Here is a 111,478-nt window from a genome sequence, read left to right on the forward strand (position 1 = left end):
CTCGTCATTCGTACGCATGTTCGAGAGGCTATAACAGCCCTGCGCCCGACACACCGCAAACTCCGACATCCGTGCCGAAGTTACGGTTTCGACACCTCACTCCGACCTCGCGCCCGCCTCGGCGACCTTGGCCAGCAGCAGCGCCTCGGCCAGGCAGACCCGGGCGAACTCGCCCAGGTGCAGGCTCTCGTTCGGCCCGTGCGCCCGGGCGTGCGGGTCCTCCACGCCGGTCACCAGGATCGCCGCCTCCGGGAACATCTCCTGGAAGGTGGCGATGAACGGGATCGAGCCGCCCACGCCGATGTCGACCGGGTCGGTGCCCTCCCAGGCACGCTTGAAGGCCGTCCGCGCCGCCGCGAACATCGGCCCGGTGGCGTCGATGACGCAGGGGAAGCCGTCGTGCTCGAAGGTCACCGTCACCCGCGCGCCCCACGGAGCGTGCTTCTCCAGGTGGGTGGTCAGCGCGGCGTACGCCTTCTTCGGGTCGTCGCCCGGCGCCAGCCGTACGCTCAGCTTCGCCTTCGCCGACGGGACGAGCGCGTTCGGCGCCTCAGCGGTGGCCGGGGCGTCGATGCCGAGCACGGCGAGGGCCGGCTTGGTCCAGAGCCGGTCGGTGATCCGGCCGGTGCCGAAGAGTTCGGCCCCCTCGACCAGCCCCGCCTCGGCGCGGAACCGGTCCTCCGGGTAGTCCACGCTCGCGCCCTCCCGGCCGACCAGCCCGTCGACCGCCACGTCACCGGCGTCGTCGTGCAACGTGGCGAGCAGCTTGACCAGCGCGGTGAGGGCGTCCGGCACGGCACCGCCGAACATGCCGCTGTGCACGGCGTGGTCGAGGGTGCGCACCTCCACGAAGCAGTTGACGATGCCGCGCAGCGAGGTGGTCAGCGCGGGTACGCCGACGTCCCAGTTGGTCGAGTCGGCGATCACGATGACGTCCGAGGCCAGCTCCTCGCGGTGCTCGGCGAGCAGCCGCTCCAGCGAGTCCGAGCCGTACTCCTCCTCGCCCTCGATGAAGAGGACCACGCCGACCGGGAGCTGGTCACCGAACGCGCGCAGCGCGGCGACGTGCGCCATGATGCCGGCCTTGTCGTCGGCGGCGCCCCGGCCGTAGAGGCGGCCGTCCCGCTCCACGGGCTCGAACGGGTCGGACTCCCACAGCGTCAGGTCGCCGACCGGCTGGACGTCGTGGTGGGCGTACATCAGGACGGTGGGCGCGCCGGGCGGGGCCGGCTTCGTCCCGATCACGGCCGGCTGCCCGCCGGAACGCACGATCTTGGTGTCGAGGCCGCAGCCGCGCAGCAGCTCCGCCACCGCCTCGGCGGAGCGCTCCACGTGCGAGTGGTCGAAGCCCTCGAAGGCGATGCCCGGGATACGGACGAGGCGTTCCAGGTCGGCACGGACTCCGGGCAGTTCACGCTCGACGGCGGCCCGCACCTCGGACTCGGACAGGATCGGTGTGGTCATGACCGGCATCGTATGCCGGCCTTACCGCAGGCCACCCCCGAGGCCGCCGCACCGCCCCGGCCACCGGCGCCCACCGATGCTCGCCCGGCCGACATGCCACCGCGCCGGACGCCGCCTACCGGTGGCCGGTCAGCGGCGGCGGACGTAGTACCGGTCGGGGTCGTGGGCCAGGGCGGCGGCGCCGTCGACCACGAGGTCCACCCCGGCCTCGGTGCCGTCGGCCGCGAAGTGCGCCCGCTCGCCGGCGTGCCAGCGGCGCAGTTCGGGCAGGATCGCCGCGCCGTCGCGGGCGAGCGCCCGGGACAGCCGCAGCTCCGCCGGCGCGGTGACGAAGACCGACAGCGTCAGCTCCGGCCGGACCGCGGCGCGCGCGGCGCTCACCCCCTCGACGACGAGCACCGGCCCGGCCGGGACCGGCACCTCGCGGTCCAGGAAGCGGCGCCGCTCCCAGCTGTACGGGCGGTACGCGCCGGACCGGCCCGCCCGTACCGGGCCGAGCACCCAGCGCTCCAGTCGGGGCCAGAAGGTGAGCTGGTCGTCCCAACCGTCGAGCAGGTCGTCGGTGCGGACCACCGGTGGCCGGTCGCCGCCGGGCAGCGCGGCGAACGCGTCCGCGAGGCGCGCCGCGAAGACGGTCTTGCCCGCACCGCTCGGCCCGTCGACCGCCACCAGTCGGGTACGCCCCAACCGCGCCGGCCCGGCGAGCACCTGTTCGGCCAACCCGGCGTACGCCTCGACCACCGCCACCGTCACCCGGGAGACGCTAGCGCCGCCACCCGGGATCGAGCCGGCCGCCCACCCCGAACGAGGTATTCGCTGGTCAGCAGGTGTCCCCCGTCCGCTTGATCCTGCCCTCCGGCAGTCGGGTTCGCCGGGCGGGCCGGCGGACCCGCCGGCATCATCGGGTGGTGCTCCATGACGTGATGAGTCCGGGCGTCGACGCCCTGCTGGAACAGGCTCGGGCCGGCCTCCGCCGGCTCACCCCGCACGAGACCGTCGAAGCGGTCCGCCAGGGCGCGCTGCTGGTCGACACCCGTCCCGAGGCGCGACGACGCGAGCAGGGCGAACTGCCGGGCGCGATCGTCATCGAGCGGAACGTGCTGGAGTGGCGGCTGGACCCGGCCAGCGCCTGGCGCATCCCGGAGGCAACCGGGTACGACCGGCAGATCGTGGTGGTGTGCGCCGAGGGCTACAGCTCCAGCCTGGCCGCGGCCAGCCTCCAGGCGCTCGGCCTGCGCCGGGCCACCGACATGATCGGTGGCGTGCAGAGCTGGCGGGAGTCGGGACTGCCGATGTCCGAGCGCCCCGCCGACGTGCGCTACTGAGCAGCCACCCGCTCCGGCCGCCGGTGGGCCGTACCCGGTCGACCTCGGCCGGTCGAACTCAGCCCGTCGACCTCGGCCGGCCGGGATCAGCCGGTCGGCGCGCCCGGCGGGATGAACGGCAGGGCCGGCGGCGGCCCGGACTCGATCAGTCGCCACAGGGCGTCGGTGTCCAGGTGCTCCTCGACCAGGTCGCCGAGCAGGTCCAGGGTCCGCTCGCGGACGGCGGCGAACGCGGTGTCCGGGGCGACCTTGAAGCCGGTGCGACCGGCCAGCCGGGCCGCCTCGGTGAGGAACCGGCGGCGGAACTCGTCGGACTCGAAGGCACCGTGCCAGTGGGTGCCGTGCACCGCACCGAGCCGGGCTCCCTCGCCGACCCCGTCGGCGTACCGGAGCAGCGGTGGCAACGCCGGGTCGGCGGCGGAGACGTACCCGTGGTGGATCTCGTAACCCTGCACCGGGACGTCACCGTCGGCGGTACCGGTGGCCCGGCGGACCGTCTTGCGCGCGTCGAAGGTGACCTCGACGGGCAGCAGCCCGAGCCCGGGGACGCTGCCCTGGCCGCTCTCCACCGTGTCGTGGATGGTCCGGGCCAGCATCTGGAACCCGCCGCAGATGCCGAGCAGTGGCCGGCCGGCGGCGGCGTGCCCCGTGAGGGCGTCGGCCAGGCCGGTCTCCCGCAGCCAGGCCAGGTCGGCGACGGTCGACTTGGAGCCGGGAAGCACCACCAGGTCGGCGCCGGCCAACTCGGCCGGCTCGATCGTCAGCCGCACCCGCACCCCCGGCTCGGTGGCGAGGGCCTCGACGTCGGTCGCGTTGCTGATCCGGGGCAGCCGGACCACCGCCACGTCGAGCCAGTCCGTGCCCCGAGGCGCGGCCGGCCGGCCGAGCACCCGGCCGTACGCGAGCGAGTCCTCGGCGTCCAGCCAGAGGTCCAACTCCCAGGGCAGCACCCCGTACGTGGGCCGGCCGGTGACCCGGTGCAGCATGTCCAGCCCCGGCCGGAGCAGGCCCAGGTCGCCCCGGAACTTGTTGATCACGAAGCCGGCGATCAGGGCCTGGTCGGCCGGATCGAGCAACGCGACGGTGCCGAACATCGAGGCGAACACGCCGCCCCGGTCGATGTCACCGACCACGATGGTGGGCAGGCCGGCGTGCCGGGCCAGCCCCATGTTGACGTAGTCGCCGGCCCGCAGGTTGATCTCGGCGGGGCTGCCGGCGCCCTCGCAGATCACCACGTCGTACGCCGCCCGCAGCTCGGCCAGTGCCGCGTACGCGGTCCCGGCGAGCCGGGGACGCAGTTGGCGGTAGTTGCCGGCGGTGACCGTGTCGACCGCCTCGCCGAGCAGCACCACCTGGCTGGCATGGTCGCTGCCGGGCTTGAGCAGCACCGGGTTGAAGCGCAGGTCCGGGGCGAGCCCGCAGGCGGCGGCCTGCATCGCCTGGGCCCGGCCGATCTCGCCGCCGCGCCCGTCCGGGCCGACCACCACGGCCGAGTTGTTGGACATGTTCTGCGCCTTGAACGGCGCCACCCGCGCACCCCGGCGCCGCAGCCACCGGCAGATGCCGGCGGTGAGCACGCTCTTGCCCGCGTCGGAGGTGGTGCCGGCGACCAGCAGCCCGCCGCTCACCGCCCGCTCCCCCGCCACACCCGCCCGGCCGCCCCGACGCGACCAGCAGCCCCGTCGCCGCTGGCCAGGCCCGCGCCGGGCGTCGGACGGCGCCGGGCTCCACCGCCCACGGCCCGGTACGCGGTTCCGCCGCCCATGACCCCGTGCCGGGTTCCGCCGCCGGTGGACCCGTGCCGGGTTCCGGCAGCAGCCACGTGACGCAGGACGGAGCGGGCCGCCGCGCCGACCAGACGGCCGACGGTCAGCGGGTAGGCCGCGGCGAGACCGAGCGCAACCAGTCCGACCGCGCCGGAGATCCGGGCCGCCCGATCCAGGTGCCGCGCCTCGGGCCGGGGCCCGTCGCCGAGGAACGGCCGCGTCTCGGAACGCCCGAAGTAGACGTTGCGCCCGCCCAGCCGTACGCCGAGCGCGCCAGCCATCGCCGCCTCGCACTGGCCGGCGTTCGGGCTCGGGTGGTCGTTGCGGTCCCGACGCCAGATCCGCCAGGCGGCTCTCCGGTCCCCGTCGGCGGCCGGCGCGACCGCGATGGTGAGCAACCCGGTCAGCCGGGCCGGAACCAGGTTGAGCAGGTCGTCCAGGCGGGCGGCCGGGGTGCCGAAGCGGGCGTAGCGGGGCGAGCGGTGCCCGACCATCGCGTCGAGCGTGTTCGCCGCCCGGTAGCCGAGCAGGCCGGGCAGCCCGGCGAGCGCACCCCAGGTCAGCGGTGCGACGACGGCGTCGGAGGTGTTCTCGGCGACCGACTCGACGGTGGCCCGGGCCAGTTCCGGCTCGTCCAGCGTGGCGGGGTCCCGGCCACAGAGATGGTTGAGCCGGCCACGTGCGGCGGGCAGGTCACCGTCGCGCAGCGCCCGTGCCATCACCGTCGACTCGTGCCGCAGGGTACGTCCGCCCAGCACGGTCCAGGTGCCGGCGGCCACCAGCGCCGCGCGGGCCACCGGTCGACGTCGGGTGGCGAGCGTGGCGGCGACGCCGAGCAGCACCGGCGCACCGACGGCGAGCACGGTGAACGCCGCGCCGGCCGACCGGTTCGGCCGGTAGATCCGTTGCTCCAGTGCCCCGGCCGCCCGGCCGAATCCGGCCACCGGGTGCCACTGCCGGGGATCACCCAGCAGTGCGTCCAGGGCGTAGCCCGTCACCAGTCCCGCCGCGTTCGCCATCGCGGTCGCCTGCCGCACCCGTCACCACCTCCGGCCGGCCAGCCTAGTCGTACGGCGGGGTGGCCACGCCGGCGTCGCCACCCCGCTCCCCCGTGCACGAAGCGGCTGCTCAGGCCGGCACGGGCGTCCGCCGCCGCCCCCGGCGACCCGAACCGGTCGGGGTGACCTCGTCCACGCCGGCCACGGCGGTCGCCTCGCCGCTGTCCTCGTCGGGCTCGGGGGCCAGCTCGTCGTCGTCACCCGCACCGCCGGCCGGCTCGTCGAACGGGTCGGCCGGCCCGTCGACGTCGCTTGCCGGCCCGTCCGGGTCGCCCGGCAGTTCGTGCCCGGCCCGGCCGGCGAACCCCGACGGCTCCTGCCCGGCCCGACCGGCGAACTCCGGCGGTTCGTGCCCGGCCCGCGCGCCGTACTCCGGCAGCTCGAAATCGTCGTCGAACGGCCGGTCGTCGGGGGAGGCCGGCGCCTGCGCGACCGGCACCGGCTCGGTCTCCTCGCCGTGCACCCGCCGCTCCGCCTCGGCGTCCTCGACCGTGCTGGTGGTCGTGCCGGGCCGGTTGCGCAGGAACCGACCCCGGCCCCGGGACAGGTCGTGACCGACGGCGACCGCCTCCAACTCGTAGAGGGTGCGGTGGTTGCCCGCGTCGTCGGTCCAGTCACGGGTGTAGAGCCGGCCGACGACAACCACCGGGTCGCCGACCATCACCGAGGCGGCCACCCCCTCGGCCAGCTTGCGCCAGCAGTTCACCCGCACCCGCAGGCTGTTCCCGTCTACCCAGCGACCGCTGTCCCGGTCCAGGCGGCGAGCGGTGGAGGCGACCTTGAAGTTGGCCACCAGGGTGTTGCTCTGCGTGGTGCGGCGCCACTCGGGCGCGGTCAGCACGTTGCCGACCACGGTGACGTAGGTATCGAACATCGCCCCTCCCAGGGACACTCGGCTTGTCGTCGCCGAGCCTCGACCGGCGGGGGCCCGGTCACCAGCCACGCCACCTACGCCTGTGGACGACGGACCGGGCTGTGGACAACCGCCTGATCAAGGTCCCGTCTGCTAGGGACCACAGTCCCTACGGCGGCGACCTGCGGCGCGGCATGATCGGAAGTGCCGACCGGGACACCGGGTCAAGGGGTTCCGGACGCCGCCCGATCGGGTATGGAGTTGATCAACCGAGAGAAAGGGCAGCGAGATGACCATCCGCGCACCCCGTACCGACGTCCGTGGGGCCGAGCGATGAGCGCCGTGGCGAACCCCGCGACCGTGGCCGCGTGCCTGCGGGTCGGCGCCGGGTTCTCCCAGGGCGACCGCAACTGGATCGCCGAACGGTTCGCGACCCTGGACGCCCGGCTCGCCGGGTTCCACGCCGACGCCACCGAACTGGAGGTGTCGGTCAAGGACCGGGAGGCACGGGGGCAGAAGGTGACCCTGGAGTGCTGGATCGCGGGACGGCAGAAGATCGTCACCACCTCCGTCGAGGAGGATCTGCACGCCGCGCTCAACGACGTCCGGGACGACCTGCGCCGCCGGCTCAACGACGCGAAGACCCGGCAGGAGCCACGCAACAACAAGCACCTGCGCGAGGGTCACCACGCCGAGGGCGTACCGGCCCAGGCCGGGGCGGTCGACGAGCGGGCCGACGAGGAGCCCGCCTGAGTGCTCCCCCGCTCCCGTCCGAGGCGGTGCGACGGGACGGGAGCGGGGGCTACCGCCGGGTAGCTCCGCGGCGTACCGTCGCGGTCGTGGAACCCGACGTGCTGGGACCGCCGTACGAGCGGCAGACGATCGACCTCGGCGGCGACGACGAGGGTCCGGTCGTCGCGACCCTGGTCCGCCGGCGGGCCGGGCGCCCGACCCGCCGGGCGGTGCTCTACGTCCACGGCTTCGTCGACTACTTCTTCCAGACCCACGTCGCCGACTTCTTCGCCGAGCGGGGCTGGGACTTCTACGCCCTCGACCTGCGCAAGTACGGCCGCAGCCTGCTGCCGCACCAGACCCCGAACTTCTGCCGCGACCTGAGCGACTACTTCCCCGAGCTGGACGCCGCCGCCAAGATCGTCCGCACCGACGAGGGCCACGACAAGCTGCTCGTCATGGGTCACTCCACCGGCGGCCTGATCCTCTCGCTCTGGGCGCACGCCCGCCGCGAGGCCGGCCTGGTCGACGGGCTCTTCCTCAACAGCCCCTTCTTCGACATCAACGCCCCCTGGCTGGTCCGTCGGCCCCTCGCGGCCGCCGTCTCCCGGCTGGGCCGTCGGGCGCCGCACCGCGTCCTCCCGTTCGGGCTCGGCACCGTGTACGGCGAGAGCCTGCACGCCGACCACCGCGGCGAGTGGCGGTACGACCTGGCCTGGAAGCCGCTCGCCGGATTCCCGGTACGCGCCGGCTGGATCAACGCGATCCGCGCCGGCCAGCGGCAGCTCCGGGCCGGCCTGGACATCCCGGTGCCGGTGCTGCTGGCCTGCTCCACCCGCAGCTACCGGGGTACGAAGTGGCACGAGTCGGCCACCCTCGCCGACGCCGTGCTGGACGTGGAACACATGGTGCGCTGGGCACCCCGGCTCGGCCGGCACGTCACCCTGGCCCGCTTCGACGGCGGGCTGCACGACCTGACGCTCTCCAGCCCCGCCGTACGGGAAAGGGTCTTCGCCGAGGCCGGGCGATGGGCGGAGGCGTTCCTCGGCGCGGGCCCCACCGAGCCGACGCCAGCCGACCCGACGCAGGACGGTCCGCCGGCGGCGCGCCGCCCGGCCGACGACCGGGCCGGCGCCGCCGCCGAGGGCTGAGCCGGAAAGATCAGCGGTAGCCGGCGGTTGCCGCCGCGATGGCCGACCTGATCCGGTCGAACGTCGCGACCCGGTGACCACCGTGCTCGGCGGGCAGGAGCAGGCCGAGGCAGCTCAGCGCCAGTTCCCCCTCGGCGTGTGTCCCGACGCCGAACACGGGCGCGCCCACGTACCCGGCCGGCAGTTCGGTGGTGACGCGCAGGTCGTCGCCGTCCCGGACCACCCGCTCGATCACCGCCTCCAACGGCCGCGACCCGTCGTCGGCGACGCCGAGTGCCAGCACGAACGCCGCGCTCGGGTCCGCCCCGACCCGGGCGATCGCGTCGGCCCGCGCGGCCACCGCGTCGGTCACCTGCTGGGTACGCCACCGCCAGCCCTCGTCCTCGGCGTGCCCGTGCAGCCCGCCGGTCGGCATGGCGGCCACACCGATCTCCGCGAGGTGCAGCCACTGGCCGGCGAAGTCGGGCATCAGGATGCCGTCGGACGCCGCGTCCGCCGGCTCCGTGACGCTCGGCCGCAGACCGATTTCCCCGTACGGCGCCATGGTGGCCGCGTCGGCGGTCAGCAGCCACTCGTGCACCACGTCCCCGTCCTCCGTGGCGCCGACCAACTCGCTGTAGAAGAAGGCGGTGGCGAAGCCCTGCCCGGCCGCCCCGGGGCGGTCGAACCGGCTCAGCGGCAGGATGGCTCGCCCGAGCAACTGGCACAGCTCGTAGACGATCTCGTTCTCGGTCTCCTGATCGAGCAGCACGACGAGAGGGTACAAACCGGGCCGCGTGGCCTGCGCGCGGGGCGTAACCGGGCTGCCGGAATGAGACGCCTCGTGCGACCCTGGGCACCGACGTGGGCCGCGACCACCCGTTCCCCCGACAACGCCGGGGGCGGCGGTACCCTCTTGGCGCACACGTCGACGCGCGCCCGTAGCTCAGCGGATAGAGCAGGGGACTTCTAATCCCAAGGCCGCAGGTTCGAATCCTGCCGGGCGCACCACCGTCACCCCAGGTCAACGGCTTGTCGTTTTCGGCCCAGTGGATCACCACGGCCGATACAGCCATTCGTACAGTCAAGTCAGCCGAAGAGCTGCCTCGTCCACGGCGGCCCGCTCGAACTCTGGCACGACGTGGGCGTAGGCGTTCATGTCAGTCCGATCTGGCTGCAACCGAGCAGCGTCCAGGGCGACGCCCCGGAGACGGGAGATCTATCGGTGATGATCGCGTGGGGTCGGTCTGGGATCCTGGCCGCATGGAGAGTCCGGATCCGGGCGGGCCGCTGAGTGACGCGGAGGTCCAGGAGTTGACGCGGTTGCTGGCACGGCTCGCGTCGCACGATCTGGACCAGTGGGAGAACTGGCGTATCGACACCTCGCATGGTCCGGTGTTCATGTCGATCAGCCGTAAGTTGCTGCCGGGCTGGCCGGAGGATGCGTTCACCACGATCTGGCCGATGCCTGGGCATCTGGCCAAGGACCGCCCCAGGGGTTGGACCGTGTGGCGGCAGGACGACAACGGCAACCGGTACGAGGTTTCCCGACACGACAGCCGGACGGAGGCGGACTCAACGGCCGCCCGGATGGAGGCCCGAGGCCACAAGCAGACCTATTGGGTCGCCCGGTCAGCCTGAGCTCCCCGAAATGGACAACACGTTTTGCTTCGGCGGTCAGGCGCTCGCCCGGCGCAGCCGATGCCGCTCCAGCCGCTCCGCCCGAAACTTGTCGAGGGTGAGTTCTGCGTCCGCCAGCCGAAGGCATCCGCTGGCTGTGCACACCGAGCAATTGTTCCGCTCGTGGTAGGCGACGCAGTACGACGCGAGGATGACGGCGAACGGGATCTCAGGCACGCCAGCCTCCGGCCCGGTATGCCTGCCCGCGAGTCAACAGCGGGGCGCGCTGGTACTCCCTCGTCGGCTCGTTCGCCCAGGAGTGTCCGGAGTTTCGGCGGACCTGGACCGGAGTGACCGCCTGTGGGCTGAGCGCTCCCGAGCGGTTCTGATAGAGCGTTGCCGGCCCCGTCAGGTCAGCGGATTCCCTCCGCCCGAACCACCGGTTCCGCACCAGCCTGCGCCACTTAGACAACATCAGCACCTCCCGTTGTTCCGGCCTTGCCACCAACCGTAGACCTGTACGTCTATAGACGTCTAGTACGTACCGCAAGTCTAGGCCGTTCAGGACGTTGAAGAAGGTGGTGTCATGGTCGATCCGTTGTCGCCGACACCGCTGTACGTCCAGGTCGCCAATCTCGTGGCGAAGCGCATCGCGGACGGCGAGCTGGAGCCACTTCGTCCGATACCGAGCGAGTCCCAGTTGCAGCAGGAGTACGGCGTGGCTCGGGGCACTGTCCGACAGGCCGTACGCCTGCTGCGGGACCGCGGGCTGGTGATGACGGTCCCGCAGCGGGGCACTTACGTCGCCGAGAAGGCTGGGCAGTAACAGCCCTTGCGCGCCGCGATGCCCGGCAGGATCGAGCATCCGGCGACCGTGCAACGTACGTGCCGTCAAGGAGTAGCCGGCGTACGCGAGGGCAACGGCAGCACAAGTCGCTCGCCAGTCACGCCCCTCGCTGCTTCACTTCACCGGATGATTGCCGAGGAGAAGCTGCGATCGTGCCTGGCAAACCTCTGGGGCGTGACTGACGCGACGGTGGAGCCGCACCACGGGGGCATGAACTCGGCGACCTGGTTCGTCACGGCCGGGGCGGAGAGTTGGGTCGCCAAGGCGGTCGCGCCGGCTGCACGCCGGTCCCTCCTGGGCGGACTCACCGTCGCCGGCCACGTCGACGCGGCGGGAATCCCCACAGGCGCCCCGGCGACGACCCGACAGGGCGAGATCATCGCGGACGTCGAGGGGATTCCGCTCGCGCTGCTGCGTCGGGTCGACGGGGACGGGCTGTCCGGCGGCACCCCCGACGAGCAGCGGTTGATCGGCCGGACCCTCGGCCGGGTGCACGAGGTGTTGCGGGAGGTCTCGGTCAAGGACGCCGACCGATTCCACTGGGTGGATGTCCAGGCCGCGCATCTGGCGGTACGGCCCTGGATCCGGCCGGCGGTCGCCGCCGCGGTGGCCGCGTACGAGGCTCTTGACCCGTCGACGCTCTCCTGGGGCCTGTTGCACACCGATCCGGCGCCGGAGGCATTCCTGCTGGACCGCCGGACCGGGGTCTGCGGGCTGATCGACTGGAGCGTGGCGATCACCGGTCCGTTGCTCTATGACCTCGCCTCGGCGGTGATGTACGCCGGCGGCCCTCGCCGGGCGGTCTGCCTGATCGAGGCGTATCTGACGAGGCGGACCCTCACCCGCGCCGAAGTGGAGCACGGGCTGCCGACCATGTTGCGGTTCCGCTGGGCGGTGCAGGCTGACTATTTCGCCCGCCGCCTGGCCACCGGTGACCTCACCGGACTCGCGAACAACGAGGGAAACGAGAAGGGCCTGGAAGACGCACGCCACCGGCTGAGCCAGATTCCGCAGAACACGTAGCTGGCCCCCGGTCCGCAGACGCCCGTGTCGTCACCCTTTGACGGTGCCGAAGGCGGGCGCGCCGGCGCTGTCGTAGGTCAGCATCGTCACCCCGCTGGCGGAGGTGCGGGTGTCGGTCAGCCGCAGGCCGGCCGGCGGCACCCCGTCGACGAAGAGTCGCTGTCCGCGGCCCAGGACCACGGGGAAGACCAGCAGGTGGTACGTGTCGATCAGGCCCTCGCGCATCAGCGAGCGGGCGAGTGCCCCGCTGCCGTGCACCTGGAGTTCGCGGCCGGGCCGGTTCTTCAGTTCGGTGATGGCGGTGACCAGGTCGTCGCCGAGGCGCTGCGATCCCGACCAGGTCAGCTCGTCGGTACGGTTCGTGGCGACGTACTTGGGCAGCCGGTTGAGCGGGTTGTCGGACCCGCCCTGGGCGGGGTCGGTGACGTGCGGCCAGTAGGCCGCCATGATGTCGTAGGTGCGGCGGCCGAGCAGGAGGGCGTCGGCCCGGTCGAGGACCGCGCTCATGTAGCCGCCGACCGTCTCGTCGAAGTGCGGCGGCAGCCACCCGCCGAGGTCGAACCCGCCGCTGCGGTCCTCCTCGGGGGCGCCGGGGGCCTGCATGACGCCGTCCAGGGTCAGGAACGTGGTGATCGTGAGTCGCACGATGTCGCCTCCCTCGTTGACCGGCCCGCGCCGGCTCTCACCATTGCCGACGGCCGGGAGACGACCGATTCGACAACCCAACCAGACACTAAATGTGACCTGCGACACACCCGCGAAACGACCCTGGTCCTCCGCACCGTGGAACAGCGACATCGGCTGGCCCACGGGACCGGCGCTTGTCGTATCTCCCGCCTACCGTGGGCGGATGACCGAGATTCTGTTGTTCCACCATGCCCTCGGGCAGACCCCGGGCTTTCTGGAGTTCGCCGACCGGTGGCGCGGAGCCGGCCACACCGTGCACACCCCCGACCTGTACGAGGGCGCCACGTTCGAATCTGTCGAAGAGGGCGTGGCGCACGCCGAGGGGATCGGCTTCGGCGAGATCATTCGACGGGGTACGGCCGCCGCCGCGTCCCTGCCGGAGCGGATCGTCTACGCCGGCGTCTCGCTCGGGGTGCTGCCGGCGCAGTCGCTCGCCCAGCGGCGGCCCGGCGCGCGGGGCGCGCTGCTGCTGGAGAGCGCGGTGCCGCCGGAGAGCTTCGGCGGCCCCTGGCCGGCCGGGGTCCCGGCGCAGTTGCACGCGATGGCCGACGACGAGCTGGCCGAGGTGCCGGTCATGCGGGAGGTGGCGGGCCAGATCGACGCCGCCGAGCTTTTCCTCTACCCGGGCGGCGGCCACCTCTTCACCGATCGCGGCACGAAGGCGTACGACGAGGCCGCGACGACCCTGCTCCTGCGCCGCACGCTGGACTTCCTCGACCGGGTCGGCTGACCTCGCCGGCGTCGAGCGGCGCCGGATCGGCGAGGTGGCGGGAAAAGCCCATCCCGAACACCGCCACATCGGCGATCCGCCGGGACGGCACCGGTCACCCTCGGTGCCCGCCGGGCAGCGACCCGCCGCGCACCGAGGGTGACCGGTTACGGTTTGGCATGTTATTCTCCGGCGTCGATCTAGGCCGCCGGACCCGACCGGGTCGCAGCCGGAAGGACCCTCCCCCGATGCCGGTCGTTGGCGTCACGACCTCGCCCCCGGCCCCGCTGGACCGGCCGGGAGGCGGCGCGTTCACTCTGGTCTTCACCACCCTGCCGGCGCTGCTCCGGCTGACCTGTGGCCTGGTCGCTGCGGTGGTGGCCCTGGCGGTCCGCACCCCGCCGGTCCGGGTCGCGCTGCTGGTGCCGGTGGTCGCCGTGCTGACCGCCTGGTCCGTCTGGTACGCGGTCCGCGCGCTGCGGCACGGGGCCACCGGTGCCATGGTGGCCGGCGACGTCGCGCTCACCACCGGGGCCGGGCTGGCGATCCCCTGGCTGGTCGCGCCGGAGGTGCTGCCCGGCGAGGTGAGCTGGATCGCGGTGCTCGCCAGCACCACCGTGATCAACGCACAGGCCACCGCCCCGGCGCGCTGGTCGGTCCCGGCCGGGTTGCTGGTCACCGCCGGCTACGCGACCGGCGCGACCGCCGCCGGCAACCCGGTCGAGGCGCGGTCGCACGCGATGACGCTGCTGGTGCAGACCGGCATCACGGCGGGGATATCCGCGGTGATGCGGCGCCGGATCGGGCACGCCGACACCGCCTTCGCCGACTACCAGCGGCTGGCCCGCGAGGCGGTGGTGGCGCGCGCCGCCCGGGAGGCCGAGCGGCGGCAGAACCGCGACCTGCACGACACCGTGCTCGGCACGCTGACCATGGTCGGGCTCGGCGCGCTCCCCGGCCTGTCGGTCACGCTGCGCGAACGGTGCGCGGCGGACCTGCGTACCCTCGCCGCCCTGGCCGACGCCAGGTCGGCGCCGGCGGCCGGCCCGGTTGCGTTGGACGACCGGCTGCGCACGGTCCTGGCCCGGCTGCCGGAGCTGCCGGTGACCGCGACGCTCACGCCGTGCGCGCTGCCGGCGGAGGTCGCCGGCGCGCTGGCGGACAGCGCCGCCGCCGCGCTGGCCAACGTGGTCCGGCACGCGTCGGATGCCACCACCACGCTGCGCCTGGCCCGGGACGCCGACACCGTCGTGGTCGAGGTGGCCGACGACGGCCCTGGCTTCGACCCGGCCACCGTCCCCGCCCACCGGTACGGGCTGCGCGAGTCGATCATCGGGCGGATGGCTTCGGTGGGCGGCCGGGCAGAGGTGACTTCCGCCCCTGGCGCCGGCACCCGGATCCGACTGGAGTGGACCGGTGTCGACTGACCTGGGTGCGGCCCTCGACGGCGCCGCCCGCCGCCCCGGCGCGCCGGCCGTCGGGTGGGCCGGGGCGGTCGACGGGACGCGGCGGGCCGACCGGGCGGAGCCGGCCGGCGCGGCGGCGGGCGCGGTGGCGACCGCCTCCGACCGGGCCGCCCGCATCGGGGCGGTCACCATCGCGTTGGCCTGGCACCTGGCGATCGACCTGCCGGCGCTGTCCGGCGCCGGCACCTCGCCCGCCGCCTCGACCGTGGTCGCCGCGGCCTGGCTGGTGACCGCGGCGGTCGGCGTGGCGGCCGGCGTACGCCTGCTGCGCGGCGGCCTGCCGCCCGCCCGGCGGCTGGCGGCGGTGCTGCTGGTGGTCGACGCGGCGGTCTTCGCGGCGGTCGGCGGCGAGCAACTGTTCGCCGCGGCGAACTGGGTCTGGGGCGGCCTGGTCTGGTTCTTCCTGCTGGTGCTCTGGCGGCGGCCGGTCCGGTGGCTGCTGGCGCTGCTCGGCGCGCACGCGACGATCGCCCTCATCGTGGTGGTCGCCGACGGCGCGACCGCCCCGGCCGACCTCGCCCGCTACGCGATGTACGTCTACGGCACCTCCTCGCTGCCCGTCGCGGTCTTCGTCGGTGGCGGCGCGCTCGCCATCCTGGCCCGGGACCGGGCCGGCACGGCGGCGGCGACGCTGGTGGTCGAGGCGGAACGGGTGGCGGCGGAGCGGGCCCGGACGGAGCGGCGTGCCCGGCTGGCCCTGGTCAGCGGCACCGCCGAGGAGGTGCTGGCCGAGTTGGCCGCCGGCGACGCCGACCCGGCCGACCCGGAGGTGCGCCGCCGCTGCGTACTGGCCGCGGCACGGCTGCGTCGCCTGATCGCCGAGTCGGACGACGTGCCCGACCCGCTGCTGCACGAGCTGCGGGCCGCGGCGGACCTGGCGGAGCGCGACGGACTGCCGATCGAACTGGTCGCCGTCGGCGTGCCACCGGAGCTTCCGGTCGAGGTGCGTCGACGGCTGACCGACCCGCTCACCACGGCACTCGCCGACGCCCGGGGGTCGGCCCGGCTGACCGTTGTCGCCGGCCCGGACGAGGTGGTGGTCAGCCTCGTCACCCCCGACCACGACGGGCCCGACACGAGCGGGCCGCCGGGCACGACCAGCCCGCCGGACACGGACGGGGACGGGGACGGGGACGGGGAAGGGTCGGTGGAACTCGAGCACGAGCGGGACGGGGAGATCAGATGGACGCAGACGCGGTGGCGCAGGACGTGACGGGCGGGCCGCCGATCGGCGTGGCGATCGTGGACGACCATCCGGTGGTGATCGACGGGGTACGCGCCTGGCTGGCCGGCGAGCGGCGGCTGCGCGTACTGGCCACCGGCGACGATCCGGACGTGGTGCTGCGGGCCGCCCCGGAGGCCGAGGTGGTCCTGCTCGACCTCCGGCTGCACGGGCGGATGGTGATCGACAAGCTGGCCGAGCTGAGCGCCGCCGGACGGCGGGTGGTGGTCTACTCCGAGCACACCGACCCGGACACCATGCTCGCCGCGCTGGACGCGGGCGCGGTGGCGTTCCTGGCCAAGCACGAGGGACGCGAGCACTGTGTGGCGACCGTGCTCGCCGCGGCGAGCGACCGGCCGTACGTGCCGCCGGCGCTGGCCGGGGCGATGGTCGGCGATCCCCGGCCGGACCGGCCCGCGCTGTCGGACAAGGAGCGCGAGGCCCTGCTGCTGTGGTTCCAGTCGATGTCGAAGGCGTCGGTGGCCCGCCGGATGCGGATCAGCGAGCACACGGTCAAGCAGTACGTGGACCGGGCGCGGATCAAATACACCCGCGCGGGCCGACCGGCCGCCACCAAGGCGGCGCTGCTCGCCCGGGCGATCGAGGACGGACTCGTCCGGCCGGAAGAGATCGGCATCTACCGGTCACAGGCGTCCACCGACCGGCCGACCCCCTAACGGCTGTCATGACACCCGGCGGCGGGTGGGCCAGGCTCGGGATACCGGAAACCGTCTCCCGGGAGGTCGTGACCGTGCAGGAGGACGCCGCCCCCTTCTTCATCGGGCCGCACCGCTTCGACGCGGACGACCCCGCCCGTCCCGTGCTCGACCGGCGGTACGCGCTGATCCCCGAACCGGGCGAGCGGGTGCTCGGGCAGCACCGGCTCGGGGTGACGGGGCAGTTGCTCGGCCCCACGGAGAGCGTCCGCGCCTGGGAACTCTCCGCCCCGGCGGCGGTCACGGTGACCGACCGGCGGCTCGCCTACGTCTGCCCCGACGCCGAGTTGTCCGTGGTCCCCGCGCGGGACGGCCGGGCGTACCCCCGGCACCGCCGCCCGGTCCGGCTGTCCCGCCTGGTGAGCGGCCAGATCCGCTGGCAGTGGCCGTCCCGGCTGGAGCTGGCCGACGGCTCGGACGGCGGCGGCGAGCTGCGGGTGGTCTGCGACGCCCTGCGGACCATCCGGCAGCCGTCCCTCGCTCTCGCCGGCCCGGACCCCCTGATCGTCGCGCTGGCCCGGCAGATACGCCGCGCGGTGGCCGCCTTCCGGCTGGTCCACCCCGAACTGGTGGAACTCTCCCCGCCGGAGCGGGACACGCTGCTGGTCCGGGTCGGCGGGGCGCCGGGCCCGGCCCGGGGCGCGGTGACCCTGCCGGGGTCGCTGCCGGTGGAGTTCCTCTCCCGGGACGACTACTACCGCCCGGCGCGGGACGCCGTCCCGGCCTGGCCGCGGCTGGCGTCCCCGGCTCGGAACCGCCCCGGCTCCGCCTGCTGACCTCCGGCGAGGACGCGGCCGGTCGCGGTCCGTGCGGACCCGGCCGACCGCGCGGGGTGGGTCAGGCGGTACGGGCGCGGCGGCCCGGCCGGTCCAGCTCGGCGGCCTCCTCCGGGGTGGGGGCGGTGCCGCCGAGGTGGGCCGGCTGCCACCACGTGTCGTCGGGGCCGGCGGGCTGCTCCGGGTACGCCCGCTGGGCCCGGTCGACCAGCGCGCCCAGCCGGCTGCGCAGTTCGGCCGTCATCGTGGTGGCGTCCGGGTACCCGGCCGGGTCCATCGGCTCGCCCACCAGGATGGTGATCGGGGTGTGCCGCCGGGTGAGGGTGCGCGGTCGGCCCTTGGTCCAGAGCCGCTGGGTGCCCCAGACGGCGACCGGCAGCAGCGGCACGGCCGCCTGCTGGGCCATCCGGGCGGCCCCGCTCTTGAGTTCCTTGACGGTGAAGGAGCGGCTGATGGTCGCCTCCGGGAAGACGCCGACCACCTCGCCGCTCCGCAGCGCCGTCACCGCGGTCTGGTACGAGCCGGCGCCGGCCGCCCGGTTCACCGGGATGTGCTTCATGCCCCGCATGAGCGGTCCGGAGACCTTGTGCCGGAAGACGGACTCCTTGGCCATGAACCGGACCAGCCGGTGGGACTCCTGCGCGCCGTATCCACAGAAGATGAAGTCCAGGTAGCTGACGTGGTTGCTGGCCAGCACCGCACCCCCGGTACGCGGCACATGTTGACTGCCCTCGATGGTCAGGCGCAGGTCGAGGACCCGGAACATCGTCTTGGCGGCGGCGATCACGGGCGGGTACACGAGCTCCGGCATCCGGCAACTTTACCCCGGGTAGGTTACGCGACCGTAGGGATGAGAGATCCGCCGACAGCCGCGCTCTGCCCTGCGGAGAACCGCTCGCCGGCCGGCCCGGGATCGGGGACCATGCCCGGATGACTCCACGTGCTGTCCTGCTCTGGATCCACGGTGGCGGCTGGCGGGCCCGGTACCACGAGGACGGCGCCGCGCTGGCGCCGCTCGGCCTGCGGGTGGTCGCGGCGACGTACCGGTTCGTGGCCGAGGCACGCTGGCCGGCCCAGCTCGACGACGTACGCGCGGCGGCCCGGGCGGCCCGGTCCGCGGCCGGCGGGCTGCCGCTGCTGGTTGGCGGCGACTCGGCCGGCGGCATGCTGGCCCTGCACCTGGCCCTGCGCGGGGTGGACCGGCCGGGCGACGTCGCGGCGGCACTGGCGTACTGGGCACCGGTCGACCCGCTGGACCCGCGGTACCGGCGGTTGCGCGCCCACGACGACCCGTGGACCGACCTGCTCGGCCACCCGCCCGCCACGGGCGACCCGGCCACCGTCGACGCCACGGTCGCCACCCACCTCGGGTCCGGCGTACCGGTGCTGCTGGTACACGGGCGGGAGGACGCGGCGGTGCCGGCCGGACAGTCGCTGGCGTTGAGCGGGCAGTTGCTCGCCGCCGGCCACCCGGTGCACTGCTGGATCACCCACGGCGGGCACGCCCTCGACCTGGCCCGGCCGGACATCCGGGCGGTCACCGCCGCCTTCCTGGACAGCGTCCTGCCGGCCGCCTGACCCGACTACCGTCAGGACATGCCCGACCTCGCCGCGATCGTCATCCACTGCCGTGACCCGTACCTGCTCGCCCCGTTCTGGAGCATGGTCACCGGGCTGCCCGTGGTCGAGGACGACCGGGCGAAGCTGGCCGACGGGTCGCTCGGGCCGACCGAGGCGGTGCTGCTGCGCGACCCGTCCGGGCACCGGCCGGACGTCTGGATCAGCCCCGCCGACGACCTGCCCTCCTCCGGCCGGATCCACCTCGACCTGGTGGGTGACGCCGAGGAGCGGGCCGCGGTGCTGGCGGCCGGCGCGACCGTGGTCCGCGAACTGCCCCGGTGGACCGTGTTGGCCGACCCGGAGGGGAACCAGTTCTGCCTGCTCCCCCGCACCGAGGCGCACGCCGACGCGCTGCTGCCGGGGCACTGACCACACGCCGACGCCGCCGGCTGGCACCGGCGGCGTCGCGCGTCGAGACGCCCGGTCAGGCGGCCAGGCTGTGCAGGTCCAGGCGGCCCCGGGCGAAGGCATCCACCTTGCCCCACCGGCCCGGGATGTCCAGCACCTCGATCCGGCCCATGCCGACCGGCAGCCGCGGGTCGACCGACAGGTGCCCCTCGTGCGGCTCCAGCCCGAGCATGGTCCGGATCAGCAGCAGCGGGGCCCCCGTCGACCAGGCCTGCGGGCTGCACGCCGTCGGATACTCCACCGGGAACTTGGTCAGCTCCCGGTGGTAGCCGCCGAACGCCTCCGGCAGCCGGCCGTCGAAGTAGCGCGCCGCGTCCAGGATGCCGTTGGCGATGGTGGCGGCCTCGTCCGCGAAGCCGTACCGCCGCAGACCCCAGGCGATGAAGGAATTGTCGAACGGCCAGATGGTGCCGTTGTGGTAACCGATCGGGTTGTAGCGGACCTCGCCCTCGGCCAGGGTGCGTACCCCCCAGCCGGAGAAGAGTCGCGGCCCGACCAGGTGCTCGGCGATCTTCGCGGCCCGCTCCTCGTCGACGATGCCGCTCCACAACAGGTGCCCGATGTTGGAGCTGAGCACGTCGCACTGCCGGCCGTCCGGGTCCAGCCCGAGGGCGTAGTACTCGCCGTCGGCCACCCACCAGTCGCGGTTGAACCGCTCCTTGAGCGTGGCCGCCTCGCGTTCCAGCCGGTCGGCGTACGCCGGATCGTTCCAGAACTCCCGGGCCAGCCGGGCGGCCCGCATCTTCGCGTCGTACGCGTACCCCTGCACCTCGCAGGTGGCCCGCGGGAACGGCGGCAGCTTGCCGTCGGCGTACGAGATCGAGTCCCAGGAGTCCTTCCAGCACTGGTTCTCCAGGCCGGTGTCGGTGTTGCGCCGCTCGTACCAGATGTAGCCGTTGCCGACCAGGTCGGCGTAGTCGTCGATCCACTTCAGCGCGGCCCGGCACTCCTGTTCCAACTCCTCGACCAGCGCGACGTCGCCGCTCCACTTCTCGTACTCGTCGAGGAGCACCACGAACAGCGGCGTCGCGTCCACCGAGCCGTAGTACGGCGAGTGCGGCTGTTCCTCGAAGGCGGCCGTCTCGCCGTATCGCATCTCGTGCAGGATCCGGCCCGGGTCCTCGTCCCGGAAGTCGTCGAACCGGGTGCCCTGCAACCCGCCGAGGATCCGCAACGTGGTCTCGGAGAGCGCCGGCGCGAACGGCAGCACCTGGAGGCAGGTGAGGATGCTGTCCCGGCCGAACATGGTCATGAACCAGGGCAGTCCGGCGGCCGGGAGCGTCTGCCCACCGAGGGAGAGCGGCGAGAAGCGCAGCGCCGCCAGGTCGATCAGGCTGCGCCGGTACGTCGAGGCCAGCTCGGGGTGCTCGCTGTTGACCTTCGGCGCCCGAGTCATCCACTCCTCCAGGTCACGCTGGAGGACCAGCCGCTCGGTGCCGTGCGCCCGTAGCCCCATCCGCAGGTCCCGGCCACCCGGGCCGATCGCCACGGTCTGCACCTCGATGGCGGTGTCCCACTGCTCGTTGGGTTCCAGGTGGACGTTCCAGGCGAACCCCTCACGGTCGTACCTGGCCGGAACGGTGGCGGAGATGACCGTCTCCCGCTTGAAGTTGCCCCGCCGGTAGCCCAGCCGGAGCCGGTCCCTCTCGGCGTCGGAGTAGATCTCGCCCTTCTTGTTCAGGATCTCGTCCTTCACCTGGAACAGGTCGGCGAAGTCGGAGCCGGCCTCCATCCGGATCTCCAGGTCGACCGCCTTCTCGTCGTGGTTGAGGATGGTCAGCGTCTCCCGGAAGCTGCCGCCCACCGCCCGCTCCCGGATGACCGACAGCTTCGCGTCGATGTAGTGCGTGGCCAACCCGGGCACCAGGAAGAACCGCGCCTCGAAGTACTGGAGGTCGTCGTACGACAGCGAGTTGAGTCGCTCCCCGTTGATCGTCAGCACCCATCTGGACAGGAACCGGGTGTCGATGGAGAAGAGACCGGTCGGCTCGCTCGGCGTCGCCTCGATGTCGCCGGTGTCCTCGGAGACCACGAACGTGTTCCCGTCGAGGATCCGGACCGTGTTGCCCGCCATCAACGCACCTCCCGCGTGAACGCGCGCCGCGGCCCCTGCGAACGCGGCGGACCGGGCAGCAGCCGTTCGACCTGGAGCAGCAGCCGCAGGTCGCCCGCCACGGTCATGTCGCCGCGGAGCAGGGCCGCGATGGCGTTCTCCTCGCCCGTGACCAGTTCGCCGAAGAGGCGCGGCGCGGTGCCCACGACCGTGTCGGCCTCCCGGTCCTCCTGCCGGACCTGGAGGTTGCCCCGGTCGATGTCCAGGAGCCAGTGTGTCGTCTGCGCCCCCTGGTGCAGGTCGAAGCGCAGGCTCCCGGAGGTCTTCGCCAGCAGGGGTTCGAACCCCCGCCGGTCCAGTTCCTCGAAGAACCTCGTGGTCGCGTCCACCATCCGCTCTACTCCTCCCGCGATCCCCGGCGTCCGAGGACGGGTCCCCGCCGGGTACGACGTCAACCTCGCCCGGATCGGGTGACCGCCGTCCGGCCGGCGTCGGGCTGGCGGAGGACCCGGATCGCGCGAACGCCGGCCCCCCGGGCGGGGAGCCGGCGTCACCGCGGCGGACGGGTCAGTTGTTGGGATCGTCGGCGCTGATGTCGGCGAGCACCGACTGGGGCTCCCGCTCGACCGCGAGGTCACCCATCGAAATCAGCCCGACCAGGCGGCCGTCGTCGATCACCGGCAGGCGGCGCACCGCGTACGTCCGCATCAGGTCGGCGGCGGCCACCGCGTCGTCGTACTGGCTCACCGTCACCACGTCCTTGCTGGTGATCTGGTTGAGCCGGGTGGTGTTGGGGTCCATGTTCTCGGCCACGCCGCGGACCGTGATGTCCCGGTCCGTAACGATGCCGACCACGTTGTCGCCGTCGGTCACCACCACATCGCCGATGGCGCTGTCGCGCATCTCCTGCGCCGCGGCGGTGAGGGTGTCGTTGCCGTCCATCGTCACCAACCGGGTCGTCATGAACTCTCCGACCGTTGTCATGGTGCTCCCCTCTCGGTGTCGGCACCGCGGTCTACCCGCCGGTCCCGGCCCGGTAACCCGCCCGGGTTCAGCGATGGCGGGGGCAGCGCCGCGCGGGCGCGGGTCAGCCGCGGGGAGGCATTCCGTAGACGCGCTCGACATGCAGCCGCAGCACGAGCCGGCGCTCGGCGACCATGGCCCGCCGGAAGTCGTCCCAGTCCGGGTGCTCGCCCTGCACCGCCCGGTAGATCCCGACCAGTTCCTCGACCGTCGGGTCGTCCGGCCGCTCGGCCACCGGGGTCAGCTCGGCCCGCGCCTCCGCCACCGCGTACGCCCAGCCGTCCTGGCTGCTGACCTGGAAGCTGGCCCGGGGGTCGCGGCGCAGGTTGGCGGTCTTGGCCCGGCCGTCGGTGACCGAGACCCGGATCAGGCCCTGCTCCCGGTCGAAGGAGTAGACCACGTTGGACAGCTGGGGTCGGCCGTCCCGTTTGATGGTGGCGAGGGTGCCGAGCCAGCGGCTCGCGATGAGGTCGGTCAGGGCCTGCCGGGTCTGCTCGTCCGTCATTCGGGTCTCCCGCGTCGACTGGTCGTGGTCGCCACCATCTCACCGTATTTCGGGGCCGGGTGCCCGACCATCGGCCGGGCACCCGGGCGGCTCAGCGACGCTCGGCGGCGACCAGCTCGGCGAGCTGCACCGCGTTGAGCGCGGCGCCCTTGCGCAGGTTGTCGTTCGAGCAGAAGAGGGCCAGCCCGTGCTCGACCGTCTCGTCGGCCCGGATCCGCCCGACGTACGTCGGGTCCTGGCCGGCCGCGTCGAGCGGGGTCGGCACGTCGGCCAGCGCCACGCCCGGCGCGCCGTCGAGCAGTTCGCGGGCGCGGGCCGGGGTGATCGGGCGGGCGAACCGGGCGTTGATCTGGAGCGAGTGGCCGGTGAAGACCGGCACCCGGACGCAGGTGCCGGAGACCTTCAGCTCGGGGATCTCCAGGATCTTGCGGCTCTCGTTGCGTAGCTTCTGCTCCTCGTCGGTCTCGGAGGAACCGTCGTCGACGATCGAGCCGGCCAGCGGAAGCACGTTGAAGGCGATCGGGCGGGCGAACGAGCGCGGCGCGGGGAACTCGACGGCCGCGCCGTCGAAGGCGAGCCCGGCGGCGTGCTCGGCGACCTTGCGAACCTGCTCGTCCAGCTCGGCCACCCCGGCCAGGCCGGCGCCGGACACCGCCTGATAGGTGGCGACGACCAGGCTGACCAGTTCGGCCTCCTGGTGCAGCGGACGCAGCACCGGCATCGCGGCCATGGTGGTGCAGTTCGGGTTGGCCACGATGCCCTTCGGCCGGGCGCCGACGGCGTGCGGGTTGACCTCGGCGACCACCAGCGGCACCTCCGGATCCATCCGGAACGCCGACGAGTTGTCGATGACCACCGCGCCGGCCTCGGCGACCCGGGGCGCCAACTCCCGGGCGGTGCCCTTGCCGGCCGAGAAGAGCACGATGTCCAGCCCGCGGTAGTCCGCGGTGGCCGCGTCCTCGACGGTGACCTCGCCGTCCCGCCAGGGCAGGGTGCGCCCGGCCGACCGCGCCGAGGCGAACAACCGCACCTGCTCCGCCGGGAACTCCCGCTCCGCCAGCACCTGCCGCATCACGCCACCGACCTGGCCGGTGGCCCCCACAATGCCGATCCTCATGCCCGCGAGGCTACCCAGCCGGGCGGCCGGACCGGGAAGCCTTTCCCACCGCGCGGGCCGCCGGCCGACGCTCCCGCCGCCCGGCGGCCGCCCCCGTCACCTGCAACGACAGCGCTCCGGCACGGTTCGCCCCGGAAGATCACCCGCCGTCCGCCCACCCCGCCGAAGCATCCCCACCCGCCCCCACACCCTCACGTCCCCCAACCGCGACCCGAATCACACCCGACCCGGGCAGATCTTGGGTACGAAAGGACCCCCGCGGGGGCCGTCTCGTACCAAGATCCCGGGCGGGTTCAGGGGTCAGGGGGTGTGGTCGACCACCTCGCCGAGGTTGGCGGCGACCAGCTCGTCGCGGATGATCGCCGAGTCGCCCTCGACGACCACGGTGAGCGACTCCGGGTGCAGGTGCGCTCCGGCCGCCGCGGAGACCTGGTCCACGTCGGCGGCGAGCAGCGCCTCGCGCAGCCGGGCGTGGTAGTCGTCCGGCAGGTCGTGCACCACCAGCGTGGTCAGCGCCGACGCGATCGCCCGCGGCGTCTGCAACTCGACCGAGAGCTGGCCGGCCCGCCACGAGCGGGCCACCGCCAGCTCGTCCTCGGTCACCCCGGTCAACTGGGTACGCGAGACCTCGCCGACCGCCTCCACCAGGGCCGGCGCGGTCACCGCGGTCTGCACCCCGGAGCTGATCGCGAACCGGCCGAACCGGCGGGACGAGGCGAAGTCGCCACGGATGCCGTACGTGTAGCCGTGCACCTCGCGGATCAGGTGGTTGAGCCGGGAGGTGAACGCACCGCCGAGCACCGTGCCGGCGAGCGTCATCGGCACGTGGTCCGGATGGGCGCGGTGCGGGGACGGGTGCCCGATGCGGAGGGTGGACTGCACCGAGCCGGGACGGTCGACCAGGATGACCCGCCGCCGGTCGGGCAGCGGCACCTCGATCGGGCCGCCCGGCTCCACCGCCCCGCCCGCGGTGCCGGCGAACGCCGCCGCGCCGAGCGCGTCGAGGTCGATCCGGTCCAGGTCACCGGCGACGATCAGCGTCCCCGGGCGGATGAACCACTCCGAGTGGAAGACGGTCACGTCGTCCACGTCGAGCGCGGCCACGCTCTCCGGATCGCCGTACATCGGGCGGCCCCAGCGGTTGTCCACGCCGAACAGCTCGGCGCGCAGCACGGCGTCCGCCCGCGGGCCCGGGTTGGCCCAGTCCATCCGCAGCGCGGTCGCCTCGTCGTCACGGACCCGCAGCACGTCGGCCGGGTCGAGCTTCGGAGTACGGACGGCCTCGGCGAGCAGCTCGACGGCGGCGTTCAGCCGGTCCACCGGCACCTGCACGCTGACCTGGAACGAGTCCCAGTCCAGCCCGGTCACCAGCTCGGTGCCGAGCGCCTCGATCGCCAGGGCGTACGCGGTGGCGTCGCGCTGCCCGGTGCCCTCCTCCAGGGCCTTGGCGAGCACCGCGCCCAGCCCTTCCTTGCCGACCGGCTCCCGGCCGGCGCCCCCGTCGAGGAGCAGCAGCGCGACCGCGAGGTTCTGCCCCGGCAGGTGCGCGGCGACGACCTGCCCGCCCGCGACGGCCCGGCGGACCACCTGCGGGAACCGGTACGGGCGGGCGGCGCCCGGCCCGGGACGGGTGGTGATCAGCGTCATGGCTTCTCCTCGGGCTGGTAGATCAGGGTCACCCGGTCGGCGGCGCCGAGCAGCTCGGCGGCCTGCTCGGCGATCTGCTCGGCGGTGACGGCGAGCCAGGCGGGCAGCCGCTCGCCGGCCTTCGCCGGGTCACCGAACTGGGTGGCGTACCGGCCGAGCGTGTCGGCCCGGCCGTCCACCGTGGACATCTGCCGCCACCACAGGGTGCTCAGCAGCGCCTTGGCGCGGTCCAGCTCGGCGGCGGTCACCGGCACGGTGGTCAGCTCGTCGACCACCTCGGCCAGCCCGTCGCGCAGCCGCTCGGCGGTCACCCCGGGGCGAGCCGTGACGGTGGCGATCAGCGGGGCGGGGCCGTGCGCCAGGTCCACCCCGTACGCCCCGACCAGGTCCGGCTGGGCGATCCGCTCCCCGTCGGCGAGGCGCTGGTAGAGCCGGCTGCCCCGGCCGCTGCCCAGGACGGTGGCGAGCACGGTGGTCACGTCGTACCCGGGGGTGCCGAACCGGTGGGTGCGGTGCGCGACGTACACCCGGGGGGCGGGCACGTCGGCGGTGACCGTCTCCACCGCCGGCCGCCCGGTCGCCGGAACCGTCCGCCCGTCCGGCGCGGCGGGGATGTCGGCGCGCGGGGGGACGCCGCCGAAGTACTTGTCGGCCAGCGCGAACACCTCGGCGGCGGTGGTGTCGCCGACCACGGTGAGCACCGCGTTGTTCGGCGCGTAGTACGTCTCGTGGAACGCCTGGAAGGTGGGCAGGCCGGCGGCGTTCAGGTCGGCCATCGACCCGATCGTCGCGTGGTGGTACGGGTGGCCCGGCGGGTAGAGCAGCGGCAGCAGCCGCAGCCAGGCGTCGCCGTACGGGACGTTCTCGTACCGCTGGCGGCGCTCGTTCTTGACCACGTCCCGCTGGTTGTCCAGCGTCTGCTGGGTCAGCGCCGGCACCAGGCCGCCCATCCGGTCGGCCTCCAGCCAGAGCGCCAGCTCCAGGTGTTCGGCCGGGACGGTCTCGAAGTAGTTGGTCCGGTCCGGGTTGGTGGTGGCGTTCAGCGATCCGCCGGATCCCTGGATGAACCGCATGTGCTCGGTCTTCGCCACGTTCACCGAGCCCTCGAACATGAGGTGCTCGAAGAGGTGGGCGAAACCGGTCTGTCCCTCCGGTTCGTGCCGGGAGCCCACGTCGTACCAGAGGTTGACGGCGACGGCCGGGGCGGTACGGTCCTCGCTCACCACCACGCGTAGGCCGTTGTCAAGTCGGGTCGTCTCGATGGGCCAGGGGTAACCGCTGTCGGGCATGGCACGACGCTATCCGATCTCACGGGCGGAAAGGTGACGAGCGGGGAGCATCCTCGGCCCGTGCCGGGTACGCGCCGCCTTCCCCGCTCAGTCCGGCGGTTCGCTCGGGGTCACCGTCTGATCCGACGTGCGGTGCTCCAGGGTGGTGTCCTCGGCGACGTCGGTGTCCTCCCGGATGTCCGATTCGGTGAGGATCGCGTCGGCCTGCGCCTCCGGGTCCTCGCTGCCCGCCGCGACCTCCTCGGGCAGCAGTTGGGCGCGGGACTCGATCCGTTCCTGCTCGCTCTGCTCGTGACTCATGCACTCCGCATACCCCGTGTACCGCAGTGCGGAACGGAGCGCGACTTTCCCGGCACGTCGGGGTACGCTGGCCGGCGTGACGCGGTCGTATCGATGGTTTAGGCAGCCGGCTGGAGGAGCCGGTGACCTCGCCATGAGCTGACGTCACTCCTCTTCGAGCCGGCCGGGCAGGGATGGTTTCCCTGCCCTTTTCGCGTACGAGCAGCCGGCTCGACCTCGGGCGCCGGCCCCGAGGCACGGTCGGCGGAAGGAACCCCACCGTGACGACCCCGGACGCCCATCGGGTCATCGACCAGCGGATCGACCGTGTCGTGCCGCTGACCACTCCGGCCCTGCTGCACCACCATCTGCCGCTGGACGCGGCGCTCGCCGAGGCCGTGGTGGCCGGCCGGCGCGCCGTCGGCCGGGTGCTGGACCGCGCCGACGACCGGCTGCTGGTCGTGGTCGGCCCGTGCTCGGTGCACGACCCCGCCGCCGCCCTCGAGTACGCGGGCCGGCTGCGCGAAACGGCCGACCGGCTCGCCGACGACCTGCTGGTGGTGATGCGGGTCTACTTCGAGAAGCCGCGCTCGACGGTGGGCTGGAAGGGCCTGATCAACGACCCGGGGCTGGACGGGTCGGGCGACGTGAACACCGGCCTGCGGACCGCCCGCGCGCTCCTGCTCGACGTGCTGCGCCTCGGTCTGCCGGTGGGCTGCGAGTTCCTCGACCCGATCACCCCGCAGTACATCGCCGACACCGTGGCCTGGGGGGCGATCGGCGCCCGGACGGTGGAGAGCCAGGTGCACCGGCAGCTCGCCTCCGGGCTGTCCATGCCGATCGGCATGAAGAACCGCCCCGACGGCAGCATCTCCACCGCGGTGGACGCGATCCGGGCGGCCGGCGTGCCCCACGTCTTCCCCGGCATCGACGTCTCCGGCACTCCGGCGATCATGCACACCCGGGGCAACGCCGACGGCCACCTGGTGCTGCGCGGCGGGGGCGGCCGGCCGAACTACGACGCCGAGTCGGTGGCCGGAGCCCTCGACCTGCTGCGTGCCGCCGGCCTGCCCGAGCGCGTGGTCGTCGACGCCAGCCACGCCAACAGCGGTAAGGACCACCGCCGCCAGCCGCTCGTCGCCGCCGATGTGGCCGCCCAACTGGCCGCCGGCCAGCGCGGCATCGTCGGCATCATGCTGGAGAGCTTCCTCCAGCCCGGCCGCCAGGAACTCGACCCCACCCGGGAGCTGACGTACGGCATGTCGATCACCGACGGCTGCCTCGGCTGGGACACGACCACCGAGGTCCTCACCGAGCTGGCGCAGTCGGTCCGTACCCGCCGCGCCAGCCTCCCCGCCTCCGCCTGAACCCGATTCCCGGCCCACCGGACGAGACAGCGCCGCCCCGGCCCCGGCCAGGGCGGCGCTGGACGTCGCTGTGCGGGTCGCCGGCTGGCCCTCCCGCCAGCGGCCATGGGCGGACGCGCCGGCACGCCGCCCACGGCGAGGGCGGCGACGTTTGACCGATTCGGGCCCGGGTAGCTGACCGGCGTGACCGACGACGCGCCCGTGACCGAGCAGCCCGACACCCGGCTGCTCGACGAACTGCTCGACGACATCTACCACGGCCAGGAGCGGATCAGCCAGGCGGACATCTACCGCCGGGCGGTCGCCGCCGAACTCCCCGCGGAGCTGCTCTCCAGGGTCGCCGCGCTCCCCCAGGGCGAGTACGCCGTCGACGAGGTGGCCGACCTGCTGGGCGGGACCGTGGCCTGAGGCGCAACCGCGGACGTGCCCCGGACGGCTGCCCGCTTGCCCCCGGACGGAGAGGACAGGGAATGACGGAGCGTAACGAGGGACGACGCGAGCACCCACCGGCGCTCGGCCAGCCGCCGGAGGGCCGGGGCACGGTGCCCGAGCCGGACTTCGCCGAGGAGCACGACCGCACCGCCGTGGACCGGGACGTGGTCACCGGGGCTGACGAGGACGAGCGGGAGCCGGAGGCGGCGCGCGGTTGGGCCGGCGAGGACCACGGCACGACCCCCACCTGAGCGGTACGAGCGGTGGGGCCGACGCAGCGCGCCGGCCCCACCGTGGCGACCTGACGCCGTCGCGGGTCACTGGCCGTGGTGACCGCCCTCGGCGGCGTGCTGGGCGACGGCGTACCCCATCTGGAGGAAGTCGGAGGCGGCGACCGCGGTCAGCGCGGTGGCGACCAGCCGGGTCAGCCGGGGCGCCAGCACCAGTCCCCCGGTCAGCCCGGTCGCCACCCAGACCGCCAGGCAGAACGGGCAGCTCAGCAGCTCACCGAGGGCGTGGCGGGTGGGACTGCCCTGGTCCCGGACCTGCTCCATCACCTCGCCGCTGCCGATCGGGCGGTCGTAGCGGGTGAACGGCGCCCGCAGCGGGCTGGTGATGGCGTCCTTGGACAGCAGTCGGCTGAGCTTGTGGGTCGCGACGCAGAGCAGCATCACGTCACCCGGTGCGGGCCGCTGCGGCACCGGCCGGCCGGTCAGCCGGACCAGCCCGACCAGCGACGCGGTGACTGTCGCGTACGTGCCCATCGCCACCAGGTAGCCGCCCAGCGGCCGGTGTTCGTGTGGTGCGTACGCCTGGCGCAGGCGCGCCACCCTCTGTTTCAGGCCACTCCCGGTCACCCGGCCTCCTCGGTGCTCGTGGCGGCGCCGGCTCAGCCGGCGGTCAGGTTGTCGGCCACCTCGCGGGCGAGGTTGGCCAGGGTCTCCTCGGCCAGTCCGTCGGCGTCCACGCCGGCCAGGTCCAGGCGGACCCGGGCACCGCCGGCGTCGGCCGACTCCACCAGGATCTCCGCGGACCAGTCCGGCGCCGAGTCGCTGTACCAGGTGGCCCGCAGCTGCTCGACGCTGACCAGCTCCGGGCGGCGACCGCCGTCCAGCCGGAGCGGTTCGGGCAGCCACGCCGCCGCCCGGTCCGGGTCGATGGCCGTGTTGAACACCACCTCGGGCGGCGCGGACATCCCCCGCTCGGCGTGTGCCACCATCAGACGCCCCGCAGCCGGCTCGGGTCGACCTCCCGCCCCGGGTGCCGGGCGAGGTACTCGGTCTCCAGCTCGGCGGTGCGGCGCAGGTGGTTGGCGAGCGCCGAGTCGGTGGCGTGCCGCAGCGTGTCCAGCCGGGTCCGGTGCAGGCTGGTCATCTCCCGGATCAGGTCCTCGTCGCCCAACTCGGCGGGGTCCACCCCGAGCAGCGCGCCGTCGAGGTCGTCGAGCGCGGCGTCGGTCCCGGTACGGTCGCCGTCCCACTCGGGCAACCGCTGCTCCGGGCTGGCCTCACCACCGGTGCGGCGTACTGATTCGGTCATCGTCGCCCCCTCGTCTCGTTCGGGCTGGCGTCTAGACGGATGCCCACCCGCGATGCCACCAAACCCCGCCACCTACGACACCGCGTCGGAGAGCCCGGCCAACCCCGGTACCCTCGATGGCATGGAACGGCTCTGGACACCGGCGTGGATCGCCCGCCACGTGGCCATGGTCGTGCTGGTCGTGGGCTTTCTCGGGCTCGGCTGGTGGCAGGTCACCCGGGCCGCCGAGGGCAACGCGCTGAGCTTCGGGTACGCGATCGAGTGGCCGGTCTTCGCCGGCTTCGTGGTCTTCGTGTGGTGGCGTGAGGTGCGGCACACGCTGCGACGCCGGCGCGCGGAGGACCCGTCCCCGGCGCCGTCGGCCGCCGCCGGCCCCGAGCCGGCCGCCGCCACCCCGGCGGTACGCCGGCCCGTACGGGTCAACCGCGTGCCGGCCGCCTCGGCGTCCGGCGCCGAGGACGGCGAGCTCGTCGACTACAACCGCTACCTGTCATGGTTGAACGCCAACCCGGGCGCGCGCCCCGGTGACTACCCCGGCTGACGCCGGTTCGGAAGGACGGACGAAGGTGGGCGGAGCCCTTACCCGGTACCGCGTGATCGCCTGGATCGTGGGCGTGGCGCTGGCCGTGCTGGTCCTGATCGGCATGCCGTTGAAGTACGGCTTCGACAAGCCGACCGTGGTGGCCGTGGTCGGCACCGCGCACGGCTGGCTCTACATGCTCTACCTGGCCGCCACCTTCGACCTGTCGCGCCGGTCCGACTGGCCGCTGAAGCGGATGCTGCTGGTGATGCTGGCCGGCACCGTGCCGTTCGTCTCGTTCTACGCCGAGCGCCGGGTGAGCCACTGGCTGACCGACGCCGAGCAGCCCCGCACCCCGGAGCCGGTCGCCGGCTGAGGCCACGGGTCGTCCAGCGCCGGCGGACGGCCGGTCACCGCCTCGGCCGCCACGGATCGGCGGAGGCCAGCGGGTCCGTCCAGCCGCCCTGGCGCGCGCCCTCCCGGGCTCGCTGGAGGGCCCGGGCGACCTGGCCGAACTGCCGCTCGTCGTCGCTGCTGAACAGCAGCACCTCGGCACCCCGGTGCCGGCCCCACAGCTCGTACGCCGGGGGCCGCCAGCGGTCGCCGATCAGCACCAGCACCAGCGGCAGCAGACCGACCACGCCCAGCACCAGGTACGCGGTCGCGGTGAGCCGTTCCAGCCCGCCGGTGAAGCCGAGCAGCACCCCGACCGCGCCGATCATGGCGGCGGTGACCGCGACCGCCCGGACGGCGAGCCGGTCGTGCGGCCCCCGGGTGGTCCAGAGCTGGGTGAGTTCCGCGACCGGCCAACTGTTGCGGCCCACGGTGAAGCGCTGGTCGGTGACGAGGATGCCCGGACGGGCGTAGAGCAGGGTCGGGGCGGTCGCCCGCGGTGACCGGGGCGGGTGGGTGGCGGAGCCATCGGTCTGCACGGCATCCTCCAGGGGATCGCGCGCCGGGTTTCTCGCGCCGCGACGAACTGCGTCGATGCCATCTGGCGGGATTCCCGGTTCCGCGCTTCATTGTGTTGGGGCCGTGCCAGCCCGGCCGGCTGTTTCCGCAGGCCGGCGCGGCATTCGGGGTCCGGGCCACGCCGTAAAACAGAGCTGATTTCAGCCTTTGTCATGACTTTGCGGCGCGTTGCCTGGCGACATCCGCCCAGAACGACGAATCGGGCCAGCCGCATCATCCGCCCATTCGGCCAACCCGTCGCGAGCCACGAGTGATGAATAGGTCACAAGATGTCACCGCCATCACCGGCACTTCCTGACACTCTGCCAACATTCGCCACTGCTTCAACTCCGCGCCACACCCGTCACGGGTTAGGTTGGGCAGGCCGGACCGGTCGACCGCCATCCGTCCGGATGGCCCCGGCCCGGTGTCGCCGGGTGCCTGTGCGCTCCCGGCGAGCGTCGGAGAGGAGCTTTCCGCTCTTGTCGTCCTTACGGACCCTGCTGCGCTCGCTGGCGCTCGCCGGCCTCTCGGCCGCGCTGATCGCCCCGGCGTCGGTGGCTCGCGCCGAGCCCACCCCCGCCGAGCTGACGAAGCAGATCGAGAAGTCCTCGACTGAGCTGGAGCGAATCGTCGAGTCCTACAACAAGCTCAACGAGGAGATCAAGGCCAACAAGGCCACCGCGGCGGCGTTGCAGGCCAGGATCGGCCCGTTGCAGGCACAGGCCGAGCAGAGCCGCGCCGACGTCGGCGTCCTCGCCGCCACCGCGTACAAGACCGGTGGGCTGCGCACCGTCCGGGCCCTGCTGGAGCCGGGCGGGCAGACCTCGCTGCCGGAACGGCTGGGCACGCTCGACCAACTGACCCGCCAGCGCCAGCAGACCATCGACGGCTTCACCACGAGCCAGCGCAAGCTGATCAACGAGAAGGCCCGGCTCGACGCCACGCTGGCCAAGCAGGCCGCGCAGGCGAAGCAGCTCGTCGCCGGCAAGAATAAGATCGAGGCGGACCTGGCCCGCCTCTACCAGCTGCGCCGGCAGGCGTACGGGCGGGCCACCGAGGCCCCCGTAGAAACCGGCTCCGCCGGCAGCGCCCCCGCCGTCTCCGGCTCGGCCGGGGTGGCGGTGCGGTACGCGTACGGGGCGATCGGCAAGCCGTACGTCTACGGGGCCGAGGGCCCCGGGGGCTACGACTGCTCGGGGCTCACGCTGGCCGCCTGGCGGGCGGCGGGGAAGTCGTTGCCGCACAACGCGGCGATGCAGTGGGACGCCACGGCACGGATCAGCCGCGGCTCGCTACAGCCCGGTGATCTGGTCTTCTACTCCGGCCTCGGCCACGTGGCCATCTACGTCGGCAGCGGTCAGATCATCGACGCGCCGAGCGCGGGCCGCAACGTCAACAAGCGGGACATGAACATCATGTCCATCGCCGGATACGGCCGGGTGCGCTGACCCAGCAAACCGACGAACGGCCGGCGTCCCCCTATCGGACGCCGGCCGTTCGTGTGTCATTACTACCAGCTCAGGCCGCCTGGAGCCCCTCGGCCCGGGCCAGCTCACGCAGCCGGCCGAGGGCCTGGATCTCCAGCTGGCGGATCCGCTCCCGGGAGAGCGAGAACCGCGAGGCGACCTCGGTCAGCGAGTGCTCCCGGCCGTCCTCCAGGCCGTAGCGGGCCCGCATGATGCCGGCCGAGCGGTCGTCGAGGTGGTTGAGCAGGCCCTCGATCCGCTGCCGCTCCAGGCCGGTGAGGACGATGTCCTCCGGCGACGGGGCGTCGCTGTCGGCGACCAGGTCACCGAGGTTGGTGTCGCCGTCGTCGCCCACCGGGGTGTCCAGCGAGACGGTGTCCTGCGACCAGCGGATCAGCTCGCCGACCCGCTCGACCGTGACGCCGAGCGCCGCCGCGATCTGCTCCGGCTCCGGGTCGGTGCCCAGCTCGCGGGTGAGCTGCCGGGTCACGTTCCGCATCCGGTTGACGTCCTCGACCAGGTGCACGGGCAGCCGTACGGTCCGCTCCTGCTGGGCGATCGCCCGGCTGATGGCCTGACGGATCCACCACGTCGCGTAGGTGGAGAACTTGTAGCCGCGCTCGTAGTCGAACTTCTCGACCGCCCGGACCAGGCCGGTGTTGCCCTCCTGGATCAGGTCCAGCATGGGCATCCCGGAGCGCACGTAGCGACGCGCGATCGAGACGACCAGTCGCAGGTTGGCGCGGATGAAGAGATCCTTCGCGCGCTCGCCCTCGACGACCAGCCGCTCCAGATCCTCCCGCTCCACGCCGGCGGGGACGCGGTCCTCGCCGAGCAGGTGCTCGGCGTAGAGCCCGGCCTCGATGGCCTTGGAGAGGTCGACCTCCTTGGCGGCGTCCAGCAGCGGCGTCCGGGAGATCTCGTGCAGGTAGACGCCGACCAGGTCCCGCTCCTCGGCGACCTCGTCGGTACGCATGCCGATGTTCTTGTCCACGATTGCCACGGTCCCCTCGCTCGCGCCGGTTGCCCGGTTCCTTGCCATCCCCACGTCCATCAGCCCTCCCCGTAACCTCCGCTGTGCCCGTAGGTGCTGACACCTACACAACAGATGAGACGCGTCGGGGATTCCATGTCGTGAGTCGAAAGTGTCACGAATGCCTGAGTGCTAGCTGAGAGCCAGGTCCACGTTCGCTGTCAGGGTCCCTGCTCAGACTGCTCGCGTGCGGCCTGGTGAAGCGCCCGTCGGAGCAGCGGAATCGTCGTGCGCCCAGACAATCGCACCATTGCGAAATCCATGAACACAGCGACCCGCGTCACCGCGGCATTGCGATCCTGGTCACTGCGAGATACGCGCTGGAGGACCGGTCGGTTCAGCCACGGGTGAGGATTACCCCACGCCTGCTTGAACAATCCGCAGCGCGGAACGCGTCCCCCCGGCGACGTGACGCGCGTCGCACCCGGCAGCCGCCGCCACCAGCGGGGGCGAAATCGCGGCGAAGCGGACGGAAAACGGGACGGGCGCCGGGAGCCGAACGGGGACGGCTCAGGAGGCGAGCAGGGCCAGCGCGCCGCGTACCTGGTCGGCGGAACGGGCCAGAGCGGCCCGGGCGGCCGGGACCTCCGCGCCGGAGACCAATGCGACCAGCGCGGTCTTGAGATCGCCGTCGGCCTCCCCCAACGCGGCCCGGCAAACCTCCTCGGCGCAGCCGGTGGCCTCCATCAGGATCGAGATCATCCGGCCGCGCAGCTTGGCGTTGGTGGCCACCATGTCGATCATGAGGTTCGAGTAGACCCGGCCGAGGCGCACCATCACGGCCGTGGAAAACGTGTTGAGCACCAGCTTCTGCGCGGTGCCCGCCTTCATCCGGGTCGAGCCGGTGACCACCTCCGGTCCGGTGTCCACCCCGATGAAGACGTCCACCGACGAGGCGGCGCCGGCCTCCGGATTGGCGCACAGCAGCACCGTCGAGGCCCCCTGCGCCCGGGACGCGCCGAGCGCCCCCAGGACGTACGGGGTGCGCCCGCTGGCGGCCAGCCCGACCACCAGGTCGCCGGGGCGTACGCACTCGGCGGCCTCGGCGGCCCCGGTGCGCTCGTCGTCCTCGGCGTCCTCCACGGCCCGCCACATGGCGTCCGGGCCGCCGGCGAGATGGGCGCAGAACCAGTGCCGCGGCGAGTTGAAGGTCGGCGCCAACTCGGCGGCGTCGAGCACGCCGAGCCGGCCGGAGGTGCCGGCGCCGAAGTAGTGCACCCGGTGCCCGCCGCGCAGCGCGGCGACCGCCAGGTCGACGGTCTCGGCGATCTCGTCGAGGACGGCGGCCACCGCGGCGGGCACCCGGCGGTCCGCCTCGTTGATGACGGTGAGCACGTCCCGGGTCGACATCAGGTCGAGGTCGACGCTGTCCGGATTACGCCGCTCGGTGGGTGCGCCCACCCGTACCACCGGCCGCGCCGCGGCCACCTCGTCCCGGTCCAGCCGGCCGGCCGTCATCCGCGCCTCCGCCCGGCGCCCACCCGGTGCGACCGGACGGCCTCGGCGGTCGCCTCCAGGGCCTTCCTGGTCCTGGCCCGGCTCCGCGCGGCCACCCCGACGAAGAGGCAGTCGACGACGGTGAGCTGGGCGAGCCGGCTGGCCGTGGCGCCGGAGCGGTAGGTGGTCTCCCGGGCGGCCGTGGTGAGCACGAAGTCGGCCACCTCGGTGATCGGCGAGCGGGGGAAGTTGGTCAGCGCGACGGTGGTGGCGCCCCGCTCCCGGGCCTGCTCCAGCACCTCGATGACGTCGGAGGTGGTGCCGGTGTGCGAGATGCCGACCGCGACGTCGCCCCGGCCGAGCAGGGCCGCCGAGGTGAGCGCTGTGTGCACGTCGGGGAAGTAGAAGGCGATCCGGCCGATGCGGTGCAGCTTCTGCTGGAAGTCGGAGGCGACGAAGCCGCTGGCGCCGGCGCCGTATACGTCGATCCGGCCGGCCGCGCCGATCGCCTCGACCACCTGCTCGCAGACGGCCGGGTCGAGCTGCTCGGCGGTCTCCTCGACGGCCCGGGCGTCGTTGAACGCGATGGTCGCGATGATCTGCGCCAGGTCGGCGCCGGGCGGGATGTCCCCGCCGACCACCCGGGCGTCCGGCGGCTCGACCCGGCGGGCGGCCTCGGCGGCGAGCCGGATCCGCAGCTGCGGGTAGCCGTCCATGCCGACCGACCGGCAGAACCGGATGACGGTGGCCTCCGAGGTCTCGGCGGCGGTGGCGAGGTCGGTGATGGTGCGCCGGGCGGCGTCCGCCGGGTCGGCGACGACCAGCCGGGCCACCCGCTGCTCGGCCGGGGACAGCGACGGGAGCAGGCCACTGATGTGGACGATCAGTCCACCGGGCTCGTGACTCGCAGAAATCTTCGGACTCTTCGCCACGGATGAAACTTACTTTCATGAGGCGTGACCGTCAACCATCACCGCGCGTATCGGGAAAAGTACCGCCATCCGCACGGGATCATGGCGGCAAGGGTGCCATTCCCGCAGCCTGGCCGCCTCCTCCGCACCGGTCGACTCGCCCGCGCCGGCCGACCGCCGCGGCGGCTGTCGTCCAGGTCAGGCCGACCGGACGGTCCGGAAGAGCCACCGGACGGATGGTCCTGGTGGCCGGCCACGTCGACGTGGCCGGGCCGCGCCCCGGACACCGCGCCACGAAGCGGACGACTAGCGTGTGCCCATGACGGAACGCACGGTGCTGGTGACCGGGGGCACGGGCGGGCTGGGCGGTGCGGTCACCGCGGCCTTCCTCGAGGCGGGCTGGCGGGTGGTCGTACCGGCGCGGGAGGGCGGGGCGGCCACGCCGTCCGGGCCGGTAGTCCACATCGCCGCGGACCTGATGGAACCCGCCGGGGCGGCGCACGCGGTGGCGGCGGCCTCCGCCGAGCCGGCGGCGCCGCTGCGCGCGGTGGTCAACCTCGTCGGGGGGTACGCCAGCGGCGGGCTGGTGCACGAGACCCCGGTCGATGAGTTCGACCGGATGCTGCGGATCAACCTGCGCCCGACGTACCTGGTCACCCAGGCGGCGTTGCCGCACCTGGTGGCGGCCGGCGGCGGCGCGGTGGTCTGCGTCTCGGCGCGGGCCGCGGTGGCGCCCTTCCCCGGCGCGGCCGGCTACGTCACGGCCAAGGCGGCGGTGCTCGCGTTCGCCAATGCCGTCGCCGTGGAGTACCGCGCACGGGGGGTCCGGTGCAACACGGTGCTGCCGAGCGTGATCGACACCCCGGCCAACCGGGCCGCCATGCCGGACGCCGACCACCAACGCTGGGTGCCGCCCGCCGAGATCGCCGGGGTGGTCCGCTTCCTCGCCTCCGACGAGTCCGCCCCGACCAGCGGGGCGAGCATCCCGGTCTACGGGCGGGCCTGAGCCGGAAGCGGGTCACCACGACCCGCTCCGCCGGCGGGCGGGCCGGTGCCGCCCGGTGGCCCGACCACCGACGACGGCGGGTCGTCGGGTAGCCACTCGGCGAGGTGGGCGCGGATCCGCCGGGACACCTCGTCCGGCGGGCCGTTCGCGTCGACCACCAGGAAGTCGGCGTACTCCGGCAGCGTCCGGTACGCGGTGGCGGCGGCGGTGAGCCACCCCATGCTCTCGTGGTCGGTGCCGCGCCGTTCGATCCGCCGGTACGCCTCCGCCGGGTCGACGGTGAGCAGGATGGTGACCCGGGGCGCGGGGAAGACGCGGTAACCGGCCCGGGCCAGCCGCTCCCAGCGCTGCCCACCGTGCGCCCGGATGCTCGCGTACTGGCAGGCGGAGTAGCGGTCCATCACCGCCGTGCGGCCGGTCACCAGGCAGCTCAGCAGCGCGAGGGCGATGGCGAGCCAGCGGAGCACCGACTCGACCGCGAGCAGCCCGTCGCGCCCGACGAGCCGCTGGGCGTCCGGCCGGCCGAGCCGGTGGGCGAGCCGGCCGAGCCAGCGCCGGCCGCCGGCGTTGCGGTGATAGGTGGCCGGGTGACCGGCGGCGGTGAGTGCCTCGGCGAGCCGGTGGGCCTGCGTGGTCTTGCCGGAGCCGTCGATGCCGATCAGGGCCACGGCGCGCAGTCGGGTCGCACCGCGCCGCCCCCGCAGTGACCTGGCCACCCTTCGAGGCTATCCGAACCGCGCCGGTCCTCGGGGGTTTGTCCGTTCCGTCCCGGCCACGCCCGAGGCGCGTCGACAACAGGTGTGGCCGACCGGTTCGCCGGGTACGCAACTTCAATCCCACCGCCACCCACGACGACGGGAGACCCACATGGCCGAGCGCGGGGACGAGACCCTGGTGCACACGCTCAAGAAGGTCGCCGCCGTGCTCAAGCAGTCCCAGATCCCCTTCGCGCTCGGCGGCAGCTTCGCCGTGTACGCCCACGGCGGCCACTCCAGCGATCACGACGTGGACTTCCTGATCCGGGCCCAGGACGTCGACCGGGCCCTGGAGGCCCTGGTCGAGGCCGGCTTCACCGCCGAGCGCCCGCCCGAGGACTGGCTGGTCAAGGTCTACGACGAGGGGCGGATGGTGGACCTTATCCACCGGCCGATCGAGACCCCGGTGACCGAGGAGACCTTCGCCGACACCATCGTGCGGCCGGTCGACGCGATCCACATGCCGGTGCTCTCGGCCACCCAGCTGATGGTGCACAAGCTGCTCAGCTTCTCCCAGCACTACTGCGACTTCGCCCGCGCCCTGCCGCTCGCCCGTTCGCTGCGGGAACAGATCGACTGGGAACGGGTACGGAAGGAGACGCAGCACTCGCCGTACGCGGAGGCGTTCCTGGTGCTGCTCGACCGGTTGGACGTGCTGCCCGGCACGTCCGGAGGAAGGGAGACACCGTGACCGAGCAGCACGGCGGCACGCCGCCGGACGCGTACGTCGAAGCGGAGATCCACCGCCTGCTGGCCGAGGACCCCTCCGTCGCCGAGCAGGGCATCACCGCGGTCCACCGCGAGCGGGGCCTGGTGCTCTACGGCGAGGTGGAGAGCCCGCACCGGCGTGAGGAGATCCTGCGCCGGGTCGCCGAGCGCTTTCCCGACGTACCGATCACCAGCGACATCGGGGTGATCCGCGCCGAGGCACCCAGCCAGGTCGAGGAACTGCCGTGAGGGAGGTGCGATGGTGATCCGGATCGCCGCCGTCGGCGACGTGCACCTGGACGAGGACGTGGTCGGCCGGTTCCGGCCGGCCCTGGAGGAGCTGCCCGACTGCGCCGACGTGCTGCTGCTCGCCGGCGACCTGACCCGGCACGGCACCGAGGCCGAGGCGCGGTGCGTGGCACGGGAGTTCGGGAACCTCGGCGTACCGGTGATCACCGTGCTCGGCAACCACGACCACCAGTGCGACCAGGTGCCACAGGTGGTGAGGACGCTGGAGGACGTCGGCATCACCGTGCTGGAGGGGACCGGGATCGTGCTGGAGTGCACCGGCGGGCGGCTCGGCGTGGCCGGGGTGAAGGGCTTCGGCGGCGGGTTCGCGGGACGGTGCGCCACCGACTTCGGCGAGCCCGAGACGAAGGCGTTCGTCCGGACCGCCAACGAGAGCGCCGACGCGCTCGGCCGGGCCCTGCGCGAGCTGGAGTGCGACGTGCTGGTCGCGCTCACCCACTACGCCCCCGTGCCGGACACCCTCGCGGGCGAGCCGCTGGAGATCTATCCGTTCCTCGGCTGCTACCAGCTCGGCCAGGCGGTCGACTCGGCGCCCACCGCGCTGGCGCTGCACGGCCACGCCCACCACGGAACCGAGCGGGGCACCACGCCCGGCGGGGTACGCGTCCGCAACGTCGCCCACCCGGTGATCAAGCAGGCGTACAGCATCTTCCACCTCGGTGACCACCTCGACCAGCACCAGGTTTCCGGAATCGGGCAGTCGGGTACTGCGCGGCCATGGAGCTGATTCTCTGGATTCTCGCAGTCGTACTGGTGGTCGCCGGCGTCCTCGCGCTGTTCCGCCGGCAGATCCTGTGGGGCATCGTCCTCATCATCGTCGGCCTCCTGGTCGGCCCCGGCGGCGTCAGCATCTTCAGCTGACCGCCGGTCCCCCTGTCCACCCCTGACCCGCCGGGGTCGCCGGGTCCGGACGCTCCGTCCTCCCCGATCGGAGCGCCCGGGCCCGACGGCCCCGGCGCCGCGCGTACGGGGCGGGATTCCATCGACGGATACGGACCTTCCGGCACCAGGACAACCGGAGCGTGGGAGCGCGCCCACCACCGGTAACCGGGTTTCTGGATTGTTACCGGGCCGTGTCCAGTAGGGGGTGGACCGAGCGCGATGCAAGCGCTTACATGTGGGAACGACCATCGGACCGGCGCAGTATCGACTTCCCCCACGCGCCGGCAAGGAAGGAGATCGGCATGGCGTTTGCCAGATCGCGCCAGGCTCTCGCGATCGCCGGCGCTCTTGGCTTGGCGCTCGGCGTCACCGCCTGCGGCACCGGCAACGACAAGAAGAGCAGCAAGGCGAGCTCCCCCGAGTGCGCCGCATATGACAAGTACCAGGGCCACGACGGCAAGAAGGTCACGATCTACTCGTCCATCCGGGACATCGAGGCCGACCGCCTCGCGCAGTCCTGGAAGCAGTTCGAGGACTGCACCGGCATCAAGATCGACCACGAGGGCTCCGGCGAGTTCGAGGCCCAGCTGGGCGTACGGGTGGACGGCGGCAACGCCCCCGATCTGGCCTTCATCCCGCAGCCGGGTCTGCTCAAGCGGTTCGCCGACGCGGGCAAGCTCAAGCCGGCCGGCAACGACACCAAGGCCATGGCGGAGCAGAACTACTCCCCCGACTGGCTGAAGTACAGCACCGTGGACGGCAAGTTCTACGGCGCCCCGCTCGGCTCCAACGTGAAGTCCTTCGTGTGGTACTCGCCGAAGACCTTCAAGGAGAAGGGCTGGAACATCCCGACCACCTGGGACGAGCTGATCGCCCTCAGCGACACGATCGCGGCGAGCGGCACGAAGCCGTGGTGCGCCGGCATCGAGTCCGGTGACGCCACCGGCTGGCCGGCCACCGACTGGATCGAAGACCTGATGCTGCGGACGACCACGCCCGAGGTCTACGACCAGTGGACGACCCACGGCATCCCGTTCAACGACCCGCAGGTGGCCGCGGCGGTCGACAAGGCCGGCACCATCCTCAAGAACGAGAAGTACGTCAACGGCGGCTTCGGCGGCGTGAAGAGCATCGCCACCACCTCCTTCCAGGAGGCCGGCACGCCGATCACCGCCGGCAAGTGCGCGATGCACCGCCAGGCGTCCTTCTACGCCAACCAGTGGCCGCAGGGCACCAAGGTGGCCGAGGACGGCGACGTCTTCGCGTTCTACTTCCCGGCCGTCGACCCGGCCAAGGGCAAGCCGGTGCTGGGTGGCGGCGAGTTCGTCACGGCCTTCGCCGACCGTCCCGAGGTCCAGGCGGTGCAGACCTACCTGGCCTCCGGCGAGTACGCCAACAGCCGCGCCAAGATCGGCGACTGGGTGTCGGCGAACAAGAAGCTCGACCTCAACAACGTCCCCAACCCGGTGGACAAGCTCTCCGTGCAGATCCTCCAGGACGAGAAGACCGTCTTCCGCTTCGACGGCTCGGACCTGATGCCGGCCGCGGTCGGCGCGGGCACCTTCTGGAAGGGCATGGTCGACTGGATCAACGGCAAGGACACCGCCACGGTCCTGAACGGCATCGAGAGCAGCTGGAAGTGATCTGACCCGGTGGTCCGGTCCGCGTCGGCGGGCCGGACCACCGCCGGTCAATCCAACCTCTGAGGAGGGGTCGATGGGGTTCGACTTCGCGGAGGAACAGCCCAAGTTCCTCATGCTGATGTACGGGCTGATCGCTTTCGTCGCGGTGGTGGGCGGTCTGCTCCTGCTCCTCGACGTGGTGCCGGCCTGGTTCGCCCGCCGTCGGGAGGAGCGGCTGGTGGCCGCCTCGGCCAGCGGTGCCCCGCTGCCCCGGCGACGGAAACCGCGGGAGGGGTTCTTCGCGTTCTTCTTCCTGCTCCCCACGCTGCTGCTGCTGGCCGTCGGGCTGGTGGTGCCGGCGGTCCGCACCACGCTGCTCTCCTTCATGGACAGGGACAGCAGCAACTGGGTGGGGCTGCAGAACTACGGCTGGATGTTCTCCGAGGACTCGATCGTCCGGGTGCTGGCCAACACCCTGATCTGGGTGCTCCTGGTGCCGCTCGTCGCCACCACGTTCGGTCTGATCTACGCCGTGCTGGTGGACCGGGCCCGGCTCGAGGCGGTGGCCAAGTCCCTGATCTTCCTGCCGATGGCGATCTCGTTCGTCGGCGCCAGCATCATCTGGAAGTTCATCTACGCGTACCGGAGCGAGGACCAGGACCAGATCGGTCTGCTCAATCAGATCGTGGTCAGCCTCGGCGGTGAGCCGAAGTTCTGGCTCCAGGAGAGCCCGCTCAACACCCTGCTCCTGATCGTGATCATGATCTGGATCCAGGCCGGCTTCGCGATGGTGGTGCTCTCCGCCGCCATCAAGGCCATCCCGGCGGACATCGTCGAGGCGGCCCGGCTGGACGGGGTCACGCCGTGGCAGATGTTCTGGCGGATCACCATGCCGAGCATCCGGCCGGCGCTGATCGTGGTGGTGGTGACGATCTCCATCGCCACGCTCAAGGTCTTCGACATCGTCCGGACCGCGACCAACGGCAACTACGACACCAGCGTGATCGCCAACGAGATGTACAACCAGGCGTTCCGGTACCGCGAGGTAGGACAGGGCTCCGCCCTGGCGGTCTTCCTCTTCGTCCTGGTCATTCCGATCGTGATCTACCAGATCCGCAACCTGCGTCAGCAGCGGGAGGGCTGAGATGACCACCGCCACGCCCACCGTCGGAGCCGGCACCCGGGCCACCGAGCCGGCCACCCGCGCCGGCCGGGTCCGCAAGCGGCTGAACAGCCGTACCGCCACGCTGGTCTCGATCGTCATCGCGCTGCTCTGGACGGTCCCGACCTTCGGCCTGTTCATCTCCTCCTTCCGGCCGGAGAACCAGATCAAGACCACCGGCTGGTGGACGTTCTTCAGCGACCCGCAGTTCACCCTGAAGAACTACCAGGACGTGCTCTTCGGCAGTTCCTCGTCGTCCGGCCAGCTCGCCAGCTACTTCATCAACTCGCTGGCGATCACCATCCCGTCGGTGCTCTTCCCCATCGCGTTCGCGGCGCTGGCCGCGTACGCGCTGGCCTGGATCAACTTCAAGGGGCGGGACTGGCTCTACATCGCGATCTTCTCGTTGCAGATCGTGCCGCTCCAGATGGCCCTGGTGCCGCTGCTGAAGTTCTTCTCCACCGGCGTCACCGTCGCCGGCGTCCAGGTGCTCCCGGCCTGGGAACTCGACGGCGCACAGAAGTTCGCCCAGGTGTGGTTCGCGCACACCTGCTTCGCGCTCCCGTTCGCCGTGTACCTGCTGCACAACTTCATCTCGCAGCTGCCCGGGGACCTGATGGAGGCGGCCCGGGTCGACGGGGCCACCCACCCGAGGATCTTCCGCACCATCGTCCTGCCGCTGATCGCGCCCGCCCTGGCCGCGTTCGGCATCTTCCAGTTCCTCTGGGTCTGGAACGACCTGCTGGTTGCGCTGATCTTCGCGGGTGGCAACAGCGAGACCGCCCCGTTGACCGTCCGGCTCGCCGAGATGGCCGGCACCCGGGGCAACGAGTGGCAACGGCTGACAGCCGGTGCCTTCGTGTCGATCGTCGTACCGCTGATCGTGTTCCTGTCCCTCCAGCGCTACTTCGTGCGGGGCCTGCTCGCCGGCAGCGTCAAGGGTTGATCCGATGCCCGCCGCCGCCCGTCGATGGGCGGGCGGCGGCGGGCACGGGCCGGAGCGGGGGAACAACGATGACGAAGATTGACGATGTCGCCCGCCTGGCCGGGGTCTCCACGGCCACCGTCTCCCGCGCGCTGCGCGGCCTGCCCACGGTCTCGGCCGCGACGCGGCGCCGGGTGCTCGCCGCCGCCGAGCAACTCCAGTACGCGGTCTCGCCGAACGCCTCCCGACTGGCCGGCGGAAAGACCGGCACCGTGGCGATCGTGGTCCCCCGGATCACCCGCTGGTTCTTCGGGACGGTGGTGGAGTCCGTCGAGGACTTCCTCGACCAGAACGGCTACGACCTGCTGCTCTACAACCTCGGCGGCCGGGAGCAGACCCGGCAGCGGGTGCTGCGTACCGCCAGCCTGCACAAGCGCGTGGACGCCATCATCCTGGTCGCCACCCCGCTGCGCCCGGCGGACGTGACCGCGCTGACCAAGCTGGCCCTGCCGGGGGTGACCATCAGCTCCGGCAGCGGAGTGCCCGGCTGGCCCTGCGTACGCATCGACGACGTGGCCGCGGCGCGGACCGCCACCCGGCACCTGCTCGACCTCGGCCACACCCGGATCGCGCACATCTCCGGCGATCCGGACGACGAGCTGGCCTTCACCACGCACCTGGACCGCCGCCACGGCTACCAGGAGGAGCTGCGCGCGGACGGGATCCCCACCGACCCGAGCCTGGACGTCGAGTCGCAGTTCACCATCGACGGCGGCATCCGGGCCACCGCCGAGCTGCTGGCCCGGGGTGAGCCGCCGACGGCGATCTTCGCCGCCTGCGACGAGATGGCGATGGGCGCGATGACCGCGCTGCGCGACGCCGGGCTGCGGGTGCCGCAGGACGTCAGCGTGATCGGCATCGACGACCACGACCTGGCCGGGGTGCTCGGGTTGAGCACCGTCGCCCAGCCGGCGGCGGAGCAGGGGCTGCTCGCCGCCCGGATCCTGCTCGACCCGCTCGGCGTCCGCACCGCCGACCCGTACCCCGGGCTGGTACCCCCGACGGGCGACGCCGACGGTGATTCGCCGACGCCGCCGGTGATCCTGCCCACTCGACTGGTGGTACGTGAATCGACCGCACCGCCCCGGGCACACTGAACGGATCCGGCCGTCCACGACGGCCGGGAACGACCGTCCGGCAACGGACGGCCACGGCTCGACACAGGGGAGAAGGCTCTGAACACCGACACGACGCGACAGGAACCGGCCGGCCCCGCCACCGGCTGGTGGACCGAGGCCGTCATCTACCAGGTCTACCCGCGCTCGTTCGCCGACTCGAACGGCGACGGCATCGGCGACCTCCCCGGCATCACCGCCCGCCTCGACCACCTCGCCGAGCTGGGGGTCGACGCGCTCTGGCTGTCGCCGTTCTACCCGTCCCCGCAGGCCGACGCCGGCTACGACGTGGCCGACTACCGGGACGTGGACCCGCTCTTCGGCACCCTCGCGGACGCCGACACGATGATCGCCGAGGCGAAGGCGCGCGGGCTGCGGGTGATCGTCGACCTGGTCCCCAACCACACCTCGTCGGCGCACCGCTGGTTCCAGGCCGCGCTCGACACCGGCGCGGGCAGCCCCGAGCGGCAGCGCTACGTCTTCCGCGACGGCAAGGGCCCACAGGGCGCCGAGCCGCCGAACGACTGGCAGAGCGTCTTCGGCGGCCCGGCCTGGACCCGGCTGCCGGACGGCCAGTGGTACCTGCACCTGTTCGACCCCGGCCAGCCGGACCTGAACTGGGACAACCCCGAGGTGCGCGCCGAGTTCCTGGACATCCTCCGGTTCTGGCTGGACCGGGGCGTCGACGGCTTCCGGGTGGACGTGGCGCACGGCCTGATCAAGCAGGCCGACCTGGCCGACTGGCAGGAGCCGCAGGAGATCCTCTCCGGCAACGAGGTGGACAAGCCCCGCCCGCCGATGTGGGACCAGGACGGCGTACACGAGATCTACCGGGACTGGCGGCGGCTTCTCGACTCGTACGACGGCGAGCGCATTCTGGTCGCCGAGGCGTGGGTGGAGCCGGCCGAGCGGCTGGCCCGCTACGTCCGGCCCGACGAGATGCACCAGGCGTTCAACTTCGAGTACCTGCTCGCCTCGTGGACCGCCCCGGCCCAGTACGCGGTGATCACCCGTTCGCTGGAGGCCACCGACTCCGTCGGCGCGCCCACCACCTGGGTGCTCTCCAACCACGACGTGGTTCGGCACGCCTCCCGGCTCGGCCTGCCGATCGGTGCCCCCCGGCCGAACGGGATCGGCGTCGGCGATCCGCAGCCCGACGTGGCGCTCGGCCTGCGCCGGGCCCGGGCGGCCACCCTGCTGATGCTGGCCCTGCCCGGTTCCGCGTACCTCTACCAGGGCGAGGAGTTGGGGCTGCCGGAGCACACCGCGCTGCCCGACGAGACCCGGCAGGACCCGACCTGGGAGCGCAGCGGGCACACCGAGCGGGGCCGGGACGGCTGCCGGGTGCCGATCCCGTGGGAGGCCGACGCCCCGTCGTACGGCTTCGGGCCGACCGACGCGAGCTGGCTTCCCCAGCCCCCGATTTGGGCCGAGTACGCCCTGGACCGGCAGCGCGGGGTGCCCGGCTCGACGTACGAGCTGTACCGGACCGCGCTGCGGCTGCGCCGGGAGCACGGGCTGGGCGTCGGCCCGCTGCGCTGGCTCTCCTCCGGGGACGAGGTGCTCGCCTTCACCAACGGCCCGCTCACCGTGCTGACCAACTTCGGGGCGGCGGCGGTGCCCCTGCCCGCCGGCGCCGAGGTGCTGGCGGCCAGCGCCCCGCTGGAGGCCGCCGCCGTACCCACCGACGTCACGGTCTGGTACCGCGCCTGACCCGTCAGGAGGGGGCCCCTGTGCAACGCGAGGCGTTGACCGGGGGCCCCTCCTCACCGCCGGTCGGCGCGGGTGTGCAGAAGTTCGCGTACCTGCGCGATGTCGCGCGGGGAGGTACGGGCGGCGAGCCAGTACATGATGCCGGTGGGGATGAAGAAGAGCTGGAACGCGGCCAGCCCGACGGCGTAGTTCAACGGCGGCGGGAAGGCCGCCCGCAGCCCGTGGAAGACCACCCCGACCAGGCCGTTGCCGGCCGCCCGGCCGACCCCGTTGACCAGGTTGCCCAGGCTGTAGACGGTGCCCCGGTGCTCGGGCGGGTTGACGTCGGCGATCAGCGCGAACCAGTTCGGCGAGTTGGCCGAGGTGAGCGCGAGCGCCAGCACGGCGGTCAGCAGGCTCAGCCCGACCGTCGGCTCGGTGACCACGCTGGCCAGCACCGCGCCGATCACCGCGCCGGAGCTGCCGCCCTCCGGCACGTCGATCCGGATCGGCACGAGGAACAGGACCAGGTAGAACGGCACGGCCGCGAGGATGCCCACCGCCGCGACCAGCGCCCGGCCGCTCGGCGTACGCCGCTGGAGCGCGTCACCGGCCAGCCCGCCCAGGATGGAGAACACCCCGCCGAGCTGGAACAGGGTGGCGAAGACGCTGCCCACCACCACGGCGGTGGCCGTCGAGTAGCCCTGCGCCTCGGCCCGCTGGGCGAAGAGCACCGGCAGCCAGACCAGCGAGCCGAACGCCGCCTGCGCGGTCAGCCCCTGCATGATCAGCCATCGGTTGGTCCGCCGGCCCAGGATCCGGGGCAGGTCGGCCCGGCTGATCCGGTAGTCGTACTCGGCGCCGCTGTCGAACGCCGCGGCCAGCTCCGGCTCGCTCTGCCCGCGGCGGATGTCGTACGTGAACAGGTAGGCCACGGTGGCGGCCAGGCCGACGACGGTGAGCAGCAGGAACGGCCGGCGCCAGTCGGTGGCGCCGAGGAGGCCGCCGGTGAGCGTCCCGGCGAGGGTGCCGACGCCCTGCGACAGCCCCCAGAAGCTCATCACCAGACCCCGACGGCGCGGCGAGATCAGGTCGGTGACCACGGAGAAGCCGACCGAGCCGACCGCGCCGAGCCCGACCGCGGCGACGAGCTGGGCGATCAGGAACGTCGGGTAGTGCTGGGCGAGGGCGCTGCCGCCGGTGCCGGCCGCCCAGATCAGCGTGCCGACCATGAGCAGCGGCTTGCGGTTGGTCCGGTCGCCCACGTACGCCCAGGCCACCGCGGCGACCGCGCTGACCAGGAAGCTCACCGCGGTGACCAGGCCGAGCAGCCGCTGCGGCACCCCCAGCGCGCCGGAGATCGGCCCGTACAGCGGCGGGACCAGGCCGATGGCCACGTTGTCCAGCGAGGCGAGCACCACGAACACGACCACGCTGTAGAACCGGTGGGCCGCGCTGCCGCGCCGCGAGACTCTGGTGCCGCTCATGCCCGGCAGCCAACCAGGTGGAGATCACGGCCCGATGACGGGCCCGACGTCCTCACAGGTATCCGCCGATCTCGACCGGCACCGATCCGGCCGGGACCGCCCCGGCGCGCAGCGCGTACAGCTCCGCCAGGGTGGCGCCCTGCGGCGGGACCCCCGCCGTGGTGCCGAGCCACCCGGTCGCCTCGGCGTACGACAGCGGGCCGACCTCGATCCGGGCCAGGCAGCGCCCCGGCCGGACGACCGCCGGGTGCAACCGGGACAGGTCCTCGTTCGTGGTGATCGCCACCAGCACGTCCCGGCCCTGCCCGAGCAGCCCGTCGGTCAGGTTGAGCAGCCGGGACAGCGCCTGCCCGGCCGCCTGCTTGGCCTCGCCCCGGATCAACTCGTCGCAGTCCTCCAGGATCAGCAGCCGCCAGCGGCGTCCCGCACCGCCCTCCTCGTCCTCGTCCCCCACCGCGACGTCGGACAGATAGGCCGCGTCGCCGAAGAGGACGTCCGGGTCGAGCACGGCGTCCACCTGGCACCAGTCGCGCCACTCGCGGGCCAGCGCGCGCAGCGCGGTGGTCTTGCCGGTGCCGGGCGCGCCGTGCAGCAGCACCAGCCGCCCCGAGACGGCCTCCGGGGTGGCGGCCATCAGCGCGTCCAGGGCGCTACGCGCCGTCCCGGCGTAGTTGCGCCGGATCGTCGTCCACTCCGGGGCGACGATCGACCGGAGGTCCCGCCGGGCGCCGCGACGCGGGTCGTGGTGCCAGAACCCGATCCGGCCGGTGTCCGGGTCCTCCGGCTCGGCGGCGCCCTCGACGATCCGGTCCAGGGCCGCCTGCCCGACCTCGTCGTCCACCGCGGTCACGGTCACCTCGGCGTCCCGGCCGTTCCAGGTGACCACCCGGGCCGTCCAGCCCTCCCCGTCGAGCAGCCGGTACCGCCGCCGGTGCTCGACGGCGGTGCGCAGGACCCGCGCCCCGTCCGGGGTCAGCGTGGCGTCGGGGCGGAGCCGGGACAGCCGGACGGTCCGCGCCCAGGGATGCCGGCCGGTGACGAAGTCCGCCAGCGACAGCGCGTCGACCACGTCGCAGGGGGTGTCGGCGTCGTCGTACTGGAGGACCGAGGGCAGGTGGCTGTCAGCCGGGGCGGTACGCATCCCTGGATCATCGCCAGCGCCCGCCCCGGCCGTACAGCCCTTTACGCGGTGCCCGTGCCGAGGCGGTCGACGACCCGGTCCCGGGCCTCGGCGTAGCGCCCGCGGATGGCGGGCACGGGCGCTGCCGCGTACTCCTCGGTGTCGCCGACGGTCCACGCGGGTGGCGCCGCGCCGCCGAGGGCGACCCAGGCGGCCTGGCGGGCGGCGCCGTCGGCGACGTACTCCCCGGGCGGCGGTACGACCACCGGCCGGCCGAAGACCTGCGGCGCGATCCGTCGCACCGCCGCCGAGCGGGCGCCGCCGCCGACCAAAATGATCCGGCGGGCGGTGGCGCCCTGCGCGGTCAGCGCGTCGAGCCCGTCGGCGAGCGCGCAGAGCATCCCCTCGACGGCGGCCCGGGCCAGGTGCGCCGGGGTCGCGCTGCCCAGGGTGAGGCCGTGCAGCGACCCGGTGGCGGTGGGCCGGTCCGGGGTCCGTTCCCCCTCCAGGTAGGGAACCATGACCAGCCCGTCCGCGCCGGGCGCGGCGGCCAGGGCCAGCTCGCTCAGCTCGTCGAGGCCCACCCCGAGCAGGGTCGCGGCGGCGTCCAGCACCCGGGCCGCGTTGAGCGTGCAGACCAGCGGCAGGTACCGGCCGGTGGCGTCGGCGAAGCCGGCCACCGCGCCGGTGGGATCGGCGGCGGGGGTGTCGGCCACCGCGAAGACCGTGCCGGAGGTGCCGATCGAGACGACCACGTCGCCGGGACCGGCCCCGACGCCGAGCGCGGCGGCGGCGTTGTCCCCGGTGCCCGGACCGAGCGGCACCCGCCCGGCCGCCGGGCCGACGAGCGCCGCCGGGTCCAGCAGCCCCGCCGGCTCCGCCGGGCCGAGCACGGTGGGCACCACGAGCTGCCGTCCGAAGGCACGTTCCAGCAGGTCGAGGCGGTAGTCACCGGTACGCGGGGACCAGTAGCCGGTGCCGCTGGCGTCGCCCCGGTCGGTGCGCAGCGCGGCCAGGTCGGGGGCGCCGGCCAGCCGCCAGGTGAGCCAGTCGTGCGGCAGGCACACGGCGGCCACCCGGTCGGCGTTCGCCGGCTCGTGCCGGGCCAGCCAGCGCAGCTTGGTGGCGGTGAAGCTGGCCACCGGCACGCTGCCGGTCGCCTCGGCCCAGAACCGCCGGCCGGCCTCGCCGCCGCCCGCCTCCGCGATCAGGTCCTGGGCGGCGCCGGCCGAGCGGGTGTCGTTCCACAGCAGCGCGGGACGGATCACCTGCCCCGCTTCGTCCAGGCAGACCATGCCGTGCTGCTGGCCGGCGACCGCGACGGCGGCGACGTCGGCCAGCCCGCCGGCCGCGTCGAGCGCCGCCAGCAGGGCCTCCCACCAGGCGTACGGGTCGACCTCGGTGCCCTCGGGATGCGGCGCGCGGCCCTGCCGGACCAGCGCGCCGGTCTCCGCGTCCCGGACCACCACCTTGCAGGACTGGGTGGACGAGTCGACCCCGGCGACGAGCGGCATGCCGGCCCGCCTCAGCGCGCGCCGAGCAGGTGCTCGACGGCGAGCTGGTTGAGCCGGACGAAGCCGAAGCCCTTCGCCCCGGCCGCCTCCGGATCGAACTCCTCGAACGCGGAGCGGTCGGCGAGCAGGTCGGCGTAGCTCTCCCCGGCACCCAGCGTCGGCGTGCTCAACCCGGCGACCTGGCTGGCGGCGAGGGCCTCGGCCACCTCCGGATCGGCCCGGAACGCCGCGGCCCGCTCCTTGAGCAGGAGGTAGGTGCGCATGTTCGCCGCCGCCGACGCCCACACCCCGCTGATGTCCTCGGTGCGGGAGGGCTTGTAGTCGAAGTGCCGCGGCCCGTCGTACGCGGGACCGCCGTTCGGGCCGCCGTGCTCCAGCAGGTCCACCAGGGCGAACGCGTTGAGCAGGTCGCCGTGGCCGAAGACCAGGTCCTGGTCGTACTTGATGCCCCGCTGGCCGTTGAGGTCGATGTGGAACAGCTTGCCCTGCCAGAGCGCCTGGGCGATGCCGTGCGCGAAGTTCAGCCCGGCCATCTGCTCGTGGCCGACCTCGGGGTTGAGGCCGACCAGCTCGGGGCGGGCCAGGGTGGAGATGAACGCGAGCGCGTGCCCGACGGTGGGCAGCAGGATGTCGCCGCGCGGCTCGTTCGGCTTGGGCTCAAGGGCGAAGCGCAGGTCGTAACCCTGGTCGACGACGTACTGGGAGAGCAGGTCGACGGCCTCCCGGTAGCGGTCCAGCGCGGCACGGACGTCCTTGGCCACGTCGTACTCGGCGCCCTCCCGGCCGCCCCACATGACGAAGGTGCGGGCGCCCAGCTCGGCGGCGAGGTCGACGTTGCGCAGCACCTTGCGCAGCGCGTACCGGCGGACGTCCCGGTCGTTGCTGGTGAAGCCGCCGTCCTTGAACACCGGGTGGGTGAAGAGGTTGGTGGTGACCATCGGTACGACCAGGCCGGTCTCGTCGAGCGCCTTGCGGAACCGGGTCACGTGGGCGTCCCGGGTGGCGGCGTCGGCGCCGAAGGGGATCAGGTCGTCGTCGTGGAAGGTGATCCCGTACGCGCCGAGTTCGGCGAGTCGGTGCACCGCCTCCACGGCGTCCAGCTCGGGGCGGGTGGCATCGCCGAACGGGTCGCGGGCCTGCCAGCCCACCGTCCAGAGACCGAAGGAGAACTTGTCGGCGGGGGTGGGACTCGGTGCCATGGCAGACCTCCGGTGGTGTCGTACCCAATTTGTTCAGTGGTTGAATTAAATGACCACGGTGTGGCAGTGTCAAGGGGTGACCACCGCCAGCACCACCGGCGCGGTCCGGCAGGGCAGCCTCCGCGAACTCAACCTCGCGGTGGTGCTCCGGCGGATCGCCGCCGCCGACCACCCGCCCTCCCGGGCCGCGCTCGCCGCCGGGACCGGGCTGACCCGGGCCACCGTCTCCGCCGTCGTCGACGACCTGATCGCCGGCCGGCTGGTCGCCGAGGCGGCACCCACGCCGCGTACCGGGGCCGGGCGGCCGGCCCGGGGTCTGGTGCTGGCCACCGACGGCCCGGCCGGGCTCGGGCTGGAGGTCAACGTCGACTACCTGGCGGCCTGCGTGGTCGACCTGAGCGGCGCGGTCCGCCACCACCTGGTACGCCGCGCCGACCTGCGCCCGGTCTCCCCCGCCGCCGCCCTGGACCGGCTGGCCCGGCTCGCCGCCGAGGCCCGCGCGGCGGCCGTACGCGACGGGCTGACCCTGGCCGGCACGGCGCTCGCCGTGCCGGGCCTGGTCGGCGACGGCGGCCTGGTCCGGCTCGCCCCCAACCTGGGCTGGCGGGACGTGGACGTCCCCGGGCTGCTCGGTGGGCACCCGCTCGCCGAGCCGGTCGACGGGATCCCGCCGCTGGTGGTCGACAACGAGGCCAACCTGGCCGCCCTCGGCGAACTGCACGCCGGTCCCCCGGGGCCCGCCAGTTTCCTGCACATCTCCGGCGAGATCGGCATCGGCGCCGGAATCGTGCTCGACGGGGCGCTGTACCGGGGTGCCCGCGGCTGGAGCGGCGAGATCGGTCACCTCCCGGTGCACCCCGAGGGGCGGCCCTGCCGCTGCGGCGGCCAGGGCTGCCTGGAGCGGTACGCGGGCCAGGAGGCCATCCTGGCCGCCGCCGGGCTGGCCGGCGCGGAACTGCCCGCCGACACTGCCGCGACCCGGCTGGCCGACCTCGCCGGGGCCGGCGACCCGGCCGCCCTGGCCGCCCTGGCGGACGCCGGCACCGCCCTCGGGGTGGCCGTGGCGGGCGTGGTGAACCTGCTGGACCTGGACACGGTGGTGCTCGGCGGCGGATACGCCCCGCTCGCCCCGTGGCTCTGCCCACCGGTGGTCGCCGAGGTCTCCCGGCGGGTGCTCACCGCGGCGTGGGCGCCGGTCACGGTACGCCCGGCGGCCCTCGGCGCACGGTCCGCCGCGGTCGGCGGCGCCGCCTCGGTGATGCGCCGGATCATCGACCGGCCGGTCGGCTGGCTGGCCAGAGCAGCGTGAGCCGGCGGGTCGCACCGGAGTCGACCGCCCGGACGCCCGCCCGCGTCAACCGATGTGTCGCTCAGGCGGTACGGGCCACCGGCGGCTCGCCGGGCTGCCCCGGGTGCGACGCCTCCCCCGGCTCGGCCAGCGGGTGATCGGCCCGCTCGCCCGCGGACTGGAGCACCGGCCAGCCCGCCGCGGCGGCGGCCTCACCGCGCCGCGCGACCTCGTCGAACTCACGCATCCCGTGCAGCAGCGCCGTACGCCCCTCCGCGCTCATCCCGGTCAGGATCCGGTCCAGCCGGTGCCGGCGGTCGGCGCGCAGCTCGGTGAGGAGCCGGGTCGCCTCCGGGGTGAGGTGCAGCGAGATCTCCCGCCGGTCGTACCGGCCCGGCTCCCGCTCCAGCATGCCGGCGGCCACCAGCCGGTCGCAGAGCCGGCTGGCCGAGGAGAGCAGCATGTCCGTCAGCGTGGCGAGGCGGCGAAGGTTGATTCCGTCGTACTGCTCCACGACCATGACCGCACGCAGCTGTGCGCCGGAAAGCCGACTCGTCGTCCGCTCCCGGGCCGCCTCCCAGACTGCCAGGAGAGTTCCGGCCGCCTCGTCCAACGCGGCGGCCATACTCGCATCAGGTCCGTGAGGACCACGTTCTTCGGCCATGGTGCGCCCGAGACTACCCGGCGTACCAGGCCGTCGACCTGTGCAAAGGAGCAAAGATGAGCGGTCCGGAGGACCAGGCGCGCCGGATCCTCACCGAGGCCCCGGCGGATCTGCTGCTGGACCGGCTCGCCGCCGAGCTGGAGCGGTCGTACGGGATCACCGGCACCGAGCTCTACCAGGTCGACTACCGGCTGGCCGTGCTGCTGCCGCTGGGCGGCGGCGAGCCGGTCAACGCCCCCGGCCACCCGGCCTGGCGCTGCTTCGACCACCAGGACCCGATCGTGTCGGACGCCGCCGTCTGGTTCCCCGTCGGGATGCGGGGCGAGCGGCGCGGCGTGCTCCGACTCGCGCCGCCGCCGGCCGACCAGGGCGTCCTCCGGGAGCTGGCCGCGATCGCCACCGTACTCGGCCACGAGCTGGCCGCGGTGACCGCCAGCACGGACGTCTACCTCACCGCCCGGCGTACCCGGCGACTGACGTTGGCCGCCGAGATGCAGTGGGAGCTGCTGCCCGGCCGCAGCCGGATCCGCCCGTCGTTCAGCCTGGCCGGCCAGTTGGAGCCGGCGTACGCGGTGCGCGGGGACAGCTTCGACTGGTCCGACGACGGCAACCGACTCTGGCTCTCGGTGGTCAACGGCTCGGGCGAGGGGGTGGCCGCGTCCATGCTCACCTCGCTGGCCACCCACGCGCTGCGCAACGCCCGCCGCGCCGAGCTGGGGCTCGCCGACCAGGCCGCCCTGGCCGACCAGGCGGTGTACGCGCTGCACCGGGGCGAGCAGCACCTCTCCGCGCTCATCCTGGAGCTGAACCTGGCGGACGGGACGATGACCGTGGTCGACGCGGGCTCGCCCCGGCTGGTGCGGCTGCGCGACGGCGAGGTGACCGAGCAGGTGTTGGAGAAGCAGTTCCCGCTCGGCATGTTCGAGGGGACGGACTACCAGGAGCAGCGGTTCCAGCTCCGGCGCGACGACCGGCTCTTCGTGGTCAGCGACGGGGTCATCGACGCCGTGGGCAACCAGATCCGGTACGGCGAGACGGCGCTGGACCGCTTCCTGCGGCGTACCGGGCCGATGGAGCCGCTGGACGCGGTGCGGTCGCTGATCGGCGACCTGCGGGCCTTCGTCGCCGGTGACCTGGTCGACGACGCGGTGGTGGTCTGCCTGGACTGGCACGGCCCCCAGCCCTGACGCCGGTGTTCCCGCGCCCGCACCGGGACGGGTCAGTACGCGCCGCGGCTGCGCAGCACCGCGCCGAAGGTCTTCCAGAGGATGGCCAGATCGGCGGCGAGCGACCAGTTCTCCACGTAGTAGAGGTCGAGCCGGATGCCGTCCTCCCAGCTCAGGTCGGACCGGCCGCTGACCTGCCAGAGGCCCGTCATGCCGGGCTTCACCAGCAGGCGGCGGGCCACGTCACCGTCGTACCGGGCCACCTCGGAGGGGAGCGGCGGGCGGGGACCGACCAGGCTCATCTGCCCGAGCAGCACGTTGGCGAGCTGGGGCAGCTCGTCCAGGGACCACTTGCGCAGCAGCTTGCCGACCCGGGTCACCCGGGGGTCGTCGCGCATCTTGAACATCAGGCCGTCGGTCTCGTTGCGCGCGGCCAGCTCGGCCAGCAGGGCGTCGGCGTTGACGACCATGGTGCGGAACTTGAAGACGCCGAACTCCTTGCCGCCCTGGCCGACCCGGACCTGGCGGAACAGCACCGGCCCCCGGCTGTTCAGCTTGACGGCGAGCGCGATCACCACCAGCAGGGGCAGCAGCAGGAGCAGCGCCAGCAGCGACATCGAGCGGTCGACCAGGCCCTTGACCAGCTTCCGCCCGCCCCGGAACTCGGGTGCCTCGACATGGATCAGCGGCAGGCCGGCGACCGGGCGGGTGTGGATGCGCGGGCCGGCGACGTCGGTCAACGCGGGGGCCACGACCAGGTCGATCCCCGTGCCCTCCAACTGCCAGCCGAGCCGGCGCAGCCGGGTCGCGGTCAGCTCACCGGAGGCGGTGACCGCCACGGTGTCCGCGCCGATCGCGGTGGCCGCCTCCGGGATGCCCCGGAACGAGCCGACCACCGGCACGTCGCCGAGCCGCTGGGGCACCGGGGCGAGCAGCGCGTCGGGGATGCAGGCGCCGACCACCTGGTAACCGGCGTACGGCTCGCGGCGCAGGGTGTGCACCAGCTCCAGGACGTGCGCGGTGTCGCCGACCACCAACACCTTGCGGGACCACCCGGCGCCCCGGTCGCGGGCGCGGTGCAGCCGCTTACGGGCGGCGAACCGGGCCACCTCCAGGCCCACCGTGCCGACGGCGAAGGAGATGGCCAGGAAGCCCCGGGAGACCCCGAACTCGGCGATGTACCCGACGATCGCGATGGCGCCGGCCAGTCGCAGGCTCGCCGCGCTGACCCGTCGGTACTCGTCGGCGCCGTAGCCGAGGACCCGGTCGTCGTAGCAGCGCATCGCCCGCAGCGAGACCAGCCAGATGAGCAGCAGCGCGGGCGCCACCACCACGTACGGGATCTCGGAGCCGCTCGGCTGCTCGTCGCCGAAGCGGGCGACGTACCCGACCAGGATGGCGACCGCCAGCACGGCGGTGTCCAGCACCACCAGGACCTGGACATAGGCCCGCTCGGCAGCACGCGTCGTCGGGCCGGGGCGGTCGCCGCCCGGCCGCGTCGCCGTACTCCCGGGAGTCAACAGCGTCGCCGAGGTCACCGGCCCTCCCCACTTCGCACAGGCCGAACCCGCACCGCGCCACTCCGGTCGGGGAACCGCGGCTCGGGGTTTCCGGACATCTTGCCTCGACGATCGTGGACGCCGGCTACTTCCGACGTATTGCCGTCACTTCTCCCGAGCCGGGAAGCGTTCCGCCATACCGGATCCGCCCGGTACGACGGAACCCGTTCGCTGAGCGTCGAGTCAGCGAGGCGCCGGCGGTCGCAGTGCGATGGCCTGCAGGAAGATCTCCCCGATCTTGGTCGGATCGGCGGTGACGAACGGCCGGCCGCCGGTGATCGCCGTGATCGGCTCAAGCTCCGCCTGGCTGACGTCGTTCCCGATACCAATGATGATCACCTGAATCGGCTGCTCCGGGTCGCGCAGCTTCTTGAGCTGGGTGAGCAGTTCCTTCTGGGAGATGCCGTTGTCGTCGTCGTTCTTACCGTCGGTGAAGAGCACGATCGAGTTGACCTTACCCGGTTCCCAGTCCTCCTGGACCTTCCGGTATGCGGCGAGCATGGTGTCGTAGAGGCCGGTGTTGCCGTTCGACGGCTTGACCGAGGCCAGGCCCTGCCGCAACGCGTTGCGGTTGCCGGACAGCGGCTTGATCGGTACGACCTCCCGGTAGTCCTGCGACCCGTTCAGGTTGGTGGAGAAGGTCCACAGCCCGATCGACCAGGAGTCGTCGAAGAGTTCGAGGCCCTGGTTCGCCGCCGCGACGGTGACCTGCGCCCGGGTGGCGCCGTTGGCGGTCGCCACCTTCTGCTTCATCGAGCCGGAGACGTCGATGACGCAGAGCATCCGGCCCGACTGGGTGGCGACCGACCAGGTGGTGGTGGCCTTCTGGATGGCGCTCGGGTCCAGGTCGGCGGCACCGCCCTGGCCGGTCGGCGGAGCGGAGCTGTCGCCGTTCGCCGGGCTCGGCGCGCCCCGGGGCGCCTGGAATCCGTCGCCCCCGTTGCCGTCCGGCCCGCGCAGCGCCTGCGCGGCCAACCGGTTGCGGAAGCTCGGGGTCTTCAGCACATCGAAAAGCACCTTCGCGGCCGACGCCTTGGCCGGCTCGATGCCGGGCAGCACCGCGAACGGGTAGTCCAGCGGCATCGGCGACGGTTCCAGGTAGAGCGCGGCCAGCGGGATCGGCGGCTTCGTGCCGTTGTACGCGATGACGTCCTCTTCGGACAGCGCGGCGGCACCCAGCCCGTTGGCGATCGCCGTCGGGTCGGACGAGCGCGGGAAACGGGCGAGCAGGTCCTGCCGCAACGAGGACCGGTTGGTGGCCAGCGCCCGCAGCGCCCCGATCATCGCCTCCTGCGCCTGGGGCGACCCGGCGGCACCGGTGGAGCTGGCCGCGGCGGACAGCGAGAGCAGCCCGGAGAGACCGGCCGCGTCCTGGGTCGGCTCGACGATGCCGGCGCGCAGCGCCTTGCTGCTGTTGACCTGGGCCAGCAGGTCGGTCCAGGTCAGTTTCTTCTCCGGCCAGCCGATCCGGGCGGCCACCGGTTCGGGCATGGCGACCACCACCGGGCTGCGGGCGATCGAGGTGCCGGTGGCCGGGGCGAAGGCGGTGGCGCCGCCGGACTTGAGCCGCACCAGCCAGGTGGAGGAGTCCGGCACCCAGATGTCCGGCGTCACCGCCGTGCCGCTGGCCTGCCCGACACCGGCCAGCGTGGCGCCGTGCTTGCTCGCCACCGCGGCGGCCACGTCGACCGACTCGGCGGCCGTGACGTTCACGGCGATGCACGTGTCACCAACCGCCGCCCCGTCCTTCACCCACTGGTCGGCCGCCGCCTTGACGGCGGGGGCGATCTCGGACGCGGCCGCGACGGCCAGCTGGATCCGGCCGGAGCAGGACGGTCCCGCCAACTGCCGGTAGCCGTACCAGGAGCCGGCTACGACGACGACGAGCGCGGTGGCCGCCGCGACGGCACCTGCCCCTCGAAGGCTTGAACGCATGCGATGGCGGCCAGACACGGTGACCATCTTGCGTATCTCGTGGGGTTACTGCCACAACCGTTTGGACGAAAGTTACGCAGCAGAAACCGTTGACCACCAAAACGCTACGCTGAGTGACTGATCAGTGATGAGCGGTGATCGCCGTCCATCACGGAGGGACGCCACGGGCCCGGCCTCACGGCCGTACGCAGGTCGGACTCGCCACCGGCACCGGCTCGCCGACCGGCTCCGGCACCCCGGTGTCGGCGTCCACCCAGAAGATCCTGATCATGTCGGCCCGCTCGTCGGCCACGTAGAGGTATCCGTCCGCCAGGGCGAAGTGCCGCGGCCACTCCCCGCCGGTGTCGACCTCGGCCACCAGTTCGGGCGCCGCACCGCCGAGCGCGAAGACGGCCACCGTGCCCACCCCCCGGTTGGCGACGTAGAGGAAACGGCCGTCCGGCCCGACGGCGACCTCGGAGGGCTGGACGTGCCCGACCCGCCCGCTCGCGTCCACCCGGATCCGCTGGTGCAGCCCGTCGGCGGTCAGGTCGTACCCGGTGACCGTCCCGTCCAGCTCGCCGACCAGCCAGCAGCGCCGCCCGTCGGGGTGCCGGGCGAGGTGCCGGGGCCCGGCGCCGGCCGGCGTACGCAGCCGCGGGGCGCGCGGCACCAGCCGGCCGGAGGCGCTGTCGAGGTCGTACCGGTAGACCGAGTCGGTGCCCAGGTCGACGGTGAGCAGCGGCCCGCCGTCCGGGTCGGGCGAGACCATGTGGCAGTGCGCCCGGTCCTGCCGGTGCGGGTCGGCGCCGTGCCCCTCGTGCCGGACCAGATCGCTGCGCTCCCCCGGTACGCCGTCGGCGCCGAGCGGGAACACGGCCACGCTGCCGCCGCCGTAGTTCGCCACGAAGAGGTGCCGGCCGTCCGGGGCGACCGCCAGGTGGCAGGGCTCGGCCCCGCCGGTCGGGCGGACCCCGATCAGGTCGAGGCCGCCGTCCGGGGCGACCCGGAACGCGCTGAGCTGCCCCTCGGACAGCTCGTTGACCGCGTAGAGCACGGGCGACGCCGGGTGCCGGGCCAGGAACGACGGCGACGGGGTGACCGCCACCGTGCCGAGCGGGGTCAGCTCCCCCGAGCCGGGATCACGGCGGGCCGCGACGATGCCCTCGGCCCGCCCACCCGCCTCCGCCGTGTAACCGCCGATGTGGACGACCGAGTCCCGTGCGCTCACCGGTTCCGCCTTCCGCCGAGTCCTCCGTCGATCCAACCAGAGGCTTCCCCGGGATATCGGCCGGTTGGCCGGCTTTCCGAGCCCTCTCCCCACGGACGCCACGCCCGGCGGGCCACCGGCGGTCGCCGGGTCAGCCCACCGGCACCGGCTCGCCGCGCTGCCGGGCGACGTGCTCGACCAGCTCGATCAGCACCAGCTTGCCGGACTGCCGGTCCCGGGCGTCGCAGAGCACCAGCGGTACGTCCGGATCCAGGTCCAGGGCGTCGCGTACCGCCTCCAGGCTGAACCGCCGAGAACCGTCGAAGCAGTTCACCCCCACCACGAACGGGATGCCACGCTCCTCGAAGTAGTCGATCGAGGGGAAGCAGTCGGCCAGCCGACGGGTGTCGGCGAGCACCACCGCGCCGAGGGCGCCGAAGGCCAGCTCGTCCCAGAGGAACCAGAACCGGTCCTGCCCCGGCGTACCGAAGAGGTAGACCTGCAGATCGTCGTTGATGGTGATCCGGCCGAAGTCCATCGCGACCGTGGTGGTGGCCTTCCCCTCCACCCCGGAGACGTCGTCGGTGCCGACGCCGGCCCCGGTCAGCACCTCCTCGGTCTGCAACGGCCGGACCTCGCTCAACGAGCTCACCAGCGTCGTCTTGCCGGCACCGAAGCCGCCGGCGATGAGGATCTTCAGAGCCAGTGGGACCGACGGCGGGGCCGCCTCCCGGTCATAGCGCACGGAGTCCATTGACCACCGCCTTGAGGATGTTGTCGTCGGGCAGGTGTGCGGCGGTCGGCGGCTGGTGCACCGCGACCAGCCCTCGGGCGAGCAGGTCGCCTAGCAGCACGCGGACCACGCCGACGGCGAGGTTCAGGTCCGCGGCGAGATCGGCGAGGACGGCCGGTCGCCGGGCCAGCTCGACCAGGCGCCGGTGCTCCGGCTGGAGACCCGGCAGGCCGGCCCCGTCGGCCACCGTGGTGGCCCGCACGAACGCCACCAGGTCGAAGCCGCCGACCGGCGGTCGCACCCGCCCGCCGGTGAGGGTGTACGGACGCACGACCGGGCCGGCGGCGGCGTCCAGCCACTCGTGCCGCGCGCCCGGTGCCTCAGCCCGCATCGGCCGCACCCGCCGCCGCCCGGACCGGGGCGATCAAATTCTCCCCGACCCTGATCACCAGCATCGCCATCTCGTACGCCACCAGACCGATGTCGGCGTCGGCGTCGCTCACCACCGCCAGGCAGGCGCCCTGCCCGGCCGCCGTGACGAACAGGTACGCGGACTCCATCTCCACCACGGTCTGTCGGACCGCACCGCCACCCACGTGCCGGGTGGCGCCCTTGGCCAGGCCGGAGAACCCGGAGGCCAGGGCGCAGAGGTGCTCCGCGTCGCTGCGGCCCAGCTCGCTGGAGGCGCCGAGCAGAAGCCCGTCGGCCGACAGCACCACCGCCTCGCGGGCGGCCGGCACCCGGTCCACCAGATCGTCGAGCAGCCAGTCGAGATCGGCGTTCTGCCGCGTCATGTGCACCACTAGGCGTCCCTCTCAGTTGCGGTCGAAGGTTCCGGTTCGGGTGCCGACACCGGCGGGGAGGACGCACCGCCCGGATCGCCGGGCACACCCACGGCGGCCCGGGCGGTCACGGCCGCCGGGGCGGCCTCCCGGAGCCGATCGGCGGCGGCGCGGGCGCCGTCCTGGCGACCCCGAGCGGTGCCGGCCTGGAGGGCGGACATGGCCCGGCGGGCCTCCTCGGGGGACCGCTGCGCCGCGGCGTCCACCACGGCCGGCCGGGGCCGGGCCGCGGCGGCCCGCCGGCGGACCCGTCGGGGCAGGCCGTCGCCGTCGGCGGGCGGCTCGACCGAGGAGGTACGGCTGGCGGAGAGCGGCACCACCGCCGATTCGGGGCGGTCCCGTACGGGCCGGGCGGCGCGCGACCGGGGCACCGTGCTCAGCCGGGTGACCTTGGCCATCCGCCGCTCGTCGGGGCCGGCCGCCCCGGCGTCCCGGCCGGTCGGGCCGAGCGCCGGCTCCTCGGTCACCAGCTCGGCCGGGATGAACACGGTTGCCGTGGTCCCCGCCGGGCTGGCCAGCCGCAGCTCGACCCGGACGCCGTGCCGGTCGGCCAGCCGGGCCACCACGAACAGGCCCAGCCGGGCGCTGTCGGCCGGGTCGAAATCCGGGGCGCGGGACAGCTTGGCGTTGGCGTTGGCGAGGGCCTGCGGCGACATGCCCAACCCGTGATCGGTGATCTCGACGGCGTACCCGCCGGGCACGCTCCGGCCGGTCACGTCCACCCGAGTGGCGGGCGGCGAGAATGCGGTGGCGTTCTCGATCAGCTCGGCGAGCAGGTGGATCACGTCGCCGACGGCCCGACCGAGGACCCCGGCCGGCTGCACCTCCCCCACGTCCACCCGGTCGTACGACTCCACCTCGGAGATCGCGCCACGCAGCACGTCGACCGCGGCGACCGGGCTCCGCCAGCCCCTGGCTGGGGCCGCCCCGGCGAGGATGACCAGGTCCTCGGCGTGCCGCCGGAGCCGGGTGGCGAGGTGGTCGACCTGGAACAGTCCGGCCAGCTCGTCCGGGTCCTCGGTCTGCCGCTCCAGCCGGTCCAGCAGCGCCAACTGCCGATGCACCAGGCCCTGGCTGCGCCGGGCGATGTTGAGGAAGACCTCGTTGAGGCCCCGGCGCAGCGTGACCTCGTCGACGGCGGCCCGCACGGCGGTGCGGCGTACCTCGTTGAAGGCCCGCGCCACCTGGCCGATCTCGTCGCCGCCGTGGTCCAGCTCGGGCGCCTCCCGGGCGACGTCCACGTCCTCGCCCCGACGCAGCCGGGCGACCACGTCGGGCAACCGCTGCTCGGCCATGTCCAGCGCGGCGGTGCGTACCCCGGTCAGCCGACGGGCCAGCGACCGGCCGACCCGCAGCGCCACCAACAGGCAGATCACGATCGCGACGAGGCCGAGGACCCCGGCGGCGGCGAGCCGGACCAGGATGGTCACCGCCATCGGCACGGACCGCTCGGCCACGCTGTCGGCGCCACGCAGCTCGAAGTCCCGCAGCTCCTCCCAGACCGCCGCCTGGCTGGACTCCCAGGCCCGTACGTCGAACCCGGTCGGCAGTCCCCGGGCGCGGATCAGGCTGTCCTGGAGGGCGTGCAGCCGGACGTACGCCTCCCCCTCGGTGAACCGCTGATACTCCGCGCGTTCGCGCTCGGGCAGGTCGGCCACCGCGGTCTCGGCCAGGAAACGCTGGTTGTCGATGGTGCGTACCAGTTGCTCCTGCTCGCCCTCGGCGTACCGGCCGGCAGTGAGCGCGCCGGCCAGCAGCGCGTCGGTCTGGTCGAGCAGCTCCCGGGACCGGCCGAGCGCGGTCAGTGCCAGTGCCTCCCGGTTGAGCTGGTTGTCGGGAAGGATGGCCATCCCGGAGAACGCCTGGAAGGCGGAATTGATCATCCCGCTGTAGAGGCCGATCGCGCCGGCCCGGTCGACCTTCCGGGCGTCGATGAAGCCCCGGCCGGCGGACAGCGCGTCCAGCGCGGAGACCAGTTGGTCGAGCCGGGCGTCGAGCGGGTCGTCGGCGGCGTCCCGCAGGTCCGGACCGTCGACCCGGCGGCGCAGCTCGGCGATCGCCCGGTCGGTGCGCGTCCGCTGCTCGGCCAGGGCGGGCAGGGTGGTGTCACCGGCGAGTTGGACGACCGAGAGCCGGCGTTCCCGCTGCAACTCGGTGACGGCCGCTTCGCCGGGCTGGCCCAGGTCGTAGAGGAGGGTACGCGCGGCGAGCAGGTCGAGGGCGGGCCCGAAGGTCAGCGAGGTGGCGAAGATCCAGAGCGCCAGCAGCGCGGTCACCGGACCGATGACCAGCGCGGTCAGCTTGGCGCGGATCGGCCAGTCACGGGTGTTCATCAAACCTCGCCCGGAAGGGTGTCGCAGGGGTGGCGCCCGCCGGCCGGGAGGTTCCCGGCCGTGACGCCCGGCCCCGGATCGGGCGCCGTGGGCAGGATACGTAATCGCTGACCGATGCACTACCGGCCGTCTCGACCGTCACTACCGTCCGAGATGTTCCGGTGTGTGACCGGTCGCGCCGTGCGATCGGGCCGTTCCGGCCCCGGATTCGCCAGGAAATTGCCCCGGATCGGGATTGGCGATCACGAAACGGAGGGAATACCAGCGGCGAAGGAGGAGCCATGTCGCCCACGCAGGTAGTCGTCACAGTCATCGTCGTCCTGGTGCTCGCGGCGCTGGCCGCGGTCGCCGTCGCCGTCAACCGCCGACGCGCCCTCCGGCAGCGCTTCGGCCCCGAGTACGACCGGGTCGTCGCCGAGCGGGACAGCCGGGGCGCCGCCGAGCGGGAGCTGCGGGAGCGGGAACGCCGGCACGCCGAGCTGACCCTCACCCCGCTCAGTCCCGAGTCCCGGGCCCGGTACGCCGCCGCGTGGGAGGACCTCCAGGTCCGCTTCGTCGACTCCCCCGCCGAGACCGTCCGCGACGCCGACGAGCTGGTCACCCGGCTGATCGCCGACCGTGGGTACCCGACGGGCGACTTCGGGGAACAGCTCGCCCAGCTCTCCGTCGAGCACGCCCGCACCCTGACCCACTACCGGGACGCCCACGAGATCCGGCTGCGCACCGAGCGCGGCGAGGCCGGCACCGAGGAACTCCGTCAGGCGCTCGTGCACTACCGGACCCTCTTCGCCGACCTGCTCGGCGCGGACCCGGTCGGGCACCAGCCGCCGCAGCCGCGCCACCCCGACCACGAGCACGACGTCACGAGCCGCTGAGGAGGCCGCCGCCATGCGCCAGGAAGAACAGCAGGGCACGCCGGAACAGCCCGACACGGTCCGGTCCGCGCCGGTGCCGGTCCGTCCACCCGCCGAGGGCGCCGACGGTGAACGTCACCGGGGTGACCCGGCCGCCCGGACCGGTGTGCCCGAGGACGCGCTGGACGAGCGAGGCACCTTCGACGATCCCGCGGTGGCGGGCGAGCGGTCCGCCGACCGTCGGGCGGCGGAATCGGGCGGCACCCCGGCGTACGACGTGCGGGAGCGCCGCGACGCGGAGGCCGCCGACACCGACGGCCGGCCGGAGTACCACGACCCGGCGCCGCTGCCGACGACGTTCGGGGCGACGACCGTGGGTGACGCGGTGGCCGCCTCCGCGATGGCCAGCGGGCGGCCGGAGGACGAGCGGGACCCGCGCGGCGAGGACACCGCCCAGCCGGGCGACGGGGCCCCGGGGCGGACCGACACGTTCGACGACGCGCGGGCCGACCCGACAGCCGGCGACCGGCTGCACAGCCCCGGTTCCGCGGCCGAGCGCTCCGGCTCGCCGGGCGGCGCGGCGTCGACGGTCGACACCGCCGGGTACGGCCGCGCCGAGCCGGCCATGGTCGACCCGGACGCCGGCACCGCCGCGGCCGGCGCGGGCGTGGCCGGTGCCGCCACGAGCGGCGGTACGCGACCCACCGCGGGGACGTTCGACGACTCCGGCTCGACGCGTCTGGTGCCGCGCCACGACCTGGAGCCCTCGGTGCCCGCGGACGCCGCCACGCTCTTCGCCCCGGAGATCGCCGAGAACTTCCGGAAGCGCTGGCGGGACGTCCAGCTCCAGTTCGTGGACGACCCGCGGGCCGCGGTCGGCGAGGCGCAGTCGCTGGTCGAGGAGGCGATCGAGGCGCTCTCGGCCGCGTTGCGGGAGCAGAAGGCCAGGCTCGGCGGCTGGCAGGAGGCCGGCGCGTCCGACACCGAGCAGCTCCGGGTGGCCGTCCGCGGCTACCGGGACTTCCTGGATCGCGTGCTCGGCCGCTAAGCCGGCCCGCGCGCGGAATGCCCCGGCCGCCGCCGGGTACGCCAGGGGGATCACGGAACGGGACAGGAGGGCAGCAGCATGACGGATCGTGACCGCGGTGGCGAGCGACCGCTGGAGGAGACCCCCGAGGCGGCCGCGGCGGTGGACGACGACAGCACGGTGCCGCAGCTGCGTACGGGCGGCGGCGCCGACCGGGACAATCCCGTCTTCGCCGAGCCGGACGGTGCGGTGCCCGACACCGGGTCGCCGGACCTTCTCGGCGACCCGTACGCGGCGGGAACCGGGCCGACCGGCACCGGGACCGGGGCGACCGGCACCGGCACCGGAGCGGCGAGGGACAACTTCCGCACCGGCGCGGAACAGCCGTGGGACCCCGAGGACCTGGTGCTGGCCCGGGGGCAGGACCTCACCCGGGACAACATCGAGCGGGCCCGCCGCGACCTGGCCGAGCTGGGCCGGGCGGCGATCGAGAAGACGGTCCCCTGACAGCCGGGGGCCCCTGGCCGACCTCGTCAGGTCGGCCAGGGGCCCGGGGGAACCCGCGCGGCGGTGCCTCACTCCCGCCGCGGCGGGTGGCCCGGCCGCTGGCTCAGGAGAGCGGCGGGTAGGCGTTGCGCATGAGCTCCTGGAACTGGGCGGAGAACCAGGCGCCCGAGATCGGCGCGTTCGGCAGCGCGCCGCTCATGCTGTTGCCGTTGCGGCCGTTACCGGTGTAGGTCGGGTCGCACATCCGGTCGAAGCCCTTGCCCTCGTTGTTCGGGATCTCCTTGCTGGAGCCGTCCGACTCGCCCGGGGGCTTCACCCAGACGTACGCGTCGATGCCCGTCGCCGGGTTGGCCCGGGGACGCTCGCCGAGGCCGGCGCCGGACTGGTTGCACCAGTTGCCGGCGTGGATCCGCCGGTCGATCCGACCGCCGTTGACGTACGTGTCGACGCTGGTCGTCGCGCCCGGGCCGGTGGGCCGGGCGGTGCCGCCCCAGCCGTTGCGGGAGGTGTCGATCAGCATTCCGATGCCGCTGTCGAAGCCGTTCGAGATCGCCTGCTGCCGGAACGCCTGGGCGAACGTCAGCTCGTCGACGTACTGGTTCCAGTCGATCCACTTGGACTGCCGCACGGTCTGGCCGTTCACCTGGTCGGTGATCTTGATGTACGGCTCGGTCAGCGCCGAGTAGTTCGCCGTGTTGACGATGAAGCCGTGCACGTTGCGGACCGTGCTGCCGGAGGCGGTGGCGGCCTGCTTGATGATCTGGATGGTCGGGACGAGGTTGGTGTCCCAGCCGATCCAGCCGTGGTGCGCGGCGTCGACGTAGTTGTAGACGTTGCCGAGCGCGCCCAGCTTGGCCAGGGCGTAGCCGACGCCGTTCACGTACGCGCCGTTGGCCTTGACCGTGTCGCACATCGCGGTGCCGCCCGCCTGACCCGAGGTGTTGGTCACCAGGTTGGGCAGCGAGTCGATCTCGATGATGTTGATGATCCGCAGGTTGCGGTACTTCGCGTCACCCTGGATCGCGGCGATCGGGTCGATGTACTCGGCCTTGTAGCGGTTCAGGTCGTTCGGGCCCAGCTCACCGTTGGAGGCCAGCGCGGCGCAGTCCCGGCCGGGCAGGTTGTAGATGACGATCTGGATGTAGCCGGCGCCCTGGGCGAGCGCGGCGTCCAGGTGGTCCCGAAGGCCCATCGAGCCGTTGGAGCTGCTGTTCGGGGTGCCGTTGATGGCGGCGATCCGGTCCAGCCAGACCGCGGTCGGGTTGTTCGAGACCCGGCTGCCGCCCGGCTCACCCTCCGCCTTGGCCTTCCACTCCGGGTTCACGTACCCCTTGGCCCCGGCGTACGGGTTGTCCACCTTCTGCCCCGGCGGCGGGCTCGTCGGCGGAGCGGTGGTCGGCGGAGCGGTGGTCGGGGGCGCGGTGGTCGGCGGCGCGGTCGTCGGCGGGGCGGTGGTGGGCGGGGTGCCGCCGTTGCAGACCGTGCCGTTCAGGGTGAACTGGGTCGGCTTCGGGTTGCTGCTGGTCCAGGAGCCGTTGAACCCGATGGAGGTGCTGGCGCCGCTGGCGAGCGAGCCGTTGTAGGACTCGTTCTTCGCGGTGACGTTCTGGCCGCTCTGCGACCAGATCGCCGACCAGCCGTTGACGACCTTCTGGCCGCTGTTCGGGAAGGTGAAACCGAGCGTCCACGAGCTGAGCGGGTCGCCGAGGTTCTTGATCGTCAGGTTGGCGGTGAAGCCGCCCGGCCAGTCGTTGGTGACGTAGTCCACGCTGCACTGGGTCGCGGCCTGCGCCGCGGTGACCGGGAGGGTCACCAACCCGCCGGCGACCAGGACGCCCGCACTGGTGAGTGCGAGGGCCCGGCTCCGGCCGGACAGCCTTCTCCACAGATTCATGCCACTGATCTCCTTGGGCGAGACCGGATCCGCGTACGGCCCGGCGAAAGAGGCCCTCGGGACGTCCGACTGGACGGCCGTCGGTGCCACGGTGTCTTCGGGGGTGCCCGACCCGGACGGGCGTGGTGGTGGTGAACGCGACCGGCGAGGTGCGGCCGGCCAGCTGTCAGAACGTCGTCCGGTGACCCGGCTGCCCTCGACGTCTGAACTCGCGGTGTGGCTCCCCTGACCGCGTGCAGAGATTCTTGCATGGGAGCGCTTCCATGGCAATGCCTCGATGCGAGTCCGGCCAGCATACGGCGCGAAGAGCCCATCCGACACGGGCGCGGCAGGTTGCCGGCAGACGGGTCGAGGCAGGTGGAGCGCGGTAGGGCGACGCCGCGGCGGAACGCCGGGCGCAGGTGTGACCCGACGGTCCGCGGCACCCCGGAAGGGCACCGAAGGCCCATCGGTGGACCCGCGTCGCTTAACCCTCCTATGCCGCCAAGCCTTCAACAAACTCCCAAATACGAATCTTTCCTCGGATAAGTCGCGAAAGGGTCTAACGTCGGGCGTAGCTCGACCGTCGTCGGGCTCAGGACAAACAGGGGATGGAGTGACGCAGGTCATGGCAAAGAAGATGCTCGGGAAGGTCGTTGCGGGCGCCGCTCTCGGCGGCGCGTCCCTGCTGCTGTTCTCGCCCGGGATGGCGAACGCGGCCGGACCCAACGCGAACGTCGGCAGCGCGGCCACCAAGCCGCAGGTCAGCCTTCTCGGGACCTGCCCTGGGGGCCACGAGGACTTCGACCGCAAGAACTTCGACCGCAAGGACTTCGACCGCAAGGACGAGGACCGCAAGGACTTCGACTTCAAGGACGAGGACCGCCGGAACCACGACGGCAAGGACCACGACGGCAAGGACCACGACTTCAAGGACGAGAACCGCAAGGACGAGGACCGCAAGGACGAGAACCGCAAGGACGAGAACCGCAAGGACGAGAACCGCAAGGACGAGAACCGCAAGGACTGGGGTGGGCAGTCCGACGAGAGCTGGCAGCCCGGCCAGGGCGGCGGCGTGGGCGGCGGCATGGCCACCGACGACCAGTCGGACAAGGACCGCAAGGACCACGACGGCAAGGACGAGAACCGCAAGGACGAGGAACGCAAGAACGAAGAGCGCAACGACCAGGACAACAAGGAGCGGGACCGCAAGGACCACGACATGCGGGACGAGGACCGCGACAACAAGGACCACGACCGCAAGGACGAGGACCGCGACCACAAGGACCGCGACCGCGACCACTGCTTCCCGCGTGGCCACGTCGACGGTGGCGACGGTGGCATGACCACCACCAGCGTGGACCGCACCATGGCCGCCAGTGGGGTGAGCGTGATCGGCGCCGCCGCCCTGGGCGGGATGGTCCTGCTGCGCCGGCGGCGGGCCAATGACCTCGTCTGACCGGACGGCGACACGTGCCGGCGGCCGTCACGGGAAACCGTGGCGCGCCGCCGGCGCGGCCGTCGTCGTTCTCCTCGCCATGATGGGCGCCGGCCTGCTCGGCGCGTCCTTCCGGACCGTGCCGCCGCCCCGCCCGCCCCAGCCGCTCGCCCAGTCCGGCCCCGCCGACCCGACCGCGGCCTCCACCGCGCCCGCCGTGCCGGGGCCCGTCGACGGCACCGGTACGGAGACCGCCGACCAGACGCCCGCCGACGACGGGTCGACGGAAACGTCCAACCCGGACGTCGCCCCCGCCGGCCTGCCCCGGTCGACCCCCACGACCATCTCGATCCCCAAGATCGGGGTGCAGGCAGAGATCATGTCCCTCGGCACCAACCCGGACGGCACCGTCCAGGTCCCCCCGCTGGATCAGGCCATGAAGACGGGCTGGTACTCCCCCGGCGCCAGCCCCGGCGAGGCCGGCAACGCCGTCATCGTCGGCCACGTCGACTCGGCCAAGATCGGACCGGCCGTCTTCTTCAAACTCGGCGCGCTCCAGCCGGGCGACACCATCAGCATCGCCCGGGAGGACGGCTCGACCGTCTCGTTCACCGTCAACGAGGTCAAGTCGTACCCGAAGACGGCCTTCCCCACCGAGCTGGTCTACGGCCCCAGCGACAAGCCCGGGCTGCGGGTGGTCACCTGCGGCGGGAACTTCGACCAGAGCACGGGCAGCTACGTCGACAACGTCATCGCGTTCGCCAGCATGACCCCGTGACGCGGTGCGGACGGGCGCGGCCCGGTGGTCGTCATCCGACCACCGGGCCGCGCCGCTGTCCGTCCCGAGGTCAGGCCGCCGCCGACGTCCGCACCAGGGTACGGATCTGCCGCAGCAGCACCGACAGCGCGGAGAGATCGGCGCGGGACTCGTCGAACTCACCCATCGCCCGGTGCGCCCGGTGGATCGACGTGGCGTTCGCCTGCTCCCACTCCTGCACCCGGTCGACCGGCGACACGCTGTCCGGGGTGGAGCCGAGGACCTCCGCGGTGAGCGCGGCCAGCGCGGCGTACAGGTCGTAGCGCAGCGCCATCCGGGCCAGCGTCTGCCAACGGTCCTCCCGGGGCAGCAGGGAGATCTTCGACAGCAGGGCGTCCACCCGGAACCGGTCGGAGAGTACGAAGTAGACCGCGGCCACCTCGTTCACGTCCCGGCCCGTCGACTGGGCGGTCTCCACCACGTCGAGCAGGCCGAAGCTGTACATCAGCCGGGTCGCCTGCTCGGCCAGCTCGCGGGGCAGCCCCTTCTCGGTCAGCGAGTCGATGTGGGCGACGATCGCCTCCCGCTCGCTGCCGAAGAAGAGGTTCTCCAGGTCCGGCAGGAGCCGGGCGATCCCGTCCCGCAGCCGGGCGATCTCCCCCGGCACGTCGATCGGCGAGCGCCGGTTGGTGACCAGCCAGCGCACCGCGCGGTCGAGCAGCCGGCGGGTGTCCAGGAAGATGGCCGTCTGCAGCTCGGGCGAGACGCTGTTGTCCAGCGCCTCGATCGCCTGCCAGAGGTCGCGCAGCCCGAACACCTCGCGCACCACCACGTACGCCCGCAGCACGTCCGCGGCCGACGCGGCCGTCTCCTCGACGGTCCGGAAGACGAACGAGATGCCGCCCCGGTTGATCGCCTCGTTGACCAGCACGGTGGTGACGATGTCCCGGCGCAGCCGGTGGCGGCTCATCCGGTCGGCGAACCGCTCCCGCAGCGGAGTGGGGAAGTAGTTGACCAGGATGTCGGTCGTCCACTCCTCGTCGGCCAGCCCCTCACCGACGATCTCCCGCTCCAGCACGATCTTCACGTACGCCAGCAGCACCGCGAACTCCGGCGCGGTCAGCCCGGTCTCGGTCCGGACCGCGAGTTCCTCGTCCGGCGGGAGCGCCTCCAGCGCGCGGTCGATCTGCCCGGCCCGCTCCAACTCGTTGATCATCCGGCGGTGCACCGGGAGCAGCGAGGCGGCCTGAGCCTGGGCGTTGTTGAGCGCCCGGGCCTGCTCGTAGTTGTCCCGCAGCACCAGCTCGGCGACCTCGTCGGTCATCTGGGCCAGCAGCTCGTCGCGCTCCGGCCGGCCCAGCTCGCCGTCGGCGACCGCCGTGTTGAGCAGGATCTTGATGTTCACCTCGTGGTCGGAGCAGTCCACCCCGGCCGCGTTGTCGATGAAGTCGGTGAAGATGCGCCCACCGTTCTGCGCGTACTCGATCCGGCCCTGCTGGGTCCAGCCCAGGTTGCCGCCCTCGCCGGCCACCCGGCAGCGCAGGCTCCTGCCGTCCACCCGGATGGCGTCGTTGGACTTGTCCCCGACCTCGGCGTTGGTCTGCGTCGACGCCTTCACGTAGGTGCCGATGCCGCCGTTCCAGAACAGGTCCACCGGCGCGGTGAGGATCGCCTTCATCAGCTCCTGCGGCGACATCTGCTCGACCTCGTCGAGGCCCAGCCGCGCCCGCACCTGCGGGCTGATCGGGATCGACTTGGCGGTACGCGGGTACACCCCGCCGCCTTCGGAGATCAACTCCTGGTTGTAGTCCTCCCAGGACGACCGGGACAGCTCGAACAGCCGCTTGCGCTCGGCGTACGAGGTGGCCGCGTCCGGCTCCGGGTCCAGGATGATGTGCCGGTGGTCGAACGCGGCCACCAGCCGGATGTGCTCCGACAGCAGCATCCCGTTGCCGAACACGTCGCCGGACATGTCACCGACGCCGACGACCGTGAAGTCCTGGGTCTGGGTGTCGTGCCCCAGCTCCCGGAAGTGCCGCTTCACCGACTCCCAGGCGCCCCGGGCGGTGATGCCCATCTTCTTGTGGTCGTAGCCGGCCGAACCGCCGGAGGCGAACGCGTCGCCGAGCCAGAAGTTGTGCGCCGCCGAGATCTCGTTGGCGATGTCGGAGAACGTCGCGGTGCCCTTGTCCGCCGCCACCACCATGTACGGGTCGTCCCCGTCGTGCCGGACCACGTCCTCCGGCGGCACGATCTCCCCGCTGGCGATGTTGTCGGTGACGTCCAGCAACGCCCCGACGAACTCCTTGTAGCAGGCCACCGCCTCGTCCCGGTCGCCCGGCTTCTGCTTGAGCACGAAGCCGCCCTTGGCGCCCACCGGCACGATCACGGCGTTCTTCACCATCTGCGCCTTGACCAGGCCGAGCACCTCGGTGCGGAAGTCCTCCCGCCGGTCGGACCAGCGCAGGCCGCCCCGGGCCACCGGCCCGAACCGCAGGTGCACGCCCTCGAACCGGGGCGAGTAGACGAAGATCTCGAACTTCGGCCGGGGCGCCGGCAGCTCCGGAATCGCCTGCGGGTCCAGCTTGAACGCCACGTACGACTTGGGCCGCCCGCCGACCGGCTTCTGGTAGAAGCTGGTCCGCAGGGTGGCCTGCATCAACGTCAGGTACGACCGCAGGATACGGTCCTGGTCGAGGCTGGCCACCTCGTCCAGCGCCGCGCCGATCGCGGTGACCAGCTCACCGCTGCGCTGCCGCCGCTCCTCCATCGTGGTCTCCCCCGGGGCGAACCGGGTCTCGAAGAGCTCCACCAGCAGCGACGCGATCCTCGGGTACGCGATGAAGGTCTGCTCCATGTACTCCTGGGAGAAGACGGTGCCCGCCTGCCGCAGGTACTTCGCGTACGCCCGGAGCACCACCACCTGCCGCCAGGTGAGCCCGGCCCGGAGCACCAGCTCGTTGAAGCCGTCCACCTCGGCCTCGCCCCGCCAGGCGGCGGCGAAGGCGTTCTCCGCGTGCGGGCGAACCTCGGCCAGGTCCTGATGCGCCTCCGGCAGCAGCAGTCCGAAGTCGTACAGCCAGATCCGGCCGTCGACCCGTTCCACCTCGTACGGGTGCTCGTCGACGACCCGGACACCGAGCGAGTGCAGCACCGGCAGCACGGCGGAGAGCATCATCGGCTCGCCGTACCGGTAGACCTTGAACCGGACGTCCATGGCCTCGCCGGATTCCGCCCGTTCCTCGACGCGCGGCGGCACCTGCTTGCGGAACAGGTGCATCTCCAGCTGGCCGGGCTCCTCCAGCAGCTCCAGCTTGGCCAGGTCCTTCATCGCCTCGTACGGCGTGTGCCCGTCCTTGTAGCCCTCCGGGAACGCGTCGGCGTACCGGGCGAAGAGGTGCTTGGCCTGCTCGTCACCGAGCTTGCGCTCCAGCACCAGCCGGTAGTCGTCGTCCCAGAGCCGGGTCGCGTCGGCCAGCTCCTCGGCGAGCAGGTCGGCGTCGATATCCGCGGGCGGGTTGTTCGGGTCGGTCCGGACGGTGAAGTGCACCCGGGCGAGCATCGACTCGGTGACCCGGGTGGTGTAGTCGACCCCGACGCCGTTCAGCTCGCGCAGCAGGATGTCCTGCATGCGCAGCCGGTTCTGGGTGGTGAACCGGTCCCGGGGCAGGTAGATCAGGCAGGAGATGAACCGCCCGTACCCGTCGCGACGCAGGAACACCCGCAACTGCCGCCGGCCGGCCATCCGCAGCACGCCGATCACCGCGTGGTAGAGGTCGTCGGTCTTGATCTGGAACAGCTCGTCGCGCGGGTAGGTCTCCAGGATCTGGAGCAGGTCCTTGCCGGAGTGGCTGCGCAGGCTCAACCCGGAGCGGTCCAGCACCTCGGCGACCTTGCGGCGGACCACCGGCAGCTCCTGCACGCTGGTCCGGTACGCCGCCGTGGAGAACAGCCCCAGGAAGCGCCGCTCCCCGACCACCTCGCCGGCCTCATTGAAGATCTTGAAGCCGATGTAGTCGAGATAGGCCGAGCGGTGCACGGTGGCCCGCGAGTTCGCCTTGGTGATGATCAGCAGGCGCTTCTCCAGCACCTTCTCGTGCGCCTCGGGCGTCATCGACGACAGCGCCCGCGCCTCCGGCGAGTCCGAGCGCAGGATGCCCAGCCCGGTGCCGAGGACCGCTTCGAGGGCCTGGCCGCCGTCGGCGCCGTCGGTGTCGACCAGGCGGTACTCGCGGTAGCCGAGGAAGGTGAAGTGGTCGTGCGCCAGCCAGCGGAGCAGCTCCACCGAGTCGGTGATGTCCTTCTCCGGCACCGGCGGCCGGCTGTCCGAGGTCCGCGCGGCGGCCAGCTCGTCGGCCAGGGCCAGGGCCCGCTGACGCATCTTCGGCCAGTCCTCGACCGCCTCCCGGACGTCGGTGAGCACCCGCTGCAGCTCCTTGCGCAGCTTCTCCCGCTCGGCCGGGTCACGTACCGGGTCGATCTCGATCCGCATCCAGCTCTCGACCAGGTCGCCGGCGATCGCGTCGTCCGGCTCCACGTCGGCGGACACCTCGGTCAGCCGGCCCAGCGGCTCCCGCCGGACCACCACCAGCGGGTGCACCAGCAGGTGCACGTCGAGGTGATACGTGTTGAGCAGTGCGGTCACCGAGTCGACCAGGAACGGCATGTCATCGGTGACGATCTCGATGACGGTGTGGTGCTGGTCGGCGTCCGGCTCGTGGATCCGCAGCTTCAGCTCACCCGGCACCCGCTGCTGGGCCAGATCCCGGTGCGCCCGGGCGGCGTCGAGCATCTCCTCGGCGGTGAAGCCGATCAGCTCCTCGTCCGGCGCGAACCGCCAGAAGCGGCCGACCAGGGTCGCCGCGTCGTGGTCGTTCCCGGCCAGCGCGACGGCCTGGGCCACCAGGCGCTCCGCGTTGGGTACCGGCTCGTCCAGCTCGGCGTCCCCCGACTCGTCGGCCAGCGCCTGCGCGGGCAGGCCCAGCTCGTGGAGGGTGTCGATGCTGGAACCGGTCATCCCGGTCACTCCTGTGTCGAGACGGCCGAAACCGTCCCCGTCGGTCGCCGTGTCGAAGCTGTCGTCTTCCCGGCCGGTGTCAACCTGCCGGAGGTCGGGTCCCGGTTTAGTCGCCGGACGCCGGTCCATCGGTGCCACTCCCCTCGACCCACCGCGTTGTGGGTCACTCTGCCGCCCAGCCTAGGCCCTGCCGCTCTGACCGTTCGTCGGCGGACCACTGGCCGGACGTCCGGTTCGGGACTCTGTCCTTTCACCCGTTGCGGGTACGTGGTCGGCCGGTTGCGGAGTACCCCGGCTCGCGATGTTCATCACACCGCCAGACGCGCGTCTTTCCGCACTTCGGGGCCTTGGCGGGACGGTGGGAAGGCGCCCGGCGTACTACCGTGCAGGGCAGTTTCGTACCCGGAGGGACTGCCGCATGCCCGTGTCGTACCCCGTTCGCCGCCGCCTTCCCCGCCGTCGGGTCCTCGCGGCCCTGGCCGCCGCCGCGCTGACGGCCGCCGGGCTGACCGGGTGCTCCGGCGAGGACGGGCCGGAGCAAAGCGTGGACGCGTTCCTGAAGGGCTGGCGCTCCGGCAACCTCCAGGCGGTGGGCTTCGTCGACCCGGCCGGCACCCGCGTCCCCGCCACCGACGTGGCGAAGGAGATCAAGGCGCTCTCCGGCGAGCTGGCCGCCACCCCGCCGGAGCTGAAGCGGGCCGGCGACGCGAAGGTCACCGCCGACGCGGCCACCGCGCGGATCCAGGTGACCTGGACCCTGCCGGGCCAGACCCGCTGGACGTACGAGAGCCCGGTACGCCTCAAGCGCGGCGACGACGACCAGTGGCAGATGATCTGGGAGCCGGCCGTCGTCCAGGAGAAGCTGGAGAAGGGCGACCGGCTCGCGTTGCGCCGCGACACCGCGCCGCGGGCCGGGGTGCTGGACGGGGCGGGCAGCCCGATCGTCGCGCCCCGGCCGGTGGTCCGGGTGGGCGTGCAGCCCGGCGAGGCCGGCGACGTCAAGGCGCTGGTCCGCCAGCTCGACGCCGCGTTCAAGGCGATCCGGCCCGCGCTCGTCCCGCCGGTCGACCTCACCGACCTGCCCAAACGCCTCACCGAGGCCGAACCGGGCGCGTTCGTCGAGGTCGTGACGCTGCGCGACGAGGCATACCGGCAGATCAAGCCCCGGATCTACGACCTGCCCGGCACCAAGTTCCAGTCCGACAAGCTCGACCTGGCGCCGACCCGGGAGTTCGCTCGGGCCCTGCTCGGCTCGGTCGACCCGGCCCAGGCCGACGACATCCAGGCTCACCCCGACAAGTACGTCGCCGGTGACCTGGTCGGCCATGGCGGCCTCCAGGGCCGGTACGACGACCGGCTGCGCGGCGTCCCCGGGCTGACCGTGGTCACCGAGCACTCCGCCCCCGACGGCAGCACCACCCCCGGCACCGAGGTGTTCCGCAGCGAGCCCAAGGCCGGCCAGTCACTGAAGACCACCCTCGACGTGGCCACCCAGAACGCCGCCGACGCGGCGCTGCGCGGGGAGGCCCGGCGGGCCGCCCTGGTGGCCGTACGGATCAGCGACGGCGCGGTGCTGGCCGCCGCGAACGGCCCCGGCCCGGCCGGCGAGAACCTCGCCTTCACCGCCCAGGTGCCGCCGGGTTCGACGTTCAAGATGGTCAGCGCGCTCGCCCTGCTGGACAAGGGGGCGGTGACCCCGTCGGCGACGGTCGCCTGCCCGAAGACGGCCGTGGTCGACGGCCGCCCGTTCAAGAACTCCGACGACTTCGAGCTGGGGTCGGTCCCGTTCACCACCGACTTCGCGAAGTCCTGCAACACCGCCTTCGTGGCGCTGGCGCCGAAGCTCGGGCCGGACGGCCTCGCCACCACCGGCCGTACCCTCGGTCTGGAGGCGAAGTGGGACCTGGGCGCGGAGGTCTTCGCCGGCTCGGTCTCGGCCAACGGCTCCGCCACCGAGCAGGCCGCCGCCGCGATCGGGCAGGGCACCACCGTGGTCAGTCCGCTGGCCATGGCCGGCGCCACCGCCGCCGTGGCCCGGGGCCGCTGGGAGCAGCCGACGCTGGTGCTCGACCCGGCCCCGCAGCAGGCCGCACCGGCCGGTCCGGCCCTGAAGCCGGAGTCCGTGGCGGCACTGAAGACGATGATGCGCGCGGTGGTCACCAGCGGCACGGCCAGCGCGTTGAAGGACGTCCCCGGCGAACCGGTCTACGGCAAGACCGGCACCGCCGAATACGACAACAACCCGGCGCACACCCATGCCTGGTTCGTCGGCTGGCAGGGCGACGTGGCGTTCGCGGTCTTCGTGGAGCAGGGCGGGGCGAGCACGGCCAGCGCGGTGCCGATCAGTGAGCGCTTCCTGCGCGCCCTCGCCGCCCGCTGACCCGGAGGCCCGCCGCGCGGCGTTGCACGACACCGCCCCCGCTCAAGATCACGCTCGATCCGGAAGCAGTGGCCTCGACGCCGGCCGGAGGCCACTGGATCCTGGATCGAGCGGGATCATCCAGCGGCATGATCGGCGCTCACGGTGCCGGGTCCGCTCAGGCGCTGTCGAGGCCGGGCAGTGGCGGCCCGGCGGCCGGCGGCATCGACCCGTCCTCGGGGGCGAGCACCCGACGCAGCAGCGCCGGGCCCCCGGGGATCGCCTCCGGGCCGGCGGTCGTCGGCTCGGCCGCACCGGAGTCGGGCGAGCCGAGGCCGGTGGACCCGGTCGGCGCGGGACCGATCGGCTCCACGGCAACCGCGGGTGCCGGGCTGGCCGCCGGAGCCGCCAGCATCGGACGCTCCACGGTGCGGTTGCCGCCGCGCCGGGGTGCCGGCGTGGGCGGCAGCAGCCGGGGCGGCAGCGCGCTCGGCGCCGAGACCGGGGCCAGGCCGGACACCACGGTGTTGACGATCTCGCTGGCGTACGTCCCGTCCGGGTCGTAGTCGGGGTCGAAGACGGTCAGCTCGACACCGAGACAGTGCGGGGTGTCCACCAGCCCGGAGAGCAGGATCTCCAACTCGGCGAAGGCGATCCCGCCCGGGTCGGGCGCGTCCACGGCGGGCATCACCGCCGGGTCGAGCACGTCCACGTCGATGTGCACCCAGTAGCCGGCGCAGTCCGCCAGCTGTTCGTGCGCCCACTGGGCGGTCCGGGCCGCGCCCTCGGCCCGCAGGGCCGGCACCGGCCGGGTGGTGATCCCGGCGGCCTGGAGGTCGAGCCGGTACTCGTCCTGCGCCCGGATGCCGAGCACCACCACGTCGATGTCCCGGAAGTACGGGCGGCGCCCCTCGATGGCGGCCAGGTCCGCCTGCCCCCGGCCGGTGACCAGGGCCAGGTCCTCGCCCGCCGCCGCGCCCACGTACGAGGCGTTGCCGGGGTGCCGGAAGTCGGAGTGCCCGTCGACGAAGACCAGCCCGATCCGGCCGCCGACCGCCTCGCCGAGCCGGTGCATGGCCAGCGCCGAGCCGAGCAGCACCGAGCAGTCCCCGCCGAGCACCAGCGGGAACTCGCCCCGATCGATGATCGCGCCGATCCGGTCGGCCAGCGCCAACGAGTACGTGGAGATCTCCGGGGCGTGGCAGACCCCGTCGCCGGGCCGCCAGTCGCCGGGGTCGTACCGGGGCGGGGTGAGGCAGCCGGCGTCGCGGGCCCGCAACCGGGCGAGCAGGTCGTGGTCGCGCAGCGCGCCGGGTGCCTTGCCGCAGCCGGGGACCGAGGTGACGGTGGGCGGACGCAGTCCGAGGTTTGTCGGCGCGTCGAGGACGGCGATCCGGCGCATCATGGGCTCCCGTCCTCGGCGGTCGGGCGGGCCGGCCGGTACGCCGGCCCGCGCTGGCGTGCTACGAACTCAGAACAGGGCGCTGGCCAGGGCCCGTCGGGCCGATGCCACGGCGGGGTCCTCCGGACCGGCGATGGTGAAGAGGCCGACCAGGTGCTGGCGTACCTTCTCCCGGTCGTCGCCGGCGGTCCGGCGAACCAGGCCGACCAGGCGCTGGTAGGCCTGCTCGGCCAGGCCGCTGAGCACCTCGACATCGGCGGCCAGCAGCTGGGCGTCGACGTCGTCGGGCGCGTTCGCCGCGGCGGTGAGCACCGCCTGCGGGTCGACGCCGGCCACCCGGCGGGCCAGCCCGACCTGGGCCAGCCCCGCCTCCGCCACCGCGTCCGTCGGGGACTCGGCCAGGATCTTCCGGTACGCCCGTTCGGCCGCGTCCAGGTCGCCGCTCATCAGGGCGTCGTCCGCCTCGTCGAGGCGGGGATCCTCCGGCTCGGCGACGCTGACGCCACCGGCCTTCAGCACGGCCTGGATCCACTGGCGCAGCTGGGCCTCCGGCACCACCCCGGAGAAGGCGTCGATCGGCTGCCCGCCGACGATCGCGTAGACCATCGGGATGCCCTGCACCCGGAACATCTGGGCGATCCGCGGGTTGGCGTCCACGTCCACCTTGGCCAGCACCCACGCGCCGCCGCCCTCGACCGCCAGCCGTTCCAGCACCGGCGAGAGCTGCTTGCACGGCTCGCACCACTCGGCCCAGAAGTCCACGATCACCGGGGTGGTCAGCGAACGTTCGAGGACCTCGGACTGGAAGGTCGCCTCGGTCACGTCGATGACGCTGACCCCGCCGACGGCGCCGCCGGGCGCACCGGCGGGCGGGCCGGCCTTGACCGGGGCGGGGGTGGTTGCGGCGCTGCGCAGCGCGCTGAGGTCGACCGCGCCGCGGGTGAAGATCGACGGGGTGATCCGTGGGTCGCTCATGGTTGTCTAGTCTCGCACGTGTCCTGCGGAACTCAGATCAACCGCGACGGCGACAGTTGCAACTGTCACGCCTGGTCGGACGCGCGGAAGGGGTCTCTTCCCAACGCCTCGCGTCGGGAAGAGACCCCTTCCTGACACTCAGAAGCGGGCGGGCTCGCGGTAGACGCCCCACTCGGCGCGCAGCGCGTCGCAGATCTCGCCCAGGGTGGCCTCGGCACGGACCGCGTCCAGCATCGCCGGGATCATGTTCTCGCCGGTCCGGCTGACCTCGACCATGTGCTGCACGGCGGCCCTGACCGCGGCGTCGTCGCGGCCGGCCTTACGTTCGGCGAGCACCCGGCGCTGCTCCAGCTCCACCTCGTGCGAGATGCGCAGGATCTCCAGGTCCTTGGCGACGGTGCCGGTGTGGCAGTTGACACCGACGATCCTCTTGTCGCCCTTCTCCAGCGCCTGCTGGTAGGCGAAGGCGGACTCGGCGATGTGCCCGGTGAACCAGCCGTCCTCGATGCCGCGCAGGATGCCCGAGGTCATCGGGCCGATCTTGTGCGGGCCGTCGCCGCCGAGCTGCCGGATCCGGGCGAAGATCTCCTCCGCCTCGGCCTCGATCCGGTCGGTGAGCGCCTCGACGTACCAGGCGCCACCGAGCGGGTCGGCCACGTTGGTCACCCCGGTCTCCTCCATCAGCACCTGCTGGGTACGCAGGGCGATCTCGGCCGACTCGTCGGTGGGCAGCGCGAGGGTCTCGTCGAGGGCGTTGGTGTGCAGCGAGTTGGTGCCGCCGAGCACCGCGGCCAGGGCCTCCACGGCGGTCCGTACCACGTTGTTGACCGGCTGCTGGGCGGTCAGCGAGACCCCGGCGGTCTGGGTGTGGAACTTCAGCCAGAGCGCCTTCTCGCTGGTGGCGCCGTAGACGTCGCGCAGCCAGCGGGCCCAGATCCGGCGGGCGGCCCGGAACTTGGCGATCTCCTCGAAGAAGTCCACGTGCGAGTCGAAGAAGAAGCTCAGCCCCGGCGCGAAGACGTTGACGTCCAGGCCGCGGGAGAGGCCCAGCTCGACGTAGCCGAACCCGTCGGCCAAGGTGTACGCCAGCTCCTGCGCGGCGGTCGCCCCGGCCTCCCGGATGTGGTAGCCGGAGACCGACAGCGGCTTGTACTTCGGGATCTCCCGGGCGCAGTACGCCATCAGGTCGCCGATCAGGCGCAGGTGCGGCTCCGGGTCGAAGAGCCACTCCTTCTGCGCGATGTACTCCTTGAAGATGTCCGTCTGGAGCGTGCCGTCCAGGGTGGACAGGTCGGCGCCCTGCCGCTCGGCGGCGACCAGGTACATGCAGAAGACCGGCACGGCCGGGCCGGAGATGGTCATCGAGGTGGTCACGCCGGCCAGGTCGATGCCGCCGAAGAGCACCTCCATGTCGGCGGCGGAGTCGATGGCCACGCCGCAGTGACCGACCTCGCCCAGCGACTGCGGGTCGTCGGAGTCGCGCCCCATCAGGGTCGGCATGTCGAAGGCGACGGAGAGGCCGCCGCCACCGGCGCCGAGGATCATCTTGTAGCGCTCGTTGGTCTGCTGTGCGTTGCCGAAGCCGGCGAACTGCCGGATGGTCCAGGTCCGCCCGCGGTAACCGGTCGGGTAGAGGCCCCGGGTGTACGGGAACTCACCCGGCCAGCCGATCCGCTCGAACCCGGGGTAGGGCACACCCTCCGGCGGGCCGTACACCGGGTCCACGGCCATCCCGGAGAGCGTGGTGAAGTCCGCGTCCCGCTTGCGGGCGGCGTCGTAGCGGGCCTGCCAGCGGGCCCGACCGGCGGCGATCTCGTCGGCGTCCATGCGCGGAGCTCCTCCTCGAGTCCTCAACTGAAGACCGAGTGTAGAACGGTTGCCTGAACGATCGCTAAGGATGTGGGTACCGGCCGGTAACCTGCCTCAGGCCGACGGCGCCACCGGGCCACCCAGGGCCACGTCGTCGACCCGGATGTTGATCTCGTCGACCCGCAGCCCGTACGCCTCGACCGCCGACGTCACCGCCGAGCGGACCGCGTCGGTCACCTCGGGCACCGGCCGACCGCCGTCGATCACGATGACCAGGTTCACCACCGCCGCGCCGTTGGTGACGTGCGCGGAGCAGCCCCGCCGGGCGTCACCGACCTGATCCAGCCCGACCTTGTCCAGCACCGCGTTGAAGAAGCGGGCCACGTCGCCGCCGAGGTCGGCCACCCCCGGTACGGACCGGGTGGCGGCCACCGCGATCTTCTCCACCACCTCGTCGGAGACGTGCGTCGCGCCGCCCGCCACCGCGTCCGGCAGCACCGACAACTCCTGGGTCGCCTCGTCAGCCATGCTCCACCCGCCCCATTCGTCCAGCCCCACGACCGCCATGAGGCGGTGCGAGCGTACTAGTTGGGCGGAGTCCGGAGTGGACCCGTCAGGCGCCCAGTTGGGCCAGCAGGTCGGCGGCGGCGGCGTACGGGTCGATCGCGCCCTCGGCCACCTTGGCGGCGAGGGTCGGCAGTTGCGTACCGTCGCGCAGCGAACCGATCCGGTCCCGGAGGGTGCCGAGCGCGATCGCCTCGACCTCGGCGGCGGCCCGTGCCTCCCGGCGGCGGCGCAGCTCGCCGTGTCGCTCCAGCCAGTCGCGGTGCTTGTCGATCGCGGCGGCGATGTCGTCGATCCCCTCGCCACGCGCGGCGATGGACCGGACCACCTGCGGCCGCCACTCCCCCGGCCCGCGCTCGCCCAGCGCGATCATGCCCTGGATGTCGCGGACGGTGGCGTCGGCGCCGTCCCGGTCGGCCTTGTTGACCACGAAGACGTCGGCGATCTCCAGAATGCCGGCCTTGACCGCCTGGATGGCGTCGCCCATGCCCGGGGCGAGCAGCACCAGCGTGGTGTCGGCCAGCGAGGCCACCTCGACCTCGGCCTGCCCGACACCGACGGTCTCCACCAGCACCACGTCGCAGCCGGCGCCCTCCAGCACCCGGACCGCCTGCGGCGTGGCCGCGGAGAGCCCGCCGAGGTGGCCGCGACTGGACATCGAGCGGATGTACACGCCGGGGTCGGTGGCGTGGTCCTGCATCCGGACCCGGTCGCCGAGGATCGCCCCGCCGGTGAACGGGCTGGACGGGTCGATGGCCAGCACGCCGACCCGGTGGCCGCGCGCCCGCAGCGCCCGGACCAGCTCGTTGGTGGTGGTCGACTTGCCCACCCCCGGCGAGCCGGTCAACCCGACCACCTGGGCGTGCCCGGCGTACGGCGCGAGGGCCGCCGCGACCTGCGGCAGCACCTCGTCGCCGGACTCCACCAGGGTGATCAGGCGGGCCACCGCGCGGGGGTCACCCGCGCGGGCCCGTTCCACCAGCATCGGTACGTCCCGGCTGCGGCGCACCGACGCGGTGACCGTGGCCGGGGTGTTCTTTTCGCTCACGGGACGTGGATGATCAGCGCGTCGCCCTGGCCACCGCCGCCGCAGAGCGCGGCCGCGCCGGTGCCGCCGCCCCGCCGCTTGAGTTCCATGGCCAGGGTGAGCACCAGCCGGGCGCCGGACATGCCGATCGGGTGCCCGAGCGCGATGGCACCGCCGTTGACGTTGACCTTGTCGGGGCTGATACCCAGATCCCGGGTGGACTGGATGCCGACCGCCGCGAACGCCTCGTTGATCTCGATCAGGTCGAGGTCGGAGACGCTCAGGCCGGCCTTCTTGAGCGCGTGGTTGATGGCGTTGGACGGCTGCGAGTGCAGGGAGTTGTCCGGGCCGGCCACGTTGCCGTGCGCGCCGACCTCGGCGAGCCAGGTCAGCCCCAGCTCCTTGGCCTTGGCCTTGCTCATCACGACCACGGCGGCGGCGCCGTCGGAGATCGGCGAGGAACTGCCGGCGGTGATGGTGCCGTCCTTGGTGAAGGCCGGGCGGAGCTTGGCCAGCGACTCGGTCGTGGTGTCCGGCCGGATGCCCTCGTCCTCGCTGATCACCAGGGGGTCACCCTTGCGCTGCGGGATGATCACCGGGGTGATCTCGTCGGCGAAGTGGCCGTTCTTCTGGGCGGCGGCGGCGCGCTGGTGGCTGGCGGCGGCGAAGGAGTCCTGCTCCTCGCGGGTGATGCCGTGCCGCGCCCCGTGCCGCTCGGTCGACTCACCCATCGAGCAGCAGTCCCAGGCGTCGGTGAGGCCGTCGAGGGCCATGTGGTCCTTGATCGTCACGTCGCCGTACTTGTAGCCGGAGCGCTGGCCGAGCAGCAGGTGTGGGGCGTTGGTCATCGACTCCATCCCACCGGCCACCACGACGTCGAACTCGCCGGCCCGGATGAGCTGGTCGGCCAGGGCGATCGCATCCAGGCCGGAGAGGCAGACCTTGTTGATGGTCAGCGCCGGGGTGGACATCGGGATGCCCGCCTCGACCGCCGCCTGGCGGGCCGGGATCTGGCCCGCGCCGGCCTGGAGCACCTGGCCCATGATCACGTACTGCACCTGGTCGGGGGCGACGCCGGCGCGCTCCAGCGCCGCCTTGATCGCGATGCCACCGAGCCTGGTCGCGGGGAGGTCCTTGAGGTTGCCCAGCAGGCGCCCCATCGGGGTCCGAGCGCCGCTGACGATCACCGAAGCCATGCCTGCCTCCGAGGGGGTGCCGACCTGTACGCCTTAACGAATGTTCGGTCAGACTAGCGCCATGGCTGAGAACTCCCCCGCCGAGCCCGCTGCCGACTACGTCACAGACATCGGGCTGCGCCGGATCGACCACGTCGGGATCGCCGTGGCCGACCTGGACGCGGCGATCGACTTCTACCAGCGCACCTTCGGGATGCGCTGCGTGCACACCGAGACCAACACCGAGCAGGGCGTACGCGAGGCGATGCTGGCGGTCGGGCCGACCACCGAGGGCGGCTGCGTGCAGCTGCTCGCCCCGCTGACGCCCGAGTCGACGATCGCGAGGTTCCTGGACCGCAACGGGCCGGGCGTGCAGCAGGTCGCGTACACCGTCGCCGACATCGACGCGGCCTGCGCGGCGCTGCGCGAGCGGGGCGTACGGCTGCTCTACGAGACCCCGAAGCGGGGCACCGCGGACTCCCGGATCAACTTCGTGCACCCGAAGGACGCCGGCGGCGTGCTGATCGAGCTGGTCGAGCCGGCCGCCGCGGGCCACTGACGCGAGCGGCGGTGCACGGTTCACCGGCCCCGCGGACACCTCCACGCATCGGCCGATGCAGTTTTTCACAGAGGACTTCCAACCCTAGCTACCGTTCAGTAACGTCCGGCCCCACAGGAACGCGACCGGAGCCGGATGTGTCGATCGCCGACATGGCGGTCCCGTCGCCCCGACGCCGACGATGGCAGCATCCGTGCCCGGGCGCGGGCGGCGGGTGCGGACGAACGGGAGGTCACCGTGCAGGACATCCTCGAAGCGATCATGGCGGCGGAGGGCTCCACGCAGCCAAAGCGGGAACTTGCCGGCCTGGCCGGCCTGCCGGTGCCGCAGAACTACCGGGGCGTGGTCGTCCGCGCCGAGGACACCCGGATGTTCGACGGCCTGGCCACCCGGGACAAGGACCCGCGCAAGGCGCTGCACCTCCAGGAGGTGCCCACCCCGGAACTCGGCCCGGGCGAGGCGCTGGTCGCGGTGATGGCCAGCGCGATCAACTACAACACGGTCTGGACCAGCATCTTCGAGCCGCTGCCGACGTTCCGGTTCCTCCAGCGGTACGGCCGGGTCTCCGCGCTGGCCCGCCGGCACGACCTGCCGTACCACGTGGTGGGGTCGGACGCGGCCGGCGTGGTGCTGCGGACCGGGCCGGGGGTGACCCGGTGGAAGGTCGGCGACGAGGTGGTCGCGCACTGCCTGTCGGTGGAGCTGGAGGACGCGGCCGGGCACGACGACACGATGCTCGACCCGCAGCAGCGGATCTGGGGCTTCGAGACCAACTTCGGCGGCCTGGCCGAACTCGCCGTGGTCAAGGCCAACCAGCTCATGCCCAAGCCGCGCCATCTGAGCTGGGAGGAGGCGGCCAGCCCGGGGCTGGTCAACTCCACCGCGTACCGGCAGTTGGTGTCGCACCACGGGGCGAACATGAAGCAGGGCGACGTGGTGCTGATGTGGGGCGCCTCCGGCGGCCTGGGCAGCTACGCCACCCAGATGGCACTGGGTGGCGGGGCGATCCCGGTCTGCGTGGTCTCCTCGCCGGAGAAGGCTGAGCTGTGCCGGAGGATGGGCGCCGAGCTGGTCATCGACCGGGCCGCGGAAGGCTTCCGGTTCTGGAGGGACGAGGAGACGCAGGACCCGGACGAGTGGCGCCGCTTCGGCGAGCGGATCCGCGAGCTGACCGGCGGCGAGGACCCGGACATCGTCTTCGAGCACCCCGGCCGGGAGACCTTCGGCGCCAGCGTCTACGTCGCCAAGCGCGGCGGCACCATCGTCACCTGCGCCTCCACCAGCGGCTTCCAGCACCAGTACGACAACCGCTACCTCTGGATGCACCTCAAGCGGATCGTCGGCAGCCACTTCGCCAACTACCACGAGGCGTGGCAGGCCAACCGCCTGGTGGCCCTCGGCAAGGTCCACCCGACCGTGTCCCGGACCTATCCGCTGCACCAGACCGGCCAGGCCGCGTACGAGGTGCACCGCAACGCGCACCAGGGCAAGGTCGGGGTGCGCTGCCTCGCCCCGGCCGACGGGCTGGGCGTCCGGGACCTCGAGCTGCGCGCCCGGCACGAGACCGCGATCAACCGGTTCCGCGGCCACTGACCCGGCTGCCCGACGAGCCGACCCGCCGCCGCCGTACGGCCGATCCCGGCCCGCCCGCGGAGGCGAGCGGACATTCCCCTTTTCCGCTCCCGGGACGCCATTTGATTGACGCCGGACAAAGGGGCCGCGGGCCGTCTCCCGCGACACCTTTGTCGGCCACCGCACGTCCTGCCCGGCACGCCCGGGACCTGCCAAGATCGCCTTTTGGTCCGGGCTCCCTCCCGGGCCGGAAGATGACCATGTAAAGAGGACGCGAAAGCTGCGTACCGCTCTTGCGAAGCACCCTGGGGGGTCTGCCAGTATGTCCCAATGCCCCAGCAGCAGTCCTCCCCTCTAGCGTTCTTCGACAACGCGAACTCCCAGCCAGATTTCACCGTCGGCCTGCGCGGCTACAACACCAACCAGGTCGACGACTTCATCGGTCGGCTGACCGCCGCGCTGAGCCAGTCCGAGCAGGCCCGGGCCGAGGCCGAGCAGCGGATGAACGACGCCCAGCGCCGGCTCCGGCAGGCCGAGCAGCGCCAGAGCGCGCTGGAGCAGAAGCTCACCGAGACCAACAAGCAGCTCGAGGAGAACAGCCGGCCGACGCTCTCCGGCCTGGGCACCCGGGTCGAGCAGATCCTCCGGCTGGCCGAGGAGCAGGCCAACGACCACCGCAACGAGGCCAAGCGCGAGTCGGAGGGCATCCTCTCCGCCGCCCGCCTCGAGGCGCGGGAGATCACCGACAAGGCGCGTGCCGAGGCGGCGGCGATGAAGGCCACCGCCGAGCGGGAGGCCGGCAGCGTCCGTACCGCCGCCGAGCGGGAGGCCGCGGAGGTCCGGGTGCAGGCCCGCCGCGAGGCGGACACCCTGCGCGCCGACGCCGAGCGGGAGACCAAGCAGCTGCGTACGGTCACCGCGCACGAGGTGGCCGAGCTGAAGTCCACCGTCGAGCGTGAGGTCGCCACCCTGCGGGCCACCGCCGAGCGGGAGATCACCCAGCAGCGGGCGAAGGCCGCCCGGGAGGCCGAGGAGAAGCGCGCCGAGGCGACCAAGCTGCTGACCGACGCGCGGGACAAGCGCGACAAGGACCTCCAGGCCCTGGAGCTCCAGCTCGCCGAGCGGCGGGAGAAGGCCGAGCGCGAGGAGTCGGAGCGGCACGCCGCCCAGGTCGCGCAGACCCAGAAGCTGGTCGGCGAGGCCGAGCACCGGGCCCGCGCGGCCCAGGACCGGGCCAAGGAGATCGAGCAGCGGGCCGAGGCCCGTCGGGTCGAGTCCGAGCGCACCGCCACCGAGACGGTGGACAAGGCCAAGGCGCTGGCCGACAAGACGCTGAACGAGGCGAGGGCCGAGGCGCAGCGCCTGCTCAGCGAGGCGCGCACCGAGGCGGAGCTGACCACGCAGGCGGCCCGCCGCGAGGTCGAGGACCTCACCCGGCAGAAGGACGCCGTCACCTCCCAGCTCGGGCAGATGCTCTCCGGCCTCGCCGGCATCGTCCCCGGCGTACCGGCGGGCGGCAAGTCGGACGGGGCCAAGGCCGACGGCTCCGACGGAAAGGTCGCGACCGAGTCGGCGAAGTAGGGACCACCCGCGACGGGGCATGAGTCACGGCGCGGGGTGACACCGGGTAACCGGCGTCACCCCGCGCCGTCATGCTTTTCCCGCCCGTTTCGACACCTCCGTGAAGTAGGTCCCAACAGGGGCGTCCGTATCGCCCCAGCAGAGCCGGATGCGTGTGAGGATGGGGGCATGTCGCACGGCGAGGAACTGTTCGCTCTCGGCGGGGACGTGACCACGGAGCCCAGCTTCGAGTCCGCGCTGCGGGGGTACGAGAAACGACAGGTCGACCGGTACGTCGCTCGCGCGGAGCACGAGATCACAGCGCTGACAGCGGAGCGGGAACAGGCGTACACCCAGATCCACAAGCTGGCTGGCCAGGTGGAGGTGCTGCAACGCGACCTCGCCCAGGTGCGCAAGCAGGTGGGCGTGGTGGACCGGGCGTCGTTCCGGCATCTCGGTCCCCGGGTCGAGCAGATCCTCACCATGGCCGAGGAGCAGGCGGACGACATCCTCGCCGCCGCCAACGAGGAGATCGAGGCCCGCCGCGCCGCCGCCGAGCACATCATCGAGGAGGCCCGGGAGCAGTCCGCCCAGGCACTCAAGGACTTCGAGATCGCCCTCGCCGCACGCCGGGCCGAGGAGGAGCGGCACACCACCGCCCGCAAGGCGGAGGCGGACGCCGCCCTGAAGGCCGCCAAGGACGAGGCCGAGAAGCTGCGCCGGAACGCCCAGGAGACGCTGGCCAAGGCGCAGCAGGAGGCCACCCAGCTCCGGGACACCGCCAAGGAGATCCACACCCGCGCCCAGCAGGAGTCCACCCGGCTGCGCGAGACCGCCAAGGAGGCGCTGGCGAAGGCCCAGCAGGAGGCCACCCAGCTCCGGGAGGCGGCCAAGGAGGTGCACGCCAAGTCGCAGCAGGAGGCCAAGCGCCTGACCGAGGCCGCGACCGAGGCCGGCCGGGCCACCCACGCCAAGGCCCGCGCCGAGGCCAAGAAGATCGTCGACGACGCGGAGGAGGCGGCGAAGGCGACCCGGGGGCGGGCGCGGACCGAGGCGAACCGGCTCACCGCCGAGGCCGCCGAGGCCGGCAAGCGCAGCCGGGCCGAGATCGACGCGTACGTCGAGCAGAAGCGGACCGAAACCGAGGCGTACGTCCAGCAGAAGCGGACCGAAACCGAGGCGTACGTCGAGCAGAAGCGCAGCGAGACCGACACGTACGCCCAGCAGAAGCGGACCGAGACCGACACGTACGCCCAGCAGAAGCGGACCGAGACCGAGTCGTACGCCCAGCAGGCCCGCGCCCAGACGCAGCAGGAGCTGGGCGCCTGGCGGGCCGGGGTGGAGAAGGAGGTCAACGCCCGGCGGGACGCGGCCGACAAGGAGTTCGCCAAGCGCCGGGCCGCCGCCGAGCAGGAGTACGCCAAGAGCCGCGACGAGCTCGAAAAGCAGCACAAGAAGCGGCAGGACGAGCTGGAGAAGACGTACACCGCCCGGCGTAACGAGATCGAGCAGGGTGCCGCCGCGATCCGCCAGGCGGCCGAGCAGGACGCGCTCACCATGCGCCGGCGGGCCGAGGAGGAGTCCGCCGAGCTGCTCCGCCAGGCCGAGACGGCCGCCACCGACAAGCGCCGCAAGGCCGACGAGCACGTCGCCGCCTCCCGCCGCCAGTTCGAGGAGTACGCGGCCACCACCCAGCAGCACCTGGCCACCACCCAGCAGCACCTCGCCGCCACCCAACAGGAGGTGGCCGCCGGCCGGCAGCAGCTCGCCCACGTGATGCTGGAGATCGCCAATGCCCAGCAGGAGCTGGCCGACCTGCGGACCGAGACCTGGAAGTCCCGCCAGGAGTCCGACGACCTCCAGCGCCAGGTGGCCGAGCTGCGGCTGACGGCAGCCGCCGCCTCGCCGAGTCTCGCCGCCACCCCGGTCGACCCGGACCGGCTGCCCGCCACGCCCGGCGGCGACGCCGGTTCGGCGGCGGTCAGCACGGACCCGGTGACCGCCAAGGGCACCACCGCGGTCACTCCCACCGGCGGCGAGCCGGCCCCGGCCGCGACCAAGGAGCCAGCCGCCGCCAAGCAGCCGGCCGGAGCCACGGCGCCGGCCGGGGTGACGGAGCCGGCCGGGGTGACGGAGCCGGCGTCGACCACGGAGCCCGGGGCGGCGAAGGAGCCGGCGAACGAGGCCGGCAGCGCACGGCCGGTCGCCGAGCCGGTGACCACCGTGGACGGCGGCACCGCCACCGCCGGGGTGGACGGCGAGCCCACCGTGGCCGCCGTGCCCGGCGAGGCCGGCCGGGGCGCCACTCCCACGAAGATCACCAGCACCGGCGAGAACGGCAAGCGCCCGACCAAGCCGACCACCGACGAGCGCAGCGCCAAACCGAGCACGGTCACCGTCGAGAAGGACTGATCCCGGGGCGGCCCCGCCACGGCCGCTCCCGGCCGTGGCGATCCGCCCCGTACGCCGTGCCGGGGCCGGATCGCGATGGCCTACGTGCGCCCTACCCGGCTACTCTCCGGACAGGAAGGGCCCACACGTGGGCCGGCGCGGTCCGGGGGAGGTCCTGATGGGCGAGGGCACGTCGGGCGACACGCGACCGGGGGACGAGGACGTGCTCCGTCCCGAGCCCGACAGGGCCGGCCAGGGCGGCCCGCCCACCGTCGAGGAGCCGACCGAGTTCGAACCGAGCGGACGGTTCGGCGTACCGGGGAAGCCGCTGCGTCGCAGCCCGTTCCTGATCGGCTTCAGCGGGGCGCTCGGCGTTCTGCTGGCGTACACGGTCTTCCTGGGCGTACGCAATTCCGCCGGCATCCTGGTGCTGGTGGTCATCGCGATCTTCCTCGCCGTCGGCCTGCACCCGGCGGTGGTCCGGCTGCGCCGCTGGGGGTTGCCGCACGGGCTGGCGGTCGCGGTGGTGACGCTGACCCTGCTGCTGCTGATCGTCGGCGGCCTGCTGGCGCTGGTGCCCCCGGTGGTGACCCAGTCCGGCCAGTTCATCGCGCACGTCCCCGGCTACGTCGAGGAACTGCGCCGCAACCCCACCGTCAACGACCTCGTCGAGCGGTACGACGTGATGGAACGGGTCCAGGCGGCGGCGAACGCGGACACCATCGGCCGTGCCCTCGGCGGCGTGCTGGGCGGGGCGCAGCTCATCTTCGGCACCCTGTTCCGGGCGCTGACCGTGCTGGTGCTGACGATCTACTTCCTGGCCTACTTCGACAAGCTGCGCGACCTCGGGTACGCGTTGGTACCGCGCTCCCGCCGGGAGCGGGTCCGGCTGATCGGCGACGAGATCCTCACCCGGGTCGGCGCGTACATGGTGGGCGCGCTGGCCATCGCGGTGCTGGCCGGGGCGAGTTCCTTCATCTTCGCGCTGGCCGTCGGGTTGCCGTATCCGTTCGCGCTGGCCGTGGTGGTCGCGGTGACCGACCTGATCCCGCAGATCGGGGCCACCCTGGGCGCGGTGGTGGTGTCGCTGGTCGGCTTCGCCACCGACCTGCCGGTCGGCGTCGCCTGCGTGGTCTTCTTCGTGATCTACCAGCAGGTGGAGAACTATCTGATCTATCCGAAGGTCATGCGCCGGGCGGTCTCGGTCAACGAGGTGGCGGCCCTGCTGGCCGCGCTGCTCGGGGTGTCGCTGCTGGGCGTGGTCGGGGCGCTGATCGCCATCCCGACCGTGGCCGCCCTCCAGCTGATCCTCCGCGAGGTGGTCCTGCCCCGGCAGGAGTCCCGCTGACCGGTCAGCCCGCCCGCCGCTGCTGCGGGCCGGGCACCGGGGTGTCGGCGAAGGCGGCCACCGTCCGGTCGGCGTACGCGCTGACGTCGCCGGTCTCCATCGGGCCGTCCCAGGTGGTCGGCAGCGGCACCGACACGGCCGGGTTGACCCGCCGGACGATCTCGTCGAGCACCGTCTCCGCGTCACCGACCCAGAGGTGCTTGGCGCCGGGCACCCCGACCACCTCGGCCTGCGGCACGGCCGCGAAGCGCTGCCGGGCCTCCTCCGGCCGGAGGTAGTCGTCGAACTCGGGCACCAGGGCGGTGAGCGGCTTGCCCGACTCGGCCCACACGGCCAGGTCCGCCGGCTCGGAGAAGCGCAGCGGCGGGGAGAGCAGGACGGCACCGGCCACCCCCGGGTCGCAGCCGTACTTCAGCGCCAGGTCGGTGCCGAACGACCAACCGACCAGCCAGATGTTCGGCAACTCCTGGAACTCGGCGTACTCGATGGCGGCGGCGACGTCGAAGCGCTCGCCGACCGCGGCGTCGAAGGTGCCCTCACTGGTGCCCCGGACGCTGCTGGTGCCCCGGGTGTTGAACCGGAGCACGGCCAGGTCGGCCAGCGCGGGCAGCCGCCAGGCGGCCTTGCGGAACACGTGGCTGTCCATCATCCCGCCGTGGGTGGGCAGCGGGTGCAGGCAGACCAGGGTGCCGGCCGGCTCCCGGTCCAGCGGGCGGGCCAGCTCGCCGACCAGCGTCAGGCCGTCGGCGGTGTGCAGCTCGATGTCCTCCCGGCGGCCGGGCAGGATCGACGACGCACGGATCGGTGTGCTCACCGTCCCAGTCTCCCGCGTCGGCGCCCGCGCCGCCCGTCCGGGCGCGAACAGGGTGATCCAGGTCGCTCAGCCGTAGCGCGGGGCACCGTGCCCGCGCTGGAGGTTCGGCCCGCGCCGCTCCCGGGCCCGCCAGCAGCCGGTGTGCCAGTGCCGCCGGTCGGTGAGGTCGCCCCGGTCGTCGGCCGGCCAGGCCACCACGTGCGCCACCCCCGGAAGGATCTCCTGGTCGCAGCCCGGACAACGGTACGTCTTGGCCGACGCCCCACCGGTGATCCCGCGTACCTGCCAGTCGCCGTCGCGCCACTGCTGGACCGTGGGCACGCCCTGGCGTACCCGGTCGGAGTCCAGGCGGGTGTTCTCGTCCCGGCGGGGACGGTTGCGACGGGGGCTCACGGCCACCAAGCGTACGGCCCGCTGGCCGGACCGGCCCAGGTCGGGCGGCCCGGCCCACGACGCCGGTCACTCCCAGGTCTCCGGGTCGCCCGGGTCCTTCGCCACCTGCGCCCCGGCGAGCACGGTTGTCGCGTCCGCCTCGGTGAAGCCCTCCATCGGCCGGCCGAAACTCGCGACCAGGTGGGCCTTGGGGAGGCCGAGCAACTCCAGTTCGTCGCCCTGCGGGTAGAGATAGGCGGGACGCCCGCCGACCGTGCGGTTGCTGTCGGTGCGCTTGCCGACTATTCCGGCGTTGTACTGGAGGCGGACGAACATCATCCCGGACGTGCCGCGGTAGAGGTTCACCACCACGTTCACCGTGCCAGGGAAGGACGACACATCCACCGAGCAGCGGTCGACCCGGGAGCCGACGGGCAGCGCGGTGAGCCGCAGGGGTCCGCCGCACCGTCGTGCCTCGTCCCACCGGAGCGCGGTGATGGCGCGGGTGAGGGCGAACGGGTCCTCGCCGGTCATGCTCGCCCGCGCGTAGAGCCCGTTCGCCGGCCGCCACCAGGTGACATACCCGGGGCTGCCGCTGCTCGGCGCCACGCGCTGGATGCTGCCGTCGAAGGTCGTATCCTGCACCACATCCACCGGCCACCCCTCGATGCCCCGCTCGTCGAACGCCGCCGTGGACCGGGCCACCTCGACGGTGACCGCACGCCCACCGCCGGCGTCGAACCGAACGGACTCGATCTGTCCGCTGACCTCCCAACCCAGGTAGCGGCCCTTCGCCGGGTCGACACCGAAGTGCAGCACCTGCGGGTCGGCACCGACCAGGTCGGGCCGCTGGGCGGCACCCGGCACCCCGGCGGCCCGGGGTGGCACCGGCGGGGCGACGGTCGGTGTGGTCGCGGTCCACGGCAGCCGGCCGGGCAGCCCGGTGATGTCCGTCCCGGTCACCCCCACGACACCGAGCACCCCGACCAGGGCGAGCGCGCCGCCGGTGGCGACCCGCCGACGGGCCTGCCGCCGGCGTCCCCGGGCCCGGGACCGGTTCAGCAGCCGGTGGGTGTCGATCTCCCCTTCGGCGCGCTCCCGCAGCACCGAGGCGATCCGCTGGTCGAGGTCGGTCACGGCCGGCTCCCGTTGGTCGTCGGGGCGCCGCAGCGCTCCCGGAGGTGGGCGAGCGCCCGCATCGCGTGGGTACGGACGGTGACCGGCGAGCAGTCAAGAATCTGGGCGATCGTGGCGTCGTCCAGGTCCTCGTAGTAGCGCAGCACCAGCACGGCGCGCTGGCGGTCGGGCAGCGCCCGGATCAGCCGCCACATCTCGTCCCGGTCGGCCGCCTCGCCGCTCAGGTCGTCGCGGTCGGCCCGCTCGGCGAAGGTGTCCACGGCCAGCTCCCGGCTGGACCGTCGGCGCCACCACGAGTGGTTGGCGTTGACCAGCATCCGCCGCACGTACACGTCGGGCCGGTCGGCCCGGGCGATCTTGCGCCAGTGCACGTAGGCGCGCGCCAGTACGTCCTGCGTCAGGTCCTCGGCGCGGTGCTCGTCTCCGGTCAGCAGCCGGGCCAGGCGCAACAGGGCCGGGCCTCGGCTGCCGACGTACTCCTCGAAGGTCACACCCTCAAGACGCCGTCAACGGCGTCCGGTGTTGACCCGGATCAGCGGTGAGTGTGGTCGCGGAAGCCCCGACCGGTCTTCAGGCCGAGGTAGCCGGCGGTGACCAGGTGCTCCAGCAGCGGCGCGGGCGAGAAGCCGGGCTCACGCAGCTCCAGGTAGAGCTCCCGCTGGATGGCCAGCGCGACGTCCAGGCCGACCACGTCGAGCAGCTCGAACGGGCCCATCGGGTAGCCGCAGCCCAGCTTCATCGCGTGGTCGATGTCGTCGGCGGTCGAGTAGCTGGCCTCCAGCATCTTCACCGCGTCGTTCAGGTACGGGAAGAGCAGCGCGTTGACGATGAAGCCGGAGCGGTCGGCGCAGACCACGCCGGTCTTGCCCAGCCCGGCGCAGACGGCCCGGGCGGCGGCGGTGGTCTCCGCCGAGGTGCGGATGGTCCGCACGATCTCCACCAGCGGCATGATCGGCGCCGGGTTGAAGAAGTGCAGGCCGATCACGTCGGCCGGCCGCTGGGTGGCCATCGCCACGTCGATCACCGACAGCGACGAGGTGGTGGTGGCGAGCACCACGCCCGGCTTGCAGATCTCGTCGAGGCTCGCGAAGAGGGCCTTCTTGACGCTCAACTCCTCGACCACCGCCTCGACCACCAGGTCGACGTCGGCGAGGTGTTCCAGGGTGGCGGACCAGGTGACCCGGCCCAGCGCGGCGTCCCGCTCCTCCTCGCTCAGCCTGCCCCGGACCACGCCCTTGTTCAGCGAGGTCTTGACCGCCTCGCAGACCTTGGCCGACTTCTCCGCGCCCCGGGTCACCGAGACGACCTCGTACCCGGCCTTGGCGAAGACCTCGATGATGCCGGTGGCCATGGTCCCGGAACCGACCACGCCGATCTTGGTCATGACCCGAGCACCGTCGGCGAGTGCCGACTCCGTCGCCACCGGCGTCTGCTCGTCCGGTACGACCCTCGGCGAGCCCGGCCGCTCGTAGGTGTAGAAGCCCCGGCCGGACTTCCGGCCGAGCAGCCCGGCGGTGACCATCTGCTTGATCAGCGGCACCGGGGCGTGCCGACGGTCCCGCCCGCCGCGCCGGTACATGGTGTCCAGGATCTCGTACGCGGTGTCCAGGCCGATCAGGTCCATCAGCGCGAGCGGGCCCATCGGCAGGCCGCAGCCGAGCTTCATGGCGGCGTCGATGTCCTCGCGGGTGGCGTACCGCGCCTCGAACATGCTCACCGCGTGGTTGAGGTAGCCGAAGAGCAGCGCGTTGGCGATGAAGCCGGCCCGGTCGTTGATGGTCACGTCGACCTTGCCGAGCCGCGCGCAGAGCGCCTCCACGTCGGCCACCACGTCGGCGGAGGTGACCACCGTGCGGACCACCTCGACCAGCTTCATCACCGGGGCCGGGTTGAAGAAGTGGATGCCGATGACCTGGTTGGGCCGGGTGGTGGCGACGGAGATCTCGGTGACGCTGAGCGAGGAGGTGTTGGTGGCCAGGATCGCCTCGGGCTTGCAGACCCGGTCCAGCTCGGCGAAGATCCGCTGCTTCAGGTCCAGGTGCTCGGGCACGGCCTCGATGACCAGGTCCACCGAGTGCAGGGCGTCCAGCCCGACCTGGAAGTTCACCCGGCCGAGCAGGGCGTCCCGGTCGGCCTCGGCGAGCTTGCCCTTGGCCACCGCCCGGTCGGTCGAGCCGGTGAGGTTGGCCCGGCCGCGGTCCAGGGCGGCGTCGGAGATCTCCACGGCCACCACGTCGATGCCGTTGCGGGCGAACACCTCGACGATCCCGGCACCCATGGTGCCCAGACCCACCACGCCCACACTGGTGAACTCGCGCGCCACGACCGGCCTCCCCTGGTTGACTCCGCCGCTGTCGCTTGAACGGCGACTAAGGTTATGCGCCGGAGTCTGCCACGTGACGCTGCGTTGTCGACACGCCGTGGGGTTTTTCACGACGCCCGTCACTCTCCGCCCCGGGCACGGGCTCGGGCGCGCGCCGGGTCAGGCCGTCGTGGGCACTCCGACCAGTGCCAGCAGCTCCGCGACGAACTCGGCCGGTCGTTCCAGGTGCGGGCTGTGGCCGCAGTCGGGCAGCACCACCTCCCGGTACGTCCCGCCGGCCGCCGCGTACCGGTCCAGCACGGCCCGGGTCTGGCCGATCATGGGCTGCGGCGGGCAGTCCACCGCCCCCGGCCAGCCCGGCACCACCCCGAGCGACCCCAGGTACGCCAGGTCGAACAGCGAGGTGTCCGAGACGATCACGTCGGCGTCGCCGCGTACCCAGGTCACCGGCGGCTTGGCCGAAACGGCGACCAGTTCGTCGGCGATCCGGAACCACGCGGGCGCCAGCGCGTTGAGCACGCCGCGCTCCCCCGCCGCCGTGCCCGGCCAGTGCGGCGAGACGACCGACGTGCCCGGGTAGTTGTCGTCCCCGGTGGCCGTGGTCAGCATGCTGCCGAGCAGCAGTTCCTCGTCCTCGCCGAGCGACGCCGGGTCGGCCACGTAGGCCGTGCGCAGCACGTTCCGCGGGCTGGTCGGGGCCTCCTCGCCCCGGTCCTGCGCGGCGAGCCGGGCGACGAAGTCGGGGTTGGCGCCGCCCGCGCCGGTCCCGGCGAAGTCCGGTGTGGTCGGTGTGCCGTCGAGGTCCCGGGTGCCGCCGAAGCCGTACGGCGAGACCGGCGCCTCCAGCAGCAGGCCGGCCACCCGGTCGGGATGGTCGACCAGCAGCCGCATCGCCACGCCGCCACCCAGCGAGTGCGCGACCACCACCGGCCGCGCGCCGGGGACGAACAGCCCGGGTACGTCGAGCAGGGCCGCCACGTCGTCGGCGAAGTCGTTGAGGCCCCGGGTCGCGTCGACCGGGGCGGTTTCGCTGTCGCCGTACCCCCGCAGGTCGGGGGCGACGACGCGGAGCGTGTCCGGCAGCCGGGACAGCATCGGCTCCCAGAACGCGGACGACGAGACGTTGCCGTGTACGAGCAGCACCGGTACGCCGTCCGGCGGGCCGGCCACCCGTACCGCCTGGGTGATGCCGTTGGCCTGGACGATGTGCTGCTCGCTACGCATTCGCGCATGCTTCCACGGCCGGACCGACCCCGTCCATGTGCCCGGTCGACACCCCGGCCCGCCGATCGGTGTGGCCGAGCCCCGCAGTCAGGCCGGACCTCGGGTGCTCCGGAGTTCAGTGGTGGGCGTCGACCGGCAGCGGTCGAACGCCCCCACGCGGCTCCACGGGCTCGCGTGGCTCCACGGTCCCGCGCGGTGTCGGCGGTACGGGCAGCGGCAGGGTTGGCCGGTGGTCCCGGCTCGGCAGGGAGAAGCTCATCCCGACCGGGTCGGTCCGGGCCACCCCGGGGTCGAAGTAGCGCAGGTCGGTGCGGCCGAGCCGGATCACGTCCCCGTCGGTCAGCTGGACCCTGCCGGTGATGCGCTGGTCGTTGAGCCAGGTGCCGTTGGTCGAGCCGAGGTCGGTCAGCCATCCCCCGTCGGCGGCCAGTTGGACCGTGGCGTGCCGGCGGCTCAGGTGCGGGTCGGCGAGCACGATGTCGGCGGTCGGTGCCCGCCCGATCACCTGCGGGTCACGACCGACCCGGAAGCTCAGTCCCCGCATCGCCCCACCCGACACCGTCAGCAGCGGCATCAGCTCCGGATGCTCCTCCATCGGCAGTCGCCCTCCCACCCACCGTCGCCCCCTGGCAACAGACTGCCACCTCACCGCAATCGTCCCCACCACCGCCCGGTCACCCCCGCGACCCCGGCCGGTCAACTCCCGTTCGCCCGTTTCGGGGAGCGTTTCCGGCCGTATCGCCGGCGACCTCCGTCGATCCCGGCGGCCCGCGACGGCTCGACCAGGACAATCCGGAGGCCGCGCCGACCTACCGGTGAGTAACGCTCGGGTCTAGACTTTCGGCCATGACGGCGGTGCATGTCCCGGGGACCCCGGTCATCGAGGACGGCCAACTGGTCTCGACCAGCCCGGCGACCGGCGCGGAGGCCGGACGGTTCCCGGCGGCGACCGAGGCGGACGTGCGGGGTGCGGTCGAGCGGGCCCGCGCCGCGGGTGACTGGTGGGCCGGGCTCGGTTTCACCCGCCGACGGGAACGGCTGCTGCGCTGGCGGAGCCTGGTCGCCCGCCGGATCGAGGAGCTGGCCGAGCTGATGCGCGCCGAGGGCGGCAAACCGGTCGGCGACGCCGTCGTGGAGATCCTGACCGCGCTGGAACACATCGACTGGGCCGCCCGCAACGCCCGGCGGGTGCTCGGGCCGCGCCGGGTCCGCTCCCGGCTGATCCTCGCCGAGTTCACCGGTCACCTCGAATACCAGCCGTACGGGGTGGTCGGCGTGATCGGCCCGTGGAACTACCCCGTCCTCACCCCGATCGGCTCCGTCGCGTACGCCCTGGCGGCCGGGAACGCGGTGGTGTTCAAGCCGAGCGAGTACACCCCGGCCGTCGGTCAGTGGCTGGTGGACCGCTTCGCCGAGGTGGTGCCGGAGCGTCCGGTCCTCAGCGCCGTACACGGCTTCGGGGACGTCGGCGCGGCGCTGTGCCGCTCGGGCGTGGCCAAGGTGGCCTTCACCGGCTCGACCGCCACCGCGAGGAAGGTGATGGCCGCCTGCGCCGAGTCACTCACCCCGGTGCTGCTGGAGGCCGGCGGCAAGGACGCGATGATCGTGGACACCGACGCCGACCTGGACGCCGCCGCCGAGGCGTGCGTCTGGGGGGCGCTCACCAACGCCGGGCAGACCTGCATCGGCATCGAGCGGGTCTACGCGGTCGACCAGGTCTTCGACGCCTTCGTCGACAAGGTGGTGACCAGGGCCGGCCGGCTCACCGTCGGCCCGGACGGCGCCGACATCGGCCCGATCACCATGCCGTCCCAGCTCGACGTCATCCGCCGGCACATCGAGGACGCCGTCGCGCGCGGCGGCCGGGCGGCGCTCGGCGGCCCCGACGCGGTCCAGCCGCCGTACGTCCACCCGACCGTGCTGGTGGACGTCCCGGAGGACTCGGCCGCCGTCCGCGAGGAGACCTTCGGCCCGACGCTCACCGTCAACCGGGTACGCGACGTGGACGAGGCCGTCGACCGGGCCAACGCCCTCTCGTACGGCCTCGGGGGTGCGGTCTTCGGCCGGAAGCGGGCCGTGGCGGTCGCGCGGCGACTGCGCTCCGGAATGGCCTCGATCAACTCGACGCTCACCTTCGCCGGGATGTCGACGCTGCCGTTCGGCGGGGTCGGCGACTCCGGCTTCGGCCGCATCCACGGCGAGGACGGGCTGCGCGAATTCGGCCGGGCCAAGGCCATCACCCGCCGCCGGGCCCGCTCGCTGCTGCCGTCGATGACCTTCGAGCGCACCCCGGCCGACGTCGCCCGCCTCGTCAAGGCCGCCAAGCTGATGTACGGCCGACGCTGACTTCCCCGCCCCGGGAGGCTCCCCCCGGGGCGGGGCAGCACAACCTCAGAACAGGGTCAGCTCGTCACGCTCGATGCCGCGAAGCTTGTCGTAGTCGACCACCACGCAGCGGATACCCCGGTCGGTGGCGAGCACCCGGGCCTGCGGCTTGATCTCCTGCGCGGCGAAGACGCCGGTGACCGGGGCCAGCAGCGGATCCCGGTTCATCAGTTCCAGATAGCGGGTGAGCTGCTCGACACCGTCGATCTCGCCGCGCCGCTTCACCTCGACGGCGACCGCGCCCTGATTGGCGTCCCGGCAGAGCAGGTCGACCGGGCCGATCGCGGTCATGTACTCCCGCCGGACCAGGGTGAAGCCCTCGCCCAGGGTCTCCGGGTTGGCGGCCAGCAACTCCTGGAGGTGCGCCTCGACGCCGTCCTTACGCAGACCCGGGTCGACACCCAGCTCGTACGAGGTGTCCTGGAAGATCTCCTCCAGGGTGATCCGCAGCTCCTCGCCGGCCTTGTTCACCACCCGCCACACGCCGGGGGCCTCCTCCAGCCGGCACGGCGGGCTCATCCAGTTCAACGGCTTGTACGCCCGGTCGTCCGCGTGGATCGAGACCGAGCCGTCCGCCTTCACCATGAGCAACCGGGTGGCCGGCGGCAGGTGTGCCGAGAGCCGTCCGACGTAGTCCACCGAGCACTTCGCAATCACCAACCGCACGCAAGGAGGGTAGCCGAGCACCCGGCGTCGGCCGGCGAGCGCCACTGGCGTACCGGTGCGATATTGAGATCGTGCTCGAAGTCCTCACCGGTTCCGGTCTCGCCGCGTCGGCCGGCCTGAACGCCTACATCCCGTTGCTCCTCATGGGTCTGCTGGCGCGCTACACCGACCTGGTCGACCTGCCCGGCGGCTGGCAGTGGCTCGGCAATGGCTGGATCATCCTGATCCTCGCGGTGCTGCTCGCCATCGAGGTGGTCGCGGACAAGGTGCCGGTCGTCGACCACGTCAACGACGTGGTGCAGACCGTGGTCCGGCCGACCGCGGGCGGGTTGGCCTTCGGCGCCGGCTCCAACTCGCAGACCGTGACGGTCAGCGACCCGGACAGCTTCTTCTCCTCGCACCAGTGGATCCCGGTCGTGGTCGGCGTACTGATCGCGCTCGGCGTGCACCTGCTCAAGTCGGCGGCCCGCCCGATCATCAACGCGACCACCGCCGGCTTCGGCGCGCCGGTCGCCAGCACCGCCGAAGACGCGACGAGCGTGATCCTGTCGGTGGTGGCGATCCTGCTGCCGGTGCTGATGCTGGCGTTCCTGATCGGGTTCGTCGCGTTCCTGTTCTGGTTCCTGCCCCGGCGCAGGGAGCGGCGCCGCGAGCGTCAGGCCGCCCGGGCCGCCGGATTCCGCGTCTGACGCCGCTGGCCGGCACCCCCATGTTCGGGGGTACCGGCCAGCGGTGTTGTGTCAGCTGTTCCAGTTCGGGGCGACCAGGTCAGCGGCCTGCTGCTCCCACTGGGCGTAGGCGTCCGGGTACGCCGACACCTGCACCGTCTGCGCGGCCTTGGTCAACGGCATGTCCTGCCACCCGTCAACCTGCTTCAGACCCTTCAGGAACGCGGTCGTCGCGTACTCGGGGTCGGTGATCTGCTCCGGGCTGCCCCAACCAGAGGACGGCCGCTGCTGGAACAGACCCAGCGAGTCGTGATCGTTCGCGTCACCGAGGTGGCCCAGGTTCTCCAGCTTCGACTCCTGAAGCGACGTGGCGATCGAGATGACCGCGGCCCGCTCCGGCATGCCGGCCTTCTTCGTCGCCGCGATGATCGCCTTCGCGTTCGCGGTCTGCTCACCGTTCAGGTCGATCTTCGACTGGGCGCCCTGCACCCCGTGCGGGACCAGCTTGCCCATGTCCACGGCCGGCTTGTCCACGGCCGGCTTGTCGGCCTGCACAGCAGCCACCGGAGCGGCGTGCACCGGGGCGGCGGCGTGCGCGGCGATCGGACCAGCGAACACACCACCGGCGAAAGCCAGACCAGCAACACCGAGAACGCTCTTACGCAGCATCGTATTCATGACCAAAGCTCCATTCGGGGGTTTGGCACACACGCCGAACGGGGGGTCGGGGCATGCGCAAGCACCGTCAGGCGCCCAAAACAAGGGGAAAGTCTTTTGACCGGCAGACTCACGGGGCGACGGGGGGTCGCCTCTTCGCGGCGCCGGGACCATGTACAACGACCGACGACCCACCAACATTCCGGGCCCGGGCCACCCCGATCGCAGCGGGCGGCCATCAGCCCCCAGGTTCGGGGGCCTTCCTCGGCCGTGCAGCCCGGTACAACGCCCGCCGACCGGCGACCATTCCCCCGCGACGCCACCCCGCCCGCCGCGGAACCGGACACTCGGCGCATGTCGCCCAGACAGGCAAGGCGCGCCGGCCAAGATCCACACAACATCCCCGCAATGGGCCCATCCCCGCACGACGAAACCGCAACTTGCCCGAAACCGGCCTTCAGGGGCACGACGGCCAAAACATCCCGGAAAGGGGCTTATCCCGGCACCACGAAGGCGCAACTTTCCCGAAAGTGGCCCCTGGGGGCGGCGCACGTCTCGGGGAGCGGACCCTCCGGCACCCAACGAGGTCACCGCGACCACTTCGAACCGAACACAGGGAACCGCGCAGACTTCTACAATCAGGGACACGATCGCATAAAGGAGGCAGTAGTGACCGCAGCGGTAGAAATGCCCCGAGTCCAGGAGTGCACCGTCGCCTCCTGCGCCTACAACCGCACGAACGACTGCCACGCCTTCGCCATCACGATCGGCAGCAGCGATCACGCCCGCTGCCACACTTTCGTGGAGATGCCCGTACGCGGCGGAAGTGAGCAACTGGTCGCCCAGGTGGGCGCCTGCCAGCGTTCCGACTGCCAGCACAACTCCGACCTGGAGTGCCACGCCCCGGCGATCACCGTCGGCTCGGCGATGGACCTGGCCGACTGCATGACGTACCAGAGCCGCTGACCCACCCGCAGGGGTGCGGAGGGGACCCCTTTTCAGCTCAGGTTGTTGGCTTCGCGGATCACGGTGACCAGCTCGTCGATGATGCCGGTCAGCGCGAAGTCCTTCGGGGTGAAGACGCGGGCCACGCCGGCCGCGCGCAGGGCCTCGGCGTCGCCGGCCGGGATGATGCCGCCGACCACCACGGGCAGGTCGCCCCGCCCGGCGGCGCGCAATCCGTCCAGTACGGCCGGCACGGCGGCCAGGTGCGAGCCGGAGAGCACCGAGAGGCCGACCAGGTCCACGTCCTCCTCGACGGCGGCGGCCACGATCTGCCCGGCGGTCAGCCGGATGCCCTGGTAGATCACCTCGAAGCCGGCGTCGCGGGCGCGTACCGCGATCTGCTCGGCGCCGTTGGAGTGCCCGTCCAGGCCGGGCTTGCCGACCAGCAGCCGCAGCCGTCCGCTGCCCAGCTCGCGGGCCGTGGCGGCGACCCGCTCGCGGACCGTCGTGAGCCCCGCGTCGCCGCCGGCCCCGGCCGCGCCCGAGAGGCCGGTCGGCGCCCGGTACTCGCCGAAGACCCGGCGCAGCGCGCCCGCCCACTCGCCGGTGGTCACCCCGGCCCGCACGCAGGCCAGAGTCGCGGCCATCAGGTTCGTCGTGGTCGCGGCGTCCGCGCGCAGCCGGTCCAGTGCCGCGTCCACCGTCGCCGCGTCCCGGCCGGCCCGCCACTCGCGTACGGCGTTTGCGGCGGTCGCCTCGACGGCCGGATCGACCTGCTCGATCGCCTCGGCCCCGGCCGCGGTCAACGGCGACGACTCGGTCCCGGTGAACCGGTTGACGCCCACCACCACGTCGGTGCCGGCCTCCATCCGGCGGCGACGGTCGGCGAGCGAGGCCACCAGGGCGCTCTTGAGATAGCCGGTCTCCACGGCGGCCACCACGCCGCCCATCTCCAGCACCTTCGCCAGCTCCACCCGGGCGCCGGCGACGATGTCGTCGACCAGCGCGGTCATCACACGCGACCCCGCGAACAGGTCCGGGTATTCCAGCAGGTCCGACTCGTACGCCAGCACCTGCTGCATCCGCAGCGACCACTGCTGGTCCCAGGGGCGGGGCAGGCCGAGCGCCTCGTTCCAGGCGGGGAGCTGCACCGCGCGGGCGCGGGCGTCCCGGGAAAGGGTGACGCCGAGCATCTCCAGCACGATGCGTTGCACGTTGTTCTCCGGCTGGGCCTCGGTGAGGCCGAGCGAGTTGACCTGGACGCCGTACCGGAAGCGGCGCTGCTTCGGGTCCTCGACGCCGTACCGGTCGCGGGTGATCTCGTCCCACAGCGCGGCGAAGGCGCGCATCTTGGCGATCTCCTCGACGAAGCGCACCCCGGCGTTGACGAAGAAGGAGACGCGCTGGACCACGTCGCCCATCCGCTCGGCCGGCACCTGGCCGCAGTCCCGCACGGCGTCGAGGACGGCGACCGCGGTGGCCAGGGCGAAGCCGACCTCCTGCACCGGCGTCGCACCCGCCTCCTGGAGGTGGTACGAGCAGACGTTGACCGGGTTCCACCTGGGCATCTCGCGCAGCGTGTACGCGATGACGTCCGCGGTCAGCCGCAGCGACGCGGCCGGCGGGAAGATGTGGGTCCCCCGGGACAGATACTCCTTGATGATGTCGTTCTGCGTGGTGCCGGCGCAGCGGGCCAGCTCCGCGCCCTGCTCGGTGGCGGCCGTGGCGTAGAGGCCGAGCAGCCACATGGCCGGCGCGTTGATGGTCATGGAGGTGTTCAGCTCGGCCAGCGGAAGGCCGTCGAAGAGGGCCCGCATGTCGCCGAGGTGTGCCACCGGCACACCCACCCGACCCACCTCGCCGGCGGCCAGCTCGTGGTCCGGGTCGTACCCGGTCTGGGTGGGCAGGTCGAAGGCGACGGAGAGACCGGTCTGCCCCTTCGCCAGGTTGCGACGGAAGAGCGCGTTGGTGGCCGCGGCGGAGGAGTGCCCGGCGTAGGTGCGCATCACCCAGGGCCGGTCGCGTTCCGGCAACCGCCCCGCAGAAGCCTTCTCGTCCATGGCGGGAGTCTAAGTTACCGTTCAGTAAAATGGGCTGTGGAAAACCACACACGTCCATGGCGGGGATCCCCGGGCACGAGCGGCGCGACATGGCGGAGACCGCCACACCCCGGCCCTCCGAGCTGGGCGGCGAGGTCGCACACTGGACGTCATGGATGACGAGCTGGCGATCTCCGTACGGGGCCTGCGCAAGGCGTACGGCGACAACGTCGCGGTGGCGGGCGTGGACCTCGACGTCCAGCGGGGCGAGGTGTTCGCCCTGCTCGGCCCGAACGGCGCGGGCAAGACCACCACCGTGGAGATCCTGGAGGGCTACCGGCAGCGCGACGCCGGCGAGGTACGCGTGCTCGGCGCCGACCCGGCCCGCCCGGACCCCGGCTGGCGCTCCCGGGTGGGCATGGTGTTGCAGGGCACCGGGGAGTTCGACGAGCTGACCGTGGCCGAGGTGGTCCGGCACTTCGCCGGCTTCTACCCGGCCGCCGACGACCCGGACAAGGTGATCGAGCGGGTCGGGCTGGCCGCCAAGGCCAAGGCCCGTACGCACACCCTCTCCGGCGGGCAGAAGCGCCGCCTCGACGTGGCGCTGGGCATCGTCGGCCGGCCGGAGCTGCTCTTCCTCGACGAGCCGACCACCGGGTTCGACCCGGAGGCGCGGCGGGAGTTCTGGGAGCTGATCCGGGACCTGGCCGCGGCCGGCACCACCATCGTCCTGACCACGCACTACCTGGACGAGGCCGAGGCGCTCGCCGACCGGGTCGGCGTGATCGCCGCCGGGCGGGTGGTCGAGGTGGCCCCGCCCAACCGGCTGGGCAACCGGCAGGAGTCGCTGGCGACGGTCTCCTGGCGTACCCCGGAGGGGACGCTGGAGAGCGTGGCGAGCGCGACGCCGACGGCGCTGGTCACGGAGTTGGCCGCGCGCTTCGGCGGCGAGGTCCCGGGTCTCACGGTGACCCGGCCGACCCTGGAAGACGTCTACCTGAAGATGATCGGACACCGATGACGACCACCACGAAGCCGGCGACGCCGGTCGCCGCCCCCGCGGCCCGGCGGCTCGGGCCGGGCGCGCTCGCGCTGCGGCAGGGCCGGATGGAGATCACCCAGTTCCTGCGCAGCCGGGAGTCCGTCGTCTTCACGATGGGCTTCCCGATCATCATGATCCTGATCTTCGCGTCGATCTTCCACGGCGAGATCGGCGGCGGGGTCAAGTTCACCCAGTACTTCATCACCGGCATGATCGCCACCGGTCTGATGACGGTGAGCTTCCAGAACCTCGGCATCTGGATCCCGATCGAGCGGGACCGGGGCGTCCTCAAGCGCTATCGGGGCACCCCGATGCCGAAGTGGGTGTACTTCGCCGGCAAGGTGATCATGGTGGTGGCGATCGGCGTCGCCGAGACCGCCCTGCTGCTGCTCGTCGCGGTGCTGCTGTTCGACCTGAAGCTGCCCGACACCGCCGCGAAGTGGCTCACCTTCGGCTGGGTCTCCGCGCTCGGCGTCACCGCGTGCACCCTCGGCGGGATCGCCATCTCCTCGCTGGCCCGCACCGCCCGCAGCGGCTCGGCCGTGGTCACACCGGTCGCCCTGGTCCTCCAGTTCATCTCCGGGGTGTTCTTCGTCTTCACCGAGCTGCCCAACTGGATGCAACAGGTGGCGGCGCTGTTCCCGCTGAAGTGGATGTGCCAGGGGCTGCGCTCGGTCTTCCTGCCGGACGGCTTCGGCGGCCAGGAGCCGGCCGGCTCGTTCGAGCTGGGCCGGGTCGCCCTGGTGCTGGCGCTCTGGTGCGTGATCGGCCTGGCCCTCTGCCTGACCACCTTCCGCTGGACCACCAGACGCGACGGCTGAGCCGGGCAGGGGACCCCGCTCGACGCGGCAGATGCGACACTCGCCGACATGGCTCGCGTAGTGAACCGGCGCCGGCTGCTGCTGGCCGGGGCCGGCGCGGTGGGCGTCGCCGCCGTCGCCGGACTCACGGCCCGGAAACTGTCCCGCCCCCGGTCCGGACCCGCGCCCGTGGTACCCGACGCCCCGGCCGGGGACGAACGCCTGGTCCCCGTCGCCTCCAGCGCCCGCAGCCGGGAGGTGGACTTCTGGACCGCCGTTCCCGACGGGTACGGCGACGGCCGGGGCCTGCCCGTCTGCCTGGTGTTGCACGGCGCCTCGGCCACCCCCCGCGACTACGGCCGGTTCGGGCTCGCCCGTTTCCTCACCGACGCCGTACGCCACGGAACCCCGCCCTTCGTGCTCGCCGGGGCGACCGGCGGCCGGCTCGCCTGGCGCCGCTCCGGAGACGACGACCCGCAGCGGATGGTGCGCGAGGAGGTGCCCGACTGGTGCGCCCGGCGCGGCTTCGACACCTCCCGGCTGGCCGTCTGGGGCTGGTCGATGGGCGGCTTCGGCGCGCTGCTGCTCGCCGAGGCGTACCCGGGTTGGCTGCGTGCGGTGGCCGCCTTCTCCCCCGCGGTACGCCCCGGCGACGCGGTCTTCGCCGACGTCGGCAGGCTGCGCGGCACCCCGGTCGGCCTCTGGTGCGGCCGGCAGGACGACTTCCTCAAGGACGTCCGCGCCCTGGCCCAGGCGCTGCCCGAGCCCCCGGTACGCGCCGAGTGGACCGACGGCCGGCACAACTTCGCCTACTGGGGCACCGTCATCCCCGACGCCTTCGCCCTGCTGGGCACCGCCCTCACCCCGCCCCGGACGGCGTGACGCCCCCGACCGGGGCGGCCGGGGGCGTCACCGGCCCGACTCAGTACGCGTAGAAGCCCTGGCCGGTCTTGCGGCCCAGGTCGCCCGCGGTGGCCATACGCTGGAGCAGCTCCGGCGGGAAGAACTTCTCGTCGGCGGTGTCGGTGTAGATGTTCTTCGTGGCGTTGAGCAGCACGTCCACGCCGGTCAGGTCGACGGTGGCCAACGGCCCCATGGCGTGCCCGAAGCCGAGCTTGCAGGCGACGTCCAGGTCCTCGGCCGAGATGACGCCCGCCTCGACCAGCCGAACCGCCTCCATGGCCAGCGCGCAGATCAGCCGCGTGGTGACGAAGCCGGCGATGTCCCGGTTGACCACGACGACGGTCTTGCCGACCTCCTCGGCGAACGCCTTCGCCGTGGCCAGCGTCTCGTCGCTGGTCTTGTAGCCGCGGACCAGCTCGCAGAGCTTCATCATCGGCACCGGGGAGAAGAAGTGGGTGCCGACGACCGACTCGGGGCGCTCGGTGGCGGTGGCGATCTGGGTGACCGGGATGGCCGAGGTGTTGGTGGCCAGCACCGCGTCGGCCTTGCAGATCTTGTCCAGCGCGCGGAACACCTCGTGCTTGATCTCGATCTTCTCGAAGACCGCCTCGACCACGATGTCCGCGTCGGCCGCCGCCTCCAGCTCGGTGGTCGGGGTGATCCGGGCCAGGGTCGCCTCGACCTCGGACGCCTCGATCTTGCCCTTCTCGGCGAACTTCTCCAGCGACTTCCGGATGCCGTCGACGCCCCGCTTGGTGGCCGCGTCGTCCAGGTCCCGCAGCGTCACCTGCCAGCCCGCCTGCGCCGCGACCTGGGCGATGCCCGATCCCATCAGCCCGGCACCGACGACCGCGAGTCGACCCGCCATCTGCTTCTCCCTCGCCTGTTTGAGTGTCTGCCAGCACCCTAGTCATGACCGAACGCACCGAGCGCAGCGAGGGCCGTGAGGGCATGACAAGCAAGAACTGCCATGACCGAACGCACCGAGCGCAGCGAGGGCCGTGAGGGCATGACAAGCAAGAACCGTCGGCGAGCCTGAACGACAGCTAAGCCGTCTCCTCGGTCAGATCTCCAGCGCGGGCTCCTCCGGGACCGTGCCGCGCTCGACCTCCACGCCGAGCGCCCGCAGGTCGGCCACGAAGTCCGGGTAGCCCCGGTCGACGTGGTGCACGTGGGAGACCTCGGTGACCCCGTCGGCGCAGAGCCCGGCGATGATCAGCCCGGCGCCGGCCCGGATGTCGGTGGCGCGTACCGGGGCGCCGGAGAGCCGGTCACGGCCGCAGACCAGGGCGTGGTGGCCGTCGGTCCGGATGTCCGCGCCGAGCCGCATCATCTCGTTGGCGAACATGAACCGGCCGTCGAAGATGTTCTCGGTGATCAGGGACGGACCATCGCTCACCGCGGCCAGCCCGATCGCCATCGGCAGCAGGTCGGTGGCGAAACCCGGGAAGGGCAGGGTCACCACGTCGACCGCCTTGGGGCGGTCGTCGACGCGTACCCGGAAGGCGCCGTCCCAGGTCTCCACCAGGCCGCCGGCCGAGATCAGCTTGTCCAGCGCGACCTCCAGGAACGCCGGGTCGATCCCGGTCACGGTGACGTCCCCGCGGGTCATCGCGGCGGCGAACGCCCAGGTGCCGGCGACGATCCGGTCCCCCACCGTGGCATGCCGGACGGGGTACAGCTCGGGCACCCCGACGATGTGCAGGGTGGCGCTGCCGGCCCCCTCGATCCGGGCGCCCATCCGGCTCAGCATCGTGCAGATGTCGACGATCTCCGGCTCCCGGGCCGCGTTGTCGATCGTCGTGGCGCCCCGGGCCAGCACCGCCGCCATCACCAGGTTCTCCGTCGCGCCGACGCTCGGGAAGTCCAGCACGATGTCCGCGCCGTGCAGGCCGTCCGGGGCCTCGGCGATGACGAAGCCGTGCTCCCCGGAGATGTCCGCGCCCATCCTGGTCAGCCCGGAGATGTGCATGTCCAGGCCGCGCGAGCCGATCGCGTCCCCGCCGGGGTGGGCCACCCGCACGTACCCCCGGCGGGCCAGCAGCGGGCCGAGCACGCAGATCGACGCGCGCAGCCGGCGGACCAGGTCGTAGTCGGCCTCCGCGCCGGGCCGTTCCGGTACGTCGATGACGACCGACCGGGAGCGCTCCGTCCCGCCCCGGGCCACCATCGGGTCGACCGGGTCGTCGGCGGCGAACCGTACGTCGCAGCCGAGGCGGCGCAGCACCTCACCCATGATGGCGATGTCGGTGATCCGCGGCACGTTGGTGATCACGCTGCGCCCGGGGGCGAGCAGGGCGGCGGCCATCAGTTTGAGCGCGGAGTTCTTCGCCCCGACGACGTGCACCGTGCCGGCCAGCCGGGCCTCACCGCGCACCCGGATGACGTCGACGTCGCTGACCGCCGGGTCCCCGGCGTCGCCCGGCCCGACGCCGGCCGTCCAGCCGCCCTGGCCCGGCCGCGCCGGGATGGTCAGGTCCGGTATCCGTAGGCTGTGCGTCATGGCCGTCCACCTCACGCGCATCTACACCAAGGCCGGCGACGCCGGCATGACCAGGCTGAGCAACAACGAGCAGGTGCCGAAGACCGACCCGCGGATCGCCGCGTACGCGGACGTCGACGAATGCAACGCGGCGATCGGCGTCGCGCTCGCCCTCGGGCAGCTCGACACCGAACTCCGGGCGGTGCTGGAGTCGATCCAGAACGACATGTTCGACGTCGGCGCGGACCTGTCGACGCCGGTCGAGCCGAACCCGGCGTACCCGCCGCTACGGGTCACCGAGGAGTACGTGGAGCGCCTCGAAGGCTGGTGCGACGAGTACAACGGGCGCCTGAGCAAGCTCGACTCCTTCATCCTCCCCGGCGGCACCGCGGGCGCGGCGCTGCTGCACGTGGCACGGACGACCGCCCGACGCGCGGAGCGCGCGGCGTGGGCCCTGGTCGCGCACGACCCGGAGCGGACCAGCCCCCTCCCGGCAAAGTATCTCAACCGGCTCTCGGACCTGCTCTTTATCCTGGCAAGAACGGCAA

Annotated in this window: 106 protein-coding genes, 1 tRNA gene and 1 pseudogene (2 of these 108 cut by a window edge); 50 read left to right on the plus strand and 58 right to left on the minus strand. The window is 72.9% G+C overall.

Features of this window, described 5'->3' with window-relative positions:
* From GA0070621_RS17850 to GA0070621_RS17860, 3 genes are all read right to left on the minus strand, one after another.
* Positions 1 to 18, minus strand: partial view of a hypothetical protein gene (locus tag GA0070621_RS17850; protein WP_091197221.1) — the 5' end (the start) only. 189 nt of this gene lie to the left of the window's left edge; 18 of the gene's 207 nt are visible here — the first part of the coding sequence; it begins with the start codon at positions 16 to 18; its stop codon lies off the left edge, out of view.
* A gap of 78 nt (positions 19 to 96) precedes the next feature.
* Complete coding sequence (locus GA0070621_RS17855; RefSeq protein WP_091202576.1) at positions 97 to 1,464, minus strand: dipeptidase; 1,368 nt, start codon at positions 1,462 to 1,464, stop codon at positions 97 to 99.
* A gap of 129 nt (positions 1,465 to 1,593) precedes the next feature.
* Entirely contained in the window at positions 1,594 to 2,217 is a 624-nt protein-coding gene (locus GA0070621_RS17860; RefSeq protein WP_091197224.1) for a uridine kinase family protein, read from the minus strand.
* A 170-nt stretch (positions 2,218 to 2,387) separates the two neighbouring features.
* Here GA0070621_RS17860 and GA0070621_RS17865 point away from each other — a divergent pair, with 170 nt between their 5' ends.
* Entirely contained in the window at positions 2,388 to 2,789 is a 402-nt protein-coding gene (locus GA0070621_RS17865; protein ID WP_091197225.1) for a rhodanese-like domain-containing protein, read from the plus strand.
* An 86-nt stretch (positions 2,790 to 2,875) separates the two neighbouring features.
* Here the strand turns inward: GA0070621_RS17865 and GA0070621_RS17870 are convergent, their stop codons facing one another.
* From GA0070621_RS17870 to GA0070621_RS17880, 3 genes and pseudogenes are all read right to left on the minus strand, one after another.
* Positions 2,876 to 4,417, minus strand: a complete 1,542-nt coding sequence (locus tag GA0070621_RS17870) for a cobyric acid synthase (protein WP_091202577.1) — start codon at positions 4,415 to 4,417, stop codon at positions 2,876 to 2,878.
* A gap of 200 nt (positions 4,418 to 4,617) precedes the next feature.
* Positions 4,618 to 5,592 (minus strand): annotated as a pseudogene (locus GA0070621_RS17875) (cobalamin biosynthesis protein); the annotation flags it as partial.
* Between the two features lie 91 nt (positions 5,593 to 5,683).
* On the minus strand, positions 5,684 to 6,487 hold the full coding sequence (locus tag GA0070621_RS17880) for a single-stranded DNA-binding protein (RefSeq protein WP_091197228.1): 804 nt from the start codon (positions 6,485 to 6,487) through the stop codon (positions 5,684 to 5,686).
* Positions 6,488 to 6,799: 312 nt separating this feature from the next.
* Between GA0070621_RS17880 and GA0070621_RS17885 the strand changes: the two genes are divergently transcribed.
* Both GA0070621_RS17885 and GA0070621_RS17890 read left to right on the plus strand, forming a co-directional pair.
* The gene (locus tag GA0070621_RS17885; RefSeq protein ID WP_167667026.1) at positions 6,800 to 7,219 is read left to right on the plus strand and encodes an HPF/RaiA family ribosome-associated protein; all 420 of its coding nucleotides are present in this window, start codon (positions 6,800 to 6,802) and stop codon (positions 7,217 to 7,219) included.
* Between the two features lie 86 nt (positions 7,220 to 7,305).
* The gene (locus tag GA0070621_RS17890) at positions 7,306 to 8,349 is read left to right on the plus strand and encodes an alpha/beta hydrolase (RefSeq protein ID WP_091197231.1); all 1,044 of its coding nucleotides are present in this window, start codon (positions 7,306 to 7,308) and stop codon (positions 8,347 to 8,349) included.
* Between the two features lie 10 nt (positions 8,350 to 8,359).
* Here the strand turns inward: GA0070621_RS17890 and GA0070621_RS17895 are convergent, their stop codons facing one another.
* Positions 8,360 to 9,100 (minus strand): hypothetical protein, encoded by a 741-nt coding sequence (locus GA0070621_RS17895; RefSeq protein WP_091197233.1) that lies wholly within the window; start codon positions 9,098 to 9,100, stop codon positions 8,360 to 8,362.
* Positions 9,101 to 9,263: 163 nt separating this feature from the next.
* On the opposite strand from GA0070621_RS17895, the gene GA0070621_RS17900 reads away from it, so the two are divergent.
* A tRNA-Arg gene (locus GA0070621_RS17900) sits at positions 9,264 to 9,339 on the plus strand.
* A 252-nt stretch (positions 9,340 to 9,591) separates the two neighbouring features.
* A complete protein-coding gene (locus GA0070621_RS29600; protein WP_157740014.1) occupies positions 9,592 to 9,969 on the plus strand; it encodes a hypothetical protein in 378 nt (125 codons plus the stop codon).
* A 36-nt stretch (positions 9,970 to 10,005) separates the two neighbouring features.
* Here GA0070621_RS29600 and GA0070621_RS17910 read toward each other — a convergent pair whose 3' ends face one another.
* Entirely contained in the window at positions 10,006 to 10,185 is a 180-nt protein-coding gene (locus tag GA0070621_RS17910; protein ID WP_091197238.1) for a hypothetical protein, read from the minus strand.
* A 349-nt stretch (positions 10,186 to 10,534) separates the two neighbouring features.
* Between GA0070621_RS17910 and GA0070621_RS17915 the strand changes: the two genes are divergently transcribed.
* Entirely contained in the window at positions 10,535 to 10,774 is a 240-nt protein-coding gene (locus tag GA0070621_RS17915) for a GntR family transcriptional regulator (protein ID WP_091197242.1), read from the plus strand.
* 195 nt (positions 10,775 to 10,969) lie between these two features.
* Positions 10,970 to 11,818, plus strand: a complete 849-nt coding sequence (locus GA0070621_RS17920; protein ID WP_157740015.1) for a phosphotransferase enzyme family protein — start codon at positions 10,970 to 10,972, stop codon at positions 11,816 to 11,818.
* 30 nt (positions 11,819 to 11,848) lie between these two features.
* Here the strand turns inward: GA0070621_RS17920 and GA0070621_RS17925 are convergent, their stop codons facing one another.
* Complete coding sequence (locus tag GA0070621_RS17925; RefSeq protein ID WP_167667027.1) at positions 11,849 to 12,463, minus strand: dihydrofolate reductase family protein; 615 nt, start codon at positions 12,461 to 12,463, stop codon at positions 11,849 to 11,851.
* Position 12,464: 1 nt separating this feature from the next.
* On the opposite strand from GA0070621_RS17925, the gene GA0070621_RS17930 reads away from it, so the two are divergent.
* From GA0070621_RS17930 to GA0070621_RS17950, 5 genes are all read left to right on the plus strand, one after another.
* Positions 12,465 to 13,235 (plus strand): dienelactone hydrolase family protein, encoded by a 771-nt coding sequence (locus tag GA0070621_RS17930; RefSeq protein WP_091197246.1) that lies wholly within the window; start codon positions 12,465 to 12,467, stop codon positions 13,233 to 13,235.
* Positions 13,236 to 13,462: 227 nt separating this feature from the next.
* Complete coding sequence (locus GA0070621_RS17935; protein WP_091197249.1) at positions 13,463 to 14,641, plus strand: sensor histidine kinase; 1,179 nt, start codon at positions 13,463 to 13,465, stop codon at positions 14,639 to 14,641.
* Positions 14,631 to 15,893 carry a hypothetical protein gene (locus GA0070621_RS17940; RefSeq protein ID WP_091197251.1) on the plus strand — a complete coding sequence of 421 codons (1,263 nt, stop codon included), beginning with the start codon at positions 14,631 to 14,633 and terminating at the stop codon, positions 15,891 to 15,893. Before GA0070621_RS17935 ends, GA0070621_RS17940 begins: the two co-directional genes overlap by 11 nt.
* On the plus strand, positions 15,863 to 16,579 hold the full coding sequence (locus tag GA0070621_RS17945; RefSeq protein ID WP_091197254.1) for a response regulator transcription factor: 717 nt from the start codon (positions 15,863 to 15,865) through the stop codon (positions 16,577 to 16,579). Before GA0070621_RS17940 ends, GA0070621_RS17945 begins: the two co-directional genes overlap by 31 nt.
* A 74-nt stretch (positions 16,580 to 16,653) precedes the next feature.
* Positions 16,654 to 17,394 carry a hypothetical protein gene (locus GA0070621_RS17950; RefSeq protein WP_091202582.1) on the plus strand — a complete coding sequence of 247 codons (741 nt, stop codon included), beginning with the start codon at positions 16,654 to 16,656 and terminating at the stop codon, positions 17,392 to 17,394.
* 61 nt (positions 17,395 to 17,455) lie between these two features.
* On the opposite strand, the gene GA0070621_RS17955 is transcribed toward GA0070621_RS17950, so the two are convergent.
* On the minus strand, positions 17,456 to 18,205 hold the full coding sequence (locus tag GA0070621_RS17955; RefSeq protein WP_091197257.1) for a lysophospholipid acyltransferase family protein: 750 nt from the start codon (positions 18,203 to 18,205) through the stop codon (positions 17,456 to 17,458).
* Between the two features lie 119 nt (positions 18,206 to 18,324).
* On the opposite strand from GA0070621_RS17955, the gene GA0070621_RS17960 reads away from it, so the two are divergent.
* Both GA0070621_RS17960 and GA0070621_RS17965 read left to right on the plus strand, forming a co-directional pair.
* A complete protein-coding gene (locus GA0070621_RS17960; protein WP_091197261.1) occupies positions 18,325 to 18,972 on the plus strand; it encodes an alpha/beta hydrolase in 648 nt (215 codons plus the stop codon).
* 18 nt (positions 18,973 to 18,990) lie between these two features.
* Complete coding sequence (locus GA0070621_RS17965) at positions 18,991 to 19,383, plus strand: VOC family protein (RefSeq protein ID WP_091197264.1); 393 nt, start codon at positions 18,991 to 18,993, stop codon at positions 19,381 to 19,383.
* Positions 19,384 to 19,438: 55 nt separating this feature from the next.
* Here GA0070621_RS17965 and GA0070621_RS17970 read toward each other — a convergent pair whose 3' ends face one another.
* The 8 genes from GA0070621_RS17970 to GA0070621_RS18005 all read right to left on the minus strand — a co-directional run bounded on the left by GA0070621_RS17970 (position 19,439) and on the right by GA0070621_RS18005 (position 27,356).
* Positions 19,439 to 21,496 (minus strand): amylo-alpha-1,6-glucosidase, encoded by a 2,058-nt coding sequence (locus GA0070621_RS17970; protein WP_091197267.1) that lies wholly within the window; start codon positions 21,494 to 21,496, stop codon positions 19,439 to 19,441.
* On the minus strand, positions 21,496 to 21,867 hold the full coding sequence (locus GA0070621_RS17975) for an SCP2 sterol-binding domain-containing protein (protein ID WP_091197271.1): 372 nt from the start codon (positions 21,865 to 21,867) through the stop codon (positions 21,496 to 21,498). Before GA0070621_RS17975 ends, GA0070621_RS17970 begins: the two co-directional genes overlap by 1 nt.
* 175 nt (positions 21,868 to 22,042) lie before the next feature.
* Positions 22,043 to 22,459: a CBS domain-containing protein gene (locus tag GA0070621_RS17980; RefSeq protein WP_091197272.1), complete on the minus strand. Its 417-nt coding sequence runs from the start codon at positions 22,457 to 22,459 to the stop codon at positions 22,043 to 22,045.
* A gap of 103 nt (positions 22,460 to 22,562) precedes the next feature.
* Positions 22,563 to 23,003, minus strand: coding sequence for a PPOX class F420-dependent oxidoreductase (locus GA0070621_RS17985; protein WP_091197275.1), 441 nt, complete (start codon positions 23,001 to 23,003; stop codon positions 22,563 to 22,565).
* A gap of 91 nt (positions 23,004 to 23,094) precedes the next feature.
* Entirely contained in the window at positions 23,095 to 24,120 is a 1,026-nt protein-coding gene (locus GA0070621_RS17990; RefSeq protein ID WP_091197277.1) for an aspartate-semialdehyde dehydrogenase, read from the minus strand.
* 300 nt (positions 24,121 to 24,420) lie between these two features.
* The gene (locus GA0070621_RS17995; RefSeq protein WP_091197280.1) at positions 24,421 to 25,767 is read right to left on the minus strand and encodes a M16 family metallopeptidase; all 1,347 of its coding nucleotides are present in this window, start codon (positions 25,765 to 25,767) and stop codon (positions 24,421 to 24,423) included.
* Complete coding sequence (locus tag GA0070621_RS18000) at positions 25,764 to 27,056, minus strand: M16 family metallopeptidase (RefSeq protein WP_091197282.1); 1,293 nt, start codon at positions 27,054 to 27,056, stop codon at positions 25,764 to 25,766. The genes GA0070621_RS17995 and GA0070621_RS18000 overlap by 4 nt, the downstream gene beginning before the upstream one ends.
* 87 nt (positions 27,057 to 27,143) lie before the next feature.
* The gene (locus tag GA0070621_RS18005; protein ID WP_091197285.1) at positions 27,144 to 27,356 is read right to left on the minus strand and encodes a hypothetical protein; all 213 of its coding nucleotides are present in this window, start codon (positions 27,354 to 27,356) and stop codon (positions 27,144 to 27,146) included.
* A gap of 260 nt (positions 27,357 to 27,616) precedes the next feature.
* Between GA0070621_RS18005 and GA0070621_RS18010 the strand changes: the two genes are divergently transcribed.
* The 3 genes from GA0070621_RS18010 to GA0070621_RS18020 all read left to right on the plus strand — a co-directional run bounded on the left by GA0070621_RS18010 (position 27,617) and on the right by GA0070621_RS18020 (position 29,385).
* Positions 27,617 to 28,702 (plus strand): 3-deoxy-7-phosphoheptulonate synthase, encoded by a 1,086-nt coding sequence (locus GA0070621_RS18010; RefSeq protein ID WP_091197287.1) that lies wholly within the window; start codon positions 27,617 to 27,619, stop codon positions 28,700 to 28,702.
* Positions 28,703 to 28,876: 174 nt separating this feature from the next.
* Positions 28,877 to 29,110 carry a hypothetical protein gene (locus tag GA0070621_RS18015; RefSeq protein WP_407940353.1) on the plus strand — a complete coding sequence of 78 codons (234 nt, stop codon included), beginning with the start codon at positions 28,877 to 28,879 and terminating at the stop codon, positions 29,108 to 29,110.
* Between the two features lie 62 nt (positions 29,111 to 29,172).
* Positions 29,173 to 29,385, plus strand: a complete 213-nt coding sequence (locus GA0070621_RS18020; protein WP_091197293.1) for a hypothetical protein — start codon at positions 29,173 to 29,175, stop codon at positions 29,383 to 29,385.
* 66 nt (positions 29,386 to 29,451) lie between these two features.
* Here the strand turns inward: GA0070621_RS18020 and GA0070621_RS18025 are convergent, their stop codons facing one another.
* Genes GA0070621_RS18025 through GA0070621_RS18035 form a run of 3 tightly spaced genes read right to left on the minus strand, consistent with a single transcriptional unit; the run spans position 29,452 to position 30,673 of the window.
* The gene (locus GA0070621_RS18025) at positions 29,452 to 29,991 is read right to left on the minus strand and encodes a DUF1360 domain-containing protein (RefSeq protein ID WP_091197296.1); all 540 of its coding nucleotides are present in this window, start codon (positions 29,989 to 29,991) and stop codon (positions 29,452 to 29,454) included.
* A 32-nt stretch (positions 29,992 to 30,023) separates the two neighbouring features.
* Complete coding sequence (locus GA0070621_RS18030) at positions 30,024 to 30,350, minus strand: hypothetical protein (protein ID WP_197674079.1); 327 nt, start codon at positions 30,348 to 30,350, stop codon at positions 30,024 to 30,026.
* Between the two features lie 2 nt (positions 30,351 to 30,352).
* Entirely contained in the window at positions 30,353 to 30,673 is a 321-nt protein-coding gene (locus GA0070621_RS18035) for a DUF6158 family protein (protein WP_091197301.1), read from the minus strand.
* A 121-nt stretch (positions 30,674 to 30,794) separates the two neighbouring features.
* On the opposite strand from GA0070621_RS18035, the gene GA0070621_RS18040 reads away from it, so the two are divergent.
* A complete protein-coding gene (locus GA0070621_RS18040; protein ID WP_091202584.1) occupies positions 30,795 to 31,214 on the plus strand; it encodes a hypothetical protein in 420 nt (139 codons plus the stop codon).
* A 25-nt stretch (positions 31,215 to 31,239) separates the two neighbouring features.
* Entirely contained in the window at positions 31,240 to 31,569 is a 330-nt protein-coding gene (locus GA0070621_RS18045) for a DUF3817 domain-containing protein (protein ID WP_091197303.1), read from the plus strand.
* Between the two features lie 34 nt (positions 31,570 to 31,603).
* Here the strand turns inward: GA0070621_RS18045 and GA0070621_RS18050 are convergent, their stop codons facing one another.
* The gene (locus GA0070621_RS18050) at positions 31,604 to 32,125 is read right to left on the minus strand and encodes a DUF6232 family protein (RefSeq protein WP_091197306.1); all 522 of its coding nucleotides are present in this window, start codon (positions 32,123 to 32,125) and stop codon (positions 31,604 to 31,606) included.
* 501 nt (positions 32,126 to 32,626) lie between these two features.
* Here GA0070621_RS18050 and GA0070621_RS18055 point away from each other — a divergent pair.
* Positions 32,627 to 33,595 (plus strand): C40 family peptidase, encoded by a 969-nt coding sequence (locus GA0070621_RS18055; protein WP_091197311.1) that lies wholly within the window; start codon positions 32,627 to 32,629, stop codon positions 33,593 to 33,595.
* 70 nt (positions 33,596 to 33,665) lie between these two features.
* On the opposite strand, the gene GA0070621_RS18060 is transcribed toward GA0070621_RS18055, so the two are convergent.
* The 3 genes from GA0070621_RS18060 to GA0070621_RS18070 all read right to left on the minus strand — a co-directional run bounded on the left by GA0070621_RS18060 (position 33,666) and on the right by GA0070621_RS18070 (position 37,015).
* Complete coding sequence (locus tag GA0070621_RS18060) at positions 33,666 to 34,655, minus strand: sigma-70 family RNA polymerase sigma factor (RefSeq protein WP_197674080.1); 990 nt, start codon at positions 34,653 to 34,655, stop codon at positions 33,666 to 33,668.
* 501 nt (positions 34,656 to 35,156) lie between these two features.
* The gene (locus GA0070621_RS18065; RefSeq protein WP_091197316.1) at positions 35,157 to 36,104 is read right to left on the minus strand and encodes an N-acetylmuramic acid 6-phosphate etherase; all 948 of its coding nucleotides are present in this window, start codon (positions 36,102 to 36,104) and stop codon (positions 35,157 to 35,159) included.
* Complete coding sequence (locus GA0070621_RS18070; protein ID WP_091197319.1) at positions 36,101 to 37,015, minus strand: MurR/RpiR family transcriptional regulator; 915 nt, start codon at positions 37,013 to 37,015, stop codon at positions 36,101 to 36,103. Before GA0070621_RS18070 ends, GA0070621_RS18065 begins: the two co-directional genes overlap by 4 nt.
* 298 nt (positions 37,016 to 37,313) lie before the next feature.
* Between GA0070621_RS18070 and GA0070621_RS18075 the strand changes: the two genes are divergently transcribed.
* Entirely contained in the window at positions 37,314 to 38,000 is a 687-nt protein-coding gene (locus tag GA0070621_RS18075; RefSeq protein ID WP_091197323.1) for an SDR family NAD(P)-dependent oxidoreductase, read from the plus strand.
* On the opposite strand, the gene GA0070621_RS18080 is transcribed toward GA0070621_RS18075, so the two are convergent.
* Positions 37,985 to 38,716 carry a dTMP kinase gene (locus tag GA0070621_RS18080; protein ID WP_091197327.1) on the minus strand — a complete coding sequence of 244 codons (732 nt, stop codon included), beginning with the start codon at positions 38,714 to 38,716 and terminating at the stop codon, positions 37,985 to 37,987. The genes GA0070621_RS18075 and GA0070621_RS18080 overlap by 16 nt on opposite strands.
* Positions 38,717 to 38,867: 151 nt before the next feature.
* Here GA0070621_RS18080 and GA0070621_RS18085 point away from each other — a divergent pair, with 151 nt between their 5' ends.
* The 9 genes from GA0070621_RS18085 (at position 38,868) to GA0070621_RS18120 (ending at position 47,251) form a co-directional block, all read left to right on the plus strand.
* On the plus strand, positions 38,868 to 39,446 hold the full coding sequence (locus GA0070621_RS18085; protein WP_091197329.1) for a nucleotidyltransferase: 579 nt from the start codon (positions 38,868 to 38,870) through the stop codon (positions 39,444 to 39,446).
* Positions 39,443 to 39,712 carry a hypothetical protein gene (locus GA0070621_RS18090; RefSeq protein WP_091197331.1) on the plus strand — a complete coding sequence of 90 codons (270 nt, stop codon included), beginning with the start codon at positions 39,443 to 39,445 and terminating at the stop codon, positions 39,710 to 39,712. The genes GA0070621_RS18085 and GA0070621_RS18090 overlap by 4 nt, the downstream gene beginning before the upstream one ends.
* A 10-nt stretch (positions 39,713 to 39,722) precedes the next feature.
* Positions 39,723 to 40,499, plus strand: a complete 777-nt coding sequence (locus GA0070621_RS18095) for a metallophosphoesterase family protein (protein WP_091197334.1) — start codon at positions 39,723 to 39,725, stop codon at positions 40,497 to 40,499.
* Entirely contained in the window at positions 40,490 to 40,633 is a 144-nt protein-coding gene (locus tag GA0070621_RS30060) for a GPGG-motif small membrane protein (RefSeq protein WP_167667033.1), read from the plus strand. The genes GA0070621_RS18095 and GA0070621_RS30060 overlap by 10 nt, the downstream gene beginning before the upstream one ends.
* 323 nt (positions 40,634 to 40,956) lie before the next feature.
* Entirely contained in the window at positions 40,957 to 42,297 is a 1,341-nt protein-coding gene (locus GA0070621_RS18100; RefSeq protein ID WP_091197338.1) for an ABC transporter substrate-binding protein, read from the plus strand.
* Between the two features lie 73 nt (positions 42,298 to 42,370).
* A complete protein-coding gene (locus tag GA0070621_RS18105; RefSeq protein WP_091197341.1) occupies positions 42,371 to 43,420 on the plus strand; it encodes a carbohydrate ABC transporter permease in 1,050 nt (349 codons plus the stop codon).
* A 1-nt stretch (position 43,421) separates the two neighbouring features.
* Positions 43,422 to 44,384 carry a carbohydrate ABC transporter permease gene (locus GA0070621_RS18110; protein WP_091197344.1) on the plus strand — a complete coding sequence of 321 codons (963 nt, stop codon included), beginning with the start codon at positions 43,422 to 43,424 and terminating at the stop codon, positions 44,382 to 44,384.
* 68 nt (positions 44,385 to 44,452) lie between these two features.
* Positions 44,453 to 45,520: a LacI family DNA-binding transcriptional regulator gene (locus GA0070621_RS18115; protein WP_091197346.1), complete on the plus strand. Its 1,068-nt coding sequence runs from the start codon at positions 44,453 to 44,455 to the stop codon at positions 45,518 to 45,520.
* A gap of 78 nt (positions 45,521 to 45,598) precedes the next feature.
* A complete protein-coding gene (locus GA0070621_RS18120; protein WP_091197348.1) occupies positions 45,599 to 47,251 on the plus strand; it encodes a glycoside hydrolase family 13 protein in 1,653 nt (550 codons plus the stop codon).
* Positions 47,252 to 47,304: 53 nt separating this feature from the next.
* Here GA0070621_RS18120 and GA0070621_RS18125 read toward each other — a convergent pair whose 3' ends face one another.
* From GA0070621_RS18125 to xylA, 4 genes are read right to left on the minus strand one after another with little or no spacing between them, the layout of a single operon-like run.
* The gene (locus GA0070621_RS18125) at positions 47,305 to 48,717 is read right to left on the minus strand and encodes an MFS transporter (RefSeq protein ID WP_091197351.1); all 1,413 of its coding nucleotides are present in this window, start codon (positions 48,715 to 48,717) and stop codon (positions 47,305 to 47,307) included.
* A 52-nt stretch (positions 48,718 to 48,769) separates the two neighbouring features.
* Complete coding sequence (locus tag GA0070621_RS18130) at positions 48,770 to 49,858, minus strand: DUF5925 domain-containing protein (RefSeq protein WP_091197353.1); 1,089 nt, start codon at positions 49,856 to 49,858, stop codon at positions 48,770 to 48,772.
* 41 nt (positions 49,859 to 49,899) lie between these two features.
* Complete coding sequence (gene xylB / locus GA0070621_RS18135; RefSeq protein WP_091197356.1) at positions 49,900 to 51,351, minus strand: xylulokinase; 1,452 nt, start codon at positions 51,349 to 51,351, stop codon at positions 49,900 to 49,902.
* An 11-nt stretch (positions 51,352 to 51,362) separates the two neighbouring features.
* Entirely contained in the window at positions 51,363 to 52,550 is a 1,188-nt protein-coding gene (gene xylA / locus GA0070621_RS18140; RefSeq protein WP_091197359.1) for a xylose isomerase, read from the minus strand.
* A 49-nt stretch (positions 52,551 to 52,599) separates the two neighbouring features.
* Between xylA and GA0070621_RS18145 the strand changes: the two genes are divergently transcribed.
* Positions 52,600 to 53,859: an ROK family protein gene (locus GA0070621_RS18145; RefSeq protein ID WP_091197362.1), complete on the plus strand. Its 1,260-nt coding sequence runs from the start codon at positions 52,600 to 52,602 to the stop codon at positions 53,857 to 53,859.
* Between the two features lie 61 nt (positions 53,860 to 53,920).
* On the opposite strand, the gene GA0070621_RS18150 is transcribed toward GA0070621_RS18145, so the two are convergent.
* A complete protein-coding gene (locus tag GA0070621_RS18150; protein ID WP_091197366.1) occupies positions 53,921 to 54,463 on the minus strand; it encodes a MarR family winged helix-turn-helix transcriptional regulator in 543 nt (180 codons plus the stop codon).
* Positions 54,464 to 54,558: 95 nt separating this feature from the next.
* Between GA0070621_RS18150 and GA0070621_RS18155 the strand changes: the two genes are divergently transcribed.
* On the plus strand, positions 54,559 to 55,689 hold the full coding sequence (locus tag GA0070621_RS18155; protein WP_091197368.1) for a PP2C family protein-serine/threonine phosphatase: 1,131 nt from the start codon (positions 54,559 to 54,561) through the stop codon (positions 55,687 to 55,689).
* A 32-nt stretch (positions 55,690 to 55,721) separates the two neighbouring features.
* Here GA0070621_RS18155 and GA0070621_RS18160 read toward each other — a convergent pair whose 3' ends face one another.
* The 7 genes from GA0070621_RS18160 to GA0070621_RS18190 all read right to left on the minus strand — a co-directional run bounded on the left by GA0070621_RS18160 (position 55,722) and on the right by GA0070621_RS18190 (position 64,259).
* A complete protein-coding gene (locus GA0070621_RS18160; RefSeq protein WP_091197371.1) occupies positions 55,722 to 57,206 on the minus strand; it encodes a sugar transferase in 1,485 nt (494 codons plus the stop codon).
* A 204-nt stretch (positions 57,207 to 57,410) separates the two neighbouring features.
* The gene (locus GA0070621_RS18165) at positions 57,411 to 59,162 is read right to left on the minus strand and encodes a substrate-binding domain-containing protein (protein ID WP_091197374.1); all 1,752 of its coding nucleotides are present in this window, start codon (positions 59,160 to 59,162) and stop codon (positions 57,411 to 57,413) included.
* 175 nt (positions 59,163 to 59,337) lie between these two features.
* Positions 59,338 to 60,372 carry a lactonase family protein gene (locus GA0070621_RS18170; protein WP_091197376.1) on the minus strand — a complete coding sequence of 345 codons (1,035 nt, stop codon included), beginning with the start codon at positions 60,370 to 60,372 and terminating at the stop codon, positions 59,338 to 59,340.
* A gap of 130 nt (positions 60,373 to 60,502) precedes the next feature.
* Positions 60,503 to 61,105 carry a GTP-binding protein gene (locus GA0070621_RS18175; protein ID WP_091197379.1) on the minus strand — a complete coding sequence of 201 codons (603 nt, stop codon included), beginning with the start codon at positions 61,103 to 61,105 and terminating at the stop codon, positions 60,503 to 60,505.
* On the minus strand, positions 61,086 to 61,475 hold the full coding sequence (locus GA0070621_RS18180) for a DUF742 domain-containing protein (protein ID WP_091202585.1): 390 nt from the start codon (positions 61,473 to 61,475) through the stop codon (positions 61,086 to 61,088). Before GA0070621_RS18180 ends, GA0070621_RS18175 begins: the two co-directional genes overlap by 20 nt.
* Positions 61,465 to 61,878: a roadblock/LC7 domain-containing protein gene (locus GA0070621_RS18185; protein ID WP_167667035.1), complete on the minus strand. Its 414-nt coding sequence runs from the start codon at positions 61,876 to 61,878 to the stop codon at positions 61,465 to 61,467. The genes GA0070621_RS18180 and GA0070621_RS18185 overlap by 11 nt, the downstream gene beginning before the upstream one ends.
* Before the next feature lie 8 nt (positions 61,879 to 61,886).
* A complete protein-coding gene (locus GA0070621_RS18190) occupies positions 61,887 to 64,259 on the minus strand; it encodes a sensor histidine kinase (protein WP_091197385.1) in 2,373 nt (790 codons plus the stop codon).
* Between the two features lie 281 nt (positions 64,260 to 64,540).
* On the opposite strand from GA0070621_RS18190, the gene GA0070621_RS18195 reads away from it, so the two are divergent.
* From GA0070621_RS18195 to GA0070621_RS18205, 3 genes are all read left to right on the plus strand, one after another.
* The gene (locus tag GA0070621_RS18195; RefSeq protein WP_091197387.1) at positions 64,541 to 65,134 is read left to right on the plus strand and encodes a hypothetical protein; all 594 of its coding nucleotides are present in this window, start codon (positions 64,541 to 64,543) and stop codon (positions 65,132 to 65,134) included.
* A gap of 13 nt (positions 65,135 to 65,147) precedes the next feature.
* A complete protein-coding gene (locus GA0070621_RS18200) occupies positions 65,148 to 66,161 on the plus strand; it encodes a hypothetical protein (protein ID WP_091197390.1) in 1,014 nt (337 codons plus the stop codon).
* Between the two features lie 78 nt (positions 66,162 to 66,239).
* On the plus strand, positions 66,240 to 66,647 hold the full coding sequence (locus GA0070621_RS18205) for a hypothetical protein (protein ID WP_091197392.1): 408 nt from the start codon (positions 66,240 to 66,242) through the stop codon (positions 66,645 to 66,647).
* A 103-nt stretch (positions 66,648 to 66,750) separates the two neighbouring features.
* Here the strand turns inward: GA0070621_RS18205 and GA0070621_RS18210 are convergent, their stop codons facing one another.
* Positions 66,751 to 68,541 (minus strand): glycoside hydrolase family 6 protein, encoded by a 1,791-nt coding sequence (locus GA0070621_RS18210; RefSeq protein WP_091202587.1) that lies wholly within the window; start codon positions 68,539 to 68,541, stop codon positions 66,751 to 66,753.
* Positions 68,542 to 69,148: 607 nt separating this feature from the next.
* On the opposite strand from GA0070621_RS18210, the gene GA0070621_RS18215 reads away from it, so the two are divergent.
* Both GA0070621_RS18215 and GA0070621_RS18220 read left to right on the plus strand, forming a co-directional pair.
* Entirely contained in the window at positions 69,149 to 69,979 is an 831-nt protein-coding gene (locus GA0070621_RS18215) for a hypothetical protein (protein WP_157740016.1), read from the plus strand.
* Positions 69,966 to 70,736: a class F sortase gene (locus GA0070621_RS18220; protein ID WP_091197397.1), complete on the plus strand. Its 771-nt coding sequence runs from the start codon at positions 69,966 to 69,968 to the stop codon at positions 70,734 to 70,736. The genes GA0070621_RS18215 and GA0070621_RS18220 overlap by 14 nt, the downstream gene beginning before the upstream one ends.
* A 70-nt stretch (positions 70,737 to 70,806) precedes the next feature.
* Here GA0070621_RS18220 and GA0070621_RS18225 read toward each other — a convergent pair whose 3' ends face one another.
* The gene (locus GA0070621_RS18225) at positions 70,807 to 75,861 is read right to left on the minus strand and encodes an NAD-glutamate dehydrogenase (protein ID WP_091197398.1); all 5,055 of its coding nucleotides are present in this window, start codon (positions 75,859 to 75,861) and stop codon (positions 70,807 to 70,809) included.
* Positions 75,862 to 76,150: 289 nt separating this feature from the next.
* On the opposite strand from GA0070621_RS18225, the gene GA0070621_RS18230 reads away from it, so the two are divergent.
* Positions 76,151 to 78,112 carry a penicillin-binding transpeptidase domain-containing protein gene (locus GA0070621_RS18230; RefSeq protein WP_091197401.1) on the plus strand — a complete coding sequence of 654 codons (1,962 nt, stop codon included), beginning with the start codon at positions 76,151 to 76,153 and terminating at the stop codon, positions 78,110 to 78,112.
* 157 nt (positions 78,113 to 78,269) lie between these two features.
* Here GA0070621_RS18230 and GA0070621_RS18235 read toward each other — a convergent pair whose 3' ends face one another.
* From GA0070621_RS18235 to GA0070621_RS18260, 6 genes are all read right to left on the minus strand, one after another.
* On the minus strand, positions 78,270 to 79,496 hold the full coding sequence (locus tag GA0070621_RS18235; RefSeq protein ID WP_167667037.1) for an arginase family protein: 1,227 nt from the start codon (positions 79,494 to 79,496) through the stop codon (positions 78,270 to 78,272).
* Positions 79,497 to 79,562: 66 nt separating this feature from the next.
* Entirely contained in the window at positions 79,563 to 80,468 is a 906-nt protein-coding gene (locus GA0070621_RS18240) for a tetratricopeptide repeat protein (RefSeq protein WP_091197403.1), read from the minus strand.
* Positions 80,469 to 80,606: 138 nt separating this feature from the next.
* On the minus strand, positions 80,607 to 82,295 hold the full coding sequence (locus GA0070621_RS18245; RefSeq protein ID WP_091197405.1) for an acyl-CoA mutase large subunit family protein: 1,689 nt from the start codon (positions 82,293 to 82,295) through the stop codon (positions 80,607 to 80,609).
* A gap of 96 nt (positions 82,296 to 82,391) precedes the next feature.
* Positions 82,392 to 82,805 (minus strand): Asp23/Gls24 family envelope stress response protein, encoded by a 414-nt coding sequence (locus GA0070621_RS18250; RefSeq protein ID WP_091202589.1) that lies wholly within the window; start codon positions 82,803 to 82,805, stop codon positions 82,392 to 82,394.
* 85 nt (positions 82,806 to 82,890) lie between these two features.
* Positions 82,891 to 83,826, minus strand: a complete 936-nt coding sequence (meaB, locus tag GA0070621_RS18255) for a methylmalonyl Co-A mutase-associated GTPase MeaB (RefSeq protein ID WP_231921073.1) — start codon at positions 83,824 to 83,826, stop codon at positions 82,891 to 82,893.
* Between the two features lie 59 nt (positions 83,827 to 83,885).
* Positions 83,886 to 85,064, minus strand: coding sequence for an acetyl-CoA C-acetyltransferase (locus GA0070621_RS18260; RefSeq protein WP_091197412.1), 1,179 nt, complete (start codon positions 85,062 to 85,064; stop codon positions 83,886 to 83,888).
* 61 nt (positions 85,065 to 85,125) lie between these two features.
* Here GA0070621_RS18260 and mce point away from each other — a divergent pair, with 61 nt between their 5' ends.
* The 5 genes from mce to GA0070621_RS18285 all read left to right on the plus strand — a co-directional run bounded on the left by mce (position 85,126) and on the right by GA0070621_RS18285 (position 92,473).
* Positions 85,126 to 85,602: a methylmalonyl-CoA epimerase gene (gene mce / locus GA0070621_RS18265; RefSeq protein ID WP_091197414.1), complete on the plus strand. Its 477-nt coding sequence runs from the start codon at positions 85,126 to 85,128 to the stop codon at positions 85,600 to 85,602.
* Between the two features lie 237 nt (positions 85,603 to 85,839).
* The gene (gene ccrA / locus GA0070621_RS18270) at positions 85,840 to 87,195 is read left to right on the plus strand and encodes a crotonyl-CoA carboxylase/reductase (protein ID WP_091197417.1); all 1,356 of its coding nucleotides are present in this window, start codon (positions 85,840 to 85,842) and stop codon (positions 87,193 to 87,195) included.
* 309 nt (positions 87,196 to 87,504) lie between these two features.
* Entirely contained in the window at positions 87,505 to 88,755 is a 1,251-nt protein-coding gene (locus GA0070621_RS18275) for a DivIVA domain-containing protein (RefSeq protein WP_091197420.1), read from the plus strand.
* A gap of 168 nt (positions 88,756 to 88,923) precedes the next feature.
* Positions 88,924 to 91,146 (plus strand): coiled-coil domain-containing protein, encoded by a 2,223-nt coding sequence (locus tag GA0070621_RS18280; RefSeq protein ID WP_091197422.1) that lies wholly within the window; start codon positions 88,924 to 88,926, stop codon positions 91,144 to 91,146.
* Between the two features lie 157 nt (positions 91,147 to 91,303).
* Positions 91,304 to 92,473 (plus strand): AI-2E family transporter, encoded by a 1,170-nt coding sequence (locus GA0070621_RS18285; protein ID WP_091202590.1) that lies wholly within the window; start codon positions 91,304 to 91,306, stop codon positions 92,471 to 92,473.
* A gap of 4 nt (positions 92,474 to 92,477) precedes the next feature.
* On the opposite strand, the gene GA0070621_RS18290 is transcribed toward GA0070621_RS18285, so the two are convergent.
* From GA0070621_RS18290 to GA0070621_RS18320, 7 genes are all read right to left on the minus strand, one after another.
* Positions 92,478 to 93,287: an alpha/beta hydrolase gene (locus GA0070621_RS18290; protein WP_091197425.1), complete on the minus strand. Its 810-nt coding sequence runs from the start codon at positions 93,285 to 93,287 to the stop codon at positions 92,478 to 92,480.
* A gap of 66 nt (positions 93,288 to 93,353) precedes the next feature.
* Positions 93,354 to 93,680 carry a hypothetical protein gene (locus tag GA0070621_RS18295; RefSeq protein WP_167667039.1) on the minus strand — a complete coding sequence of 109 codons (327 nt, stop codon included), beginning with the start codon at positions 93,678 to 93,680 and terminating at the stop codon, positions 93,354 to 93,356.
* A gap of 66 nt (positions 93,681 to 93,746) precedes the next feature.
* Positions 93,747 to 94,796 carry a hypothetical protein gene (locus GA0070621_RS18300; protein ID WP_091197432.1) on the minus strand — a complete coding sequence of 350 codons (1,050 nt, stop codon included), beginning with the start codon at positions 94,794 to 94,796 and terminating at the stop codon, positions 93,747 to 93,749.
* Positions 94,793 to 95,287 carry a SigE family RNA polymerase sigma factor gene (locus tag GA0070621_RS18305; protein ID WP_091197435.1) on the minus strand — a complete coding sequence of 165 codons (495 nt, stop codon included), beginning with the start codon at positions 95,285 to 95,287 and terminating at the stop codon, positions 94,793 to 94,795. The genes GA0070621_RS18300 and GA0070621_RS18305 overlap by 4 nt, the downstream gene beginning before the upstream one ends.
* 41 nt (positions 95,288 to 95,328) lie before the next feature.
* Positions 95,329 to 97,119, minus strand: a complete 1,791-nt coding sequence (locus GA0070621_RS18310) for a 3-hydroxyacyl-CoA dehydrogenase family protein (RefSeq protein ID WP_091197438.1) — start codon at positions 97,117 to 97,119, stop codon at positions 95,329 to 95,331.
* A gap of 159 nt (positions 97,120 to 97,278) precedes the next feature.
* Positions 97,279 to 98,343: an alpha/beta hydrolase gene (locus tag GA0070621_RS18315; RefSeq protein WP_091197440.1), complete on the minus strand. Its 1,065-nt coding sequence runs from the start codon at positions 98,341 to 98,343 to the stop codon at positions 97,279 to 97,281.
* Positions 98,344 to 98,458: 115 nt separating this feature from the next.
* Positions 98,459 to 98,938 carry an FHA domain-containing protein gene (locus GA0070621_RS18320; RefSeq protein ID WP_091197443.1) on the minus strand — a complete coding sequence of 160 codons (480 nt, stop codon included), beginning with the start codon at positions 98,936 to 98,938 and terminating at the stop codon, positions 98,459 to 98,461.
* Positions 98,939 to 99,189: 251 nt separating this feature from the next.
* On the opposite strand from GA0070621_RS18320, the gene GA0070621_RS18325 reads away from it, so the two are divergent.
* Positions 99,190 to 100,689: an aldehyde dehydrogenase family protein gene (locus tag GA0070621_RS18325; protein ID WP_091197446.1), complete on the plus strand. Its 1,500-nt coding sequence runs from the start codon at positions 99,190 to 99,192 to the stop codon at positions 100,687 to 100,689.
* Positions 100,690 to 100,734: 45 nt separating this feature from the next.
* Here the strand turns inward: GA0070621_RS18325 and nucS are convergent, their stop codons facing one another.
* Complete coding sequence (nucS, locus tag GA0070621_RS18330; RefSeq protein ID WP_073836014.1) at positions 100,735 to 101,394, minus strand: endonuclease NucS; 660 nt, start codon at positions 101,392 to 101,394, stop codon at positions 100,735 to 100,737.
* Positions 101,395 to 101,465: 71 nt separating this feature from the next.
* Here nucS and GA0070621_RS18335 point away from each other — a divergent pair, with 71 nt between their 5' ends.
* Positions 101,466 to 102,083 (plus strand): DUF4126 domain-containing protein, encoded by a 618-nt coding sequence (locus GA0070621_RS18335; protein WP_091197448.1) that lies wholly within the window; start codon positions 101,466 to 101,468, stop codon positions 102,081 to 102,083.
* Between the two features lie 51 nt (positions 102,084 to 102,134).
* Here GA0070621_RS18335 and GA0070621_RS18340 read toward each other — a convergent pair whose 3' ends face one another.
* A complete protein-coding gene (locus GA0070621_RS18340) occupies positions 102,135 to 102,740 on the minus strand; it encodes a hypothetical protein (protein ID WP_091197451.1) in 606 nt (201 codons plus the stop codon).
* Positions 102,741 to 103,388: 648 nt separating this feature from the next.
* Between GA0070621_RS18340 and GA0070621_RS18345 the strand changes: the two genes are divergently transcribed.
* The gene (locus GA0070621_RS18345; RefSeq protein WP_091197453.1) at positions 103,389 to 103,685 is read left to right on the plus strand and encodes a DUF1540 domain-containing protein; all 297 of its coding nucleotides are present in this window, start codon (positions 103,389 to 103,391) and stop codon (positions 103,683 to 103,685) included.
* Between the two features lie 32 nt (positions 103,686 to 103,717).
* Here GA0070621_RS18345 and GA0070621_RS18350 read toward each other — a convergent pair whose 3' ends face one another.
* Positions 103,718 to 105,724 carry a protein meaA gene (locus GA0070621_RS18350; protein WP_091197456.1) on the minus strand — a complete coding sequence of 669 codons (2,007 nt, stop codon included), beginning with the start codon at positions 105,722 to 105,724 and terminating at the stop codon, positions 103,718 to 103,720.
* A gap of 151 nt (positions 105,725 to 105,875) precedes the next feature.
* On the opposite strand from GA0070621_RS18350, the gene GA0070621_RS18355 reads away from it, so the two are divergent.
* From GA0070621_RS18355 to GA0070621_RS18365, 3 genes are read left to right on the plus strand one after another with little or no spacing between them, the layout of a single operon-like run.
* On the plus strand, positions 105,876 to 106,724 hold the full coding sequence (locus tag GA0070621_RS18355; RefSeq protein WP_091197458.1) for an ABC transporter ATP-binding protein: 849 nt from the start codon (positions 105,876 to 105,878) through the stop codon (positions 106,722 to 106,724).
* Positions 106,721 to 107,566, plus strand: a complete 846-nt coding sequence (locus GA0070621_RS18360; protein ID WP_091197461.1) for an ABC transporter permease — start codon at positions 106,721 to 106,723, stop codon at positions 107,564 to 107,566. Before GA0070621_RS18355 ends, GA0070621_RS18360 begins: the two co-directional genes overlap by 4 nt.
* Positions 107,567 to 107,614: 48 nt before the next feature.
* Positions 107,615 to 108,427 carry an alpha/beta hydrolase gene (locus GA0070621_RS18365; RefSeq protein ID WP_091197464.1) on the plus strand — a complete coding sequence of 271 codons (813 nt, stop codon included), beginning with the start codon at positions 107,615 to 107,617 and terminating at the stop codon, positions 108,425 to 108,427.
* A 40-nt stretch (positions 108,428 to 108,467) separates the two neighbouring features.
* Here the strand turns inward: GA0070621_RS18365 and GA0070621_RS18370 are convergent, their stop codons facing one another.
* Positions 108,468 to 109,316: a 3-hydroxyacyl-CoA dehydrogenase family protein gene (locus GA0070621_RS18370; protein WP_091197466.1), complete on the minus strand. Its 849-nt coding sequence runs from the start codon at positions 109,314 to 109,316 to the stop codon at positions 108,468 to 108,470.
* Positions 109,317 to 109,511: 195 nt separating this feature from the next.
* Positions 109,512 to 110,951, minus strand: coding sequence for a UDP-N-acetylglucosamine 1-carboxyvinyltransferase (gene murA / locus GA0070621_RS18375; RefSeq protein ID WP_091197469.1), 1,440 nt, complete (start codon positions 110,949 to 110,951; stop codon positions 109,512 to 109,514).
* Here murA and GA0070621_RS18380 point away from each other — a divergent pair.
* Positions 110,950 to 111,478 carry the 5' portion of a cob(I)yrinic acid a,c-diamide adenosyltransferase gene (locus tag GA0070621_RS18380; RefSeq protein ID WP_091197472.1) on the plus strand. It continues 44 nt past the right edge of the window, so 529 of the gene's 573 nt are visible here — the first part of the coding sequence; the start codon lies at positions 110,950 to 110,952; its stop codon lies off the right edge, out of view. The genes murA and GA0070621_RS18380 overlap by 2 nt on opposite strands.

This window comes from Micromonospora narathiwatensis (assembly GCF_900089605.1).
Lineage (GTDB): Bacteria > Actinomycetota > Actinomycetes > Mycobacteriales > Micromonosporaceae > Micromonospora > Micromonospora narathiwatensis.

Excerpts from the sequence above, each read along its gene's own strand:
- GA0070621_RS17855 (WP_091202576.1), bottom strand. The coding sequence starts at position 1,464 with ATGACCACACCGATCCTGTCCGAGTCCGAGGTGCGGGCCGCCGTCGAG.
- GA0070621_RS17865 (WP_091197225.1), top strand. The coding sequence starts at position 2,388 with ATGAGTCCGGGCGTCGACGCCCTGCTGGAACAGGCTCGGGCCGGCCTC.
- GA0070621_RS17880 (WP_091197228.1), bottom strand. The coding sequence starts at position 6,487 with ATGTTCGATACCTACGTCACCGTGGTCGGCAACGTGCTGACCGCGCCC.
- GA0070621_RS17885 (WP_167667026.1), top strand. The coding sequence starts at position 6,800 with ATGAGCGCCGTGGCGAACCCCGCGACCGTGGCCGCGTGCCTGCGGGTC.
- GA0070621_RS29600 (WP_157740014.1), top strand. The coding sequence starts at position 9,592 with ATGGAGAGTCCGGATCCGGGCGGGCCGCTGAGTGACGCGGAGGTCCAG.
- GA0070621_RS17915 (WP_091197242.1), top strand. The coding sequence starts at position 10,535 with ATGGTCGATCCGTTGTCGCCGACACCGCTGTACGTCCAGGTCGCCAAT.
- GA0070621_RS17930 (WP_091197246.1), top strand. The coding sequence starts at position 12,465 with ATGTCGCCTCCCTCGTTGACCGGCCCGCGCCGGCTCTCACCATTGCCG.
- GA0070621_RS17935 (WP_091197249.1), top strand. The coding sequence starts at position 13,463 with ATGCCGGTCGTTGGCGTCACGACCTCGCCCCCGGCCCCGCTGGACCGG.
- GA0070621_RS17945 (WP_091197254.1), top strand. The coding sequence starts at position 15,863 with ATGGACGCAGACGCGGTGGCGCAGGACGTGACGGGCGGGCCGCCGATC.
- GA0070621_RS17955 (WP_091197257.1), bottom strand. The coding sequence starts at position 18,205 with ATGCCGGAGCTCGTGTACCCGCCCGTGATCGCCGCCGCCAAGACGATG.
- GA0070621_RS17960 (WP_091197261.1), top strand. The coding sequence starts at position 18,325 with ATGACTCCACGTGCTGTCCTGCTCTGGATCCACGGTGGCGGCTGGCGG.
- GA0070621_RS17965 (WP_091197264.1), top strand. The coding sequence starts at position 18,991 with ATGCCCGACCTCGCCGCGATCGTCATCCACTGCCGTGACCCGTACCTG.
- GA0070621_RS17970 (WP_091197267.1), bottom strand. The coding sequence starts at position 21,496 with ATGGCGGGCAACACGGTCCGGATCCTCGACGGGAACACGTTCGTGGTC.
- GA0070621_RS17975 (WP_091197271.1), bottom strand. The coding sequence starts at position 21,867 with ATGGTGGACGCGACCACGAGGTTCTTCGAGGAACTGGACCGGCGGGGG.
- GA0070621_RS17980 (WP_091197272.1), bottom strand. The coding sequence starts at position 22,459 with ATGACAACGGTCGGAGAGTTCATGACGACCCGGTTGGTGACGATGGAC.
- GA0070621_RS17985 (WP_091197275.1), bottom strand. The coding sequence starts at position 23,003 with ATGACGGACGAGCAGACCCGGCAGGCCCTGACCGACCTCATCGCGAGC.
- GA0070621_RS17990 (WP_091197277.1), bottom strand. The coding sequence starts at position 24,120 with ATGAGGATCGGCATTGTGGGGGCCACCGGCCAGGTCGGTGGCGTGATG.
- GA0070621_RS17995 (WP_091197280.1), bottom strand. The coding sequence starts at position 25,767 with ATGACGCTGATCACCACCCGTCCCGGGCCGGGCGCCGCCCGCCCGTAC.
- GA0070621_RS18000 (WP_091197282.1), bottom strand. The coding sequence starts at position 27,056 with ATGCCCGACAGCGGTTACCCCTGGCCCATCGAGACGACCCGACTTGAC.
- GA0070621_RS18005 (WP_091197285.1), bottom strand. The coding sequence starts at position 27,356 with ATGAGTCACGAGCAGAGCGAGCAGGAACGGATCGAGTCCCGCGCCCAA.
- GA0070621_RS18020 (WP_091197293.1), top strand. The coding sequence starts at position 29,173 with ATGACGGAGCGTAACGAGGGACGACGCGAGCACCCACCGGCGCTCGGC.
- GA0070621_RS18035 (WP_091197301.1), bottom strand. The coding sequence starts at position 30,673 with ATGACCGAATCAGTACGCCGCACCGGTGGTGAGGCCAGCCCGGAGCAG.
- GA0070621_RS18040 (WP_091202584.1), top strand. The coding sequence starts at position 30,795 with ATGGAACGGCTCTGGACACCGGCGTGGATCGCCCGCCACGTGGCCATG.
- GA0070621_RS18060 (WP_197674080.1), bottom strand. The coding sequence starts at position 34,655 with ATGGCAAGGAACCGGGCAACCGGCGCGAGCGAGGGGACCGTGGCAATC.
- GA0070621_RS18065 (WP_091197316.1), bottom strand. The coding sequence starts at position 36,104 with ATGACGGCCGGCCGGCTGGACCGGGACGAGGTGGCCGCGGCGCGGCCG.
- GA0070621_RS18075 (WP_091197323.1), top strand. The coding sequence starts at position 37,314 with ATGACGGAACGCACGGTGCTGGTGACCGGGGGCACGGGCGGGCTGGGC.
- GA0070621_RS18085 (WP_091197329.1), top strand. The coding sequence starts at position 38,868 with ATGGCCGAGCGCGGGGACGAGACCCTGGTGCACACGCTCAAGAAGGTC.
- GA0070621_RS18095 (WP_091197334.1), top strand. The coding sequence starts at position 39,723 with ATGGTGATCCGGATCGCCGCCGTCGGCGACGTGCACCTGGACGAGGAC.
- GA0070621_RS30060 (WP_167667033.1), top strand. The coding sequence starts at position 40,490 with ATGGAGCTGATTCTCTGGATTCTCGCAGTCGTACTGGTGGTCGCCGGC.
- GA0070621_RS18100 (WP_091197338.1), top strand. The coding sequence starts at position 40,957 with ATGGCGTTTGCCAGATCGCGCCAGGCTCTCGCGATCGCCGGCGCTCTT.
- GA0070621_RS18105 (WP_091197341.1), top strand. The coding sequence starts at position 42,371 with ATGGGGTTCGACTTCGCGGAGGAACAGCCCAAGTTCCTCATGCTGATG.
- GA0070621_RS18110 (WP_091197344.1), top strand. The coding sequence starts at position 43,422 with ATGACCACCGCCACGCCCACCGTCGGAGCCGGCACCCGGGCCACCGAG.
- GA0070621_RS18115 (WP_091197346.1), top strand. The coding sequence starts at position 44,453 with ATGACGAAGATTGACGATGTCGCCCGCCTGGCCGGGGTCTCCACGGCC.
- GA0070621_RS18125 (WP_091197351.1), bottom strand. The coding sequence starts at position 48,717 with ATGAGCGGCACCAGAGTCTCGCGGCGCGGCAGCGCGGCCCACCGGTTC.
- GA0070621_RS18130 (WP_091197353.1), bottom strand. The coding sequence starts at position 49,858 with ATGCGTACCGCCCCGGCTGACAGCCACCTGCCCTCGGTCCTCCAGTAC.
- xylB (WP_091197356.1), bottom strand. The coding sequence starts at position 51,351 with ATGCCGCTCGTCGCCGGGGTCGACTCGTCCACCCAGTCCTGCAAGGTG.
- xylA (WP_091197359.1), bottom strand. The coding sequence starts at position 52,550 with ATGGCACCGAGTCCCACCCCCGCCGACAAGTTCTCCTTCGGTCTCTGG.
- GA0070621_RS18145 (WP_091197362.1), top strand. The coding sequence starts at position 52,600 with ATGACCACGGTGTGGCAGTGTCAAGGGGTGACCACCGCCAGCACCACC.
- GA0070621_RS18150 (WP_091197366.1), bottom strand. The coding sequence starts at position 54,463 with ATGGCCGCCGCGTTGGACGAGGCGGCCGGAACTCTCCTGGCAGTCTGG.
- GA0070621_RS18155 (WP_091197368.1), top strand. The coding sequence starts at position 54,559 with ATGAGCGGTCCGGAGGACCAGGCGCGCCGGATCCTCACCGAGGCCCCG.
- GA0070621_RS18165 (WP_091197374.1), bottom strand. The coding sequence starts at position 59,162 with ATGCGTTCAAGCCTTCGAGGGGCAGGTGCCGTCGCGGCGGCCACCGCG.
- GA0070621_RS18175 (WP_091197379.1), bottom strand. The coding sequence starts at position 61,105 with ATGGACTCCGTGCGCTATGACCGGGAGGCGGCCCCGCCGTCGGTCCCA.
- GA0070621_RS18180 (WP_091202585.1), bottom strand. The coding sequence starts at position 61,475 with ATGCGGGCTGAGGCACCGGGCGCGCGGCACGAGTGGCTGGACGCCGCC.
- GA0070621_RS18185 (WP_167667035.1), bottom strand. The coding sequence starts at position 61,878 with ATGACGCGGCAGAACGCCGATCTCGACTGGCTGCTCGACGATCTGGTG.
- GA0070621_RS18190 (WP_091197385.1), bottom strand. The coding sequence starts at position 64,259 with ATGAACACCCGTGACTGGCCGATCCGCGCCAAGCTGACCGCGCTGGTC.
- GA0070621_RS18195 (WP_091197387.1), top strand. The coding sequence starts at position 64,541 with ATGTCGCCCACGCAGGTAGTCGTCACAGTCATCGTCGTCCTGGTGCTC.
- GA0070621_RS18200 (WP_091197390.1), top strand. The coding sequence starts at position 65,148 with ATGCGCCAGGAAGAACAGCAGGGCACGCCGGAACAGCCCGACACGGTC.
- GA0070621_RS18205 (WP_091197392.1), top strand. The coding sequence starts at position 66,240 with ATGACGGATCGTGACCGCGGTGGCGAGCGACCGCTGGAGGAGACCCCC.
- GA0070621_RS18210 (WP_091202587.1), bottom strand. The coding sequence starts at position 68,541 with ATGAATCTGTGGAGAAGGCTGTCCGGCCGGAGCCGGGCCCTCGCACTC.
- GA0070621_RS18215 (WP_157740016.1), top strand. The coding sequence starts at position 69,149 with ATGGCAAAGAAGATGCTCGGGAAGGTCGTTGCGGGCGCCGCTCTCGGC.
- GA0070621_RS18220 (WP_091197397.1), top strand. The coding sequence starts at position 69,966 with ATGACCTCGTCTGACCGGACGGCGACACGTGCCGGCGGCCGTCACGGG.
- GA0070621_RS18225 (WP_091197398.1), bottom strand. The coding sequence starts at position 75,861 with ATGGACCGGCGTCCGGCGACTAAACCGGGACCCGACCTCCGGCAGGTT.
- GA0070621_RS18230 (WP_091197401.1), top strand. The coding sequence starts at position 76,151 with ATGCCCGTGTCGTACCCCGTTCGCCGCCGCCTTCCCCGCCGTCGGGTC.
- GA0070621_RS18235 (WP_167667037.1), bottom strand. The coding sequence starts at position 79,496 with ATGATGCGCCGGATCGCCGTCCTCGACGCGCCGACAAACCTCGGACTG.
- GA0070621_RS18240 (WP_091197403.1), bottom strand. The coding sequence starts at position 80,468 with ATGAGCGACCCACGGATCACCCCGTCGATCTTCACCCGCGGCGCGGTC.
- GA0070621_RS18245 (WP_091197405.1), bottom strand. The coding sequence starts at position 82,295 with ATGGACGCCGACGAGATCGCCGCCGGTCGGGCCCGCTGGCAGGCCCGC.
- GA0070621_RS18250 (WP_091202589.1), bottom strand. The coding sequence starts at position 82,805 with ATGGCTGACGAGGCGACCCAGGAGTTGTCGGTGCTGCCGGACGCGGTG.
- meaB (WP_231921073.1), bottom strand. The coding sequence starts at position 83,826 with ATGCTGGTGGAACGGGCCCGCGCGGGTGACCCCCGCGCGGTGGCCCGC.
- GA0070621_RS18260 (WP_091197412.1), bottom strand. The coding sequence starts at position 85,064 with ATGGCTTCGGTGATCGTCAGCGGCGCTCGGACCCCGATGGGGCGCCTG.
- mce (WP_091197414.1), top strand. The coding sequence starts at position 85,126 with ATGGCTGAGAACTCCCCCGCCGAGCCCGCTGCCGACTACGTCACAGAC.
- GA0070621_RS18275 (WP_091197420.1), top strand. The coding sequence starts at position 87,505 with ATGCCCCAGCAGCAGTCCTCCCCTCTAGCGTTCTTCGACAACGCGAAC.
- GA0070621_RS18280 (WP_091197422.1), top strand. The coding sequence starts at position 88,924 with ATGTCGCACGGCGAGGAACTGTTCGCTCTCGGCGGGGACGTGACCACG.
- GA0070621_RS18285 (WP_091202590.1), top strand. The coding sequence starts at position 91,304 with ATGGGCGAGGGCACGTCGGGCGACACGCGACCGGGGGACGAGGACGTG.
- GA0070621_RS18315 (WP_091197440.1), bottom strand. The coding sequence starts at position 98,343 with ATGCGTAGCGAGCAGCACATCGTCCAGGCCAACGGCATCACCCAGGCG.
- GA0070621_RS18320 (WP_091197443.1), bottom strand. The coding sequence starts at position 98,938 with ATGGAGGAGCATCCGGAGCTGATGCCGCTGCTGACGGTGTCGGGTGGG.
- GA0070621_RS18325 (WP_091197446.1), top strand. The coding sequence starts at position 99,190 with ATGACGGCGGTGCATGTCCCGGGGACCCCGGTCATCGAGGACGGCCAA.
- GA0070621_RS18340 (WP_091197451.1), bottom strand. The coding sequence starts at position 102,740 with ATGAATACGATGCTGCGTAAGAGCGTTCTCGGTGTTGCTGGTCTGGCT.
- GA0070621_RS18350 (WP_091197456.1), bottom strand. The coding sequence starts at position 105,724 with ATGGACGAGAAGGCTTCTGCGGGGCGGTTGCCGGAACGCGACCGGCCC.
- GA0070621_RS18355 (WP_091197458.1), top strand. The coding sequence starts at position 105,876 with ATGGATGACGAGCTGGCGATCTCCGTACGGGGCCTGCGCAAGGCGTAC.
- GA0070621_RS18360 (WP_091197461.1), top strand. The coding sequence starts at position 106,721 with ATGACGACCACCACGAAGCCGGCGACGCCGGTCGCCGCCCCCGCGGCC.
- GA0070621_RS18365 (WP_091197464.1), top strand. The coding sequence starts at position 107,615 with ATGGCTCGCGTAGTGAACCGGCGCCGGCTGCTGCTGGCCGGGGCCGGC.
- GA0070621_RS18370 (WP_091197466.1), bottom strand. The coding sequence starts at position 109,316 with ATGGCGGGTCGACTCGCGGTCGTCGGTGCCGGGCTGATGGGATCGGGC.
- murA (WP_091197469.1), bottom strand. The coding sequence starts at position 110,951 with ATGACGCACAGCCTACGGATACCGGACCTGACCATCCCGGCGCGGCCG.